103 protein-coding genes, 1 tRNA gene and 2 riboswitches (1 of these 106 running past the window's edge) are annotated in these 115,343 nt (G+C 59.6%); of the genes, 59 read left to right on the plus strand and 45 right to left on the minus strand.

Features of this window, described 5'->3' with window-relative positions; translation table 11 throughout:
* Positions 1–6: 6 nt before the first annotated feature.
* Positions 7–240: a hypothetical protein gene (locus AC2GXZ_RS26540; protein WP_483762246.1), complete on the minus strand. Its 234-nt coding sequence runs from the start codon at positions 238–240 to the stop codon at positions 7–9.
* A gap of 63 nt (positions 241–303) precedes the next feature.
* Here AC2GXZ_RS26540 and AC2GXZ_RS26545 point away from each other — a divergent pair, with 63 nt between their 5' ends.
* The 5 genes from AC2GXZ_RS26545 (at position 304) to AC2GXZ_RS26565 (ending at position 8,034) form a co-directional block, all read left to right on the plus strand.
* On the plus strand, positions 304–1,251 hold the full coding sequence (locus tag AC2GXZ_RS26545) for a phosphoribosylaminoimidazolesuccinocarboxamide synthase (RefSeq protein ID WP_483762247.1): 948 nt from the start codon (positions 304–306) through the stop codon (positions 1,249–1,251).
* A 65-nt stretch (positions 1,252–1,316) separates the two neighbouring features.
* Positions 1,317–1,907: a TetR/AcrR family transcriptional regulator gene (locus AC2GXZ_RS26550; RefSeq protein WP_483762248.1), complete on the plus strand. Its 591-nt coding sequence runs from the start codon at positions 1,317–1,319 to the stop codon at positions 1,905–1,907.
* Positions 1,908–2,097: 190 nt separating this feature from the next.
* Entirely contained in the window at positions 2,098–3,330 is a 1,233-nt protein-coding gene (locus AC2GXZ_RS26555; protein WP_483762249.1) for an efflux RND transporter periplasmic adaptor subunit, read from the plus strand.
* A gap of 32 nt (positions 3,331–3,362) precedes the next feature.
* Complete coding sequence (locus tag AC2GXZ_RS26560; protein ID WP_483762250.1) at positions 3,363–6,473, plus strand: efflux RND transporter permease subunit; 3,111 nt, start codon at positions 3,363–3,365, stop codon at positions 6,471–6,473.
* Positions 6,474–6,585: 112 nt separating this feature from the next.
* Positions 6,586–8,034, plus strand: coding sequence for an efflux transporter outer membrane subunit (locus AC2GXZ_RS26565; protein ID WP_483762251.1), 1,449 nt, complete (start codon positions 6,586–6,588; stop codon positions 8,032–8,034).
* A gap of 125 nt (positions 8,035–8,159) precedes the next feature.
* On the opposite strand, the gene efp is transcribed toward AC2GXZ_RS26565, so the two are convergent.
* Positions 8,160–8,729, minus strand: a complete 570-nt coding sequence (gene efp / locus AC2GXZ_RS26570) for an elongation factor P (protein ID WP_483762252.1) — start codon at positions 8,727–8,729, stop codon at positions 8,160–8,162.
* Between the two features lie 154 nt (positions 8,730–8,883).
* Here efp and epmA point away from each other — a divergent pair, with 154 nt between their 5' ends.
* Together epmA and AC2GXZ_RS26580 are read left to right on the plus strand one after the other, a co-directional pair.
* Positions 8,884–9,948, plus strand: a complete 1,065-nt coding sequence (gene epmA, locus AC2GXZ_RS26575) for an EF-P lysine aminoacylase EpmA (RefSeq protein ID WP_483762253.1) — start codon at positions 8,884–8,886, stop codon at positions 9,946–9,948.
* Positions 9,945–11,000, plus strand: a complete 1,056-nt coding sequence (locus AC2GXZ_RS26580; RefSeq protein ID WP_483762254.1) for a lysine-2,3-aminomutase-like protein — start codon at positions 9,945–9,947, stop codon at positions 10,998–11,000. Before epmA ends, AC2GXZ_RS26580 begins: the two co-directional genes overlap by 4 nt.
* Positions 11,001–11,656: 656 nt before the next feature.
* Here the strand turns inward: AC2GXZ_RS26580 and AC2GXZ_RS26585 are convergent.
* Positions 11,657–12,664: a glycoside hydrolase family 5 protein gene (locus AC2GXZ_RS26585; RefSeq protein ID WP_483762407.1), complete on the minus strand. Its 1,008-nt coding sequence runs from the start codon at positions 12,662–12,664 to the stop codon at positions 11,657–11,659.
* Positions 12,665–13,007: 343 nt separating this feature from the next.
* On the opposite strand from AC2GXZ_RS26585, the gene purU reads away from it, so the two are divergent.
* The 3 genes from purU (at position 13,008) to AC2GXZ_RS26600 (ending at position 17,334) form a co-directional block, all read left to right on the plus strand.
* Positions 13,008–13,892 (plus strand): formyltetrahydrofolate deformylase, encoded by an 885-nt coding sequence (purU, locus tag AC2GXZ_RS26590; RefSeq protein WP_483762408.1) that lies wholly within the window; start codon positions 13,008–13,010, stop codon positions 13,890–13,892.
* 185 nt (positions 13,893–14,077) lie between these two features.
* Positions 14,078–16,735, plus strand: coding sequence for an aminotransferase class III-fold pyridoxal phosphate-dependent enzyme (locus tag AC2GXZ_RS26595; RefSeq protein ID WP_483762255.1), 2,658 nt, complete (start codon positions 14,078–14,080; stop codon positions 16,733–16,735).
* Positions 16,736–17,136: 401 nt separating this feature from the next.
* The gene (locus tag AC2GXZ_RS26600) at positions 17,137–17,334 is read left to right on the plus strand and encodes a hypothetical protein (RefSeq protein WP_483762256.1); all 198 of its coding nucleotides are present in this window, start codon (positions 17,137–17,139) and stop codon (positions 17,332–17,334) included.
* A gap of 88 nt (positions 17,335–17,422) precedes the next feature.
* Here AC2GXZ_RS26600 and AC2GXZ_RS26605 read toward each other — a convergent pair whose 3' ends face one another.
* Both AC2GXZ_RS26605 and AC2GXZ_RS26610 read right to left on the minus strand, forming a co-directional pair.
* The gene (locus AC2GXZ_RS26605; RefSeq protein WP_483762257.1) at positions 17,423–17,659 is read right to left on the minus strand and encodes an Lrp/AsnC ligand binding domain-containing protein; all 237 of its coding nucleotides are present in this window, start codon (positions 17,657–17,659) and stop codon (positions 17,423–17,425) included.
* A 50-nt stretch (positions 17,660–17,709) separates the two neighbouring features.
* Entirely contained in the window at positions 17,710–18,633 is a 924-nt protein-coding gene (locus tag AC2GXZ_RS26610) for a LysR family transcriptional regulator (RefSeq protein ID WP_483762258.1), read from the minus strand.
* Between the two features lie 99 nt (positions 18,634–18,732).
* Between AC2GXZ_RS26610 and AC2GXZ_RS26615 the strand changes: the two genes are divergently transcribed.
* The 5 genes from AC2GXZ_RS26615 to AC2GXZ_RS26635 all read left to right on the plus strand — a co-directional run bounded on the left by AC2GXZ_RS26615 (position 18,733) and on the right by AC2GXZ_RS26635 (position 24,322).
* The gene (locus AC2GXZ_RS26615) at positions 18,733–20,016 is read left to right on the plus strand and encodes an NAD(P)/FAD-dependent oxidoreductase (protein ID WP_483762259.1); all 1,284 of its coding nucleotides are present in this window, start codon (positions 18,733–18,735) and stop codon (positions 20,014–20,016) included.
* An 83-nt stretch (positions 20,017–20,099) separates the two neighbouring features.
* Positions 20,100–21,641, plus strand: coding sequence for an L-piperidine-6-carboxylate dehydrogenase (gene amaB / locus AC2GXZ_RS26620; RefSeq protein ID WP_483762260.1), 1,542 nt, complete (start codon positions 20,100–20,102; stop codon positions 21,639–21,641).
* 10 nt (positions 21,642–21,651) lie between these two features.
* Complete coding sequence (locus tag AC2GXZ_RS26625) at positions 21,652–22,644, plus strand: P1 family peptidase (RefSeq protein WP_483762261.1); 993 nt, start codon at positions 21,652–21,654, stop codon at positions 22,642–22,644.
* Between the two features lie 132 nt (positions 22,645–22,776).
* Complete coding sequence (locus tag AC2GXZ_RS26630; RefSeq protein ID WP_483762262.1) at positions 22,777–23,472, plus strand: hypothetical protein; 696 nt, start codon at positions 22,777–22,779, stop codon at positions 23,470–23,472.
* A gap of 10 nt (positions 23,473–23,482) precedes the next feature.
* Positions 23,483–24,322 carry an alpha/beta hydrolase gene (locus AC2GXZ_RS26635; protein WP_483762263.1) on the plus strand — a complete coding sequence of 280 codons (840 nt, stop codon included), beginning with the start codon at positions 23,483–23,485 and terminating at the stop codon, positions 24,320–24,322.
* A gap of 11 nt (positions 24,323–24,333) precedes the next feature.
* Here AC2GXZ_RS26635 and cobD read toward each other — a convergent pair whose 3' ends face one another.
* Positions 24,334–25,356, minus strand: coding sequence for a threonine-phosphate decarboxylase CobD (gene cobD / locus AC2GXZ_RS26640; RefSeq protein ID WP_483762264.1), 1,023 nt, complete (start codon positions 25,354–25,356; stop codon positions 24,334–24,336).
* Here cobD and cbiB point away from each other — a divergent pair.
* Positions 25,355–26,320 carry an adenosylcobinamide-phosphate synthase CbiB gene (cbiB, locus tag AC2GXZ_RS26645; RefSeq protein WP_483762265.1) on the plus strand — a complete coding sequence of 322 codons (966 nt, stop codon included), beginning with the start codon at positions 25,355–25,357 and terminating at the stop codon, positions 26,318–26,320. The genes cobD and cbiB overlap by 2 nt on opposite strands.
* On the opposite strand, the gene AC2GXZ_RS26650 is transcribed toward cbiB, so the two are convergent.
* From AC2GXZ_RS26650 to AC2GXZ_RS26665, 4 genes are read right to left on the minus strand one after another with little or no spacing between them, the layout of a single operon-like run.
* Entirely contained in the window at positions 26,304–27,761 is a 1,458-nt protein-coding gene (locus tag AC2GXZ_RS26650; protein WP_483762266.1) for a cobyric acid synthase, read from the minus strand. The genes cbiB and AC2GXZ_RS26650 overlap by 17 nt on opposite strands.
* Before the next feature lie 3 nt (positions 27,762–27,764).
* The gene (gene cobO / locus AC2GXZ_RS26655) at positions 27,765–28,379 is read right to left on the minus strand and encodes a cob(I)yrinic acid a,c-diamide adenosyltransferase (RefSeq protein ID WP_483762267.1); all 615 of its coding nucleotides are present in this window, start codon (positions 28,377–28,379) and stop codon (positions 27,765–27,767) included.
* Positions 28,376–29,137, minus strand: coding sequence for a CbtA family protein (locus AC2GXZ_RS26660; RefSeq protein WP_483762268.1), 762 nt, complete (start codon positions 29,135–29,137; stop codon positions 28,376–28,378). The genes cobO and AC2GXZ_RS26660 overlap by 4 nt, the downstream gene beginning before the upstream one ends.
* A 29-nt stretch (positions 29,138–29,166) precedes the next feature.
* On the minus strand, positions 29,167–29,343 hold the full coding sequence (locus tag AC2GXZ_RS26665) for a CbtB domain-containing protein (protein WP_483762269.1): 177 nt from the start codon (positions 29,341–29,343) through the stop codon (positions 29,167–29,169).
* Positions 29,344–29,380: 37 nt separating this feature from the next.
* A riboswitch (cobalamin riboswitch) is annotated at positions 29,381–29,595 on the minus strand.
* Positions 29,596–29,653: 58 nt separating this feature from the next.
* Positions 29,654–29,885: riboswitch (cobalamin riboswitch) on the plus strand.
* Between the two features lie 127 nt (positions 29,886–30,012).
* Here AC2GXZ_RS26665 and AC2GXZ_RS26670 point away from each other — a divergent pair.
* From AC2GXZ_RS26670 to AC2GXZ_RS26700, 7 genes are read left to right on the plus strand one after another with little or no spacing between them, the layout of a single operon-like run.
* Positions 30,013–30,405: a DUF1636 family protein gene (locus tag AC2GXZ_RS26670; RefSeq protein ID WP_483762270.1), complete on the plus strand. Its 393-nt coding sequence runs from the start codon at positions 30,013–30,015 to the stop codon at positions 30,403–30,405.
* Positions 30,402–31,439 carry a cobalamin biosynthesis protein CobW gene (cobW, locus tag AC2GXZ_RS26675; RefSeq protein ID WP_483762271.1) on the plus strand — a complete coding sequence of 346 codons (1,038 nt, stop codon included), beginning with the start codon at positions 30,402–30,404 and terminating at the stop codon, positions 31,437–31,439. The genes AC2GXZ_RS26670 and cobW overlap by 4 nt, the downstream gene beginning before the upstream one ends.
* Positions 31,440–31,470: 31 nt before the next feature.
* Positions 31,471–34,767 (plus strand): cobaltochelatase subunit CobN, encoded by a 3,297-nt coding sequence (gene cobN / locus AC2GXZ_RS26680; protein ID WP_483762272.1) that lies wholly within the window; start codon positions 31,471–31,473, stop codon positions 34,765–34,767.
* Complete coding sequence (gene cobG, locus AC2GXZ_RS26685) at positions 34,764–36,176, plus strand: precorrin-3B synthase (RefSeq protein WP_483762273.1); 1,413 nt, start codon at positions 34,764–34,766, stop codon at positions 36,174–36,176. Before cobN ends, cobG begins: the two co-directional genes overlap by 4 nt.
* The gene (locus AC2GXZ_RS26690) at positions 36,173–36,802 is read left to right on the plus strand and encodes a precorrin-8X methylmutase (RefSeq protein ID WP_483762274.1); all 630 of its coding nucleotides are present in this window, start codon (positions 36,173–36,175) and stop codon (positions 36,800–36,802) included. Before cobG ends, AC2GXZ_RS26690 begins: the two co-directional genes overlap by 4 nt.
* Positions 36,799–37,575, plus strand: coding sequence for a precorrin-2 C(20)-methyltransferase (locus tag AC2GXZ_RS26695; protein WP_483762275.1), 777 nt, complete (start codon positions 36,799–36,801; stop codon positions 37,573–37,575). The genes AC2GXZ_RS26690 and AC2GXZ_RS26695 overlap by 4 nt, the downstream gene beginning before the upstream one ends.
* Positions 37,572–38,336: a precorrin-3B C(17)-methyltransferase gene (locus AC2GXZ_RS26700; protein ID WP_483762276.1), complete on the plus strand. Its 765-nt coding sequence runs from the start codon at positions 37,572–37,574 to the stop codon at positions 38,334–38,336. Before AC2GXZ_RS26695 ends, AC2GXZ_RS26700 begins: the two co-directional genes overlap by 4 nt.
* Here AC2GXZ_RS26700 and AC2GXZ_RS26705 read toward each other — a convergent pair.
* Positions 38,300–39,073 (minus strand): cobalt-precorrin-6A reductase, encoded by a 774-nt coding sequence (locus AC2GXZ_RS26705; RefSeq protein WP_483762409.1) that lies wholly within the window; start codon positions 39,071–39,073, stop codon positions 38,300–38,302. The two genes, AC2GXZ_RS26700 and AC2GXZ_RS26705, sit on opposite strands and share 37 nt — an antisense overlap.
* A 10-nt stretch (positions 39,074–39,083) precedes the next feature.
* Between AC2GXZ_RS26705 and cbiE the strand changes: the two genes are divergently transcribed.
* The 3 genes from cbiE to cobM are packed head-to-tail and all read left to right on the plus strand — an operon-like array spanning position 39,084 to position 41,535.
* Complete coding sequence (gene cbiE, locus AC2GXZ_RS26710; RefSeq protein ID WP_483762277.1) at positions 39,084–40,343, plus strand: precorrin-6y C5,15-methyltransferase (decarboxylating) subunit CbiE; 1,260 nt, start codon at positions 39,084–39,086, stop codon at positions 40,341–40,343.
* On the plus strand, positions 40,340–40,726 hold the full coding sequence (locus AC2GXZ_RS26715; RefSeq protein ID WP_483762278.1) for a cobalamin biosynthesis protein: 387 nt from the start codon (positions 40,340–40,342) through the stop codon (positions 40,724–40,726). The genes cbiE and AC2GXZ_RS26715 overlap by 4 nt, the downstream gene beginning before the upstream one ends.
* The gene (gene cobM / locus AC2GXZ_RS26720; protein WP_483762279.1) at positions 40,723–41,535 is read left to right on the plus strand and encodes a precorrin-4 C(11)-methyltransferase; all 813 of its coding nucleotides are present in this window, start codon (positions 40,723–40,725) and stop codon (positions 41,533–41,535) included. The genes AC2GXZ_RS26715 and cobM overlap by 4 nt, the downstream gene beginning before the upstream one ends.
* Here cobM and AC2GXZ_RS26725 read toward each other — a convergent pair.
* Complete coding sequence (locus tag AC2GXZ_RS26725) at positions 41,511–42,632, minus strand: cobalt-precorrin-5B (C(1))-methyltransferase (protein WP_483762280.1); 1,122 nt, start codon at positions 42,630–42,632, stop codon at positions 41,511–41,513. The genes cobM and AC2GXZ_RS26725 overlap by 25 nt on opposite strands.
* Before the next feature lie 47 nt (positions 42,633–42,679).
* On the opposite strand from AC2GXZ_RS26725, the gene cobA reads away from it, so the two are divergent.
* The 8 genes from cobA to msrA all read left to right on the plus strand — a co-directional run bounded on the left by cobA (position 42,680) and on the right by msrA (position 53,181).
* Positions 42,680–43,465 carry a uroporphyrinogen-III C-methyltransferase gene (gene cobA, locus AC2GXZ_RS26730; protein ID WP_483762281.1) on the plus strand — a complete coding sequence of 262 codons (786 nt, stop codon included), beginning with the start codon at positions 42,680–42,682 and terminating at the stop codon, positions 43,463–43,465.
* Positions 43,462–44,775 carry a cobyrinic acid a,c-diamide synthase CobB gene (locus tag AC2GXZ_RS26735; protein WP_483762282.1) on the plus strand — a complete coding sequence of 438 codons (1,314 nt, stop codon included), beginning with the start codon at positions 43,462–43,464 and terminating at the stop codon, positions 44,773–44,775. The genes cobA and AC2GXZ_RS26735 overlap by 4 nt, the downstream gene beginning before the upstream one ends.
* A gap of 351 nt (positions 44,776–45,126) precedes the next feature.
* Positions 45,127–46,716 (plus strand): ABC transporter substrate-binding protein, encoded by a 1,590-nt coding sequence (locus tag AC2GXZ_RS26740; protein ID WP_483762283.1) that lies wholly within the window; start codon positions 45,127–45,129, stop codon positions 46,714–46,716.
* Between the two features lie 91 nt (positions 46,717–46,807).
* Positions 46,808–47,815 (plus strand): ABC transporter permease, encoded by a 1,008-nt coding sequence (locus AC2GXZ_RS26745; protein ID WP_483762284.1) that lies wholly within the window; start codon positions 46,808–46,810, stop codon positions 47,813–47,815.
* Positions 47,816–47,825: 10 nt separating this feature from the next.
* Positions 47,826–48,653: an ABC transporter permease gene (locus AC2GXZ_RS26750; protein WP_483762285.1), complete on the plus strand. Its 828-nt coding sequence runs from the start codon at positions 47,826–47,828 to the stop codon at positions 48,651–48,653.
* Positions 48,646–50,283 carry an ABC transporter ATP-binding protein gene (locus tag AC2GXZ_RS26755; RefSeq protein ID WP_483762286.1) on the plus strand — a complete coding sequence of 546 codons (1,638 nt, stop codon included), beginning with the start codon at positions 48,646–48,648 and terminating at the stop codon, positions 50,281–50,283. Before AC2GXZ_RS26750 ends, AC2GXZ_RS26755 begins: the two co-directional genes overlap by 8 nt.
* Before the next feature lie 125 nt (positions 50,284–50,408).
* The gene (locus AC2GXZ_RS26760; RefSeq protein ID WP_483762287.1) at positions 50,409–52,409 is read left to right on the plus strand and encodes a CocE/NonD family hydrolase; all 2,001 of its coding nucleotides are present in this window, start codon (positions 50,409–50,411) and stop codon (positions 52,407–52,409) included.
* Between the two features lie 73 nt (positions 52,410–52,482).
* Positions 52,483–53,181: a peptide-methionine (S)-S-oxide reductase MsrA gene (msrA, locus tag AC2GXZ_RS26765; protein WP_483762288.1), complete on the plus strand. Its 699-nt coding sequence runs from the start codon at positions 52,483–52,485 to the stop codon at positions 53,179–53,181.
* On the opposite strand, the gene AC2GXZ_RS26770 is transcribed toward msrA, so the two are convergent.
* The 17 genes from AC2GXZ_RS26770 to AC2GXZ_RS26850 form a co-directional block, all read right to left on the minus strand.
* Positions 53,178–53,588 carry an ACT domain-containing protein gene (locus tag AC2GXZ_RS26770; RefSeq protein WP_483762289.1) on the minus strand — a complete coding sequence of 137 codons (411 nt, stop codon included), beginning with the start codon at positions 53,586–53,588 and terminating at the stop codon, positions 53,178–53,180. The two genes, msrA and AC2GXZ_RS26770, sit on opposite strands and share 4 nt — an antisense overlap.
* On the minus strand, positions 53,588–54,508 hold the full coding sequence (locus AC2GXZ_RS26775) for an alpha/beta hydrolase (RefSeq protein ID WP_483762290.1): 921 nt from the start codon (positions 54,506–54,508) through the stop codon (positions 53,588–53,590). Before AC2GXZ_RS26775 ends, AC2GXZ_RS26770 begins: the two co-directional genes overlap by 1 nt.
* A gap of 258 nt (positions 54,509–54,766) precedes the next feature.
* Positions 54,767–56,113 (minus strand): c-type cytochrome, encoded by a 1,347-nt coding sequence (locus AC2GXZ_RS26780; protein ID WP_483762291.1) that lies wholly within the window; start codon positions 56,111–56,113, stop codon positions 54,767–54,769.
* A gap of 126 nt (positions 56,114–56,239) precedes the next feature.
* Positions 56,240–58,504, minus strand: a complete 2,265-nt coding sequence (locus AC2GXZ_RS26785; protein WP_483762292.1) for a xanthine dehydrogenase family protein molybdopterin-binding subunit — start codon at positions 58,502–58,504, stop codon at positions 56,240–56,242.
* Entirely contained in the window at positions 58,501–58,962 is a 462-nt protein-coding gene (locus AC2GXZ_RS26790; protein ID WP_483762293.1) for a (2Fe-2S)-binding protein, read from the minus strand. Before AC2GXZ_RS26790 ends, AC2GXZ_RS26785 begins: the two co-directional genes overlap by 4 nt.
* 369 nt (positions 58,963–59,331) lie before the next feature.
* Positions 59,332–60,012, minus strand: coding sequence for an RraA family protein (locus AC2GXZ_RS26795; protein WP_483762294.1), 681 nt, complete (start codon positions 60,010–60,012; stop codon positions 59,332–59,334).
* Positions 60,009–60,791, minus strand: coding sequence for a FadR/GntR family transcriptional regulator (locus AC2GXZ_RS26800; protein WP_483762295.1), 783 nt, complete (start codon positions 60,789–60,791; stop codon positions 60,009–60,011). The genes AC2GXZ_RS26795 and AC2GXZ_RS26800 overlap by 4 nt, the downstream gene beginning before the upstream one ends.
* Complete coding sequence (locus AC2GXZ_RS26805) at positions 60,785–61,603, minus strand: SDR family oxidoreductase (RefSeq protein WP_483762296.1); 819 nt, start codon at positions 61,601–61,603, stop codon at positions 60,785–60,787. Before AC2GXZ_RS26805 ends, AC2GXZ_RS26800 begins: the two co-directional genes overlap by 7 nt.
* Positions 61,604–61,669: 66 nt before the next feature.
* The gene (locus AC2GXZ_RS26810; RefSeq protein WP_483762297.1) at positions 61,670–62,497 is read right to left on the minus strand and encodes a transporter substrate-binding domain-containing protein; all 828 of its coding nucleotides are present in this window, start codon (positions 62,495–62,497) and stop codon (positions 61,670–61,672) included.
* A 60-nt stretch (positions 62,498–62,557) separates the two neighbouring features.
* The gene (locus AC2GXZ_RS26815; protein ID WP_483762298.1) at positions 62,558–63,286 is read right to left on the minus strand and encodes an amino acid ABC transporter ATP-binding protein; all 729 of its coding nucleotides are present in this window, start codon (positions 63,284–63,286) and stop codon (positions 62,558–62,560) included.
* Positions 63,270–63,923: an amino acid ABC transporter permease gene (locus tag AC2GXZ_RS26820; RefSeq protein ID WP_483762299.1), complete on the minus strand. Its 654-nt coding sequence runs from the start codon at positions 63,921–63,923 to the stop codon at positions 63,270–63,272. The genes AC2GXZ_RS26815 and AC2GXZ_RS26820 overlap by 17 nt, the downstream gene beginning before the upstream one ends.
* A gap of 10 nt (positions 63,924–63,933) precedes the next feature.
* Positions 63,934–64,617, minus strand: coding sequence for an amino acid ABC transporter permease (locus AC2GXZ_RS26825; protein ID WP_483762300.1), 684 nt, complete (start codon positions 64,615–64,617; stop codon positions 63,934–63,936).
* A gap of 394 nt (positions 64,618–65,011) precedes the next feature.
* Positions 65,012–66,526, minus strand: a complete 1,515-nt coding sequence (locus AC2GXZ_RS26830) for an ABC transporter substrate-binding protein (protein WP_483762301.1) — start codon at positions 66,524–66,526, stop codon at positions 65,012–65,014.
* A 19-nt stretch (positions 66,527–66,545) separates the two neighbouring features.
* Positions 66,546–68,234: a dipeptide ABC transporter ATP-binding protein gene (locus AC2GXZ_RS26835; protein WP_483762302.1), complete on the minus strand. Its 1,689-nt coding sequence runs from the start codon at positions 68,232–68,234 to the stop codon at positions 66,546–66,548.
* On the minus strand, positions 68,231–69,082 hold the full coding sequence (locus tag AC2GXZ_RS26840) for an ABC transporter permease (protein ID WP_483762303.1): 852 nt from the start codon (positions 69,080–69,082) through the stop codon (positions 68,231–68,233). Before AC2GXZ_RS26840 ends, AC2GXZ_RS26835 begins: the two co-directional genes overlap by 4 nt.
* Positions 69,079–70,017, minus strand: a complete 939-nt coding sequence (locus tag AC2GXZ_RS26845) for an ABC transporter permease (RefSeq protein ID WP_483762304.1) — start codon at positions 70,015–70,017, stop codon at positions 69,079–69,081. The genes AC2GXZ_RS26840 and AC2GXZ_RS26845 overlap by 4 nt, the downstream gene beginning before the upstream one ends.
* Positions 70,018–70,059: 42 nt before the next feature.
* Positions 70,060–70,950 carry a proline iminopeptidase-family hydrolase gene (locus AC2GXZ_RS26850; protein ID WP_483762305.1) on the minus strand — a complete coding sequence of 297 codons (891 nt, stop codon included), beginning with the start codon at positions 70,948–70,950 and terminating at the stop codon, positions 70,060–70,062.
* A 125-nt stretch (positions 70,951–71,075) separates the two neighbouring features.
* Here AC2GXZ_RS26850 and AC2GXZ_RS26855 point away from each other — a divergent pair, with 125 nt between their 5' ends.
* Together AC2GXZ_RS26855 and AC2GXZ_RS26860 are read left to right on the plus strand one after the other, a co-directional pair.
* Positions 71,076–71,858: a LuxR family transcriptional regulator gene (locus tag AC2GXZ_RS26855; RefSeq protein ID WP_483762306.1), complete on the plus strand. Its 783-nt coding sequence runs from the start codon at positions 71,076–71,078 to the stop codon at positions 71,856–71,858.
* Between the two features lie 53 nt (positions 71,859–71,911).
* Positions 71,912–72,826 carry a proline iminopeptidase-family hydrolase gene (locus AC2GXZ_RS26860; RefSeq protein WP_483762410.1) on the plus strand — a complete coding sequence of 305 codons (915 nt, stop codon included), beginning with the start codon at positions 71,912–71,914 and terminating at the stop codon, positions 72,824–72,826.
* A 413-nt stretch (positions 72,827–73,239) separates the two neighbouring features.
* Here the strand turns inward: AC2GXZ_RS26860 and AC2GXZ_RS26865 are convergent, their stop codons facing one another.
* The 3 genes from AC2GXZ_RS26865 to AC2GXZ_RS26875 form a co-directional block, all read right to left on the minus strand.
* Positions 73,240–73,881, minus strand: a complete 642-nt coding sequence (locus tag AC2GXZ_RS26865; protein ID WP_483762307.1) for a class I SAM-dependent methyltransferase — start codon at positions 73,879–73,881, stop codon at positions 73,240–73,242.
* A 9-nt stretch (positions 73,882–73,890) separates the two neighbouring features.
* The gene (locus AC2GXZ_RS26870) at positions 73,891–74,559 is read right to left on the minus strand and encodes a pseudouridine synthase (protein WP_483762308.1); all 669 of its coding nucleotides are present in this window, start codon (positions 74,557–74,559) and stop codon (positions 73,891–73,893) included.
* 167 nt (positions 74,560–74,726) lie between these two features.
* Positions 74,727–74,816 (minus strand) — tRNA-Ser (locus tag AC2GXZ_RS26875).
* A gap of 316 nt (positions 74,817–75,132) precedes the next feature.
* Here AC2GXZ_RS26875 and rplU point away from each other — a divergent pair.
* The 4 genes from rplU (at position 75,133) to AC2GXZ_RS26895 (ending at position 77,104) form a co-directional block, all read left to right on the plus strand.
* Positions 75,133–75,444 carry a 50S ribosomal protein L21 gene (rplU, locus tag AC2GXZ_RS26880; protein WP_093001792.1) on the plus strand — a complete coding sequence of 104 codons (312 nt, stop codon included), beginning with the start codon at positions 75,133–75,135 and terminating at the stop codon, positions 75,442–75,444.
* A gap of 29 nt (positions 75,445–75,473) precedes the next feature.
* Positions 75,474–75,743, plus strand: a complete 270-nt coding sequence (gene rpmA, locus AC2GXZ_RS26885) for a 50S ribosomal protein L27 (protein WP_483762309.1) — start codon at positions 75,474–75,476, stop codon at positions 75,741–75,743.
* A gap of 129 nt (positions 75,744–75,872) precedes the next feature.
* Entirely contained in the window at positions 75,873–76,520 is a 648-nt protein-coding gene (locus AC2GXZ_RS26890) for a GNAT family N-acetyltransferase (protein WP_483762310.1), read from the plus strand.
* A complete protein-coding gene (locus AC2GXZ_RS26895; RefSeq protein WP_483762311.1) occupies positions 76,517–77,104 on the plus strand; it encodes a GNAT family N-acetyltransferase in 588 nt (195 codons plus the stop codon). The genes AC2GXZ_RS26890 and AC2GXZ_RS26895 overlap by 4 nt, the downstream gene beginning before the upstream one ends.
* A gap of 36 nt (positions 77,105–77,140) precedes the next feature.
* Here the strand turns inward: AC2GXZ_RS26895 and AC2GXZ_RS26900 are convergent, their stop codons facing one another.
* Entirely contained in the window at positions 77,141–78,004 is an 864-nt protein-coding gene (locus AC2GXZ_RS26900; protein ID WP_483762312.1) for an endonuclease/exonuclease/phosphatase family protein, read from the minus strand.
* A 102-nt stretch (positions 78,005–78,106) separates the two neighbouring features.
* On the opposite strand from AC2GXZ_RS26900, the gene obgE reads away from it, so the two are divergent.
* From obgE to AC2GXZ_RS26950, 10 genes are all read left to right on the plus strand, one after another.
* Positions 78,107–79,168: a GTPase ObgE gene (obgE, locus tag AC2GXZ_RS26905; RefSeq protein ID WP_483762313.1), complete on the plus strand. Its 1,062-nt coding sequence runs from the start codon at positions 78,107–78,109 to the stop codon at positions 79,166–79,168.
* Positions 79,165–80,349 carry a glutamate 5-kinase gene (proB, locus tag AC2GXZ_RS26910; protein ID WP_483762314.1) on the plus strand — a complete coding sequence of 395 codons (1,185 nt, stop codon included), beginning with the start codon at positions 79,165–79,167 and terminating at the stop codon, positions 80,347–80,349. The genes obgE and proB overlap by 4 nt, the downstream gene beginning before the upstream one ends.
* Complete coding sequence (locus tag AC2GXZ_RS26915; protein ID WP_483762315.1) at positions 80,339–81,619, plus strand: glutamate-5-semialdehyde dehydrogenase; 1,281 nt, start codon at positions 80,339–80,341, stop codon at positions 81,617–81,619. Before proB ends, AC2GXZ_RS26915 begins: the two co-directional genes overlap by 11 nt.
* 49 nt (positions 81,620–81,668) lie before the next feature.
* A complete protein-coding gene (locus AC2GXZ_RS26920; protein WP_483762411.1) occupies positions 81,669–82,265 on the plus strand; it encodes a nicotinate-nucleotide adenylyltransferase in 597 nt (198 codons plus the stop codon).
* 132 nt (positions 82,266–82,397) lie between these two features.
* Complete coding sequence (gene rsfS / locus AC2GXZ_RS26925; protein WP_483762316.1) at positions 82,398–82,847, plus strand: ribosome silencing factor; 450 nt, start codon at positions 82,398–82,400, stop codon at positions 82,845–82,847.
* Positions 82,848–82,950: 103 nt separating this feature from the next.
* On the plus strand, positions 82,951–83,433 hold the full coding sequence (gene rlmH, locus AC2GXZ_RS26930) for a 23S rRNA (pseudouridine(1915)-N(3))-methyltransferase RlmH (protein ID WP_483762317.1): 483 nt from the start codon (positions 82,951–82,953) through the stop codon (positions 83,431–83,433).
* Between the two features lie 87 nt (positions 83,434–83,520).
* Positions 83,521–84,936 (plus strand): murein hydrolase activator EnvC family protein, encoded by a 1,416-nt coding sequence (locus AC2GXZ_RS26935; protein WP_483762318.1) that lies wholly within the window; start codon positions 83,521–83,523, stop codon positions 84,934–84,936.
* Positions 84,926–86,257 carry a S41 family peptidase gene (locus AC2GXZ_RS26940; protein WP_483762319.1) on the plus strand — a complete coding sequence of 444 codons (1,332 nt, stop codon included), beginning with the start codon at positions 84,926–84,928 and terminating at the stop codon, positions 86,255–86,257. Before AC2GXZ_RS26935 ends, AC2GXZ_RS26940 begins: the two co-directional genes overlap by 11 nt.
* Positions 86,258–86,326: 69 nt before the next feature.
* On the plus strand, positions 86,327–87,517 hold the full coding sequence (locus AC2GXZ_RS26945) for a divergent polysaccharide deacetylase family protein (protein WP_483762320.1): 1,191 nt from the start codon (positions 86,327–86,329) through the stop codon (positions 87,515–87,517).
* 13 nt (positions 87,518–87,530) lie between these two features.
* Complete coding sequence (locus AC2GXZ_RS26950; protein ID WP_483762321.1) at positions 87,531–88,064, plus strand: RNA pyrophosphohydrolase; 534 nt, start codon at positions 87,531–87,533, stop codon at positions 88,062–88,064.
* 58 nt (positions 88,065–88,122) lie between these two features.
* On the opposite strand, the gene bfr is transcribed toward AC2GXZ_RS26950, so the two are convergent.
* The 5 genes from bfr to AC2GXZ_RS26975 all read right to left on the minus strand — a co-directional run bounded on the left by bfr (position 88,123) and on the right by AC2GXZ_RS26975 (position 94,871).
* The gene (gene bfr / locus AC2GXZ_RS26955; protein WP_483762322.1) at positions 88,123–88,608 is read right to left on the minus strand and encodes a bacterioferritin; all 486 of its coding nucleotides are present in this window, start codon (positions 88,606–88,608) and stop codon (positions 88,123–88,125) included.
* A complete protein-coding gene (locus AC2GXZ_RS26960; protein ID WP_483762323.1) occupies positions 88,574–88,885 on the minus strand; it encodes a (2Fe-2S)-binding protein in 312 nt (103 codons plus the stop codon). The genes bfr and AC2GXZ_RS26960 overlap by 35 nt, the downstream gene beginning before the upstream one ends.
* A gap of 157 nt (positions 88,886–89,042) precedes the next feature.
* A complete protein-coding gene (locus AC2GXZ_RS26965) occupies positions 89,043–92,480 on the minus strand; it encodes an error-prone DNA polymerase (RefSeq protein WP_483762324.1) in 3,438 nt (1,145 codons plus the stop codon).
* Positions 92,477–93,964, minus strand: a complete 1,488-nt coding sequence (locus AC2GXZ_RS26970) for a Y-family DNA polymerase (RefSeq protein ID WP_483762412.1) — start codon at positions 93,962–93,964, stop codon at positions 92,477–92,479. The genes AC2GXZ_RS26965 and AC2GXZ_RS26970 overlap by 4 nt, the downstream gene beginning before the upstream one ends.
* Positions 93,936–94,871, minus strand: a complete 936-nt coding sequence (locus AC2GXZ_RS26975; RefSeq protein WP_483762413.1) for an ImuA family protein — start codon at positions 94,869–94,871, stop codon at positions 93,936–93,938. The genes AC2GXZ_RS26970 and AC2GXZ_RS26975 overlap by 29 nt, the downstream gene beginning before the upstream one ends.
* A 171-nt stretch (positions 94,872–95,042) precedes the next feature.
* Between AC2GXZ_RS26975 and AC2GXZ_RS26980 the strand changes: the two genes are divergently transcribed.
* Positions 95,043–95,480 carry a metallopeptidase family protein gene (locus AC2GXZ_RS26980; protein ID WP_483762325.1) on the plus strand — a complete coding sequence of 146 codons (438 nt, stop codon included), beginning with the start codon at positions 95,043–95,045 and terminating at the stop codon, positions 95,478–95,480.
* A 12-nt stretch (positions 95,481–95,492) separates the two neighbouring features.
* Here the strand turns inward: AC2GXZ_RS26980 and AC2GXZ_RS26985 are convergent, their stop codons facing one another.
* Positions 95,493–95,699, minus strand: coding sequence for a DUF1737 domain-containing protein (locus tag AC2GXZ_RS26985; protein WP_483762326.1), 207 nt, complete (start codon positions 95,697–95,699; stop codon positions 95,493–95,495).
* Positions 95,696–96,589 (minus strand): HpcH/HpaI aldolase/citrate lyase family protein, encoded by an 894-nt coding sequence (locus tag AC2GXZ_RS26990; RefSeq protein ID WP_483762327.1) that lies wholly within the window; start codon positions 96,587–96,589, stop codon positions 95,696–95,698. Before AC2GXZ_RS26990 ends, AC2GXZ_RS26985 begins: the two co-directional genes overlap by 4 nt.
* Positions 96,590–96,696: 107 nt before the next feature.
* Here AC2GXZ_RS26990 and AC2GXZ_RS26995 point away from each other — a divergent pair, with 107 nt between their 5' ends.
* The 4 genes from AC2GXZ_RS26995 (at position 96,697) to AC2GXZ_RS27010 (ending at position 99,817) form a co-directional block, all read left to right on the plus strand.
* A complete protein-coding gene (locus AC2GXZ_RS26995; RefSeq protein WP_483762328.1) occupies positions 96,697–96,924 on the plus strand; it encodes a hypothetical protein in 228 nt (75 codons plus the stop codon).
* A 138-nt stretch (positions 96,925–97,062) separates the two neighbouring features.
* Positions 97,063–97,668 (plus strand): 3-isopropylmalate dehydratase small subunit, encoded by a 606-nt coding sequence (gene leuD / locus AC2GXZ_RS27000; protein WP_483762329.1) that lies wholly within the window; start codon positions 97,063–97,065, stop codon positions 97,666–97,668.
* Between the two features lie 108 nt (positions 97,669–97,776).
* Positions 97,777–98,886, plus strand: coding sequence for a 3-isopropylmalate dehydrogenase (gene leuB / locus AC2GXZ_RS27005; protein ID WP_483762330.1), 1,110 nt, complete (start codon positions 97,777–97,779; stop codon positions 98,884–98,886).
* Positions 98,887–98,995: 109 nt separating this feature from the next.
* On the plus strand, positions 98,996–99,817 hold the full coding sequence (locus tag AC2GXZ_RS27010) for a phosphatase PAP2 family protein (RefSeq protein WP_483762331.1): 822 nt from the start codon (positions 98,996–98,998) through the stop codon (positions 99,815–99,817).
* Positions 99,818–99,880: 63 nt separating this feature from the next.
* Here AC2GXZ_RS27010 and AC2GXZ_RS27015 read toward each other — a convergent pair whose 3' ends face one another.
* Complete coding sequence (locus AC2GXZ_RS27015) at positions 99,881–101,764, minus strand: MFS transporter (RefSeq protein WP_483762332.1); 1,884 nt, start codon at positions 101,762–101,764, stop codon at positions 99,881–99,883.
* A 469-nt stretch (positions 101,765–102,233) separates the two neighbouring features.
* On the opposite strand from AC2GXZ_RS27015, the gene AC2GXZ_RS27020 reads away from it, so the two are divergent.
* Positions 102,234–103,268 carry an aspartate-semialdehyde dehydrogenase gene (locus tag AC2GXZ_RS27020; protein WP_483762333.1) on the plus strand — a complete coding sequence of 345 codons (1,035 nt, stop codon included), beginning with the start codon at positions 102,234–102,236 and terminating at the stop codon, positions 103,266–103,268.
* Between the two features lie 184 nt (positions 103,269–103,452).
* Complete coding sequence (locus AC2GXZ_RS27025) at positions 103,453–104,262, plus strand: lytic murein transglycosylase (protein WP_483762334.1); 810 nt, start codon at positions 103,453–103,455, stop codon at positions 104,260–104,262.
* Between the two features lie 3 nt (positions 104,263–104,265).
* Here the strand turns inward: AC2GXZ_RS27025 and AC2GXZ_RS27030 are convergent, their stop codons facing one another.
* Positions 104,266–104,949 carry a carbonic anhydrase gene (locus AC2GXZ_RS27030; protein WP_483762335.1) on the minus strand — a complete coding sequence of 228 codons (684 nt, stop codon included), beginning with the start codon at positions 104,947–104,949 and terminating at the stop codon, positions 104,266–104,268.
* Between the two features lie 63 nt (positions 104,950–105,012).
* Positions 105,013–105,885: a pyridoxal kinase PdxY gene (pdxY, locus tag AC2GXZ_RS27035; protein ID WP_483762414.1), complete on the minus strand. Its 873-nt coding sequence runs from the start codon at positions 105,883–105,885 to the stop codon at positions 105,013–105,015.
* A gap of 138 nt (positions 105,886–106,023) precedes the next feature.
* Here pdxY and AC2GXZ_RS27040 point away from each other — a divergent pair, with 138 nt between their 5' ends.
* Positions 106,024–110,784, plus strand: coding sequence for an NAD-glutamate dehydrogenase (locus AC2GXZ_RS27040; protein ID WP_483762336.1), 4,761 nt, complete (start codon positions 106,024–106,026; stop codon positions 110,782–110,784).
* A gap of 26 nt (positions 110,785–110,810) precedes the next feature.
* Positions 110,811–112,205: an MFS transporter gene (locus tag AC2GXZ_RS27045; RefSeq protein WP_483762415.1), complete on the plus strand. Its 1,395-nt coding sequence runs from the start codon at positions 110,811–110,813 to the stop codon at positions 112,203–112,205.
* A 22-nt stretch (positions 112,206–112,227) separates the two neighbouring features.
* On the opposite strand, the gene purH is transcribed toward AC2GXZ_RS27045, so the two are convergent.
* The gene (gene purH / locus AC2GXZ_RS27050) at positions 112,228–113,844 is read right to left on the minus strand and encodes a bifunctional phosphoribosylaminoimidazolecarboxamide formyltransferase/IMP cyclohydrolase (RefSeq protein WP_483762337.1); all 1,617 of its coding nucleotides are present in this window, start codon (positions 113,842–113,844) and stop codon (positions 112,228–112,230) included.
* Positions 113,845–113,926: 82 nt separating this feature from the next.
* Positions 113,927–115,343 carry the 3' portion of a heparinase II/III family protein gene (locus AC2GXZ_RS27055; RefSeq protein WP_483762416.1) on the minus strand. The gene runs 266 nt beyond the window's last position, so 1,417 of the gene's 1,683 nt are visible here — the last part of the coding sequence; its start codon lies off the right edge, out of view; its stop codon occupies positions 113,927–113,929.

A 115,343-nucleotide genomic window follows, 5' to 3' on the forward strand; every position in this document is an offset into this window, starting at 1 on the left:
AGCGGGTTATAGGCGGAACCCCTTTTCTAAGTCAACACCAACCGTCGCAGAAACTTCAAGAAAATCATAAGAGACTGATTTTAAATGGGAAATCATGATATCTGCCGCAATAGGCGCCATTAACCATATGGAAACCATGGCACCTTGGCTGTCATGCACTCCCGCCGGCGCGAGAAGCGTCGTGAACCGTGAAGCGATCACATCCGATACCGCAAACCTTGTCTGGGCCGGCGAAAACATGCGATAGCGGACACCTCTATATATAGCCCCGCCCCTATGGGCCTTGTTACGAAAGCTACGGCCGTGCGCATCCTAGACGAAGCCTTCATTCCCGAACTTCCCAGCTATTACCGCGGCAAGGTCCGCGAAAACTACGACCTGCCGACGGGTGAGCGCATCATCATTGCCACGGATCGGCTGAGCGCTTTCGACAGGATCATCACCTGCATTCCCGACAAGGGCCATATATTGACGCAGACGGCGCGTTACTGGTTCGAGGCGACAAAGGATATCTGCCCCAATCACGTGATCGCCTATCCCGACCCGAACGTCGTGGTCGGAAAGCGCCTGGACATCCTGCCGGTCGAGATCGTCGTGCGCGGTTATCTGGCCGGCACGACCGGCACATCGCTTCTCACTCTCTATAAGAAGGGTGAGCGCAGGATGTACGGGCTCGACCTGCCGGACGGGATGAAGGATAATCAGATCCTGCCCCACCCGGTAATCACCCCGACCAGCAAGGCCTTTGATGGCGGCCATGACGAGCCTCTCACGCCGGCCGACATTATCGGCCACAAATTGCTGACACAGGAACAGTGGGAGACGGTCTCGAACCATGCGCTGGCGCTGTTTGCCCGTGGCCAGGAAATGGCAGCCAAACGCGGCCTCATCCTCGTCGACACCAAATATGAGTTCGGCACGGACGAGGACGGCAACATCATTCTCGCCGACGAGATCCATACACCTGACAGCAGCCGCTACTGGATGGCGAAAAGTTATGACGAGGCGTTTCGCACCGGCGGCCGGCCGGAAAGCTTCGACAAGGACTTCATCCGGGCCTGGGTCGTGGAGCGTTGCGATCCCTACAAGGACGACCTTCCCGCCATCCCGGCCGATCTGATTGGTCAAACCTCGGCAGTTTATCGCCGCGCCTTTGAGATGATTACCGGCCAGCAGTTTTTGTCCGACGAAACCGGCGAAACCGTATTGGCCCGTGTCCGCACCAATCTTGAACCCTATTTCAAGGCTTGAGGCCGCAAGGACCGAACGGAAAACGGAGCGAACTGGCATTCGCGCTGGGGGCTGGTGGGGGCACAATGCGAAAACCGAGACGCAAGGCGGAAGAAACCCGGGAAGATATCCTGACAGCAGCCGAAGAGCTGCTGCGGGATCACGGTGCCGCGAGATTTTCGATCGCCAATGTCGCGGCAAAGCTCGGCATGTCGCCGGCCAATGTCTTCAAACATTTCAGCTCCAAACCGGCCCTGATCGACGCCATCTGCAACCGCCATATAGTTCATATGATCGCCCGCTTCGAAGCGGCTCGGGCATCAGCTGCGCCGTCTCAAGGATTGGCGCTGGCGGTCCGCCAGCTGATGGACGTCCATCTGGCCGATATCCGGGAAAACCGTCACCTGTTCGAAATGCTGATGCAGATATCCCTCACGGATCTGCCGAGCGGCCAGCATTACAAAGACAGGATCGACCAGCTTTTCGTTAATCTCATCGCTGACGGCGTGGAAGCCGGCATCTATCATTGTCGCACCGACCGGACCTTTGCCCACATTGTCGGATTGGCTTTTGCTGCCATATTACATCCGATTTTGCTGATGCATGCCGAGGAAGACGAACTGATGGAACGCTGCGACGGGCTGGTGGAATTGATCGAGACTGCCTTGCGCTGTTGAGGCAACAGAAGTCCGTTCGGCAATCCTGTCGTGAAATTAACTTGTAAAGTGACGTTTCATAAATTACGTCACTTTCTCCGTTGCGGGATTCGGGATCAAGAAAAGCCGATCCGGATCTCGTAAGAACGATTTTATGTCGCAATGCCGCCCTTGTGCGATTGTGATCAACCGCCTGGTTTAGGACGACACCATGACCGGATATAAGCCCAATCTGACTTCTGCCATTTCCCTCGCCTTTCTGGCACTCGCCGTTGCGGCCTGCAGCGATTCGGGCGGCGGCTCAGGACAAGCGGCTGGCCAGGCCGATGCGCAACGCCCACCGCAGCCGGTCAGCGTCGTGACGATAACCAAGACCGAACAGCCGCTGACATCCGTTCTTTCCGGACGCGCGGAAGCTTTCCGCAGCGCTGAGATCAGGCCTCGCGTTGGCGGCGTCATCAAGCAGATCCAGGTGAAGGAGGGCAGCTTCGTCAAGGCGGGAGACCTTCTTTACAAGATCGATGACGACACCAACCTGGCAGCACTGGCCGAAGCCCAGGCGACGGTCGAAAAGGCGGAAGTGAGCGTCCCGGCCGCCGAAGCCAATCTCCAGCGCTACGAGCGGCTCGCCAATAGCGGTGCATCGCAGCAGGAATACGAAACCGCCCAGACGACCCTGCTGCAGGCCAAGGCATCGGTCGCCGAAGCAAAGGCTTCCCTTCAGACGGCGCAGATCAGCCAGGATTTCACCGAGATCCGCGCGCCGTTTGACGGCGTCACCTCGGCGACCAACTTCTCGGTCGGCAATGTCGTCACCGCCAGCCAGACGGATTCGTTGATGACGCTGCGGCAGATCGACCCGATCTATATCCAGCTCAATGAATCGAGCGTCAACCTTCTGCGGCTGCGGGACGCGATCGCCGCCGACAACAAGAAGCATGATCTTCCCACCGACAGGACCGATATTCGCCTGACGCTGGAAGATGGCTCGGAATATCCCAAGGTCGGCAAGCTCGACATGTCGGAAATGGCCGTCAGCACCACGACCGGTACGGTTTCGATCCGCACCCTGTTCGACAACCCCGACGATCTGATCCTGCCGGGCATGTTTGTCCGCGCGACGATTACCGTCGGCAAGGATAGTGGTTATGCCATTCCGCAGCGGGCGGCAGGGCGCAATGCCAATGGCGAATTGACGGCGAAGTTCGTCACCGCCGACAATAAGGTCGAGACGCGCACCTTCCGGTCAAGCAGGCTGTCCGGCAATAACTGGCTGGTCAATGACGGCGTTGCAGACGGCGATAAGCTGATCGTCGACGGCTTCCAGTGGATTGCCGACAATGCCACCGTCAACCCGATACCGGCCGAGATCGATGCAAAAGGCTTCGTCATCGACAAACCGGCGCCGGCCGGCGGTCAGGCCACACCGGCCCCCAAATCGTGACCCGCCCGCAATCCGTGATCAGGAATTAGAACATGGCTAGATTCTTCATCCGGCGGCCGATCTTTGCATGGGTCATCGCCATCGTCATCATGCTGGGCGGCGCGCTCGCGATCAGCACACTTTCAATCTCGCAATATCCGGAAGTCGCACCCCCGACGGTCCGCATCAGCGCAAGCTATACCGGCGCAAGTGCCGACACCGTCCGCAAGACGGTGACGCAGATCGTCGAGGACGGCATGACAGGCCTTGATGGCCTGACCTATATGACCTCGTCCTCGACGACCGGCTCTGCCTCGATCACGCTGACCTTCGACAACAGCGTCGATCCCGACATCGCCCAGGTTCAGGTGCAGAACAAACTGCAGCTGGTCACATCGCAGCTGCCGTCGATTGTTCAGCAGCTTGGTATCGAAGTCACCAAGTCGACATCGAGCATCCTGCTCGTCGGTGCGCTTGTTTCGACCGACGGCAAAAGGTCCTCTGCCGATCTCGGTGACATTTTCTCGTCTCAGATCGAAGACCAGGTAAAGCGGCTCGAAGGCGTCGGCAGCATCAATGCCTTCGGCTCGGCCTTTGCGATGCGCGTCTGGCTCGACCCCTTTAAGCTGAAGAAGTTCCAGCTGACCCCGGCCGATGTAACTGCTGCGATCGAATCGCAGAACACCCAGGTTTCCGTCGGTTCGGTCGGCGACCTGCCGGCGGTCGAAGGCCAGCAGCTCAATGTCACGATGACAGCGCAGAGCCAGCTGACCACCGTTTCCGATTTCGAGCGCATCATCCTGAGGGTCAATACGAGCGGTGCCAATGTTCGTCTGAGCGACGTTGCACGTGTCGAAATCGGCCAGGAAAGCTACACGACGACCTCGCGTTCCGACCGGCAGCCGGCATCCGGTTTTGCCGTCAACCTGGCGACCGGCGCCAACGCGCTCGACACGGCGGCGATCGTCAAGGGCAAGATGGCGCAGATCGCGCCCAGCCTGCCGGCCAACGTCAAAATCATCTATCCCTATGACACGACGCCGTTCGTATCCTTGTCGATCGAGAAGGTGATCCACACCCTGATCGAAGCGATCATCCTCGTCTTCGTCGTGCTTCTTGTGTTCCTGCAGAATTTCCGCGCCACCTTGATCCCGATGATCGCCGTTCCTGTGGTCTTGCTCGGAACGTTCGGCATTCTCGCGGTCACTGGCTACTCGATCAACACATTGACCATGTTCGCCATGGTTCTTGCGATCGGCCTGCTTGTCGACGATGCCATTGTCGTCGTCGAGAATGTCGAGCGCATCATGGAAGAAGAGGGCCTCGGCCCGCTTGAAGCCACGGAAAAGTCGATGGGCGAGATTACCGGCGCCATCGTCGGCATCGCGCTTGTCTTGACTGCTGTCTTTATTCCGATGGCCTTTTTCGGTGGATCGACCGGCATCATCTATCGGCAGTTTTCGATAACCATCGTGTCTGCCATGCTGCTTTCGGCACTGGTCGCCCTCGTTTTGACGCCGGCCCTATGCGCCACGATCCTGAAGCCTACCAACCACGAAAAGAAGGGCCGCGGCCTGGGCGCGTGGTTCAATCGCGGCTTCGATCACACGACCAACGGCTATGTCGGTTCCGTAGGCTACCTGCTGAAGCGACCGGTACGGGTCATGCTTATGTTCGCCGTCATCGTCGGTGGATGCGCCTATCTCTTCATGCGCCTGCCCTCCTCGTTCCTCCCTCAGGAAGACCAGGGAGCTTTGATGACGATCGTCCAGTTGCCCAACGGCGCGACCGCCGCCCAGACGCAACAGGTCATCGAGAAGGTCGAGAACTACTATCTCGACAAGGAGAAGGACGCTGTCGACTCCGTCTTTGCCGTCAACGGCTTCAGCTTCGCCGGGCAAGGGCAGAACAACGCCATCGTCTTCGCCAGCCTGAAACCTTTCGATGAACGTACCGATACCAAGCTTGGCGCCGCCGCAATCGTGCAGCGGGCCATGGGGTATTTCTTCACCATCCGCGAAGCCCAGGTTTTCCCGCTTTTGCCGCCGGCCATTCAGGGCATGGGCACCTCCAGCGGCTTTTCCATGTATCTGGTCGACACCGGCAATCACGGCGCAGATGCGCTGGCACTTGCCTCCAAACAGTTGATCGCATCGGCCAATTCAAGCGGCGTGATCAGCGGCATGCGCGCCAACGACCGTGACGAGGAAAGTCAGGTGAAGCTTATCCTCGACCAGGAAAAGCTGAGCGCCATGGGTGTCGGAATTTCCGATGCAAACTCCATGCTGACGACCATCTTTGCCGGTAGCCGCGTCAACGACTTCACCCTCAACAACAAGATCAAGCATGTCTATGTGCAGGGTGAAGCGCCCTATCGTATGCAGGCGGAAGATCTCAAATATTGGGATGCCCGCAACTCCGACAACGAGATGGTACCCTTCTCATCGTTCACCGATACCAAATGGATAAACGGCCTGCCCTCGCTCTCGGCCTACAATGCCGTCACCGCCTACTCCATGGAAGGCGCCGCAGCAGCGGGCATCAGCTCCGGTGACGCCATGAACGAGGTCGAACGTCTCGTTGCGCAGATGGACGGTGGCTACACCGTCGCGTGGCAGGGCATTTCTTATCAGGAACGCCTGTCCGGCTCCCAGGCGCCGATGCTTTATGCCCTATCGGTGCTGATCGTATTCCTTTGCCTCGCAGCGCTCTACGAAAGCTGGTCCATTCCGTTCTCGGTCATCCTTGCGGTTCCGATCGGCGTGCTCGGCGCATTGGCTGCGGCGCATTTCCTCGGCCAGTCCAACGATGTGTACTTCAAGGTCGGCCTGCTGACGACGATCGGTCTGGCGGCAAAGAACGCGATCCTGATCGTGGAATTCGCCAAGGACCGTCAGGCGGCCGGAATGGGCCTGATCGAGGCGGCGCTGACGGCTGCAAAACTGCGTCTGCGCCCGATCATCATGACCTCGCTCGCCTTCATTCTCGGCGTCGTGCCACTCGCAACCGCCACCGGCGCAGGGTCAGCTGCCCAGAACGCAATCGGCATCGGCGTCCTCGGTGGTATGCTTTCTGCAACACTCATCGGAATTTTCTTCGTTCCGACGTTCTTTGTGGTCGTCAGGCGGTTATCAAATCGTGAAAAACAGGAGAAGACTGTTTAAATGCGATAACGGATCGATGGCTTTTGGCTGGCGAATCTGATTCTGCTTGCCAGTTCAATAGTGTCTGCTCCGCGACGTGCGGACTTTGTTAGTAAGGGCTTTGGGACAAAATATGATTTCCACTCGCGCAGCCGCCCCGCTCATTCTGCTTCTGTTGTCCAGCTGCACGCTTGGTCCCGACCACACGGCGCCGCAGGTTTCCCTGCCGGCGAAGTTTGGTGAGGGATCGGCGACGAGCAATGGCGACGTTTCCAAGAAAGACTGGTGGACGGCATTTTCCGACAAGCGGCTGAACGGTTACGTAGCCGACGGCCTCTCTCAGAACCTCGATATCCTCCAGGCTCTTGAGCGTATCAACCAGGCACAGGCAAGTGTCATCACCGCGGGTGCGGGCGGTTTGCCGGCACTTGATGTTTCGGCAGACGCCGGCCGTAGCGGCACCAAGGATATCGGCGGCAATGCAGGCGCGGCATCGGCCACTTCAGCCCGTACCAGCGTCAGCGGCGGTGCCACAGCAAGCTGGTTCCTCGACCTTTTCGGACTTTACCGCCGGTCGAAGGAAGCAGCCCTCGCAAACCTCGATGCCTCTTACGCCAGCGTCGACGTTGCAAGGCTTTCGCTTCTCTCCTCGGTCGCAGGCGCCTATATCGACGCCCGCTACTACCAGGAACTGCTGAAGATCTCGAACGACAACCTCAAGTCCCGTCGCGAGACCTTGAACCTCACCAAGCTGCAGCTCGATGCCGGCGCCGCTTCGCGTCTCGACGTCGTGCAGGCTGAAGGTCTGGTCAACTCGACACTTGCTGGCGTTCCGGGCATCGAAGCCTCCTTCCGCGTCTCGGCACACAGCCTGGCAACACTGCTTGCCCAGCCTGCCGGAGCGCTGGTTGGCGAAATGCAACGCGGTGGTCATCAGCCGGTTCCGCGCTTCAGCGCCAAGGCCGGTATCCCGGCTGACCTGGTCCGCAACCGCCCCGATATCCGTGCGTCTGAACGCCAGCTGGCGGCAGCCGTTGCCAATATCGGCGTGGCGGAAGCTCAGCTCTACCCGTCGATCACGCTCGGCGGCTCGATCACGCCATCCTACGCCAAGGCTGGCAATGCCGAAGCCGGTTTGCTGTCCTGGTCGTTCGGCCCGTCGCTCAGCCTGCCGATCTTCGATGGCGGTGCGCTGCGGGCAAACGTTTCCTCGTCCGAATCCGCGGCACGGGAAGCTTACCTGTCTTGGAAACAGACGGTTCTCGGCGCAGTCGAGGAAGTCGAGAACGCTCTGGCGTCCTATTCGCGTGACGGTCGCACCGTTGCCGCCTATCGCCAGACGGTCAGGTCCTACCAGGAAGCTCTTGAGCTCGCGACCGCAAGCTATCGCGACGGCGCATCCTCGCTGCTCGACGTTCTCGATGCACAGCGTCAGGTCTCCGACGCCCAGCAGAGCCTCGCAGCGGCCGTACAGCAGATGGCGAAGGACTATGTCGCCCTCAACGTTGCGATCGGTGGCGGTTATGCCGTCGGTTCCGCCAAGGCAACCGAAGTTGCCTCTGCCAAGGTCGTCAAGGATTGAGTTATGGGCCGGATTTCCGGCCCTCTTAATCTTTCTGCAAACCAACAAAAAACCTCCGGAGCTTGGCTTCGGAGGTTTTTTCATGCCCTGGTAACAAGGCCGGGGACGATGCCCCGGCAATATAATCAGTTCTTGGCGCGCTCGACGTAGGAATTGTCTTCCGTTGCGATGACGACGCGGGTGCCTGCATCGATATGCGGCGGGACGGCGGTGCGAATGCCGTTGGACAGCATTGCCGGCTTGTAGGACGACGAAGCCGTCTGCCCCTTGACGACCGGTTCCGTCTCGGTGATTTCGAGAGTGACGTGACGCGGCAGCTGCAATGCGAGCGCAACGCCTTCGTGCATCGACAGGATGCAGGTCATGCCTTCCTGCAGATAAGCCTTCTGGTCGCCCATCGTATCGACGTCGACGACGATCTGGTCATAATTTTCCGGGTTCATGAAGTGGAAGCCTTCGCCATCTTCATAGAGGAACTGGAAGTTGACGTCTTCGACGAAGGCGCGCTCGACCTGTTCGGTCGTACGCCAGCGCTCGGCAACCTTCACGCCGTCGACGATGCGGCGCATGTTGACCTGGGTGACGGGCGTGCCCTTGCCGGGATGAAAGTTCTCGGCAGTGAGAACCACGTAAAGCTTGCCGTCTACTTCGAGAACGTTGCCCTTGCGGACAGACGAGGCGATGACCTTGACCATAAGACTTCCTTGTAACTCGGCCGGCCACGTCGTAGAGGACTGGCGGAAATGGCCGTATAGATGCTTTTCAGGTTTCCTTGTCGGCGCAACTACCGCAAAATCCGTTAAATAGCCAGCCCCGGCATTGGCCGACGCCGCGAAGGAAGCTCCGCCCATGAACCGCCCCGGCGCATCACCATCCCCCTGGTGGACACCGAACCTCCATGCGGACCGCCGGCCGTTCCTGCTGGGCCGCAACAGGATCCAGTCCGCTTTGCGCGCTCACTTCGGTCAATGCGACTTCATCGAGGTCGATACGGCTACATTGCAGGTCTCGCCAGGCAATGAGACCCATCTTCATGCTTTTGCAACCGAGGCTCTGACGATCGACGGCCGTGCAGCACCGCTCTACCTCCATACCTCGCCGGAATTTGCTGCCAAGAAGCTTCTGGCGGCGGGCGAACAGCGCATCTTCACCTTCGCCCATGTCTATCGCAACCGTGAGCGTGGACCACTGCATCATCCGGAATTCACCATGCTGGAATGGTACCGGGTGGGCGAGAGCTACGAACAGCTGATGGCCGATTGTGCCGACATTCTGAAGCTTGCAGCCGAAACCACCGGCACCAGGTACTTTTGTTTCCGCGGCATGGAAACCGATCCATTTGCCGAACCGGAACGGTTGACGCTGGCCGAAGCCTTCGACCGCTTCGCAGATATTGATCTTCTGTCGTCGGTCTCAATTTCCGGGGAAACGGACCGCGACCTTCTGGCCGGTGCCGTGCGGCAGGCCGGAATTCGGGTTGCCGAAGACGACACCTGGGCCGATCTGTTCAGCAAGGTTCTGGTCGACAAGATCGAGCCGCATCTTGGCAAGGATCGCGCAACGATCCTCTGCGAATACCCGGTTTGTGAAGCAGCACTCGCCAGGCCATCTGCCAGCGATCCTCGGGTGGCGGAGCGCTTCGAGCTTTACGCCTGTGGTGTCGAACTTGCCAACGCCTTTGGCGAATTGACCGATGCCGGCGAGCAGCGCCGCCGCTTCGAGCATGAAATGGCCGAGAAGGCCCGCATCTATGGCGAGACCTATCCGATCGACGAGGATTTTCTGGCAGCACTCGCCGCCATGCCCGAGGCAAGCGGTGCGGCCCTTGGCTTCGACCGGCTGGCAATGCTGGCGACCGGCGCGACCCGCATCGAACAGGTCATGTGGGCGCCGGTGGCGGAGGTGATAGCGTGAGTACCGCCCGGCCACTGAAGACGCCGGATGAACTGCAGGCAGCCGGCCTGGTGACAGGCGAACGGCTTGACGCCATCCGCACTGTGGCCGACCGCTACGCGATCGCCATCACGCCGACCATTCTGTCACTGATCGACCCTGCAGACCCCAATGATCCGATTGCCCGGCAGTTCGTCCCGGATGCCGCAGAACTCGTGACGACGCAGCAGGAAGACGCCGACCCGATCGGCGACGACGCCCACAGCCCGATCAAAGGCATCGTCCATCGTTATCCCGACCGCGTGCTGTTGAAGGCCGTGCATGTCTGCCCGGTCTATTGCCGCTTCTGCTTCCGCCGGGAAATGGTCGGGCCGCAGGGTGACGGCATGCTGTCGCCAGGTGAACTGGCCTCCGCCTTCGACTATATCCGCGAGCATTCCGAGATCTGGGAAGTGATCCTGACCGGCGGCGACCCGCTGGTGCTTTCGCCACGCCGACTTGCCGAAATCATGCGCGGGCTGGCGAAGATCGACCATGTGAAGATCGTCCGGTTCCACAGTCGGGTACCGGTCGTTGAGCCCGACCATATAGATGATGCGCTGATTGCAGCGCTGAAGGAAAGCGGCAAGACCATCTATATCGCTCTCCACGCCAACCATCCGCGCGAGATGACACCTGAAGCGCGGGCGGCTTGCGCAAGACTGGTCGATGCCGGTTTTCCGATGGTAAGCCAGACCGTACTGCTGAAGGGTGTAAACGACGACCCCGCCGTGCTGGGCGAATTGATGAAGGCTTTTGTCGAGACGCGGATAAAGCCCTATTACCTGCACCATCCGGATCTCGCACCGGGCACCGGCCATTTCCGCCTCGACATAAAAGAGGGCCAGAAGATCGTCTCGGCGCTCCGCGGCACCATTTCCGGCCTCTGTCAGCCGACTTATGTCCTCGATATCCCCGGCGGCCACGGCAAGGCGGTGATCGGCGAAAGTGCCGTCCGCGGCGATGGCGGCTGTTATTCGGTCAGCGATTTCCGCGGCGGCGAGCATCGTTACCCGCCGGAAAAGGTGTCTTGATCCTTTCATGCCTCGGCACCGGCAAGCTATCCCCTGAGCGATTTCGGCCCGCGCAGGCACAATCCATCCCCGCGCAGAAATCTGCCGCGGTGGTCATCGAACAATCCGGAGAAGCGCACGCATATGCGGAACCTCTTTGGAATGTAAAAAATGTGGCTCCGCATATGCGTGGCCTTCGGCGTCTTTTCGGGACTTCCGGTCCCTACGGATGATCCTCTCGCCTCGCTGCACGCAAAATCTCTCTTGCGCTTGGACGGCTCAACCGAACCCGGCACGGCTGCCAGGGGAAGGCTTGATCAGAAGCGGTTGCCCGCTCCCGTGAGTTTCACCCCTTTCGCCCTTGCCGCACGTTACGGTTCGAACGAAAGCGCCGGCCCCCACCTGCCCGCGAACGTCTCGCGAAACACTCCGGCGATGGAAGCGAGGAGATTATGGGCACAGGTTCGAAGAGCGGGGATGAAATTTTATGCATGCGGTTGATTTTGTTGAAGGTGAGGTCAAACATTTCCCCGTTGCCTCCATTGGCGATGTACCGGGGCTGACCGGTCAACAACAAGATCCAGCACTTGGTTAAAGCCAAGCGTTGATTTTGTAACTTTCCTATAAGGGAGAGCACTGCCGAATTGAAGCGAACGGCTGAACGGCAATCCCTCGTATCAACCGCCGCAGCTTTTGCGGTCGCCGAAATAGCTCTGCAGGGTCTGCATCTGCGGCCGGTCGCCGCTATCTGTCGGCTGGATGTTGAGCGGTTCGGACGGTTTCCACCAGTCGCCGGCGGCCCAGTAGGACCAGCCGAGCCAGACATCCGGCCGGCTTTCGACGACCGCAACCATGTCTTTCAGCGCCTGTTGGCAGCTCGGTGCGGTCGGCACGGCGAATTCGCCGAGAAAACCGCGGCGCCCCTGGCTTGCCAGCCAGTCGCCCATCGCGCCGACGGCTTTGACGGCATCCGCCGCACGGCTGCATTCGTCGTTCTTTCCCGAAAAGTCGACATCCATGTATTGATGAACTTCATAGGCGAAATTGCCGGACGGATCTGCGATGCCGGTCATCACGCTGCCATTCGGCGTACCATAATCTCCGCCATTCCAGCTATGCGCCCCGGTCCATGACGTGCCCGGCACGAGGATCAGGTTCTTGGCGCCGGTCTGGCGGATCGAAGCGATCGCACCATTGGCTGCTGACAGCCAGTCCTCCGCCGAGATCCCATAGGGTTCGTTCATCAGCCCGAAAACGATGCCGTCCTGGTTTGCGAACATGGTCGCCAGCCGCCGCCAGAAATCGGAAAATGCACTTTGTGGCACGGCATCCGAGCCGATCAGCTGATCCTGATAACGGGCATAATTGTGCGGATCGATGATGACCTGCATTCCGGCCGACAGGATCGCCTTGACCGTCGACCTGAGCCGCCGCATCTCGGCCGCATCAAACTTGTCGTAGAGCTTGGGTTGCAGGCGTTCCCACAGGAAGGGCAGCCGCACGCCGCCAAAGCCCTTGTCGTGAAAATACGCGATCGTTGTGTCGGACGGATAGGTGTAGCCCTCGCCATAGGGCTGGCCGATGCTGCCAAATTCCGCGCCGGCGAGATTGATGCCTCTCATGCAGTCGGCAGACTGCGCCGGCCCGGCGGTGACCGCCGCGCAGGCCAGGGCGCCAGCCAGCAGCCCTGTGCCGCATCGACGTTTGAGGCGATATTGGGGTCCGTATCCTGTCGAGCGTCTTGTCACATCGTTTCTCCGCTTCGCGACGCAAACCTCGCATTACCAGCTTATAAAATCGCTAATAAAAGAACGACGGGGATTTCCACGTCGCCGGCGACGGGTATGCGCCTGCCAAAGGCGCAACCGGAACGGAATTTTGCGCCGCCCTGCCTAATGTGACGCGGCAGGAGGTGATGGCAAGCGTCGGGGAAAAATCTGGTCTTAGGATCATCGACACGGTTCCAATCGTGCCGCCTTGGCGTATAGGTCATTGCCGCAAATTGACCTGCAGGGGAAACTGTCGATGATGAAGAGCTATGTCCTGACCGTATCGTGCACATCCACGCGAGGCATCGTGGCCGCGATATCAGGCTTTTTGGCCGACAAGGGCTGCAATATCATCGATAGTTCGCAGTTCGACGACCTGGATACCGGCAAGTTCTTCATGCGCGTCAGCTTCATCTCCGAAGAAGGCGCCGCCCGCGATGTCCTGGTCGACGGATTCACGCCGATCGCCCTGAAATTCGGGATGGAATGGGACGTCTTCGATTCGGCCGACCGGATGAAGGTGCTGCTGATGGTGTCCCGCTTCGGACACTGCCTCAACGACCTTCTCTATCGCTGGAAGATCGGTGCCTTGCCGATCGATATCGTTGGCGTCGTCTCCAATCATTTCGATTACCAGAAACTGGTCGTCAACAACGACATCCCCTTCCACCACATCAAGGTGACCAAAGAGAACAAGCCGCAGGCCGAAGCGCAGTTGATGGAGGTCGTTGAGACGAGCGGTACCGAACTGGTGGTTCTGGCGCGTTACATGCAGGTTCTCTCCGACCAGCTCTGCACAAAGATGTCGGGCAAAATCATCAACATCCATCACTCCTTCCTGCCGAGCTTCAAAGGCGCCAATCCTTACAAGCAGGCCTATCAGCGCGGCGTGAAGCTGATCGGCGCAACGGCGCATTACGTCACCGGCGATCTCGATGAAGGCCCGATCATCGAACAGGACGTCGCCCGGATTACCCACGCGCAGTCGCCGGACGACTATGTTTCGCTCGGCCGCGACGTCGAAAGCCAGGTTCTGGCACGCGCCATCCACGCCCATATCCATCACCGCACCTTCATCAACGGCAACCGCACGGTCGTTTTCCCGCCGAGCCCCGGCTCCTACGCATCGGAACGCATGGGCTGAAGCATAGCGCCTAAAAGACCGAGATCGTTTTCGGAAACTGCAAGGCGCAGGCTCTGAATTGCTGCAGCCGGTGGCTTATCGACAAGCCACCGGCTGCATGTCGTTTCAGCAACCACTAGAAGTCCTATGGACGCGGCGTTTTCTCGCGCTATCCTCTCCCGTTACCGATGTTTCCGGAGATACGGATGGCCGACGCCGCGACCGATACGCCTGATATTGCCGACACAACCCCGGCTCCGAAGAACGACGATCCGCTGGAACACGTGGACGAGCTTTTGCGCGACCATTGGGGGCTTTCAGGCCAGGTCTTTCCGGTCGAGCAGGCACGCGGCATAGCCTATCTCGTCGACAACGGCCATCTGCGTTACCTGCTGGATATTCGTGCACCGCAGGACGAGGCCTCCCTGCAGATCGAGCATGAGGTGATGCGCCATATCATCCGCAGCCCGGATGGCAGCCCCGTCTGCGAACCCGTCGCAACGAAAAACGGTGCCGACATTCTGGCCGCCAATATCGGCGGCGAAGAAAAGCTTCTTCGCCTGCTGACCGTGCTCGAGGGTTCGGCACCGGCACCATCCGGCCCGCTGTCGAGAGTGACGAGCGCATCGCTTGGAACGCTGGCTGCAAGTCTTGCAAGAAGCCTTGTGGATTTCGACCAGTCGGCATGGGATGGAGAACATGACGACGATCTGCGCAAGGCGGGCCCGAGAACCGTTTCGCTGCTTTCAGATGTAACCGATCAGGAGACCAGGGACTTTATCGCCAGAGCCATGGTCGCCGCGCTCAGGCGCATCCATCCGCTGACGCCGGACTTCCGTCTTGGTTTGACGATACCCGGCCTGGCGCTGGACATACTGACCGGCGACGAAGATAGCGGCGAATGGCGTGCGGCCGGCATTACCGATCTCGGCGGGCTGGCGACGAGTTGGTACGTTTCCGCCCTCGCCAAGACCTGCGCCCTTATTCTGTTCAGCCACGACGGAGAGCCGACATCGATCCTGCCCGCCATCGCCGCCTATCACGCGATCGATCCGCTCAATTCCAGTGAAATAGAGGCACTTTGGCCGCTCGTCATTGCAGAAACAGCACTCACCGCAGCCGTTGCTGCAAACCACCACGCACACAGTGGTGATGATCAACAGGCCGGTTTGGCGGCGAAGCAGGCCCGAAAGGTTTTGAACATTGCATCCGCGACCACGGCACCCTTCATGCATGCCGCAATTTTGCAGGCCTGTAGTATCGAGCCGGCAGCGCTCGACACTGGCCTGCTCTTGCCCGAAGTCGACGCCGACCGGGTGCCATTGGTGGATCTCGGGGTAACGAGCCCCCTGCTTTATGACGGCAACTGGACGAATGCGGATAACGACTGGAAGCTTCTTGCCCGGACCGCCTGGGAAACCGGCATGGGAAGCACCCGTTACGGAGAATACCGACTATCGGGAAGCAGCATCTCCCGCGAAGGTGAAGAGCCGGGCAATGTCGCGCTGCATGTCGATATCTGTTTGCCTGCCGGAACACTCCTTGCTGCGCCCTTTTCCGGCACGGTAACCCAGACATCGCCGCGCCTGTCGATCCGTGGCCGAGACGTGACGCTGCTGCTCGAAGGGGTAAGGACCGATCTCGACGAGGGAGCGGAGATCGACCGACAAGCCGTGATTGGCCGGGTCGCCGGGGAAGAAGGATCCGCCGGCGGCATCAGGGTCAGGCTTTCCCGCGATCCCGACAATGCGCCGCCACTTTTCTGCCGGCCATCCGAGGCTGCCATCTGGCGAAATCTGGCTCCCTCGCCGGCCGCAATGCTTGGGATAGACTGCGATGCGCCACCGGTGGACGGAAAACACATGGTGCGGGCATGGCGCGAATTCGTCTATGACGAGAGCGGCCGCATCCTCCTCGATTTCGGCGCAACCGCTCCCTTGATCGGCCACGGCCATCCGGCGATCGCCACGGCAAGTTATCGCCAGCATCTGCTGATAGCGGCATCCGGTGGCGATGCCTTAGGCTTGCAGGCGTTGAGGCAGGAACTGCTGGAGATCGCGCCCCTGGGTCTTGCCAATGTCATCCTGTTCGCCGACCGGCATCTGGCCCTGACGGCAATCCAGGCGGTGGCCTCTCGGCCGCAAGGGGAAGCGGCGGCCGCAGCCGGGAACCTGCAGGACGAGAACGCCGAAACAGCAGAGGTCGCGCCGGAAGCCCTGGCCGATGGACACGACAATAGTGAGACTGAGACCGGCATCTCGGTTATCGAACCGCTGCCCGGCACGGCTGACCTTGCCAGGCAGATTGCTGAGGCAAGGAAAGAACATCACCTTGTCGTTCTCGATGAAACGCGCACCGGTTATGGTCGATTTGGCGACACCTGGTGGGCCGCCGATCGTGAGGGCTTGAAGGCGGATTTCCTGCTGGCGGGAAGCTGTGACGGGGGCACCTTGGCAGCGGTCTTCTGCACCGGCGATTTTGCCCGGCAACTGTCGGCACTCGCCTCGCCGGTCTCTCCCGTCGCCGTCGCGACGGCACTCGCTGCGCTGAAGGTTCTTCGCAACGAACATCTTCAGGCCAATGCGGCGGCAATGGGCGAGGGTCTAGGAAAAGGCCTGCGGCAACTTGCCGAAGACAGCAGGCATGCTTTGGCAGTCTCGGGTCATGGTCTTTTCTGGGAAATTCAACTTAAGGGAGAATTGATCGACGCTGACTGTCGGCTTGGCGAGACAATTCTCCATCTGCCGAATGAAACCGGCCGGTTTCTGCTTCTCCCGCCTCTCTGCACCGGCGAGGCCAGCATCCGCTTTTGCCTCGAAAAGGTGAGCGAAGCCCTCGGCCTCAACACCCCGGTCGAGATTTAAATCCGCCCGACCCTTGTTTGACAGAGACCAGCACCTAACTTAGGCGGACCGGAGAAATATGCTATGTGGCGAACTTAATTTCACAATATCGCCTTTCTCCTGTCATCATGCAGAAAAATATTCTGTGTAATTATGGATTACGTTGATCGCTTGGCCGGTTTCGGCTAGTCTGATCAGCGGTCAGAAAATGATTCTGACCCTGTCGCGCAACGCTTTGAAAGGAGAGTGACATGCCTAAATCTGTCTTCGTCGCTGCCCTCCGGCGTCAGGCGCTCGATGTGAATGGCACGGATCGCTGCTCCCTTCCGTGCTGTCGAATGTAACGCTTCCGGTTCTTATCGTTCCTGAATTTTACCATTCGTTTTGAGCTGCAACCTCTGCAGCCCATGCGGGAGTCTGTCATGCAGAAACAAGTTATTGAATTCGCCGGCGAGCCCGTCGGCATCGTGGTGCCGGACGAAAATCGCCTGAAGTTCATCGCCGTCAAGTTCCACGTCATTGACCTGGACGAACAGCGGTTCGACTCGGCCGACGACGTGCGGCTGGCGATCAGCAGGCTGGTAGCGGCAAGAAACGCCGCTCCGGCGACCCATGCCTGATCGCTAGAGCTCCGGCTTCGTTACAATGCAAAAAGCCGCCCTCCGAAGGCGGCTTTTGTTTTGCGCAGCTCCGGTCCCGTGCTTCTTCTCAGAAGGCCGTGAAGGTGATCGTCGTCAGCGAACGCTCGATATTCGGAATGCAGGCGATCTTCTCGTTGACGAAACGGCCGATTTCCGCGTCGTCATTGATATAGACCTTGAGCAGAAGATCCCATTCGCCGCTGGTGGAATAGAGTTCCGACACGAGTTCCGTCTTGTAGATGGCATCTGCGACCTCATAGGTCTTGCCGGGCTTGCAGCGGAGCTGGACGAAGATGGGCTTCATGGACTGTTCTCGTCTTTGGACCGCGGACGGTCTTGATGATGATCGACTGACTATTGGCCGATGGAACCGGACAGCGCAAGCGGATCGGCACCTATCTCCTCCACCATCCAGTCGCGAAAGGCCGCAAGCGGCGGATAGCTCGCTCGATCCGGCATATAGGCAAGATAATATTGCCCCGTCGGCATCGGCGGCGTTTCCACCGCCTGCACCAGCTGCCCTTCTTCCAGTTCACGCGCAATCAGGAAACGGGGAAGAAGTGCCGCGCCAAGTCCCGAACGCGCGGCCTCGACCATGGTGGTGAACTGATCGAACAACATGCCATGTACGGCATCGAATGCCACCTGGTTGCGGGTGAACCAGAGTTCCCAGGCATCCGGCCTTGTACTCAGATGCAGAAGCGGCGCGGCAAGCATGTCTTCCGGCACCGACAAAACATGCCGGTCCCTGAATTCGGGGCTGCAGGCCGGCACGGTTTCCTCATCCATCAGAAAGCTGAGCGCGGCCCCCGGCCAGCGGCCCGCACCGAAATGGATCGCCGCATCCAGCGTATCGAAACGGAAGTCGAAGGGTTCGAGCCGGGTGATCAGATTGACCACCATGCCGGGATGCCGTTCGAGAAACCGCCCGATGCGCGGGGTCAGCCAGCGCGCTCCGAAAAACGGCAGGATGGCAAGATTGAGCGTGCCGCCGGCCGGATTGGCCCGCAGGTTGAGCGATGCATTCGAGATACGTCGCAATGCCTCCCGCACCTCGCGGGCATAGGCGTCACCCGCAAGCGTCAGCCGTATCGTCTGCCGTTCGCGCAGGAAGAGCGCTACCCCGAGCTGTTTTTCAAGCGCCGAGATCTGCCGGCTGACGGCACTTTGGGTAAGCCCCAACTCGTTGGCGGCCGCCGTGACGCTGCCTGTGCGGGCGGCGGCCTCGAAGGCGGAAAGCAGGGAAAAGGACGGAAGGAAACGCCGCGGTGGGAGCATGTCATTCCTCCAGCGAATGACCTGTTGATATTATGTCGATATTCACCGGCAAATCCGCTCTGTAAAGTCGCCGGAATAATAAAATCCGGGAACTTATCCATGCTCGACGATCCGCGTTCTCACGGCCTCTGGGAGAGGACCGCGCCGCCCGCCCCTGCGACATTGCCTCTCAAAGGCAATACCAGCGCCGATGTGGTGATTGTCGGTGGCGGTTATACCGGCCTTTCCGCTGCATTGCACCTTGCCGAGCAGGGTACCAGCGTTGTGCTTCTGGAAGCAACCGAGATCGGTTTTGGCGGGGCCGGCCGCAATGTCGGCCTGATCAATGCCGGCATGTGGGTCATGCCCGACGACTTCCCGAAGGAACTGGGTGATCATTACGGCGAGCGCGCACTCGACTTTCTCGGCAACGGCCCCTACCTCGTCCGTGAACTGATCGAAAAACACGCAATTGCCTGCGAGCTCGAAACCAGCGGCACACTGCATTGCGCAGTCGGCGCGGACGGCATGACGGAACTGGAAGAACGTGCCCGCCAATGGCAGAAGCGCGGCGCCGCGGTCACCATGCTGGACGCCGCCGAGACCGAACGGCGGATCGGCACCAAGGCCTATGCCGGATCGCTTCTTGATATGCGCGCCGGCACGCTGCAACCGCTCGCCTATGCCCGTGGACTGGCGCATGCAGCCGTCAAGGCAGGAGCGCGGCTCCATACCGGCAGCGCGGTGACCTCGACCGGAGAGGCCGGCGGCAAAAAGATCGTCAGAACCGCCGGTGGCGAAGTTTCGGCCGACTGGATCATCGTCGCCAGCGACGCCTATTCGACCGGCCCGTGGCAACAGGTGCGCCGCGAACAGGTCCATCTGCCCTATTTCAACTTCGCCACAAGGCCACTGTCGGCAAATCTTCGCCAATCGATACTGCCGAATTCAGAAGGCTGCTGGGATACCAAGGAGGTTCTGTCCTCTTTCCGCATGGACCAGGCCGGTCGCCTCGTCTTCGGTTCCGTCGGCGCCCTGCGCGGCACCGGCCTTGCCGTCCACAAGGCCTGGGCGCGCCGCTCGCTGAAACGGCTTTTCCCGCAGCTCGGCGATATCGAATTCGAGGCCGAATGGTTCGGCCGGATCGGCATGACCGACAATGCGCTGCCGCGTTTCCATAAATTCGGTAAAAATGTCATCGGTTTCTCGGGTTATAACGGGCGTGGGATCTCGCCCGGCACGAATTTCGGCAAGGTATTGGCGCGCCATATCCTCGGCGAAGTTGCGGAAGCGGATCTGCCTCTGCCGCTGACCGAGGTCAAGGAACCCGGTTTCCGCCAGCTGAAGGAAGCCTATTACGAGGCGGGGGCGCAGATCTCCCATTTTGCCGGCGAACGCTTCTGAAACGAAATGAATATCGGCCGCCATGTTGCGAAACTGCTGCCGATTTGTAGATTGACCCGAAATTTCGATACCCGGAGACAGACATGACGCTCGCCAAACTCGACCTCGCCGCCGAAGTGGACAAGATCTTTGCAGATCTCGGCGTCGCCACCAGCCAGTATAAGGGCGGCACGCTCGCTGTCCGTTCGCCGATCACCGGCACCGAGATCGGCAAATTGCCGGAAATCGACGCAGCCGGCGCAAGGAAGGCGATCGATGCAGCGCATCAGGCCTTTCTCGAATGGCGCCTCGTACCGGCGCCCAAGCGCGGCGAGCTGATCCGCCTGCTCGGTGAGGAACTGCGTGCCGCAAAAGCGGCCCTTGGTCGTCTCGTCTCGATCGAAGTCGGCAAGGTGACTTCGGAAGGCCTCGGCGAAGTCCAGGAAATGATCGACATTTGCGATTTCGCCGTCGGCCTTTCCCGCCAGCTCTACGGCCTGACGATCGCCACCGAACGTTCCGAACATCGCATGATGGAAACCTGGCACCCGCTGGGCGCCATCGGCATCATCTCCGCCTTCAACTTCCCGGTCGCCGTCTGGTCCTGGAATGCCGCACTTGCCCTCGTCTGCGGCAATTCCACCATCTGGAAGCCGTCGGAAAAGACACCGCTGACCGCACTCGCAAGCCAGGCGATCTTCGAAAAGGCACTTGCCCGCTATGTCGCAGATGGCGGCACCGCACCGAAGAACCTCTCGACGCTGCTGATCGGCGGCCGCGAGATCGGCGAAGTGATGGTCGACCATGAAAAGGTGCCGCTGGTGTCCGCCACCGGCTCGACCCGCATGGGCCGCGAAGTCGGCCCGAAGCTCGCCCAGCGTTTCGCCCGTTCGATCCTCGAGCTCGGCGGCAACAATGCGGCGATCGTCACCCCCACTGCCGACCTCGACCTGACCCTGCGCGGCGTCGCCTTCTCGGCCATGGGAACCGCCGGCCAGCGTTGCACGACCTTGCGCCGCCTTTTCGTGCATGACAGCGTTTATGACGCCCTCGTGCCGCGTCTCGCCAAGGCCTATCAGTCCGTCACCATCGGTTCGCCGCTGGTGGACGGCAATCTCGTCGGCCCGCTGATCGACAAGCAGGCCTTTGACAAGATGCAGGCCGCACTCGATGCAGCAAGGGCTGAAGGCGGCAAGGTTGTGGGCGGCGAACGCGTGCTCGACGCCGATGCGAGCGATGCCTATTACGTCCGCCCCGCAATCGTCGAAATGCCGGCACAGGCCGGTCCGGTGAAGGACGAAACCTTCGCCCCCATTCTCTACGTGATGAAATATTCGACCTTCGACGAAGCTCTGGCGCTTCATAACGACGTGCCGCAGGGCCTCTCCTCTTCGATCTTCACCAATGACATGCGTGAAGCCGAAACCTTCGTGTCTGCACGCGGTTCGGATTGCGGGATCGCCAACGTCAATATCGGCCCATCCGGTGCCGAGATCGGCGGCGCGTTCGGCGGCGAAAAGGAAACAGGCGGCGGTCGTGAATCCGGTTCGGATGCATGGCGGGCCTATATGCGTCGTGCCACCAACACCCTCAACTATGGTCGCACCCTGCCGCTGGCACAGGGCGTCAAGTTCGACATCGAGTAACCACAAGCAAATGGCGGCGCTGAACCTCCTGACCGATATCGAGGGCGTGGCCGTTGGCCATGCCACCGATCTTGTGCTGGGCTCCGGCGTCACGGCCATCGTCTTCGACGAGCCGGCGATCGCCTCCGGCTCGGTTCTCGGCGGCGCGCCAGGCGGGCGCGACACGGCCCTTCTCGACCCATCCATGACGGTTCAGGCCGTCGATGCCTTTGTACTGTCCGGCGGTTCGGCCTTCGGGCTCGATGCGGCAGGTGGCGTGCAGGCGGGACTGCGCCAGATCGGTCGCGGTTTTGAAGTCGGAACAACGAGAGTGCCGATCGTGCCGCAGGCGATCCTGATGGATCTGCTGAACGGCGGCAACAAAGATTGGGGCCTGCATTCTCCTTATCGCGACATGGGCTACGATGCCTTCAAGGCCGCTCGAAAAGGTGCCTTCGCGCTCGGTACAGTTGGAGCCGGCACCGGGGCGACGACCGCAACGTTGAAGGGCGGTATAGGCTCAGCCAGCGCGACGACCTCCTCCGGGCACACGATTGCAGCGATTTTGGCCGTCAACGCCATGGGCTCGGCAACCGTTGGAGACGGTTCGCATTTCTGGGCAGCCCCTTTCGAGCGTAACGGCGAGTTCGGCAGCCTGGGCCTGCCGCACACCTTCACGGACGATCATTCGGCACTGCGCATCAAGGGCGTCAAACTGAAGGCGACAACGATCGGCGTCATCGTAACCGATGCAGCACTCACCAAGGCGCAGGCGCATCGCCTGTCGATCATGGCCCATGACGGGCTTGCCCGCGCCGTTCTACCCGCACATCTTCCAGGTGATGGCGACACGATCTTTTCCGCCGCAACCGGCAAGAAGCCGCTTGGCGACATGATGGCCTTTGCAGAACTCTGCCATCTGGCAACGCTGGTGACGGCAAGAGCCGTTGCCCGCGGCGTGTATGAGGCGACGGCTCTGCCTGTACCGAATGCGCAACGAGCATGGCGGGACAGCCTGACTTAACATTCTTCAGGTTGTATTTTTTATCATTGCAACCAAGTGAAAAATACTTCACTCTCCCTTGTGCAAGCTCATGCGAGGCATGACCGATTGCGACCGCAAGGAAATCCAGATTCCTGGTGAGAGGGGAAGCAGATGGATCCCATCATTGATCTTATCAACGGAATAGCATTCGGGCAGTTTGGTGCGATCATCTCCGCAATCGCGGCGTTGGGCACCGCAGCCTTCGGTTTGGTCGACGGAACGAAAGCCTTTAACGGTGGCATATCAAATGTCGGCTATGGCTTCATCCGCACTGCATTGCAGCCATATGAGCTGGCGCTCAGGACGATAAATGAGGAAGAGCCCTACGCAGTCGCGAAAGCGAACTGGCTGAACGGCATGGAGAAAGCCGAACAGAAGGCAATCGCAAAAAATCTGATCAGATTGGGTTTCAATTCGGTAACGGCCGGTTCCATTGCAACACATGTGCTGCCAAGCGATGCGCCGCTCCTCTCCCAGATCGCCGCGAAGATAGAAAAGGGAGATCTGCCGACCGAAGCGGAACTTGCGATTCTTGCCCGTTTCGACGCGATCATCGACGCACGCCTGGATGCCGCCTTCGAACGGGCCGACCAGAAATATCGCAACACTTCGCGGGTCGTTGCAGCACTTGTCTCGATTGTATTGGCCGTTATCGGCGCGATGACCGTTTTCGCCTCGGCAGAACTTAAAGTGATCATACTCGGCTTGATCGTAGGCATCATCGCCGTGCCCGTGGCTCCGATCGCCAAGGATCTGTCCTCAGGTATATCCACCGCCGTCGCGACCTTCAAAACCATCAAGAAATAGGCGGATAGCCATGACGCTGTTTCTCAATTTCCGTGTCGCGCCGGTCGGCGGTGCGGTCGCAACAACACCCGCAACACAAGAAAGCGGAAGCCATTTCGGCTTGTCGCCTGTCACGTTGTCTTTGTTCAAACGATCTTTGGCGGATCGGGACATACTGTTCGTCACCCATGGCTATAACAACAAGCAGAGCGAGGGCGTCCGCGCGCTCTCCAGCCTGGAGACACTTCTTGATCTCCCGTCCTCCGCAGTTTTCGTCGGTATTTTATGGCCTGGAGATTCCCACGCCGGCTTCATCAGTTATCCTGTCGAAAAGCCCACCGCGAACTATGTCGGCCGGCAGCTGGCGACATTCTGCAATCGTGAACTGACGCAGGCATCAAGTTTTTCCTTCGCGAGCCACAGCCTGGGAGCAAGGGTCGTGCTGGAAACGATCCGCCGACTGGATCGCCCAGCGAGATCCGCCAGCCTGATGGCGGCCGCCATCGAGCGTACCTGCCTGGAAAAGGAATATGCCGACGCCTTCAACAAGACTGAACGCGTCTATGTGCTGGCTTCGGAGAAAGATCTTGTGCTTCGACTTGCTTTTCCGTTCGGCAATTTCTTCGGTCATCTTCTCGATCCCACCAGCAACCCGATTTCGAGCGCGCTGGGTTATCGGGGGCCATCACGGGCGGTCGGCCATACCGTTCAACCGTGGCAGATCGATAAAACGCTGGGATATGAGCATGGCGAATACCTGCCACCGTCCGAGCCAGGCAAGACATTTCCGGATCCCAAAGGAACCTGGGTCCAGCCTGCAGAATTCTTGACCCGCGCATTCAACCTGGAGCGTCAGACCTGGCCCAAGTAAGGGGCATGCCGCTAACGCCCGCGGAAAGACGCCAATGCATCTTCCAGTCGCGGCCAATCCTGTTCGGCAGCTATGCCGATCCTCAGATCGTCGCAGCGCTCTTCGAAACGTCTTGTGATGATGCCGCGCTCACCAAGATGACGGTAGAGCGCCTGTGCCTGCGGATCGCGCACCAGACAGAATAGAGATGTCCCGCCGAACACCGCAATGCCGGCACTGCGAAGAAGCAGATGAAGACGTCCGGCATCGCCATTGAGCCGGTTGCGCATCTTCGCCTGCCACCGATCGTCGGCCAGTGCCTCGCGCGCCACATGCAGAGCCGGCCCCGACACCGCCCAGGGTCCGAGCTTTTCCTCGATCGTGAAAACGATATCGGGCCGCACGATCGCGAAACCAAGTCTGAGGCCCGCCATCCCGTAAAACTTGCCGAAGGAGCGTAATACCAGAAGGCCACCCTCATCGACCGCGCCGGCAACGCTCTCGGCGTCCGACACATCCATGAATGCCTCGTCCACCACCAGCAACCCATCCTTGGCTCGCATAAACGCTGCAAGTGACAGGAGATCGCTCCTCTCGACGATGCGACCGGTCGGATTGTTGGGATTGACGATAACCGCAAGATCGCCCTCCGCCAAACGGTCCAGCTCATCCGTACCATCCACCTCGAAACCGGCCATGCTTGCCGCCCGGGCGTGCTCTGCATAGGTGGGAGACAGAACCGCCGCTTTCCGCCCGCCGACAAGGCCTGCGACGATCGGCAGCAGGATCTGCGTGCCCGGACCGGCTGCAACATGCGCGGCAGACGGTGCGCCATAGGCCTTTGCTGCAATCACCTTCAGATCATCGAGCGATGCCGGCTCCGGCAATCGCGCGAAAGCATTGGCGGGGATCGGTGAATGCGGATAGGAATGCGGATTGATGCCGGTCGACAGATCGATCCATGGCTCGGGCGCTTGCGGAAACAGCGCGCGCGCCTTGGCGAGATTGCCACCGTGCTGGATCGGGTCGCCTAAATCAGAGAGCGCCAACTTCATGTTCCTTCTTGCATTCTTCGCGCTGATCGTTGAGCGCTTCACCGGTTACCCGGACTGGCTGTTCAAGCTGATTGGCCATCCCGTGACCTGGATCGGCCGGCTGATATCCGAACTCGATCGGCGATGGAACCGCGAAACCGACGACTTCGCCACCCGCAAGACCATGGGCATCAAGGCGCTCGCAGTTCTGATGGTTGCGGTTATTCTGATTGGCTATGTACTGCAGGCGGGCCTTCTTGTCCTGCCTCTCGGCCCGATCCTGCTGATGCTTGTTGCCGCCAGTCTTCCGGCGCAAAAAAGCCTGGAGCAGCATGTCAGGCAGGTTGCCTCCTCGCTCAAGCATGGCGGCTTGCCGGCTGGCCGCCAAGCCGTTTCCCGGATCGTCGGGCGAGATGTCGAGATGCTCGACGAAGCCGCAGTCTGCCGGGCGGCGATTGAAAGCCTGGCGGAGAATTTTTCCGACGGCGTCGTTGCGCCGGCTTTCTGGATGGGTGTCGGCGGACTGCCCGCAGGGGCTGCCTACAAGGCAGCCAATACGGCCGACAGCATGATCGGCCATCGCTCGCCCCGCCACGAAGCCTTTGGTTGGGCCGCCGCGCGTTTCGACGACGTCATCAATCTGCCCGCCTCGCGATTGACGGCCGTGCTGTTTGTCGTCGCCGCCCTCTTTGTTCAGGACGCTTCTCCGCGCAATGCCATAAGGGCGATCCGGCGCGATGCAAAAAATCACCGCTCCCCCAATGCCGGCTGGCCGGAGGCGGCAATGGCCGGCGCGCTGGGCATCGCCCTTGCCGGCCCGCGCAGTTACGGCGGCAAGATGATCGAAGCCGGTTACATGGGCGAAGGCGGTCGCACGGAACTCGTCTATGAGGATATCTACGACGCGCTGAAGATCGCCCGCATTGCAGATATTCTGCTGATTGGCCTGTTCGGCATTCTGGCTGTGCTCATGTGGCAAGTCTGAGCAATCCGTCAAGATCGAGATGCCGTTCCATATGGGCGGCCAGCCGATCGAGAATGGCATCGATATTAGCCTCATAATCAAGGCTTGATGACGAGCCGCCGAGCCTTGCAAGCCAGGCAGACCTCTGCCTGTCATCCGCAAACAGCCCATGCACATAGGTACCGGTGACCTTTCCATCCGCCGAGCGGGCGCCTTCGGCATGCCCGTCGATCGTCGAAAACGACCGGGCGCAATCGGCACCGGTTGTGCGCCCGATATGCATTTCATAGCCGGCGAAGGAAACATTGTCGAAACTGGTTCCCGAAACCGCTTCCAGCCGCTTGGCGCCGGAGAGGACGGTGTCCACGTCGAGAAGACCGAGCCCTTCGACAGAGCCGGGCGGCCCCTCCGTCCCTTCCGGATCGGAAAGTAACTTGCCCAGCATCTGGTAGCCGCCGCAGAGACCGAGCACTTGCCCGCCGCGCCGGTGATGGGCGGCGATATCGATATCGAAACCGGCCTCGCGCAACGCTGCCAGATCCGAAATCGTCGCCTTGGAGCCGACCAGCAGCACCAGGTCGCAATCGCCCGGAATAGTTTGCCCGCGGCGCACCCGGATCAGCTCCACATCCGGTTCTGCTTCCAGCGGGTCGAGATCGTCGAAATTGGAAATATGCGGCAGGATCGGTACCGCAATCCGGATTTTCGCGCCCGGCTTACGGGCAAAAGACTGGGCAAGGCCCAGCGCATCCTCGGCCGGCAACAATGCGGCATCGGCAAAATGCGGCAAAAGCCCGATCGATTGCCAGCCGGTGAACCGGGTGATCATCCCCATCCCCTCGTCAAACAGGGCAGGATCGCCGCGAAACCGGTTGACGATGAAGCCGCGGATCATCGCCGCGTCCTCGGCATCGATGACCAGTTTCGTGCCTGCGAGGCTGGCGATCACGCCGCCGCGGTCGATATCACCGATCAGCACGACCGGAACATCGGCCGCCCGGGCAAAACCCATATTCGCGATATCGTTTTGCCGCAGATTGATCTCCGAAGCACTGCCGGCACCTTCGACCAGGACCAGATCAGCCTTCGCCCGAAGGATCTCGAAACTTTCGAGCACGCGCTGCAACAGTCTCGGCTTGAGCTGCTGGTATTCCGACGCCTTGGCATTGCCCTCGACCCGCCCCTGCACCACGATCTGCGAGCCGACATCACTCTGCGGCTTGAGGAGAACCGGGTTCATGTGGACGCTGAGAGCCACCCCGGCGGCACGCGCCTGCAACGCCTGTGCGCGGCCGATCTCGCCGCCATCGGCGGTAACCGCGGCATTGTTGGACATGTTCTGCGGCTTGAATGGCAGGACGCTCAGACCGCGAAGGCTGAAGGCGCGGGCAAGACCAGCCACGACCAGCGATTTGCCCACGTCCGAGCCCGTTCCCTGGAACATGAGCGACCGGGCAGCCATGCTTTAGAACTCGATCCCGGCCTGGGCTTTGACGCCGGCCTTGAAGTGATGCTTGACCAGCGACATCTCGGTGACGAGATCGGCCGCCTCGATCAGCGCCGGCTTGGCATTGCGCCCGGTCACCACGACATGCAGATCCGGGCGTCGCGCCTGAAACGCAGCCACGACCTTTTCCAGATTGAGGTAATCGTAGCGCAGCGCGATGTTGAGCTCATCGAGAATGACGAGGCCTATCGTCTCGTCCGCCATCAGCTCGAGCGCCTTCTCCCAGGCTTTTTCGGCCGCGGCGATATCGCGCTTCAGGTCCTGGGTTTCCCAGGTGAAACCTTCGCCCATCGTATGCCAGACGACGCGATCACCGAACACCGCAAGTGCCGGCTGCTCGCCGGTCGACCATGCGCCCTTGATGAACTGCACGATACCGACCCGGCGATTGTTGCCGAGCATGCGAAGCGCCAGCCCGAAGGCTGCCGTCGACTTGCCCTTGCCGGGTCCGGTATGGACGATAAGAAGACCCTTTTCCTGGGTCTTCTCCGCCACTTCTGCATCCTGCACGGCCTTGCGGTTCGCCATCTTGGCCCGATGGCGCGCCTCTTCTGCCTGATTGATCTCCTTCACCGTGCAGCAAACCCCGTGGACGACGACGCGGATGCACTTTCACCCGACCTGAAACGCGCGCGGATCAAACCCGCAAGCGCGCCAAGAACGGCCCAGAACACCAGGTTTGTGGCATAAACGGCGTTGACGAACCGCGCATAGAGATCCATCGGCACAGCCGTCTCATGCGAGGGCGGCAATGGCGCACCAATGAGATGCGGGGCGACGAGCAGCACGATCGCGAGTGCTGCAGGCAGCGCCGAACGGCTATAGGCCAGAAGACCAAGCCCTGCAGCCGTGCAGACAGCGGTCGATACCCACCAGACCTGACGTGGACCGAGTTCGGCGGCCGGCATGCCGGGCAGTTCCGGCGGCAGGCCGAGGCCTGGCGCCAGGATCACCGTGACGAACCCTGCAAGGCCGAACATCAGACCGCCACGCCATCCGCCGAACCCGCCGAGAGCCTCGGACGCTGCGATGAGCACCAGCGCAAAGCCGATCCCGGTCAGCATGTCGGCCGCAGCCGTATAGATGAAGCGCTCGAAACCGTCGGCCGGCGACCAGCCTTCCTCGTCATGCTCATGCGCGGCGACAGGCGCTGCGGCCCCGGCGGCCGGTGCGGCATCGTGGCTGTGGCCAGCTTCCGCGCCGGCATTTTCATAAACCTCTGCGTTCAGGATCAAAGGTACGGTGGAAAAGCTCTGCATCACGGTCAACAGGAGACCAGCCAAAAGACCGGCGATCACCGCCGTGAAGACGATGTTACGAAACAGCGACATATGGGAATTCCTCTAGGTGACCAGCGATCTCAGTGGCAGGGAAATGCCAGTGAATGGCGCGTATCGTGGGCGGCGTTATGCACGACTTCCAGATGCGAGAAACCGACGAAACCGACCATGAAAAGGCCGAGAATAGCCGACAGGCCGAGAGGAATGACTTTGGAAGTGGAGACGCTGACTGCAGTTGCAGCGGAATTCGTAACCATGGACTTTTCTTTCTGCCCTCCACCCGAGGACTGTTCAATTTATCCGATATCTCCGGCAGGTCTCCTGGCTCGCGGATCGAATGCCTTCACCCGCCTTCCCGGATTTCTCCAGTGGCTTGACGGCCATATAGCCGTTTTGGGTAGAGACTTTCCGCCTACAGTTGCGGGGGCAGCCGCGGGTTTGACAGAAAAACCGTCGCACCGCATTCCCTTCGATAAACCCTTTCGGGCACCAAAGACGATTTCACTATAGACAATTCCTCTGATCGGGCAATCGTCTTTGCGACATTGACAGTTTACCGCAACAGCGCTTACTTGACGGAACAACGGTCCCTTGCCGGCAACGGGAGGGGCTAAGAGAGAATGCGGTGCGAGCCTTGGGAAACTCCAGGCTCAATGCCGCGGCTGCCCCCGCAACTGTAGGCGGCGAGCCATCCGGCCAGAGACGCCACTGGAGAGATCCCGCCACGGATCCATCTGGGAAGGCAGGCGGATGGCGACGACCCGCGAGCCAGGAGACCTGCCGTTCGACAATCATGCTTTTCCGGGCGGGGTGCTCCGGATGAAGCTTTGCTTTCACTGCAGGATGGCTCGTCCTCCTGCCGCGCACCCCGATTGTTGAAGACCTGGCGGTAGTGCGGCCTGATGACAAGTGATGACAGAAAAGGCGTGTCCGACGCGGCTTGCGGCGACGTCGATGTGACGATTTTCGTCTGCACCAATTGCCGTGAGGCAAGTGACAGTGAGGCCCGCCCCGGCATCGGCCTGATCGAGGCGCTGCGCCGCGCCGCCGACGGCAAGCCGCTCGCCGTCAAGCCCGTCACTTGCCTTGCCAATTGCGACAAGAGCCCGAGCGCCGCCTTCAGCCATCGCAGCGGCTGGTCCTATGTCTTCGGCCATCTCTCGACCGACAATGTCGACGATATCGTCACCGGCGCCATGATGCTGGCCGAGGACGAACGCGGTTTTCTTCCTCTTCGCGGCCGTCCCATGTGCCTGCGCGGCAAGGGCATGACGGCCCGCATTCCCCCATTCCATCATCACGAGGACATGCCTTCATGAGCGTAAACTTCGATCGAGTCCCCTGCACCGTCGTCACCGGCTTTCTTGGCGCCGGAAAGACCACGCTGATCCGCAACCTGATCGAGAAACTCGACGGCAAGCGTCTGGCGATCATCGTCAACGAATTCGGCGATGTCGGCATCGATGGTGAAGTGCTGAAGGGCTGCGGCATAGAGAGCTGCCCGGAAGACAACATCATCGAACTGGCCAATGGCTGCATATGCTGCACCGTAGCCGACGATTTCGTTCCCGCGATCAACCAGATTCTGGCGCTTCAGCCGCCCGTCGATCATATCCTGATCGAAACCTCCGGCCTTGCACTGCCCAAGCCGCTGGTCCAGGCCTTCCAGTGGCCGGCCGTCAAGGCGCGCGTGACGGTGGATGGCGTGATCGCCGTGGTCGATGGCGTGGCGCTGGCCGAAGGCCGTGTCGCCGATGACCATCATGCGCTCGAGGCACAGCGCCAGCAGGATGACTCGATAGACCACGACGATCCGATCGAGGAAGTCTTCGAGGATCAGGTCGCCTGCGCCGACATGATCGTGCTGACCAAGACCGACCTTCTCGACCAGGCATCGCTTGCCGCCGCCAAAGGCCGCGTCCAGGCGCATCTGCCGCGGGCGGTGAAGATCGTGCCGTCCGCCAATGGTGCGGTCGATCCGAGCGTGCTGATCGGCCTTGGCCTTGCCGTCGAGGACGATATCGAAAATCGCAAGACCCACCATGATGACGAACTGGACCACGACCACGACGATTTCGACAGCTTCGTCATTGACTTGGCAGCGGTGACCGATCCGGACGCATTGGCCGCCCGCATCTCCGCTACGGCGGAAGCCGAAAACGTGCTGCGCATAAAGGGCTTCATCGACGTCGCGAACAAGCCGATGCGCCTGCAGGTACAGGCGGTAGGATCGCGCGTGAACCACTATTTCGACCGCGCCTGGGCTCCCGGCGAAACCCGCCAGAGCCGCCTCGTCGTGATCGGAGAAAAGGGCATAGACCGCGCCGCAATCGAAAAGATGCTGGCTGCTTAATCAAGCCTGCGGAGGATAGTCAGAGAAAAGGATGCATATACTCGCCACCACATCGTCGTCGCTCGACGACCTTATCGAACCGGTCGACTTGAACCAGTCGCCGGCGGATGTGGTGGTGCTATCCTTTTCCGGAAGTGACCTGAAAGGTATTTCTGCCGGATGGAGCGAAGGCGAGGTTTCACTCGCTCTCGCCAACCTCTCCGATCTGCGTCATCCGATGTCTGTCGATCTGTGGGCGGAAAAGACCGCAGCCCAGGCAAAAGTCATTCTGGTGCGCATCCTCGGCGGATACGATCGCTGGGCCTATGGTGTCGAACAGCTTTCCCGGCTGGCACGACGAAAAGGCATCGCGCTCGTTTTGCTGCCCGGCGAATGCAGCATCCGGGATCAGCGACTGGCCACCGCCTCTACGGTCTCCGAAGACGAGCTTGCGGGCATACTGGAATGTTTCCGCGAGGGCGGTCCGGACAATATGCGGCTTCTGGCAAGACGGCTGGCCGCCCTGGCAACCGGCAAGACGGATATTCTGCCGGAGGCATTGCCGATGCCGAAGGCCGGTTTCTACAGGCCGGGCCATGGCATCGCCCAAGGTGATGACCTGCTGGCCGGGTTGGCAAAGCACGCGCCACGCCTGCCCATCCTCTTTTATCGCTCCATGCTGCTTGCCAATGATGCGGCGCCGATCGACGCCTTGTTTGCCGCCCTCAAGGCCCGCGGCTTTGCACCGATGCCGATCTTCGTCAGCAGCCTCAAGGATACGGACGCGATCACATTCGTTGAAGATGCTGTCCGGCGACTTGATCCTGCAGCGATCCTGACGACCACCGCCTTTGCCAGCGGAACCGATGACACTGGCGATACGATCTTCGACCGCAGCGGAATTCCCGTCTTCCAGGTCGTCGTTGCCACGACAAGACGTGAGGGCTGGACGGAGGGGCGGCGTGGCCTGAACCCTGCCGATCTCGCCATGCATGTCGTGCTGCCGGAACTCGATGGCCGTATCCTCGCCGGCGCGATCTCGTTCAAGCAAGGCCACAACTCCGCCAGCCTGATCAATCAGCCCGAACCAGACCGGGTGGAACAGGTGGCCGACCGGATCAAGGCCTTTCTGCGGATGAAGATGGCGCCCCGCGCCGAACGCAAGATCGTGATCCTGCTGCCGGATTATCCGAGCGCACCCGGTCGCACGGGTTATGCCGTCGGTCTGGACGTGCCGCAAAGCGTGCTGTCCATGCTGCAAGACCTTTCGATAGCAGGTTATGCGGTTTCCGATATCCCCGAGACGGCCCGCGACCTTCTCGACCGCTTGCGTAAGGCCGGCACGCTATCGATCGGCGATTACATGGCCGCACCCGGCGTCGATGCCGCCTGGGGTGCTCCGCAGGACGACCCGGACGTCGAAGACGGGGCCTACCGGTTCCGCGCCGCGCAATTCGGCAATATCACCGTGGCGTTGGCGCCGGATCGCGGACGCAATGCCGATCGCCGAGCCGATTATCACAGCCCCGATCTTCCCCCGCGTCATGCACTGGTCGCCTTCGGCCAATGGATACGCGCTATTGGCGCCCACGCGATCGTGCATGTCGGCGCCCACGGTACCCTGGAATGGCTGCCGGGCAAGACGGTGGCGCTGTCTAAGGATTGTTTCCCGGAACGTGTCACGGGCGGGCTGCCGGTGATCTATCCTTTCATCGTGTCGAACCCCGGTGAGGCAGCCGTTGCCAAGCGTCGCATCTCCGCTGTCACCATAGGTCATTTGCCGCCGGTTCTGACCGGCGCCGGCCTGTCCGACGAACAGAAGAAGCTGGAGTTGCTTGTCGACGAATATGCCCAGGCGGATGGCCTCGACCGCCGCCGTCGCGACCGGCTGGCAAAACTGATCGTCGAGGCCGCCCGCGATACCAGCATTGCGACCGATGCCGGCGTTTCAAAGGGCGACGACCCGGATACGGCGCTGGCCCGCATCGACGCCTTCCTTTGTGACCTGAAGGACTTTGCCATCAAGGATGGCCAGCATGTCTTCGGCAAAGTGGCCGAAGGCGACGCCGACCAACTGCGGGTCGCCAGCGCCGCGACGGAAAAACGGGCGCTGATCGACGCACTGGACGGAAAACACATTCGCCCCGGCCCGTCCGGCGCGCCGGCCCGCGGCCGCCGCGACGTGATGCCGACCGGACGCAATCTGTTTGCCAGCGACCCGCGCACCCTGCCGACCCCGACAGCCTTTGAATTGGGAAAACGCGCTGCAGACGAAATCCTGCGTCGGTATTTGCAAGATCATGGCGACTGGCCGAAAAGCCTCATCTTCGATTTATGGGGCAGCGCCTCGCTTCGAAGCGGCGGCGAGGAAGTGGCGCAAGTCCTGGCGCTGATCGGCGCACGGCCGGTCCAGGATGCCGCGACCGGCCGCGTGACCGGCATCGAGGTTCTGGCTCCGGCACAGCTTGGTCGCCCGCGGGTCGATGTCACACTGCGTATCTCCGGTCTCTTCCGCGACATGTTCCCGGCGCTGATCGCGTTGCTCGATGCCGCCATGCGGGCGATTGCTGCACGGGAAGAGGCGCCGGGCGACAATCCGTTGGCGGAGGATATGCAGGAACTTGGCCATCTGCCGCCGCGCATCTTCGGCTCCGCACCCGGCACCTACGGTTCCGGTATCGAGGACAAGCTGGCGGACGGATCATGGGGTGAGCGCGAGGAACTCGGCCGCATCTATCTCGATGCCACCAGCCATGTCTTCGGTGGCGCTGATGGCGAGGCAAGCCACGCGCCCGGAAAATTTGCCGGGCGGGTCGGTGTCGCCGACCTGATCGTCCATACCGGTGATGATCCCGGCCGCGATCTGTTGGATGGCTCGGCGGATGTCGCTTTCATCGGCGGGTTTTCGGCAGCCGTAGCAGCTCTCGGCGGCAAGGCGGATGTTATCGCGCTCGATACCACCGATCCGGCAAACCCCAGGGCACGCTCGATCTCCGAGGCCGTCACCCGCGTGGTCCGCGCCCGCGCAACCAACCCGCGTTTCATCGCCGGCCAGATGCGCCATGGTCCGCGCGGCGCCGCTGAACTGGTCGAAACCGTCGATCGGCTGATCGGTTTTGCCGAAACCACCCATGCCATTCCGCAATCCCTGATCGACGCCACCTATGACGCCTATCTCGGCGACGAGGCCGTGCGCGATTTCTTGCTGGCGCAGAACCCCGAAGGCGCCCGTTACATGGGCGAACGCTTCCGCTCGGCACTTGCTCGTGGTCTCTGGCATCCGCGCCGCAACGCGGTGGATGCGGAACTCGAAATGCTGATGCCTCCGCGAAAAGGAGAGGTCGCATGATGGCGCTCCCTGTTGAACGTGCGGATCAGGACATGCGGCGGGGCGCCTGCCCGGCACTGTCAACCCCGATGATGACCGGCGACGGTCTGCTGGCGCGCGTTTCTCTCATCGAGGCGATCTCGCCGGCACAACTTGCAGAGATCTGCCGGCTGGCAGTCAAGCACGGCAACGGCATGGTCAATATTTCCGCCCGCGGCAATCTTCAGATCCGCGGATTGACAGAGGCCTCGGCACCGCGGCTCGATGCGGATATCCGGTCGATGAACCTGCCGCTGCGTGACGGCCTGGCAGTCGAGGTACCGCCGCTTGCGGGAATGGACGAAAGCGAAATCGCCGATCCGCGCCCGCTGGCGAAAGCCATACGCGATGGCGCCGGCACCATTACCGGGCTGGCCCCGAAAATGGCCGTGATCGTCGATGGCACCGGACATTTGCGGCTCTCCAACCTGCTTGCGGACATCCGCCTTGTGGCGGTCTCGGCAACTGAATGGCAACTGCTTCTTGGTAACACAGAACAATCGGCACATGTTTTCAATGTTTTACGTGAAACACTTGTTGTCGACACGGTTATCGAGCTGTTGAAACGGCTGAAAGGCCTGGGAAACAAGGCCCGTGGGCGGGACCTGATACAGGCTCTATCCTTGAACGAGCAGCCGCAGAGCGCTCCGTCCCTATCCTCGGGCCTGTCCCGCGGATCAGCAAGTGCCGTGCCAGTCAGTCTGTCGCCGATGCCCGGGACGAGCTCGAACGTGACGGCAAGAGAGAAGGCGGCCGCCCTCTCGCCTTTTGCCATCTTCCCACTCTCAAACCATCTCCATGCCGTCGGCATCGGTCCCGCCTTCGGCCAGGCGAAGGCGGAAAGCCTGATCGCGCTCTGCGACGAAGCGACCAGCTTTGGGATAAAATCTTTAAAACCGGCGCTCGATCATTCACTTCTTTTTTTCGGCCCATTACAGTCCTGCCAGTCGCTGCGGCATTTCGCCGAAACCATCGGTTTCATCACAACGGCAAGCGACCCGCGCAGCCATATCGCCGCCTGCTCGGGCAGCCCGGCCTGTAACTCGGCCAGTATCGCCACGCATCGAATCGCGGCGAATGCAGCAAAGGATTGCGGCGATCTTCTCGACGGATCTTTCAAGCTGCATGTAACCGGCTGCGCCAAGGGCTGTGCCCATCCCGAACCTGCAGCCCTTGCGATTTGCGGCACGGCCGATCGTATTTCCTTCATCGCCAACGCAAAAGCCTCCGGCGAACCCTTTGCTTTCACATCTTTTGCCGATACCAACGCCACGCTTTGCCGCTTTGCCGATCTCGTGAGATCGGAAAAGCAAGCCGGCGAAAACTCCGCCGACTGCCTTGCCCGGATCGGTTCCGGTCGACTGGCAGCGGCCGCCACAGGACGACCATGACGAATTACGACTATATCCGCGAAGGCGATGCGATCTACGAAAAGTCCTTTGCGATCATCCGCGCAGAGGCCGATCTTTCCGCCTTTACCGATGAACAGGCCGATATCGCCGTGCGCATGATCCATGCCTGCGGGCTGGTCGAGGCGGCAGAACATTTCCGTTTCTCGAGCGATTTCGTCGAGGCGGCACGCGGCGCCTTGCGGGCCGGAAAACCCATCTATTGCGACGCCGAAATGGTCGCACACGGCGTGACCCGTGCGCGCCTGCCGGCGGAAAACCAAGTGATCTGCACCTTGCGCGACAGCCGCACGATGGAGCTGGCGAAAACGCTCGGCAATACGCGCTCGGCAGCCGCCCTCGACCTCTGGGACGAGATGGAGGGATCGGTCGTGGCAATCGGCAATGCGCCGACTGCGCTTTTCCGCCTTCTCGAAATGCTGGATGCCGGCGCCCCACGACCGGCCGCCATCATCGGCATGCCGGTCGGTTTCGTCGGCGCGGCGGAATCCAAAGAAGCCCTGATGGAATCCATCCATGACATTCCCTATGCAATCGTGCGCGGTCGCATGGGTGGTTCGGCCATGACGGCGGCTGCCGTCAACGCGCTGGCGAGGGCAGGGCTTTGAACGCGCAAATCATCAAGGGCCGGCTGACCGGCGTCGGCACCGGCCCTGGCGATCCGGAACTGATGACGCTGAAGGCCGTGCGGACCATCCAAGAGGCTGATGTTGTCGCCTTTTTCTGCAAGAAGGGCTCGACCGGCAATGGCCGCGCCATCGTCGAGGCACATATCCGCCCCGGCACGATCGAACTGCCGCTGGTCTACCCGGTGACGATAGAGACTCACAAGGACGAGGCAGACTACAAGAACCCGATCAACGATTTTTTCGATCGCTCGGCCGAAGAGATCGCGGTCCACCTTGATGCCGGCCGCAATGTTGCGGTGCTGAGCGAAGGCGACCCGCTATTTTACGGCTCCTACATGCATCTGCATCTGCGGCTGAAGGATCGGTATCAGGCCGATGTCGTGGCCGGCGTTACCGCCATGTCCGGCTGCTGGTCGATGACCGGCCTGCCGCTGGTTCAGGGCGACGATACCCTCAGCGTCCTGCCCGGCACGCTTTCGGAAGAAAAACTCGTCGAACGGCTCTCAGTTACGGACGGCGCCGTCATTATGAAAGTTGGCCGTAACTTGCCGAAAATCCGCCGTGCGCTGGCCGCCGTCGGAAAGCTGTCCGGCGCGCTGTATGTGGAGCGCGGCACGATGGCGAACGGCTCGGCAGAACCGCTGGAAACCCGCGACGAAAGCCCGGCTCCGTATTTTTCCATCGTTCTCGTTCCCGGCTGGACGACCCGTCCGCAAGGAGCGCTGCGGGAAACAGCTGGAGAACAGCAATGACCGGCTGGCTGACCGTTGTCGGCCTCGGCCCCGGAAGTCCGGACCAGATGACGCCGGAAGCGCTGGATGCGGTGCGCGCCGCTTCCGACTTTTTCGGCTATCTCCCCTATATCGATCGCCTCAGCCTGAGGACAGACCAGCGCTGCCATGCCTCCGACAACCGCGAGGAACTGGCGCGCGCCAAGGCGGCCCTGGAAATGGCGGCCAACGGAGCCAAGGTCTGCGTCGTCTCGGGCGGCGATCCCGGTGTTTTTGCCATGGCGGCCGCCGTCTGCGAAGCGATCGACGAGGGCCCGACGGAATGGCGCGACATCGAGCTATCCATCGTGCCGGGCGTGACCGCCATGCTGGCCGTCGCCGCCAAGGCCGGTGCGCCGCTCGGCCATGACTTCTGCGCCATCTCGCTGTCGAATAACCTGAAGCCCTGGGCGGTGATCGAAAAACGGCTTATTGCTGCGGCAACGGCCGGTTTCGTCATGGCCTTCTACAATCCGATCAGCAAGGCGCGCCCGCACCAGCTCGGCGAAGCTTTCGATATCCTGCGTGCCCATCTGCCTGGCACAGTACCGGTGATTTTCGGCCGCGCCGCCGGACGACCGGACGAGGCGATCCGCATCGTGCCGCTGTCGGAGGCGCAAGGGGAGATGGCCGACATGGCCACCTGCGTCATCGTTGGCAGCACCGAAACGCGCCTGATCGAACGAACCGACCAGCGGCCGATCGTTTATTCCCCGCGCTTCTTGCGGGAGAGCGCCCGTTGAGCAAGCAACCGAGCGACCATCCCGGCAAGTTCCGCGACGCTTTCGGCCGACGCCACGTCCGGCAACAGTGGACGCTCGATCAGTATCACCTCGATACCGAGACGCCGGGCAGCAAGGATCTTGCCGACGCTGGAAACGCCGCCGCTATTTTTCGAAACGATAAGATCGATAGCATGCTGTTGGAGCAGCCGGATTTCGTCCGCTTCGGCAAACGGCCCGCGCGCCGTGATATAAGAGACATCCGGCAGATCGAGCGGCGGATCGACGGGATCGACGCTGCGAACCAGATAGGAATGCTGCTTCATCGGCTCGAACGGCAGCAGTTCCTGCCGGCCAAGCGTCAGGAAAACCCGGCGCGCCGGCATGTCGAGCGCGGAAACGGCCGCCGCGATATCGGTTACCTCGCGCCAGCGATCCTCCGTGTGGCGCAGCCATGCAGGACGCCGCAGAGCCAGGATGTCCGTGCCGGTGGCAGCCGCAGCTTCGGCCGCATTGCGGGAAATCCTTGCCGCGAACGGATGCGTGGCGTCGATCAAAAGGTCGATATTGTTCTCGCGAATGAACGTCGCCAACCCCTCTACGCCGCCGAAACCGCCGATACGGACCGGCACCGGCTGTTCGGCCGGGCTCTTGGTGCGCCCGGCCAGCGACAGAAGGATGTCGTAGTCGGGATTGGTCGAAAGCTGCGCCGCGAGCGCCTTGGCTTCCGCCGTGCCGCCGAGGATCAGAATTCGCATGAGGATGGAGTTGGTCAAATTGCCTCCTGAATCAGGAATGAGAGCTTTAAACCATCGAAGCTGGCTGTCCATCGTCGGTATCGGCGAAGATGGCGCAAACGGGCTTGGCGACAGTGCAAAGGCCGCGATTTCCGATGCTTCGGTGGTGTTCGGCGGCAAACGGCATTTGGAGCTTGCTGCCTCCCTGATCTCGGGCGAGGCGCGCCCCTGGCCGACACCGTTCGATGCGGCAATGCAGGATGTCATCGCCTTGCGCGGGTCAAAAGTCTGCGTGCTGGCCTCCGGTGATCCGTTTTTCTTCGGTGTCGGAGTAACCCTGTCACGTCATCTAAGCGCTGACGAATTCACCACCTACCCATCGCCCTCGGCCTTTTCGCTCGCAGCATCCCGCCTCGGTTGGCCGCTGCAGGAGATCGAAACGGTTTCCCTGCATGGCCGCCCGCTCGATCTCATCCGCCCATTGCTGCACCCCGGCCGGCGGATCATCGCGCTGACCTCGGATGAAAAAGGCCCGGCGGAACTTGCAAAGCTGCTGACCGGTATCGGTTTCGGCGGTTCGAAGCTGATCCTGCTCGAAGCACTCGGTGGCGACGCTGAACGCATCCGTTCGACCACAGCCGGCGCGTTTTCAGTGCCGGATATCAATGTGCTGAACGTCGTCGGCATCGAAGTTGTGGCAGATGTAGGCGCACGCATCCTGCCACGCGGTTTTGGCCTGGATGATGCCCTGTTCGAGCATGACGGCCAGATCACAAAACGGGAAATCCGCGCCCTGACGCTCTCGGCGCTCAGCCCCCTCCGCGGCGAACTGCTCTGGGATATCGGCGCCGGTTCCGGCTCTATCGGCATCGAGTGGATGCTCGCCGATCCGTCGATGAAGGCGATCGCCATCGAGGCGCATCCGCAACGCGCCGCCCGCATCAAACGCAACGCGGCCAGTTTCGGCGTGCCGGCTCTGGTTCTGATCGAAGGCGAGGCACCAACAGCACTTACCGGCCTCCCCCCACCGGATGCGATCTTCATCGGCGGCGGCGGCAGCGAGCCGGGCGTCTTCGATGCCGCCGTTGCGGCGCTGAAACCGGGCGGTCGGCTGGTCGCCAATGCGGTAACGCTGGAAATGGAAGCCACGCTTCTGGCGGCAAAGGCAAAGCTTGGCGGCAACCTGATCCGCATGGAGGTCTCCCGTGCCGCACCGGTCGGCGCCATGCAGGGCTGGAAGCCGGCCATGCCGGTGACCCAGTGGAGCTGGATGAAGGGAATGACATCATGATCATCGCCGGTCTCGGCTGCCGCAAGGGCACGACGCACGAGGAGCTTTTGTCGGCCCTCGATGCCGCTTGCCTTGAGGCAAAAATTTCACGCCAGTCTCTCGCGGCACTTGCTACAGGCGAAATCAAGCGGGAAGAGCAGGGCATTCTGCAATTGGCCGAAACGCTGGGGCTTCCGCTCCATATCGTCTCCGACGACGCCCTGATGGAGGCAGAACCTCGAACGAAGACCGTTTCGCGCCACAGTCTTGCCAAAACACTCTCCTCCAGCCTGTCGGAGGCGGCAGCGCTGGCCGCGGCAGGCAAAACATCTGAGATCATCGTGCCACGGCTGATTTCTCAAGGTGCGACCTGCGCCCTGGCACGTTCGAAGGACCATTCATGACCGTTCACTTTATCGGCGCCGGGCCGGGTGCTGCAGACCTGATCACCGTACGCGGCCGCGATATCCTCGCCCGCTCGCCGGTCTGCCTTTATGCCGGCTCGATCATGCCGAAGGAACTGCTCGACTGGTGCCCCAAAGATGCGCGTATCGTCGATACAGGTTCCCTGTCGCTCGACGAGATCGAGGCGGAATATCTTTTAGCCCACAAGGCCGGCAAGGACGTGGCACGGCTGCATTCCGGCGATCTCTCCGTCTGGAGCGCGGTCGCCGAGCAGATCCGCCGGCTGGAAAAACACGGCATCGCTTATACGCTGACGCCCGGTGTGCCCTCCTTTGCGGCGGCGGCGGCCGCGCTGAGACGCGAGCTGACCATTCCGGAAGTGGCACAGAGCTTGGTGCTGACCCGCGTCTCCGGCCGAGCCTCGAAAATGCCGGAAGGCGAGACGTTGAAGGCATTCGGCGCCACCGGTGCAACGCTTGCGATCCATCTTGCCATTCATGCGATTGCAAAAATCGTCGAGGAGCTGACACCGCTTTACGGCGCCGATTGCCCGGTGGCGATCGTCGTGCGCGCCTCCTGGCCGGAGGAACGGATCATCCGCGGCACGCTTGCCGACATCGAGGCAAAACTGGCCGAAGAACCGGCCGAACGCACGGCACTGATCTTCGTCGGCAAGGGCCTGGGTGCATCGGATTTCGTCGAGAGCCAGCTATACAATGCCGACTATGTACGCCGCTTCCGTCCCGGCTGGGATCAGCTTGGCAAGGATCGCACCGACCAAACTCACACCGACAAGAGGTCGGAATGATCGGAGGGCGTAAATTCGGTCTGGCCGACAAGCCTGCCCTGCCGGTCGAAAACCAGGATTTCCAAGGCGATCTCCGGATCACGCAGCGCCTTGGCCGCGGTTTTCCAGGCAAGCGCGGCGATACGGTCGCCGAGCCCAAGTCCGCTTTCTCCGGCAAGCTGGAACGCCTGCGAAACGGTATTGGCCGCAACGATCTGCGCCACCAGATCGGCATCCGCTCCGGCCTCCGCCGCAACCTTGGCCAGTGCATCGAGATCGGCCAGTCCGCGCTTGGAATGCACGTCGAGCATGCCCTGGGCGAGCTTGGTCATCTTGGCGACGCCGCCGGCGATCGTGACCTTCGGCACCGGATGGCTGCGGACATATTTCAGCATGCCGCCGACGAAATCACCCATGTCGATCAGCGCGGTCTCGGAAAGACCATGATGCGCCTGCGCCGCCTTCTCCGACGTGTTTCCGGTGGCACCGGAAATATGATCGAGACCGGCCGCGCGCGCCACGTCGATACCGCGCCAGATGGAGTGGATCCAGGCCGAGCAGGAAAACGGAATGACGATACCGGTCGTACCGAGGATCGAAATCCCGCCGAGAATGCCGAGCCGGCCGTTCAGCGTCTTTTCGGCGATCTTCTCGCCGTCGGCGACCGAAATTTCCACCTCGAAATCGGCCCCTTCGCCTGCCACCTCTGTGATCGCCTGGGCGATCATCTGCCGCGGCACCGGGTTGATCGACGGCTCGCCGGGCGGCAAAGGCAGGCCGGGACGCGTGACGGTGCCAACCCCCGGACCGGCCTTGAAGGTGATGCCGCTACCGGCCACACCACGCCGGACCGTGCTCATGATCAAGGCGCCATGCGTCACATCGGGGTCGTCGCCGGCATCCTTGACGATACCGGCCTTGGCGAAATCTTCGCCTGCGTCTTCCACGGCAAGAGAAAAGCCCGGCCGCTGTCCGCCAGGCAACGTGACCTCGACCAGGGCCGGAAACTCACCGGAAATCAGCGCAAGACAGGCCGCCTTGCTGGCCGCGGCCGCACAGGTTCCCGTGGTCCAGCCACGCCGCAGGTTCTTGCTTTCTTCGTCAATGGCCGCTTCCATGGCCGTTTCTATAGCCCGGCCGTCTCCGGCCGGCAAAAGGTTTGCATATGTCGGTGAATGAGTTGTTCGAAACGATCGTTGAAGCGCCGGACTTTGTCCCCGGCCATGTCTGGCTGGCGGGTGCAGGTCCCGGCCATCCGCGTTACCTGACGCTTGAGGTTGCCGATGCTCTCACCAAGGCCGATGTGATCGTCCACGACGCGCTTGTCTCCGACGCAGTTCTGGCGCTGGCAAAGACCACGGAGCTGATCTTCGTCGGCAAACGTGGCGGCAAGCCGTCTGTTGCGCAGGGCGATATCACTGCAAGACTGATCGAACTCGCGAAAGCCGGCAAACGCGTGTTGCGGCTGAAGGGCGGCGATCCCTTCATCTTCGGACGCGGCGGCGAGGAGGCCGAGGCGCTGGTGAAGGAAGGCATTCCCTTCCGCGTCCTGCCGGGCATGACATCGGCACTGGCCGCCCTCGCTTCCGCCAACATCCCGGCCACCATGCGCGGCATCAGCCGCTCGATCACGCTGGCAACCGGACACGCCGCCGGCACGCCCGGCGATCTGGACTGGAAGGCGCTGGCCAAGACCGGCGAGCCGATCGTCGTTTATATGGGGGTCAGCACCATTGGCACGATCGCACGCCTGCTGATGGAGGGCGGACTGTCGGCCGATACGCCGGTTGCCGTGCTGATGGCGGCAACGACACCCGATGAACGCTCCATGACCGCCACGCTTGCGACCGTCGAGGCGGAAGTCGAGCGTCAGAAATTTGCAGCACCGGCACTGATCGTCATTGGCCGGATCGTCAACATGCAGGCTGTCCTGTCCGGTAAAAGCACATGACGGCCCGCGCCCTCATCATCGGCGCCCCGCGCTCCGGCTCCGGCAAGACCAGCGTCACCATCGGTCTGCTGCGTGCCTTCCAGCGGCGCGGCGTGAAGGTGCGCGGCATCAAGACCGGACCGGATTATATCGATCCCGGCTTTCACGAGGCGGCAACCCGCCTGCCCGGCCTCAACCTCGACAGCTGGGCCATGGCGCCCGACCTTCTCAGGCATCTGGCCCGAGAACAGGCCGAAGATGCCGAACTCATCCTGATCGAAAGCGCCATGGGCCTTTTCGATGGTATCGTCACCGAACCCAATCGTTCGGGCGCAGCCTCCGATCTCGCGCGGCTTTTCGGTCTGCCGGTCCTGCTCGTACTCGACGTCTCCGGCCAAAGCCAGACGGCTGCCGCCATTGCCTGCGGTTTCATGAATTATGATCCGGACGTGAAAATGGCCGCCTGCATCCTCAATCGCGCCGGCAGCGAAAGGCACAAGAAACTCTCGGGCGAAGCGATCGAGGCGATCGGTCTTTCCGTCGTCGGCACTGTTCTGCGCGATCCGACGCTCATTCTTCCCGAACGCCACCTCGGCCTCGTCCAGGCAAGCGAACATCCGGAGATGGATGCCCATATCGACCGGCTGGCCGATAGGATGGAGCAATCCCTCGATCTCGATGCGATCTTCGCGGCCGCCAAACCCTTCGACATTCCGGCAGGATCGACTGAGAAAGCTTTGCTGCCCCCGGGGCAGCGCATCGCGCTTGCCGAAGATGCAGCCTTCACCTTCCTCTACCCGCATATCAAACGGGAATGGCGGGCCATGGGCGCCGAGATCATCGCGTTTTCGCCGCTCGCCGACGAAGCGCCGCCGGCAGATTGCGACATCTGCTGGCTGCCCGGCGGTTATCCCGAATTGCATGCAGGAAAGCTGGCGGCGGCCGAAAACTTCAAATCCGGCCTCAGGGCTTTTTCCGAAACCAAACCGGTTCACGGCGAATGCGGCGGCTATATGGTGCTCGGCGAGGCGCTGGAGGATGCCGACGGCGTGACCCATGCGATGACCGGCCTGCTCTCCCATGCAACAAGCTTTGCCAAGCGCAAGATGAATCTGGGCTATCGTCAGGCAAGGCTTCTCGATGACTGCGCGATCGGCGCAACGGGCGGAGTGGTGCGCGGCCACGAATTCCACTATGCGCGAGTCATTACCGCTGGAAATGACCAGCCTCTCGCCATGATTGCAGATGGTCGCGGCACCGAAATCGGCCCCTCGGGTGGAAAACGGGGGCCTGTGACCGGCACGTTTTTCCATGCAATAGCGCGCGATTGAGCGCCTCGGCCAAGGCTCTGGCAATCGTCAAATTTTCGCAACCCATGGGAGGTTGCCAAATGTGTCGCAGAGACGGCACTTAATGTCGTAGCGAAGGCTCACCCGCGCGACACTGCGCCCTTACCATTCATCAAGCCTCAACGGGCCTTCGATCGCTAAGCAGAATTCCCGAGGCAAATGAGCTCACTCAAGATGAGCCGGGGACTGTTCAAGAAAGGAAGTTATGTCGGCGGCAACCGAACCATTTCCCACGATCGACAGCATGAAACACCACCCGCCACGGAAGAGGAAACCGGGCGAGAGGGTGCCACCAGAAGCAGACAACTGCATCGGAAAAGAGGGAACCGGGAAATGAACGACTTCACCAAATACCTGGCAGGACGTGTGACGGCAGGCGGCATGAACCGCCGCGAATTCATGGGTCGCGCCATGGCTGCCGGCCTGACGCTGACCGCAGCCGGCAATCTTTTTGCCACCAGCGCCGCGGCCCAGACGCCCAAGAAGGGCGGCACACTGAAACTCGGCCTCGAAGGCGGCGCCGCAACCGACAGTATCGACCCGGCCAAGGCGACCTCGCAGGTCATGTTCGCCGCCGTCCGCAGCTGGGGCGACACGCTGGTCGAAACCCACCCGCAGACCCGCGCACCGATCCCGTCGCTCGCCGAATCCTGGGCACCGTCCGCCGATGCCAAGACCTGGACCTTCAAGATCCGCAAGGGCGTGCAGTTCCACGACGGCAAGGAAATGACCACCGACGACGTGGTCGCCACCCTGAAGCGCCACAGTGACAGCAAGACCGAATCCGGTGCAGCCGGCGTTATGAAGTCGATCAAGTCGATCGAAAACAAGGACGGCGATCTGGTCGTCACGCTCGACGCAGGCAATGCCGACCTGCCGGCGATCTTCACCGACTACCATCTCGTCATCCAGCCGAATGGCGGTATCGAAAAGCCGACTGCCGGCGTCGGCACCGGCCCCTACAAGGTCAAGAGCTTCGAGCCCGGCGTTCGCATGACCTTCGAGAAGAATGCCAATGACTGGCGCTCGGATCGCGGTTTCGTCGAGACGGTCGAAATCATCACCATGAACGACGCGACGGCCCGTATCGCCGCGCTGTCTTCCGGCCAAGTGCAGTTCATCAACCGCGTCGACCCGAAAACCGTGCCGCTTTTGACCCGCGCTCCGACCGTGCAGCTGCTGACGACCTCCGGCGGCGGCCACTATGTATTCATCATGCATTGTGACAAGGCGCCGTTCGACAATAACGACGTCCGCATGGCGCTGAAATATGCGATCGACCGCGAGGAAATGGTCAAGCGCATCCTCGGCGGTTACGGCAAGGTCGGCAACGACTTCCCGATCAACGATACCTATGCGCTTTTCCCGGAAGGCATCGAGCAGCGCTCGTACGATCCCGACAAGGCGAAGTTCCATTACAAGAAGTCTGGCCACAGCGGATCCATCCTGCTGCGCACCTCGGAAGTTGCCTTCCCGGGCGCCGTCGATGCCTCGGTCCTCTTCCAGCAGAGCGCCAAGAAAGCCGGCATCGAAATCGAGATCAAGCGCGAGCCGGGTGACGGTTACTGGTCGAACGTCTGGAACGTCCAGCCTTTCTCCGCCTCCTATTGGGGCAGCCGTGCAACCCAGGACCAGTTCTATTCCGGCGCCTATCTGTCCACTGCCGACTGGAACGATACCCGCTTCAAGAACGAGAAGTTCGACAAGCTGCTGATCTCGGCCCGTGGCGAATTGGACGAGAAAAAGCGCAAGGACATGTATCGCGAAATGGCGATGCTGGTGCGCGATGAGGGCGGCACGATCCTGCCGATGTTCAACGACTTCGTGAATGCCGGTTCGAAGAAGCTGAAGGGTTATGTCAGCGATATCGGCAATGACATGTCCAACGGTTATGTCGCAAGCCGCGTCTGGTTCGACGCCTGATCCGAAAACGGGCTTTGGCCCACCGGTGAACATGGATCGCAGGCCCCCCCTGCGATCCCATTTCTTCATGTCGGCAACGGGATCGCGCCAGATGTCAAATTCCGCAGAGGTGGGCGGCAAGCCTGCCCGCAGCCTGAGGGAGCGGTTTCCGCTGATAAACCTCATCCTTGAGCGCTTCGCCTTGTCGATCGTTCTGCTTTTCGCCGTTTCCGTGCTGATCTTTGCCGGCATCGAAGCCCTGCCCGGCGATTTCGCCAGCACCTATCTTGGCCAGTCTGCCACGCCGGAGACGATCGCCAACATCCGCTCCGAGCTCGGCCTCGACCGGCCTGTCATCACTCGCTATTTCGACTGGCTGGGTGGTGTCGTGCAGGGCGATTTCGGCACTTCATGGGCAAGCCGAAATTCGGTCTCCGAACAGGTCGGCAAAAGGCTCGGCAATTCGCTGTTCCTCGCCGGTTTCGCCGCCATCATTGCAGTCCCTCTGGCGATCTGTCTCGGCATGCTGTCGGTTCATTTCCGCGACCGGATGCCCGACAAGATCATCAACGTCATCTCGCTGGCGGCGATCTCACTGCCGGAATTTTTCATCGGCTACCTGCTGATCCTCTATTTCGCCGTCGATTTCGGCATCGCCACCTTCCCGGCAACGGTCTACGAGGGCATGGGCTTTTTCGAACGCATCCAGACGATCGCGCTGCCGACGGCAACCCTGGTTCTCGTCGTCCTCGCCCATATGATGCGCATGACCCGTGCTGCGATCCTCTCCGTCATGTCGTCCGCCTATATGGAAACGGCCGAACTGAAGGGGCTTTCCAGCTGGCGGGCGATCGTCAAGCACGCGGCCCCCAATGCGCTTGCCCCGATCATCAACGTCGTGGCGCTCAATCTTGCCTATCTGGTGGTCGGTGTCGTGGTCGTCGAAGTCGTCTTCGTTTATCCCGGCATGGGCCAGTATATGGTCGATGCGGTGACGGTGCGCGACATGCCGGTGGTGCAGGCCTGCGGCCTGATCTTTGCCGCGGTCTATATCCTCCTCAACATGGTGGCCGACATCCTTGCGATCGTCGCCAACCCGCGCCTGAGACACCCAAGATGAGGCATCCGCGATGAGATTGAGAGAAATCCCCATCACCGCCTGGATCGGCCTTTTCGGCATCGCGCTCGCCGTTTTCTGCGCCCTCTTCGCCCCGCTCATCGCGCCCTATGGCGAGACCGAGGTCGTGGGCGGCGTCTGGCAGATGGCAGATAGCCAGTTCTTCTTCGGCCTCGACAATCTCGGCCGCGACATCCTCTCGCGGCTGATCTACGGCACCCGCACGACGCTGTTCGTCGCACTTGCCGCAACCGTGATCTCGTTCTCGCTCGGCATCATGCTGAGCTTCATCGCCGCCGTTTCCGGCGGCGTGATCGACACGGTCTTTTCCCGCTTCAACGACCTGATGATGTCGATCCCGACGCTGATCTTTGCGCTTGTGGTGCTGGCAGTCCTGCCGCAATATCTTTTCGTCCTCATCCTCGTCATGGCGGTCCTCGATTCCACCCGCGTCTACCGCCTCGGCCGCGCCGTAGCGCTCGATGTCGCAGTGATGGAATTCGTCGAGGCGGCAAAACTGCGCGGCGAAGGCAAGATCTGGATCATCTTCCGCGAGATTCTGCCGAACACCCTGTCGCCGCTGCTGGCAGAGTTCGGCCTGCGCTTCGCCTTCGCCATTCTCTTCCTCTCCACCCTTTCCTTCCTCGGTCTCGGCATCCAACCGCCGACGGCCGATTGGGGCGGCATGGTGAAGGACAACAAGGACGGTATCATCTTCGGCATTCCGGCAGCACTCGTACCCGGCACCGCGATCGCGGCGCTCTGCGTTTGCGTCAATCTCGTCGTCGATTGGCTCTTGAAACGAACCTCCAGCCTGAAGGGAGGCCGTGGCGATGCCTGATACCAATCTTCTTTCCGTCCGCGACCTGAAGATCGAGGCAACCAGCTATCCGCCGGGCGAACCGCCCAAGCGGATTACCATTGTCGATGGCGTTTCCTTCGATCTTAAAAAGGGGAAGGTCCTCGGCCTGATCGGCGAATCCGGTGCGGGCAAGTCAACGATCGGTCTCTCCGCACTCGCCTATGGTCGCGGCGGCGCAGAAATCACCGGCGGCGAAGTAAAACTCGACGGCACCGACATCCTCAAGCTCGGCAAGGGCGGCATCCGCAAGCTGCGTGGCGCCCGCATCTGCTACGTCGCACAATCGGCAGCCGCCGCCTTCAACCCCGCTCACAAGCTCGGCGACCAGGTGATAGAGGCAACCGTCAAGCACGGGCTGATGACGAAGCAGGAGGCACGCAAACGGGCCCTCTACCTCTTCCAGGTACTCGGCCTGCCAAGCCCCGAAGCCTTCGGTGATCGTTTTCCGCATCAGGTCTCCGGTGGCCAGCTGCAGCGTGCCATGACGGCGATGGCGCTCTGCTCCCATCCCGACCTGATCGTCTTCGACGAACCGACGACCGCGCTCGACGTGACTACCCAGATCGACGTTCTGGCGGCGATCAAGCACGCGATCGAGGAGACCGATACGGCGGCGCTCTACATCACCCATGACCTTGCGGTCGTGGCGCAGATCTCCGACGACATCATGGTTCTACGCCACGGCAAGACCGTCGAATACGGCTCGGTGCAGCAGATCATCGAGGAGCCACGCGAGGATTATACCCAGGCACTCGTCAATGTGCGTCAGGCGACCCGGGACGAGGCAGCCGACCAGTCGAACGCGCTTCTCAAGATCGACAATGTCAGCGCCCAATATTCCAACGGCTTCAAGGTTCTGCACGGCGTTTCGCTGCATCTGTGCAAGGGCCAGACGCTGGCAATCGTCGGCGAATCGGGCTCGGGCAAATCGACGCTCGCCCGCGTCATCACCGGCCTTCTGCCGCCGAGCGACGGTAAGATCACCTTCGAAGGCAAGTCGCTGACGCCGGCGCTGAAGAACCGGCCGCGCAATGATCTGCGCCGGATCCAGTTGATCTACCAGATGGCCGATACCGCGATGAACCCGCGCCAGACCGTACGTGACATTATCGGCCGGCCGCTGACCTTTTATTATGGACTGCGCGGTGCTGCGAAAACCGCCCGTGTTCGCGAACTGCTCGAACAGATCGAGATGGGCAATGGCTTCATCGATCGTTACCCGGCGGAACTGTCCGGCGGGCAGAAACAGCGTGTGGCGATTGCCCGCGCACTGGCGGCAAAGCCGGAACTGATCCTCTGCGACGAACCGACCTCGGCGCTCGACCCGCTGGTTGCCGAAGGCATCTTGAAGCTGCTGATGAAGCTGCAGGAAGAGCAGCAGCTCTCCTATGTCTTCATCACCCACGATATCGCCATCGTAAAGGCAATCGCCGATTCCGTTGCCGTTATGCATCGCGGCAAACTGGTGCGGTTCGGCCCCAAATCGCAGGCGCTCTCGCCGCCCTTCGACGACTATACCGACCTTCTCCTCAAATCCGTGCCGGAAATGCAACTTGGCTGGCTGGAAAAGGTACTTGCCACGCGGCGCATGGAAAGCGCCGGAAACTGAGGACTGCCCCTCATCCGCCTGCCGGCACCTTCTCCCCGTAAACGGGGCGAAGGAAATACGACGCAACGTCACCGCCTCTCTCCAATTTCGAGCAGGGCAAGCATACCATTGTGAAAGCAAAACCGATGACCGACCGTTCCTTCACCCTCATCGAAAACCAGTGGATCAGGCTGAAGGACGGGACCCGGCTTGCGGCCCGGATCTGGATGCCGGATGGGACGGACACCGATCCGGTGCCGGCCGTGTTCGAATTCCTGCCCTATCGCAAACGGGATGGGACCAGCCCGCGCGACGAATCCACCTATCCGGTTTTTGCCGCGGCCGGCATTGCCGGCGTCAGAGTGGATATCCGCGGTTCGGGTGAATCCGACGGCGTAATCGATGGCGAATATACCGAGCTGGAACTTGCCAATGCATGCGAGCTGATCGCTTGGATTGCACAGCAGCCCTGGTCGAACGGCTCGGTCGGCATGATGGGCATATCCTGGGGTGGCTTCAACAGTCTGCAGGTCGCAGCCCTTCGCCCGCCGGCCTTGAAGGCGGTGATCTCGATCGCCTCGACGACAGACCGCTACAATGACGACATCCACTACAAGAACGGCTGCCATCTCTCCGCACAGCTCTCCTGGGCAGCAACCATGCTCGCCTACCAGTCGCGTTCGCCCGATCCGGAAATCGTCGGCGACCGCTGGCTGGAAATGTGGATGGAGCGATTGGAAAACGAGCCCTTCTTCATGGAGGAATGGCTGTCCCACCAGCGCCGCGACTCCTTCTGGAAACACGGATCGATTTGCGAAGATTATTCGGCTATCGACATCCCGGCTCTGGTGATTGCCGGCTGGGCCGATGGCTATCGCAACACGCCTTTGCTGGCGGCAGAAGGGTTGGGGACCAAGGCCAAGGCGCTGATCGGCCCCTGGGTCCACAAATACCCGCATTTCGCCTGGCCGAAGCCGCGCGCCGATTTCCATGGCGAGGCGATCGCCTTCTGGAACCGCTGGCTGCGCGGCGACCAAAACGGCATCGAGGACTTGCCGCAGGTCCGCGCCTATATTCTCGACGGCCCGAAGCCAGCGACCCGTCGCAATGCCGATCCGGGTTTCTGGGCCTCGAAAAATGCATGGAGCGAGCCGGACACCGAAAGCTTTTATGTCGATCAGTTCGGCACGCTGCTTGAAGGCATGCCGATCCCGCATGCGCCGAAGCATGAGATCTACCTGAAATCCCCACTCGATACCGGTACGGCCGCCGGTGAATGGTTCACGTTGAAGCCTGATGCGGAATTGCCCGGCGATCAGCGCGGCGACGATGCGGGCTCGCTGACTTTCCAGACAGGGCCGCTTCCCGCCGAAAAGACTTATCTCGGTCGCCCGGTCATCACCTTGACGCTCCGCGCCGATGCAGACCTTGCCAATCTCTGTGCCCGTATCGTCGACATCCATCCCGATGGCACTGCCACCCGCGTTTCCTTCGGCGTCATCAACCTTGCCCATCGCGATGGCAATGAGAGCCCACAGCCGCTTGTCCCTGGTGAGCCGGTCACCATCCGGCTTGAACTCGATGCTTGCGGTTACCGCTTCGGTGAAGGCCATCGAATCCGGCTATCGCTTTCAACCGCCTACTGGCCGACCATATTGCCGCCGCCGGGCGATCCTGGCGTGACGATCGACATTGCCTCACTCGGTGTCGCCATGCCGCTTTTGGGCGAGCACCAGACCTTCGAGATGAAACAGCCGGGCAATCCAGATCCGCTGCCGAAATATATCGAACACGCACCATCGGAAACGCGCCGCAACGTCACCCGTGATCTTGCCGCCAACCTCACGTATTACGAAGTCGTCGAGGATACCGGCCTGTTCGAACATCCCGGCACCGGCCTTTCCACCCGTCAGCTCAAGCAGGAAACCTGGTCGATCAGCCCGGATGATCCGCTGTCGATGACCGGCATTTCGACCTGGACATGCGACATGAAGCGCGCCCGCTGGTCGGTGCGCACCGTCTCGACGGCAAAAATTGCCTGCACCGCGACGGACTGGCTGATCAGCGCCTCGGTTCAGGCCTATGACGGAGACAGGCAGATCTTCGAAAAGACCTTTGAAAAGGCAATTCCCCGCGATCTCATGTGACCGCGCGCAACACCGATGTGAATTGACCGGAACGCCGGCGCGGAACACAGTGACAACAACCGGAGGAGTTGTAATGAGATCATTTGCACGTCGAAATCTGGGATCGGTATTAGCCTTGTTGCTGCTTGCCTTGCCGGCAACCGTACTCGCCGCGGAAAGCGCCGTCGTTATTCCGGCGCCGGCAGTGGACGAAGCAGCACGGGGTCCAAGCGAAACGGCCGTCTTTGCCGGCGGCTGCTTCTGGGGTGTCCAAGGCGTCTTCCAGCACGTAAAAGGGGTCCGGAACGCCGTTTCGGGCTATTCCGGCGGCGCAAGGGAAACCGCCAATTACGAAACCGTCAGCCTGGGCGAAACGGGACATGCGGAATCTGTGGAGGTGACGTTTGATCCGAACGAAGTCAGCTACGGAATGCTGCTGCGGATCTTCTTCTCCGTTGCCCACAATCCGACAGAGCTGAATTTCCAGGGACCCGATCAGGGCACGCAATATCGATCAGCGATCTTCACGGCCAATGCCGAGCAGGAAAAGGTTGCCACGGCCTATATAGCCCAGCTGGACGAGACCAAGCTCTTTCACGCCGCGATCGTGACCAAGGTATCAAAGCTGGAAGGCTTTTATCCGGCCGAGAAATATCACCAGGATTTTCTGACGCTCAACCCCGATCACCCCTATATCGTTTATAACGACATGCCGAAGATCGATAATCTGAAAGCCGTGTTCCCCGCGGCCTTCCGGGCAAATCCTGTATTGGTCTCGAAAGCGAAGATCTAAGGCGCTCCCGCTTTGGAGAGGGATTTCAAGGCCAGAACTGCTCGCTCCGCATCAGCGGTCGGAACGAATATGTGGTCGTGGTAGTAACCGGCCACGACATTGGCGCTGATCCCTTGTTCGGTAAGGGCATTTGCCAGCGCAGCCGTCAGGCCGACAGCCTCCAGCGAGGAATGCACCATCATCGTTATACAGCGCAGCGGAGTGCTTGCCGCAAGCCCTGCCTCAGCCGCCGCTGAAGCGGCAAGAATGAGGGTCAGCCCCTCCCGCTCGAAGAACATGCCGAGCGGATTGAGTTCGAGATAGTCCGAGATTCTGCCTGCCGGGACGGTCGCATAGACGAACTCGCCTTCGGCCAGAACCGGCTCGAGACCGGCAAGCATTGCCGATAGATCGGTAAGCCCGCCCATCAGGCCATCTTCGCCATGTCACGGATCGCGTCGCAGAGCGCCTCGAACGCGTCTCCGGCGCCCTTGCTCATATGGCGAGCGCGCAGCCACGCATGCACCATCTGCGGCTCGTTGCGGAAAACTGTCGCCACTCCGGCTGCCTTCAGCCTCTCCGCATAAAGCCTGCCATCGTCCCTCAGCGGGTCGAAGCGCGCGACGGTGATGTAAGTCGGCGGCAGTCCCGACAGATCGCTTGCTGACAAGGGATGGGCAACCGGCTCATCCTCGGGTGCCTTCAGAACCGCCCGGTAATAGGCGACATCGGCGGTCGTCAGCCCCGGCGCATTGGACATCTCGATATAGCTGCCGGACACCAGATCGCCGCCGAGTGCCGGATAGATCAGCACCTGCCCGACGAGCCCCGAAAGCCCTTCGTCGCGGGCCCGCAATGCCAGCCCCGCCGCCAGATTGCCGCCGGCACTATCGCCGATCACGACAACCGCTCTTGCCTCACCGAGAAGCCGCGTCAGCACGCCGAAACAATCATCCGTCTGGACCGGCCAGACATGTTCAGGCGCCAGCCGGTAATCGACGGAAACAAGCTCTGCACCGGCGAAATAGGAGATTTCCGCGCAGATCGCATGGTGGCTGTCGAGCGAGCCGACGACAAAACCGCCGCCATGAAGATAAAGCAGGATCGTATCGGTCTTGATCGATGCCGGCCGGTAGCGACGAATGGGAACGGACAACAGTTCATCATGAAATGTCATCCCGTCAGGCAAAGGCCGATCGAACCGGGCGCAGAGCGCATCATACCAGTCTCGCTGCTGGACGATGGATGCATCGACCGCATCGGCTGGGTAGAACCCTGCGCAGATCTCGAGGAATCCTAGAATGCCGGCTTCTTCCGGCATTGGAAAAGGTGGTGCTTTGGCATCCATGGACAGTCACCAGGTGTCGATCGAGGAAAAGTGTGGGTCGGATGATATCCGACCACATACTAAGGACCAGACTAAAATAGGCAAAGGCGAACGGCCAGCACGTCATCTCCATTTCACGAGAAGAACACGCTGCAAATCCATTCCCTGAAACGACAGTCGTGACGCGCAAAATCCATCCGGGGTGATGCTGGAGACAAGGCCGCTGGAACCTCGCTCGTTGATCCACTCCGGATGGACATACCTTGAAAAGCCTTCAGGCTAGCGCATCTGCAGCACGATCGGGTTGCTGCTGGCCGGATCGGTATGCTGACGCATCGCCTTGACGTCTTCCGGTTTCACCGGGCCACCATGATTGCCCCAGTTGGAACGCACATAGGTCAGGACATCGGCGATCTCTCGGTCAGAAAGCTGCTCGCGGAAAGGCGGCATGCGATACGCATCTGGAACGCCGTTGGTCACCACACGGCCCGAACCATTAAGCGTCACGTTGATTTGCGAATCCGTGTGCTCGATCAGCGAGGATGCGGCACCCGCCAGCGGAGAGATCCACTGGTTCTGGCCGCGACCATCCGGTCCGTGGCAGAAGCTGCAGCGTGCCGCATAGGTCTGGGCACCAGGCGTTCCGCGTGCTGCACTGGAGCCGGGAGCAGAAGACGCCTCGACATAGGTCCAGGGGCTGCCATCGCGCGATGCATCGCCCGGCAGAGACTTCAGATAATGGCCGATCGCGCGAAGATCTTCATCTGCCATGAACTGCAGCGAGTTGTTATAGGCCTCGGTCATCGAGCCGAAGACGACGGCATGCTGATTGCGACCGTTCTTCAGGAATTCGAAGATCTCGTCTTCGCTCCACCGTCCAAGACCCGTATTATGGTCCTGCAGCAGGCTTGGTGCATACCAGCCATCGAGAAGCGCGCCGGACAGGAATGCCGTGCTCGCCTCGTCCAGCCCTTTTTCGTTCATCGTGATGCTGCGCGGCGTGTGGCAGGCGCCACAATGGCCGGCAGCCTGAACCAGATAGGCACCTCGGTTCCACTCGGCATCATGCTCCGGCTTCTGCTGGTATGTGCCGGAGGGAACAAAGACGGCATTCCAGAATGCCAGCGGCCAGCGCATGTTTAGCGGCCACTCGATACCGCTTGGCTTGTTTGGCTGGGCAACCGGCTGGACGTCCTCCATGAAGAAGGCATAGAGAGCCTCGATATCGTCATCGGAGATCTTCACATAGGACGGATAAGGCATGGCCGGGTAAAGCCGCCGTCCATCCGGGGTCACGCCGTGACGGACGGCGCGGTCGAAATCGGCAAGGCTGTAATTGCCGATGCCATTCTGCTTGTCGGGGCTGATATTGGTGGCAAAGATCGAGCCGAGTGGCGTACCCATTTCCAACCCGCCGGCAAACGGCTTGCCGTCCGGAAGACTATGACAGGCGACACAATCAGCCTGGCGGGCGACCATTTCGCCTCTGGCCAGAAGATCGGGTGATGCAGGGGCCGACGCGCTGCTTCCCTCGAAAGGAGACGAGGGCTTGTGATTGACAAACCATGCCAATCCGCCGGCGGCCACGACAACGACGGTGAGAAGAATGAGAAAGAATCTCTTCAAGGATAATCCATCCTCTATAGGGGGCTTCTATGCGAACTGCACCGCCGGCGCATCTTGCGGGCGTTGCAGCTGCTCGACGCGCCTCCGCAGGCTCCGGACGGGTGTCGTCCGGAGCCTGCGCTGCGCTTAGCTTGCGAATGTGTAGTTGGAGAGCGGCATGCTGCGAATGCGCTGGCCCGTCAGGGTCGAGACCGCATTCGCAACAGCCGGGGGAACCGCCGGAAGACCAGGCTCGCCGATCCCACCCATCTTTTCTCCGCTTTCGACGATCCGCGTATGTACACGCGGCATCCGGCTGGGCGGCAGAATGGGGTAGAGATCATAGTTGCGGGCCAGCGGCTGTCCCTTTTCATAGACCGCCTCTTCCAGCAGAACCTGGGAGACTCCAAGTGCTACTGCGGAATGGATCTGCGCCTCGATGATCGCAGGATTGACGATGCTGCCCGGATCGATCGCCTCCCACACATCGTGGACGACGACCTCTCCCGACTGGATCGAGACTTCAGCGATCGCAGCTGTGTGGCTGCCGAACGGAGACGCCATGCCGACGCCGCGGGCACGGCGGGTACCGTCCGCTGCCGTGAACGGGCCCCGCTTCCAGCCGCCCGAAAGCTCCCCGACCGCCTTCAGGAGCGTGGTCAGACGAGGGTTATCCTTCAGAAGCTGGAGACGCAGTTCGTAAGGATCCTTGCCACCCTTGTCGGCCAGTTCATCCAGAAAACTCTCATAGAGAAAGTCGTTCATCGAATTGCCGACCGACCGCCAATAGGCAAGCATTGTCGGGTTCTCGACATAAAGCTGGGCGATCCGCTTGTTGGGGATCGCATAGGCCTTGCCGGTCAGCCCTTCGACCGCCGTTTCGTCCATCTTATCAGGATTATGGCCGGAAATGCCCTCGGTCGGGCCTTCGCAAATGCTGATCGCTTCAATCGCCACCGGCATGCCGTTTTCGTCCAGTGCCCCCTTGAAGCGAACCGCTGCCATCGGCCGCATCGGGTCACGCAGGAACTCTTCCTCGCGGCTCCAGATCAGCTTGATCGGGCGACCCGTCTCCTTGGCGAGCTGGATGGCCTGCGGATAGGGATTTGCCGTCGCATAGAGGAAATGGCGGCCGAAAAATCCGCCCAGCAGAGGGCTGTGAACGTTGATCTTCGAGAGATCGAGGCCCGTACGCTTGGCAATGTCGGCCTGAAACATCTCCGGCGCCTGATTGGGCGCCCACAGATCGAGACTTCCGTCGTCGTTGAACCGCGCAAGTGCTGATGGCGGCTCCAGCTGGGCATGGTGGAGATACTGGCTGTGATAGGTTGCAGACACGACCGTCTTGGCAGAGGTGATCGCTCCCGCCGCGTCCCCTTCCGTTTCGGCATCCTTGCCAGCACCGGGCTCATTGGCGAGACGCTGTGCAAATGCCGCCGTCGAGAAGTCGGCCGGCATGTTCCTGGCGCCTTCCATGATCGGCGTGCCATTGGCTTCCTGCCAGTCGACCTGCAGCGACTCGACCGCCCGCTTTGCATTCCACCAGCGTTCGGCGACCACCGCGACGGCACCGGGAAGGTGATGCACGGAATGGACACCCTTCATCGCCTTGACCGCATCCTCGTTGCGGACGGTCCCGACCGTCATTCCAAGCCGCGGCGCGTGCTGGACTGCGGCATGCAGCATGCCGTCGACCTTGGCGTCGATCCCGTAGACGGCGCGTCCCGTGGACTTGTCGAGCATGTCGAGCCGCTTGACCGGCTTACCGATCCAGCGGAACTGGGCCGGGTCACGCAACGTCACGCTGCCGGCAGCCGGGATCGGCAGGTCGAGCGCATCGGTTGCGACCTCGCCATAGGTGAGCGAACGGCCGGACGCCGCATGCATGACCTTACCGGGCTCGGTCGTCAGTTCTGCCACCGGAACACCGAGCCTGCCGGCGGATGCCTGCAGGATCATCAGGCGCGCCGACGCACCGAGATGGCGCATCGTGTCATAGCTGGTACGCACCGACATCGAACCGCCGGTGATGCGCATCTTGCCGAAGACGACGAGATAGTCGGGACCGGTCGGCGCGTGATCGACGGTGAAAGACGCCGGATCCATGTCCAGCTCCTCGCCGACAATCTGGGCCATCGCGGTCATGACACCCTGCCCGCCTTCGATGAACGGGGTCATCAGCCGCACGGTATTATCCGGACGGATTTCGAGAAATGCCGGAACGCGTGTGCCGGGCACAATGGTAGCGGCTTCCTGCGCGCGGGCAGTGCGGATCGGCATGCCGAAGCCGATGACCAGAGCGCCGGCAGCGGCTCCTGCCGATGCAAGCAGGAAACCCCGGCGCGAAATATTGACCGGTTCACCGTTCGGAAATTCGCTTACGGGCGTGTCCTTGCGAAAGATCTCGTTCATAGCGACGCCTCCTTGAGGCCCGCTACGTCGTTCACGGCGGCCTTGATGGCGTTGTACGTTCCGCATCGACAGAGATTGACCATCGCCGCTGCGATATCGTCTTCGGTTGGAGCGGCGGTCTGCTTGAGGAGGGCGGTTGCGGCCATCACCTGGCCGGACTGACAGTAACCGCATTGAGGCACCTGATGCTTCACCCAGGCGGCAACGACCTTTTCGCCGACCGGATCGGCCTCGATCGCTTCGATTGTCGTGACCGAGCGATCGGCGACACTTTGAACCGGCGTGACACATGAGCGGACGATTTCGCCATCGACCAGCACCGAACAGGCGCCGCATTGCGCCAACCCGCATCCGTATTTGGTGCCGGTCATACCAAGCTCATCGCGGATGACCCACAAAAGAGGCGTATCCGGATCGGCGTCGACCTCGTGAACCGCGTTGTTGATACGAAGTTGCATGATTAGCTCCTTGTATTGGCTGCACCGTCACCGACAGGCTTGCTTGACCGGCTGCTAGCTGGAGCTAGCAACGCGTGACCGCACATTATGCTCCCACCTTGCAGATATGTTTAGAGCGTGCAGCTCGATAACCGTTATGAATGAGCTTCATGAATGCGTTGCTGTAGGATGTCGGCGACCACTCGAAAATCGGTCTCTGTTACCGAGGTCCTGCCCACGACTTCTCCGCGGGTCGAGGCGAAAAAATCATGCGTCCTTGGAAGGGCGCTTCACAATATCATGAAATGTGATTGTCAGGTCAGGAGCCTGCCTGAAAAACAGAATCGGCCCGACCTTTGCAGATCGGGCCGATCAAGAATAAAACCAACTTCAGCCCTTCGCGTAGCTCGATTCCACCGGCCAGACGGACTGCAGTTTTTCACCGCCAAGAATGCGATCGCGGGCCGAGGCCTCGTTGGCGCCAAGCTTGTCGGCCTGGTCTGCGACGGCGGTCAGCATGCCTTTCGGGATGACCACCACGCCATCGATATCGGCAAAGATGATGTCGCCCGGCGCGATCTTGACCTTGCCGATCTGGATTTCGATCTGCGAGTGCTTGGGCTCCATCTTGCCGGAAACCGAAACCGGCGACAGCGAGCGGCCGAACAACGGGTAGCCCAGCGATCGGACCTGCGCGATGTCACGAACGGTCCCGCTGACGATGGTTGCTGCAGCACCTTTCGTTTTTGCCCCGGTGCTCATCAACTCTCCAGAGCAGGACCCCTGCGCGCAGGATGCATCGACAACGAGGATGCCGCCTTTCGGGACATTGTCGATCGCATTGTGATAGACGTCCTGTGGCTGGTTTTTCCGTTCGCTCGGCTCGAACTGTACCGTCACAGCCGGCCCGCAGACGACTTCGCCGGCGCCAAGCTTGCCCTGCAGCGAGATGCCTTCTAGATAGCCCCAGCCCCCCAGTTGCTCGAGGCTGTCATGCACGTCACCCGAATACCACTTGGACAGGCGTTCGATGGCCGCCCAGTCGGTATCGGAATAATCGAATTTGCTCATCTTGTTTTACCCTTGTTCTTGAGATTGGCGTTGTCCAGCGCAACCTTCAGGTAGCTGGCGCTATGGTCGATCTGTTTGCGGATCGCGGCACGGGCGGCGTCGGGCTGCCTGGCCATGATCAGCCGGTGGATTTCCTCGTGTTCGGCATAACCGTCATCGAGAGACTTGTTGGGAACACGGCTGGTGACGCGGATGACGTCGATGATGATCGAGAACAGGTTGTCGTAGACCACGTTGAGGATCTCGTTGCCGACCGAGCGGACGAGACCGAGATGGAAGGCCGCATCGCTATCGGTGAAACGGACGATATCCTTGGCATCCGCTGCAGCACGCATGTTGGATAGGGCTTCTCCGACTTCGGCTGCTATCGGCAGGTCTTCCGAGCTCAACCGCGTCACCACCTCCGTCTCGATGATACGTCGAACATCCATCAGCTGGACGAGGTAGTCGGAATTGTTGGCGAACAGCTGCTTGACCGTTGCGGCCAGCGAACCGAGGAATTCGCCGACATCGTCACGGACAACCAGTGCCCGTTCCCCATGTTTGCGACGAACCAGCCCCTTGGTCTCGAGGATCTGCAAGGCTTCCCGCACCGATCGGGTACTGACGCTATAGAGACGTGCAATTTCGGCCTCGGCAGGCAGGCGGTCGCCGATCTTGAGCGTCCCCGAAAGGATCTGCGCTTCGAACGCTTCGACAACGGAGACGTGCAGTTTTCCCCTATCGGAACTGCCGCGCCTTGTACCGTGCATGCTATCTGCCGGGCCGTCTGTCACCATGCGGTAAAGCCTCCATCAACTACGACGTTTGAACCGGTCATATAAGACGAGGCATCAGAGGCGAGAAACTGGATGACGCCGTTGTACTCATCGATTTCCGCCTGGCGATCCATCGGCACACGTTCGAGGAAAGCATCGATGAACTCCTTGTCGAAATTGGCCGTCTTGACGCCGCCGAAGGAGATGAGGTTCACGCGGACCTTCTTCTTGGCCCAGTAGGTGCCCAGATACCGCGTCAGATTGACGAGCCCGGACTTTGAAGCAGCATAGGAGACCGCCTTGATGAAGGGCTCGCCATCACGCGCCTCGCGATAGGCATAAAGCGCCTGGTTCGGCGAAACGATCCCGTAGATCGAACCGACATTGATGATGCTGCCGCGCCCGGCCTCGGCCATCTTAGACCCGATGACCTGGCAGCAAAGCATGACACCGGTCAGATTGGTGTCGATAATCTCATCCCAGTATTTTTTGGGATAGACCTCAAACGGACTATTCTGGTCGGCGGAACCTGACGGCTTGGAATCGATGCCGGCATTGTTTACCAGGATATGAGGCACGCCCCAATCCGCGATGAGTTGGCCGGTCGCCTCCTCAAGCGCCTCCTTGTCGGTCACGCTCGCCACATAGACGCGGATATTCTCCGTCAGCCCCGGAAACTTTTCCTCGAGAACGTCGGCTCCAACCGCACGCCGGCTGAAGATCGCCACCTTGGCGCCGGCCTCCGCAAGCGACTTGCTGAATTGCGTGCCGAGCTGGCCGAGGCCGCCGGTCACGACTGCAATCCTGCCCTCGACATTGAATAGATTGGTCATTCTGATGTTCCTGAAAATGGGACGCTTGCAGTGATGGCGGAGGGGCAGTCCCCCTCCGCCTCATGATCAACGGGGAAGGTCAATTTCCGCCAGACGCTTCGGGTCCAGCCGGACATTGTGGTACTTCTGATAGATATCGAGCAGCTTTCCGTTATCGAGATTGGTCTTGATCCATTCGTTGATCCACTTGGTCAGGCCAGGCTCGCCCTTGCGGATGGCAACGCCGAGCGGGTAGGATCGGGCAACAAATTTTTCCTCGATATCGAGCTTCGGATTGGACTTAATCAGGGCGTTCAGCAGCGGACGCGAGGTCGCATAGATGGACATCTGATTGCTGGTCACGGCGGCGCTGGAGGTCGGATCGTCCTCGAAGCGAACGATCTGCACACCCGGAACCTTGGCCGTCGCTTCGGTCAGGTTGGTATCGTTGACAGTGCCGCGGGTAACGGCCACCTGCATGTTCGCCAGATCCGCGTAAGACGCGATCTTCTGCGCCTTCGGCCCGGCGACCACGATGCTGGTATCGGCATAGGGAATGCTGAAATCGACGACCTGCAGGCGCTCCTTGGTGATCGACAATGTCGATACCGCAACATCAGCCTTGCCCGATACCAGGAACGGGATACGAGCGGATGTCGGAACGGTCAGGAACTCGACCTTGACGCCCATATCCTCGGCCAGAAGCTTGGCAGTCTCAACCTCCGATCCGGTCGGCTGGAAGGACGCATCCATCATCGCATAGGGTGGGTTGCCGAGATCGATCGCGACCTGAAGCTTGCCGCGCTGGCGAATGGTGTCGAGCTGGTCGGAAAGGGCGGACTGGGCGAAAAGCGCGACAAGGCCAAGGCCGAGTGCAAGCGTTCGCAATCCTCTGGATGTCTTCATTACAGGCATGATGTCTCCTCCGGTGAATGTTGATCGGCGCAGGTCCTCCACCAGCGCCGCCTTTCTCGGTCAGTGATGCGAACCGACGAAATTCTTGAGTTCGGCCGTCTGCGGTGCGGTCAGGATCGTTGGCCCGCCCTTTTCCCAGACCTGCCCTTGGTGCATGAATACGATCATGTTTGCGACGCGCTCGGCGAAAGCCATTTCGTGGGTGACGAGCAGCATCGTCATGCCGTTGCGAGCGAGATCCTCGATGACCTTGAGCACCTCCCCGGTCAGTTCCGGATCAAGTGCCGACGTCACCTCGTCGAACAGCATCACTTTCGGCTTCATCGCCAGCGATCTGGCGATCGCGACACGCTGCTGCTGGCCACCCGAAAGCTGTTCTGGATAGGCATCGATCTTTTCGGCAAGCCCGACCTGCCGCAATACGTCCTTGGCCAATTCGCGGGCCTCGGCCTTGTCGACCTTCTTCACCCAGCGTGGTGCAAGCGTGATGTTCTGTTCCACGGTCAGGTGCGGAAACAGATTGTAGCTCTGGAAGACGATGCCGACATCCTGCCGCAAGGCCCTGAGGTCGAGCTTGGGATCGCTGACCCGATGGCCGCAGACCCATATGTCGCCTTCCTGGATGATCTCGAGCCGGTCTATGCAGCGCAGAGCCGTGCTTTTCCCGGATCCGCTTCGGCCGATCAGAGCCACCACCTGGCCTTTTTCGATATCGAGATCGATCCCCTTGAGTACCTGCAATGCACCGTAGCTCTTGTGGACGCCCTCAAATTTAACGATGGCTGACACTGTAAATCCTCTCGAACCTGCGGCTCAGCGCCGACAGTGGGTAGCAAATGGCGAAGTAGAAAATCGCGATGACGAGATAGGTGGTGAACGGCTGGAAGGTCGATGCGTTGATCTGCTTGCCGATATAGGTGACCTCGGCCATGCCGATGATCGAGGCAAGCGACGTGTTCTTGACGATCTGGACCATGAAACCGACGGTCGGTGGCGTGGCGATCTTCACGGCTTGCGGCAGGATGACGAGAAACAGCCTTTGCCAGCCGGTCAGCGCCAGGCAATCGGCAGCTTCCCACTGGGTCTTGGAGACCGACAGCAGACTGCCGCGCCAGATGGCGCCGAGAAATGCGCTGGAGAAGACGATCATCGCCACGCTGGCTGCAAACAGCGAGGAAACCTCGATGCCGAATACGGGCAGGCCGAAATAGATCAGAAACATCAGGATCAGCACCGGCGTGCCCTGCACCAGCGCTATGTAGCCGGTTGCCAGAGACCGGACTTTTCCATTTTTGGAGATCCCGCCAAGAGCCACGGCAAACGCGAGCATCCCGCCGAAAACGAAGCTGATCAGCGACAACACGATCGTCCATGAAAGGCCGATCAGCAGGACCTGGATATGAACCCATGAGAAGCTCAGAAACATCACGCGCTCCCTAAAGGTTTGTGCCAAGCCGCCGCTTGCGCGGAAACAGCAGGAGCCCCAATGCGCCGAACAGGCCACGCATGAGGAAGGAGAGGGCGAGATAGATCACCAGGATGACGATATAGACCTCGAAGGATCTGAACGTGATCGACTGGATGCGCGCAGCCGCACCGGTCAATTCCTCGGCCGAAATCTGCGAGGCGACGCTGGTCGCCAACATCAGCAGGACATATTGGCTGACCAGAGCGGGGTAAACCTTTTCGAGAGCCGGAGGCAGCATGATCCCTGCCAGCATCTGCAGACGCGACAAGCCCAGCGCATCGGCCGCCTCAAGTTGGCTCGGATGGATTGCCTGCAGGCCGGCGCGAATGATTTCACTCGAATAGGCCCCCACATTGATCGTCAGGCCGATCAGCGCCGATGTCTGCGCCGAGAACTTCAGGCCAAGCGACGACAAGCCGAAATAAACGAGAAACAGCTGAACCAGCAGCGGCGTGTTGCGGATTGCTTCCACATAGATGGCAACAATGATCCGCAGGATCTTGTAGCGGCTTGAGCTGGCGATGGCGCACAGCGTGCCGAGAATGAAGCCGACCACGGTCACGACAACCGACATCTGGATCGTTGCCAGGGTGCCGCTCAAAAGAAGCGGCCAATATTCCCTCAGGAAGTCAAAGCTGAATTGATAATTCATGAGCCGCATGCCCAAAGAACGGACAGGCAGCCAGCGTTCGATAGCGCGCAGCAAGAAATAACGACAGGGCGCGCATCAGCCCGCCCGCGCTTGGCGAGCTCAGCATAAGTAGCATTCACAGGTAGTCTCCTCCCAGAGCGCGGCTCCGATCCTCCTCAAGATCAACACCGCAATTGGAAGCTACTCTTGACATATGACATATGTCAAGAGTAGCAGCGACAGATATTGGCCATCAGCCATCCTCCGTCACCATACGACTGAAATTTAATGAGAAATCATTTTGTAACCAACGCCGTTGGCCGCGATGCAGCCAAGCCTTGCGTTATATCTGCGACGCAGACGACGCTACGATGGGCGTCTTGAGGCCAGGCGCTTTCGCACCTGGCCTCTGTTTTTAGTTCTTCACGGTGTCTTCGAGGAAGAAGCGACCGAGCGGGTTTTGATGGAAGTTCTCGACGTTCTTGCGGGCGACGTTGATGTAGGGGCTGTAATAGAGATCGACCCAGTGGACATCGTCCTTGGCGGTTTTCTGGATCTCGACATACATCGCTTCCCGCTTCTTCGGATCGAGCTCCAGGCGGGCAGCAGCCACCAGGTCCTTCACCTTGTCGCTCTTGTAACGGGTCATGTAGTTCATATTGGTGTCGTGGCCGAGTACGAAGGTCGTCTTCTGGTCGGGATCAAGGATGTCGTTGGTCCAGTACATGACCGAAATATCATAGCTGCCGTCGATCAGCATGTTCCAGCTCTGGCTCGGATCGACCTTCTGCAGGTTGACGGTGATGCCCGCCTTGGCAAGCTGCTGCTGCAGCAGGACGGCGATCTGCTCATCCACTTCGTTACCGGCATTTACCACGTAATTCAGTGACAGGTCCGACGCGCCGGCATCCGCCAGCATGGCCTTCGCCTTTGCCGGATCGTAGGGGTATTGGTAGTTGGCATCATAATGGTAGAGCGAGCCCTTCGGGATGTAGGAATTCGCGACCGTGCCGATGCCAAAGGTCACGGTATCGACGATCGCTTTTTTGTCGATCGCCATATCGAGTGCCTGGCGCACTTCCTTTTTGGCAAGCGGACCATGCTCGTGGTTGATCAACAGATGGTCCTCGCGGGTCGATGTGTCGATCAGGACATTGAGATTGGCATCTTTTTTCAGTTCTTCGACGCGGGAGAAAGGTACGAAGATGGCGGTGTCCAACTGCCCTGCCTGCACGTTCAGCATGCGGGTATTGTCGTCGGGCACCGAGATCCACTCGACGCCATCGAGCTTCACCCGGTCCGCCTGCCAGAAATTGGGGTTCTTTTCGAGAATGACGCGATCACCCCGACGCCACTCCTTGACCGTGAAGGCGCCCGACGATGCCGTCGGCAGCTCGGCAAAAGCGTCCTCTCCGGCTTCGACTGCCTTCTTCGACAGGACCGAGACGTTCGGCAGCGCAAGTGTCGACAGGAACGGTGCGGACGGCGTTTTCAGCTTTACGGTCAGCGTCTTCGGGTCCGTCGCCTCTGCCGTCTCGACGATCTTGTAGCTGTCGCTCCAGAGCGAACCTTCGTTGTCGCGGATGCGCAACAGGCTGAAGGCGGCGTCTTCGGCGGTGATAGGCGAGCCGTCGGAGAATTTTGCATCACGAATCTTGAATGTGTAGGTCAGCCCGTCGTCCGAAACTGTCCAGCTCTCGGCAAGGCCCGGCTCCAGCTTGGTACCGGTCTTGTCGACACGGATAAGGACGTCGAAGACGTTCGAGAAGACCCAGTTGTCGACATTCTGTGCCGATTTGATCGGGTCGAACGTAGTCGAATCCTCGCGGCGGCCGATGGTCAGAACACCGGCGGCTTCGGCAAAGCTGGCACTGAGGCTGAGGGCCGCGGCAAATGCCGCAAACCCGATCGATTTCCACTTCCTGTTCATGATGTCGTTCCCTTCTTTGTTATGGCATGCTCTTGATGGATGGGATGTTCTGAGGGGTGTTGCGGGCACCGTCGAACAACGACTTGCCCGGATCGATATCCGGGATCGCCGCGATAAGTGACGCCGTGTATGGATGACTGGGCCGCGAGAAGACCTGTTCGGACGGCCCGTCCTCAACCACTTCGCCGCGATACATGACGATGGTGCGGGCACAAAGATTGCGGACGATCGCCAGATCATGGGCGATGAACAGCAGCGTGAGGTTCATCCGCGCCGTCAGTTCGCGAAAAAGATCGATGATTTGCGCCTGAATAGTGACATCGAGTGCCGCAACACATTCGTCGGCAATGATCAGCTTCGGATCGACGGCCAGCGCACGGGCAATGCCGGCGCGCTGGCATTGCCCGCCGCTCATCGAGCGCGGTTTCCGGCTGGCAAACTCGCGTTCCAGCCCGACAAGATCGAGCAACTCGGCAATACGCTGCGGAATATCTGCCTTGGCGACCTTACCCTGCACCGCCAGCACCTCGCCAATCGTCTGCCCGATGGTCATTCGCGGATTGAGCGCATTGAACGGGTCCTGGAAAACCATCGCCGCCTCGCGCCTCAGCTTTGCCAGGCTCGCCTGTCTCTGCAGGGCAAGATCGGAACCTTCAAAGCTGATGTGGCCGGACGATATCGGCGTGAGGCCGAGCACGGCGCGGGCGAGCGTGCTCTTGCCGCTGCCGGATTCGCCGACGATTCCGACCGTCTCGCCAGGCATGATTTGCAGGCTGACGCCGGAGACGGCCGATATCGTTTTGGCCGCACTCCCCCTGAACAGGCTTCCCCCGACAGGAAAACGCACATGCAGGTCGTCGATTTCCAGGACCGGCCTTGCCGACGCTGCAGTGGCGGCCACCACGGGCTCGGCGTCAGACATTGATGGATGGCTGTGGATGAGCTTGATCGTGTAGGGATCGCACGGCCGAGACAGGATCTGCCGCTTCAGCCCCTGTTCAAGTAGTTTGCCACCGCGCATGACCGCGATGCGATCGCAGGTCTGTGCCACGATGCCGAGGTCATGGGTGATCAGGATGATTGACAGGCCGCGTTTGTCGCGAAGCTGCATCAGCAAAGCCAGGATTTGCGCCTGGATCGTCACGTCGAGCGCCGTCGTCGGCTCATCGGCAATCAGGATCTTCGGATCGCAGGAAAGTGCCACGGCAATCATCGCACGTTGGCGCATGCCGCCGGAAAATTCGTGCGGATAGCTGTCATACTGCCGGATCGGATCGGGGAAACCGACCTGCGACAGGATCTCGGTCGCGGCCTGACGAGCCGATTTGTCGTCGAGGCCCTGATGATACCGGATACCCTCGGCAATCTGGTCACCGATCCGCATGACCGGGTCCAGATGGCTCGACGGGTTCTGGAAGATCATGCCGATCTCGCCGCCACGCACCTTGAGCATCTCGGCATCGCTAAGGGCGGTCAGATCTCTGCTTTCGAGAAGAACAGCGCCGCCCTCGATCTTCAGCCGCGAAGATGGCAGCAGCCGTACGAGCGAGCGGCAGAACAGGCTCTTGCCGGAACCGCTTTCGCCGACCAGACCGAGGATTTCACCTTTCGCAAGATCCAGGCTTACGCAATCCAGCAGGACACGCGTTTCCCCGTCGAGATGGGCTTTGACGGTCAGGTCACGGACAGAAAGAACTGGAGCACTCATTCATGCACTCCCAGCAGTTCGCCGAGTGCATCGCCCAGAATGCTGAAGCCGAAAGCGAGGCAGACGATCGAGAAGCCGGGAAACAGTGTGATCCACCACGCTGTGGTGATGAAGCTCTGGCCTTCCGCGACCATAACACCCCATTCGGCGACGGGCGGCTGAACGCCCAACCCCAGATAACTCACGGCCGCGCCCGAAAGCAGGACCAGGACCGCATCCGACATCGAAAAGACGATCGATCCGGCGATGGCATTGGGGAGTAGATGGCGGAACATGATCCTTATCCGGCCAAAACCCAGGCTGACGGCGGCGACTGCGTAGTCGTTATTTTTCAAGACAAGGATCTGCGCCCGGATCAGCCTTGCATAGGAGACCCAGCCGACCAGCGCCATGGCGATGTAGAAGCTGGAAAGCCCCGGCCCCAGAATGGTGATGATTGACAGCATCAAAACCAGAAAGGGGAAGGCGATGATAATATCGACGATCCGCATGAAGACCGCATCGACGATGCCGCCGAAAAAGCCTGCAACTGTGCCGACAATCGTGCCGATGACAAATGGAAAGGCGACGCCGATGAACGCGATCTGCAGGTCGATGCGTGCACCCCAGATGATGCGGGAGAGAATATCGCGACCGAAATTGTCGGTGCCGAAAGGATGCGGAAGAGACGGCGCCTGCAGCCGCGCACTGCTGTCCTGCAGGATCGGATCGTAAGGCGCGATCAGAGGCGCAAACACGGCGATCAGGATGAAGAACAGCATGATCGACGCGCCGGCTGTAAGCATCGCCCGCCTGCCCAGAAAAATCCTCCAGCCGGACGGAGAAAGGGAAATGGCACCAGCGCTCACAGCTTTATCCTCGGATCGGCCGCGACGGTGGCGATATCGGCAAGAAAACTGACGAGCACTGTTGCGCAGGCAAACACCATCGCGACGCCCTGCACCACCATGTAGTCGCGCGAGAAGATTGCCCGCACCAGCAATTGCCCCATGCCGGGCAGAGCAAAGACACTTTCGATCACCACCGTACCGCCGATCAGCCAACCGGTGTTGACGGCCAGGAGATTGATCGTCGGCACCAGCGAATTCGGCAGGACATGCCGCCAGAAAACGATGCGTTCGGGCATGCCGCGGGCCCGCGCCGCCGTGGCCACATCCGATTTCAGTCCCTCGATCATCGCCGCGCGCAGGCTGCGTATCAGCACCGTCGACAGCGACAGTGCGATCGTGAGGCTCGGCAGGATCAGATGGGAGAGCTTGTCGCCGAATGTGGCGCCGTAACCCGACACGGGCAGGAGGTCGAGTTTGACGCTGAAAAGGATGATCAGCATCAGGCCGAGCCAGAAAGGCGGGAAACCGATGCCGAAAGTGGAGAGGATACGAACCGCATGATCCGGCGCACGGCCCGCATTGCGCGCGGCAATCGACGCCATCGGCACGGCGATGGCGATCGACAGCAGCAGGCTGCAGACAACGAGCGCGAGCGTCGGCTCGATACGTGTTGCGATCAGCTTCAGTACGTCGATCTTGTAGAGGATCGATTTGCCCATCTCGCCATTGGCGAGATTTCGCAGGAAATAGAGATATTGCATCCAGATCGGCTCATCGAGACCGAATTGCGCACGGATATTGGCGATCGCCGTCGGCGTCGCGCGTGTGCCGAGCAAAACGCGCGCCGGGTCGCCGGGGATCAGCCGTACCAGAATGAAGGTTATGATACTGATCCCGAAAATGACCGGCAGGAACTGCAGCGGCCTCAGAAGAACGAACCTATACCGATGCATGACACCTCCGTCGTCCGATACGATCGTTGACCGGTCTATGCATCAGTTCGGCCTGTTGCGTGCCAGGAAATCGAAAAGCGCCGGATAATAGTCCGCCGGGTTTTCGTAAAAGGGCATATGGCTCGCATTGGCAAAGACCTTGAGCTCAGCATTCGGGATGGCGAGTTTCATCTTGAGCGCGCAGGCCGGGGTCAGTTCATCATGTTCGCCGCAGGTGATCAGCGTCGGCACCGTCATGCGCGGCAGGTCGGCAATCCGGTTCCAGTCCTTCAGGTTGCCGATATAGAGGAATTCGTTCGGGCCCTGCATGGTGCCGTAAGGTCCCATGTTCCAGTCACCAAGAGACCGGTTGATCGGAGCTGGCCATTCCGGCAGGCGGCAGACATGGCGATAATTGAGGATGGTGACAGCGGCGAGATATTCCGGATGGTCGTAAGTGCCCTGCGCCTCATGCTTCTGCATCATCGAAACTGTTTCCGGTCCAAGCGCCGCGCGCAGCCGTTCCAGCTCCGAGATCAGATGCGGCATGTCGGCAACGGTATCTTCAAGGATCAGCGTCTGAAGATTTTCCGGGTAGGTAAGCGCGTAGTCGATCGCCAACCAGCCGCCCCACGAATGGCCGAGCATGTGCACCTTGCCGAGCCCGAGCGCCTTGCGGACCGTCTCCGTTTCCTCGACATAACGGCCGATTGTCCAGAGCGACGGATCAGTCGGACGATCTGATGCACCGGTACCGAGCTGATCGAAGGCGACGACACGATAGCCTTTGTCGATCAGGCAGGAATGGGCTTCACGCAGATAGTCGCAGGGCAGGCCCGGCCCGCCATTCAGGCACAATACGGTCTCAGGGCCGTCACCAAAGCTGTAGGCAACCACTTTATGGCCATCGACTTCAATCTCGTGCCGAGCATCGGGCTCGATTTCACGCCACATTGGCCACCCCGGAGAAAACATCGCTTGCTTAATATTTGAGCACGGCCGATTTTTACCGCAAACGCTCTTGGGCGCCAGCTATAAGAAGTGATAGGATCAGCGCTTGCCCGGCACCGGAGCCCGCGATGATTGACGAAATCGGCACGATAAGAAGCCAGTTTACCGCGCATCGGACGCTGGACGGTCGTATCGACCAGATTTTCGAGGCGATGAAGGCGATCGGCTTCGAAGCACTGATCTACGATTACACCCCGGTACCCTACGATCTCGATGGCGGGATCATGATCCCGTCGCTGCTGAAACTGCGCAACATATCCGAAGACATGCGTGATTACTGGTTCGATCGCGGTTATTTCCGCATCGACCCCGTGCAACAGGTTGCGTTGCGCACCTCGGCGCCGTTTTTCTGGAATTACGATGCGGAAGCAGACACGCTGATCCGCCGCTTCATGACCGAGGACACCGCACCCGTGGCGCGTTATCTCAGCGAGAGAGACATGTCGACCGGCGTCACCGTTCCTGTCCATATGCCCCGCGGCGACTACGCGACGGTCACCGGCGTGCGATTCGGTGGAAATCACCAGTTTGAGCGCCACGCACTGCGCTACATTGCCGATTTCAACCTGCTGGCCCACGTCTTTCACGAAGCAGCCTATTCACTGTTCGATGACCAGACGTTTCGCTCCGGTACGACGCGACTGACGGAGCGCGAGCGCGAGTGTCTGCGTTATTCTGCCGAAGGACTTTCCGCCAAGGAAATTTCCCGCATCATCGATCGCTCTGTCCCCACAGTCGTGATGCATCTCAATGCGGCGGCCAAGAAACTCGGCGCCAAGAACCGCACCCAGGCGGTTGTCCGCGCCGCCCATTATCGGCTGCTCGAAGACCGGCCATCCTATAACTTGTGATAGCTGCCGCGCCGCGTGTCGCCACGTTATGCTTTTCCATCGACCGCCACGAGATGGAGACGCATGTGCCTGCAATTGCTGTGAAAGAAGCCTTCTTGCCCTTTCGCGAGTACCGAACCTGGTATCGCATCACAGGCTCGCTCGACAGCGCAAAGCTGCCGCTGATCGTGGCCCATGGCGGCCCCGGATGCACGCATGACTATGTCGACAGCTTTAAGGGCATCACGGAGATCGACGGACGTGCGGTCATCCATTACGACCAGCTCGGCAACGGCAATTCGACCCGCTTGCCCGAAAAAGGCCCGGACTTCTGGACCCCTGCCCTGTTTCTCGAAGAACTCGATGCCTTGCTGAACCACCTCGGCATACAGGATCGCTACGCGTTTTTGGGCCAGTCCTGGGGCGGTATGCTGGGCGCCGAACATGCGGTACGACAACCGCAGGGATTGAAGGCACTCGTCGTCGCCAACTCGCCAGCCAACATGCATACCTGGGTTTCCGAAGCCAATCGACTGCGCCGGGAATTACCTCAGGATGTGCAGGATACGCTGCTGAAACACGAAAAGGCCGGCACGATCTCGGATCCCGAATATATCGCAGCTTCGCGTGTGTTTTATGATCGCCATGTCTGCCGCGTCACACCCTGGCCGCCGGAAGTCGCCCGCACCTTCGCCATCATGGACGAGGACAACACCGTTTATCGTAATATGAACGGTCCCACCGAATTCCACGTCATCGGCACGATGAAGGACTGGACGATCGAAGACCGCCTGCATCTTATCCTGGCACCGACGCTGCTCCTATCCGGAAAATACGACGAGGCGACGCCGCTGGTGGTCAAGCCTTATGTCGACATGGTCAAGGCATGCGAATGGGTGCTGTTCGAACAGTCGAGCCACATGCCGCATGTCGAGGAAGAGTCACTTTGCATGAAGACGGTATCCGACTTTCTGTCGCACCTGGATTGATCGTGACCGCAGGAACTTGGCTTACGACCATCGGCGCCAATAGGCGGCATAGTGCATTTTGAATCCCCAAAACACATAGTCAGCCTTCAACCGTGTCCCGTGCTCCGGATCGTTGTCATGGGACAGGGGCTGATCGCTAAACTGGGCAGTATCGGCGAGGTTATTCTTCATCCGATACCGCCTGTACAAAGGCGTTGCAGGGGGCGGCGCCGACGCTTGGCAGTGTCGCAAAGAAGCAATGGTGCTTTCGACCGCTCAACCATCTCTTCCGCTTTGCTGGTCGGCGCAGGTGCGTTGCACGGGTTGCCACATGGCGGCGAAAAACTGGCTTGTTTTCTCTCTACGGAACCGGATTGGGTCTGTAGCGTGGCGTCAGAGTGCCTCAAAGTAACCTCCGACAGCGAGCGAACACATTAGCTGTCGACATAGGCGGCAATCTCGCCGATCTTCGCCTTGACGAAAACGTCGTAACGGGTGCTTTTACCCGCGATCTGATGAGACGGTTTGCGTAGGCCCGGCATAGGCTCTCCGCGCAAGGGCCATTTCAACACGACCCGGCTTCGCGCGGCTTCCAGCGCCACCTGCATGAGCTCGATGGAATCAGGGTCGGTGCCGACGATCTCCCGGATCAACCGCATCTCCTTTTTGACCAGCGCCGTTTTGTCGCGCGGCGGGTGCATCGGATCGATCAGGATGACTTGCGGCCGCATTTCCGGAAGCAGCGCCCGGGACTCGCCGAATATCAATGTCATTCGCTCGACCGTTTCGGCATGGCGCCCCCCATTTGCGTGAGCCCGCTCAAGGCCTTCCGCAAGGAGAGCATGCATTGTTGCCGAGCGCTCGATCAGCGTCACGCGCGCTCCGAGAGATGCCAAGAAAAAAGCATCACGACCGAGGCCCGCCGTTGCGTCAACGATCTCCGGAATCACACCGTTCGAAAACCCCACGGCTTTCGCCAAGTCTTGTTTACGCCCCTCGCCGGAGCGGAAGCGATGGCCCACCGCCCCGCCGACAAAATCAACGATCAAGGGCGTTTTTTCGAGTTTCTGCGTCACTGTCCAACCTCAAAAAGGCGTGGCGGCCATGAATGTGACCTCCGATCCGTCAGGATGACGGAAACCCAATTCTTCGGCGTGAAGAAGCAGACGGTTCGAGGCCGACAGCGCATCACCATCGGCATAGAATTCGTCGCCCAGGATCACATGCCCCATCGCTTTCATGTGCACGCGCAACTGATGCGTGCGTCCAGTCAGCGGAAACAGCCGAATGCGCGTCGTGTTCTGACCATGACCAACGACCTGCCAGCGAGTTTGCGCAGGCTTGCCGTGATCGTGATCGACGCGATGGCGAGGTTTATTCGCCGGATCGATCGCCAAAGGTAGATCGATCATTCCTTCCTTGCCCTGGACCTGCCCCCACACTTCCGCGACATAGCTTTTTCTGGTGATGCGCGCAGCAAATTGCGCCGCGACAAAGGCATGAGCCTTGCGGTTGAGCGACATCAGCACGACACCGGATGTATCCTTGTCCAGCCGGTGCACGATCAATGCTTGCGGAAAATCTTTCTGCACACGCGTCAGGAGACTGTCCTGGAGCGCGGGATGGCGCCCAGGCACCGAAAGCAGACCGCTGGGTTTGTCGAAGACAAGAAAATCCGTGTCACGGTGAATGAGTGAAACATAAGGATCCAGCGGCGGATTATAAATCGGAGTGGAATCTGAAAGCGCGTCCATGATAACCGTCTACCACAAATCCACCGCTGCGGAAGATATTGCAGGACAAGACCTTGCCGCTCGCAAGGACAAAGCTGGAGTTCGCGAGCTCACTTCTTCGCTATGCCGATCAGCGCTGTCCGAGAGCAAATGACGAAAATACCCTGAATGAAATCAAAGGAACGGCATGGCGGAGAGGGTGGGATTCGAACCCACGATACGGTTGCCCGTATGCCGCATTTCGAGTGCGGTGCTTTCGACCACTCAGCCACCTCTCCGCTTTGCTGGTCGGCGCAAGTTGTGCGCGGGCTGTCTCATAGCGGCGAAAAATCGGGCTGGCAAGGGGCGAAATGCAAGTCTTCATATCCTTTCGCCTTGACAGTTTTTTGTCGCTCGCGTAAGCCCGCCTGCGTTCAGGTTGTGGAAAATCGTCCACTCCTGTCGATTGCGGGGGATACCATGAGTTTCCTCGCAATTTCACCGGCAGATCCGTTTTGAAGGGATTTCTCTCTTCTAACCCCCTGCTAGACCGACTGACAAAAAGACGGCCATTCCTTTTGGAAGAGAGCCGGAACGAACATGAAAGGATATAAAATGTTCGCAGTCATCAAGACCGGCGGTAAGCAGTACCGCGTGGCCGCCAACGACGTGCTGACCATCGAAAAGCTGGAAGCCGAAGCTGGTGCAGTTGTAGAATTCAACGAAGTCCTGGTCGTCGGCGTAGGCGCCGATGCCAAGATCGGTGCCCCATTCGTTTCGGGTGCAACCGTAAAGGCCGAAGTTGTCGAGCATAACCGTGGCAAGAAGGTTCTCTCCTTCAAGAAGCGTCGTCGCCAGAATTCGAAGCGAATTCGCGGCCATCGCCAGCATCACACGGTTGTCCGCATCACCGACATTCTCGGCTAATCAGGTTTCGAAGGTAAAGGAGAAATCCAATGGCACATAAAAAAGCTGGCGGTTCGTCGCGTAACGGTCGTGATTCCGAATCCAAGCGCCTTGGCGTGAAGAAGTTCGGCGGCGAAGTCGTCATTCCGGGCAACATTATCCTGCGCCAGCGCGGTACGCAGTGGCATCCGGGCGCCAATGTCGGCCTCGGCAAGGATCACACGATTTTTGCACTCACCGCCGGCAACGTGAATTACCGTACGAAGGCTAACGGCCGCGTATACGTGTCCGTTATGCCGAAAGCGGAAGCCGCAGAATAAAGCCGGCAAGCGTTATGCAACCGGCGTCTCATCGACCCGGTTGAACGTTTGAAGGTTCAGTCAAAGAAAAGGGGAGATGGGGCGCCACCCACCTCCCCTTTTTCTTTTGATCCTTAAGGAGACTGAACCATGCAAGTCGAATTGTTGAGGGCGAGCCAATCACGGCCGCCGGAAGAACGGCTGAGGCCGGACCGGTCCGAGGACCGGTCGAGAAGCGAGTGCCCTGTCTTATTGTCGCCGAGACTGGTTCTCCGCGCTCCCCACGAAGAAGACATCGACGCACTTGCCCATCTCGCCAACAATGCCGCCATCGCGACCATGGTGTCGCGCATGCCGCATCCTTACACGGCGAAAGACGCAGCCGATTTCGTGCGACGCACGAATGCCGGCGAGATTGGCAAATGCGTCTATGCCATTACCCGAGGAAATGACGGCGCCTTCCTGGGCTGCTGCGCACTTGAACCACAGCAGGATGAGCGCACGCTCGAGATCGGCTATTGGCTCGGCGAACCCCATTGGAACAAGGCTTACGGTACCGAAGCCGCCCACGCGCTGATCGACATGGCCTTCCGCACCAGAAGCGAAATCGACCAGATCGACGCGCGTTGCCGGGTTACCAACATTGCGTCGAAGCGGGTGATCCAGAAATGCGGCTTCCAGTTTCAGGGTGCCGGCATGATCGATTGCCTGGCGGAGGGCGCCATGGTGCCGGTCGAGTGGTTCCGGCTGGATCGGAAGACCTGGATATCCTTGAGAAGCTGGGGAGAGCTGAGATGAACGCCGCCGTCGTAGACAGGGCCGCCGAACGGCAGCTTTCGCCCGGTCCCTGCCCGGTCATCCGCTCTCAGCGGCTGACCTTGCGGCCACATCGTTTGGCCGATGCGGAGGCGATCTCCGTCTCGCTTGGCGATTTCAAGGTGGCCCGCATGCTCGCCCGCGTGCCCCAGCCCTATCACCGGGAGGACGCGCTTGACTGGCTGGTGCGCCAGACGTCCGGCCTCGTTCCGGACTGGAACCTTGCCATCACCACCGGCGACGACGTCCATATCGGCGCCGTCGGCATGGAGTTGCGCAGAAACGGCTGGCATCTCGGTTACTGGCTGAACCGGTATTACTGGGACCGCGGTTACATGACTGAGGCGGCCGGTGCCGTTCTGGAGCGCTTCTTCCGGCGGATGCCGGAGGCGGTTCTTCGTTCCGGAGCCTTTGCCGACAATCTGGCTTCGCTCAACATCCAGAGAAAGCTTGGCTTCCAGATTGCCAATGCAGGTGAGATCTTCTCGATCTCACGCAACCGCATGGTGCCGCAGATCGAGACAATTCTCGAAGCCAGCGACCTTATCCTGCCGCAGCCACGCTAGATACGACCCACCATCCCCGGCACCCGCCGGGGATGGTTATCCGATCTCAACCCAAACCGGAAAATGGTCCGAGCCCAGCACAGTATTGTCGACTGACGCGGACTTGAGCCGCGGCACCAGACCGGCATTGATGAAACAATAGTCGAGATGCATTCTGACCGTTCCTTCGCCCGGCGGCTCCGCCCAGCTGTAGCTTTCAACCGACAGGCTTCCGAGATGATCGAGAACGTCGACGAACTGATCTGCGCGAAGGGACCGGCCATAATAGCGATCCGGCCGACCGACGGCAGCGATGTATTCGTCCGATCCCGGCACCATGTTGAAATCGCCCATGACGACAAAATCGTCCGGCAGAGGAAGCTGTGGCAACCCGTCCTCGCTGCCGGCGGTGAGGGATCCGCCCTCCGCGGCGAAGTTGAGAACGCGTTGCTTGAGATAGGCGATCTGCGCAATCCGCTCGTCAGGAGAAACGTGGTCGAGATGCACGGAATAGACCCTGATCGGTCCAGAAGGCGTATCGATCAGGACTTCAAGCGCCCCGCGCTGCAGGTTGAGCTTGTCGAAACTGCGCGTTCGCGGCAGCAAAAAGTGACGGGTGGAGAGGATCGGAAACCGCGACAGGATCATGTTTCCGAACTGAAAACGCCGTTCCACCAGCCGGCCATTAACGGTCTCGGTATTGAGCAGCACATCGCAGGGCGCACCATAGGCATGAAAGTGATCAGGCAGCATATCGGCAAAGCGGCCGACAAGATCGATGCCGCCATTCTTCGGAGATCCGCGGGTGATTTCCTGGAGAGCGATCACATCGGCCGTCCGGATCGTCTCAGCAATACGTTCCGGGTCGAAGTGTCCGTCCATGCCGATGCCGTATTGAACGTTATAGCTGACGAACTTCATGATAATCTTTGACCTCAAAGGCAACGAACGGTATCGAAACGCATCAGAAGGCGTCCAGAAATCCCTGATGACGTTGCGTAACACAAGACTGACGGCAGCAAGATGAAATTTCTCGACGAAACAAAAGTCTATATTCGCTCCGGCGACGGGGGCGGAGGTGCGGTTTCGTTCCGGCGGGAAAAATTCGTCGAGTTCGGCGGTCCCGACGGCGGCGACGGTGGCCGTGGCGGCGACGTCTGGGTGGAGGCGGTAAACGGCCTCAATACACTCATAGACTTCCGCTTCCAGCAGCATTTCAAGGCGTCGATCGGCATCCACGGGATGGGCCGCAACCGCACCGGTGCGAACGGCGACAGCGTGACCTTGAAAGTTCCGGTCGGTACGCAGATCTTCGAGGAAGACAACGAGACCCTCATCATCGACCTGATCAAGGAAGGACAGAAGTTCCGCCTCGCCAAGGGTGGCAATGGCGGCTTCGGCAATACCCATTTCAAGTCTCCGACCAACCAGGCGCCAAACTGGGCGAACCCAGGCCTGGAAGGCGAGGAAAAGACGGTCTGGCTGCGACTTAAGCTGATTGCCGATGCGGGCCTCGTTGGCCTGCCGAATGCCGGCAAGTCAACCTTCCTTGCCTCGGTTACCCGCGCCAGACCGAAGATCGCCAACTATCCATTCACAACCCTTCATCCCAATCTTGGCGTCGCGGCAATCGACGGCCGCGAATTCGTGCTGGCCGACATTCCCGGCTTGATCGAAGGTGCCCATGAGGGTATCGGCCTCGGCGACCGTTTCCTCGGCCATGTAGAGCGAACCCGCGTGCTGCTGCATCTGGTTTCCTCTTTGGAAGAGAACGTTGGCCAGTCCTACAAAACGGTGAAGGCCGAGCTCGAAGCCTATGGCGGCGGCCTGATCGACAAACCGGTGATCGTCGCCCTGTCTCAGATCGATATTCTTGATGACAAGGAACTGAAGAAAAAGGCGAAGGAACTGGAAAAGGCCTGCGGTCAAACCCCGTTCCTGATCTCTGCCGTCACTGGCAAGGGCATGACCGACGTCCTGCGCGCTCTTCGCGACGTCATCATCGAGGCAAGCGACGGTCAAGACACCGCTCTTCCAGACCGCTCGACCCCATTGCAGGAATTCGACGAGGATGACGAGCAATGAACGAGGCTGCTGCGATTGGTCGTAGAGCGCTCGCAAGCTACAAGCGCGTCGTCATCAAGATTGGCTCCGCATTGCTGGTGGACCGGAAAACCGGGCTGAAATCGGCGTGGCTTGATTCCGTCTGCAGCGACATCGCAGGCCTCAAGGCATCCGGCATGGATGTGCTCGTTGTCTCTTCCGGCGCCATTGCACTTGGCCGCACGGTGCTCGATCTTCCCCCCGGCGCGCTGAAGCTGGAGGAAAGCCAGGCGGCGGCGGCCGTCGGCCAGATCGCACTTGCCCGTGCATGGTCGGAAAGCCTGTCGCATGACCAGATAATCGCCGGCCAGATCCTGCTGACACTCGGTGATACGGAAGAGCGCCGGCGTTATCTAAACGCACGTGCGACGATCAACCAGCTTCTGGGCATTGGGGCCGTACCGATCATCAATGAGAACGACACGGTCGCTACATCGGAAATTCGTTATGGTGACAACGATCGTCTCGCGGCACGCGTGGCCACCATGACGGGAGCTGATCTTTTGATCCTGCTCTCGGATATCGATGGTCTCTATAGCGCGCCACCGCATCTCGATCCCGACGCTGAATTTCTCGAGATCATTCCGGCCATCACACCCGAGATCGAGGCGATGGCAGGTGGCGCTGCATCCGAACTGTCGCGCGGTGGAATGCGCACCAAGATCGATGCCGGCAAGATCGCAACCGGTGCGGGCTGCGCCATGATCATTGCTTCGGGCAAAACGGATCATCCGCTACAGGCCATCGAACAGGGAACGCGCTCTTCCTGGTTTGCCCCGTCGGGAACCCCGGTGACTGCTCGCAAGACATGGATAGCCGGGCAATTGCAGCCGGCCGGCGAACTTCATATCGATGAGGGGGCCGAACGTGCTCTCGGCTCCGGAAAGAGCCTCCTCCCCGCGGGCGTTCGTCGGATCGACGGTCCCTTTCATCGTGGCGACACCGTTGCGATCATCGGCACGGATGGCCAGGAGATCGCACGCGGACTGGTCAGTTACGACGCCGATGAAGCGCGTCAGATCATCGGTCGCAAGTCGACCGAAATAGAAACGATCCTTGGACATGCCGGCCGCGCCGCAATGATCCACCGTGACGACCTCGTGGTGACAGGCCGCATTCGGCGCAAGACGAACAGCAAGGAGGACATTGTCCATGCTGGATAAGGTTTCGACGACCGACATCGCCGCGGTTATGTCCACGATCGGCCGCAACGCAAAGGCCGCCGCACGGCAGCTGGCCATTGCACCGACCGAAGCGAAGAACAGTGCGCTTCATGCCATGGCCGACGCGATCATCGTGGCCAAGGACGAGATTTTGGCCGCGAATGCCGAGGATCTCAAACAGATCGAGGGCAAAGATCTCCTCCCATCCTTCATCGATCGCCTGACGCTGACGGAAAACAGCATTTTCGGCATGGCGCAGGCGCTTCGCGAGATCGCCGACTTCAACGACCCGGTAGGTGAAGTGATCGCGGCCTGGGATCGCCCGAACGGTTTGAACATTGAGCGTGTGCGTACGCCGCTCGGCGTCATCGGCGTGATCTATGAAAGCCGCCCGAATGTAACCGCCGATGCCGGCGCGCTATGCCTGAAGGCCGGCAATGCCGTCATTCTGCGCGGCGGATCCGACTCGGCACATTCATCGCAGGCTATCCACAACTGCCTCGTCACCGGCCTGAAGGCCGCCGGCCTTCCGGAACATGCGATTCAGATCGTCCCGACCACGGATCGCGCTGCCGTTGGCGCCATGCTGTCCGGGCTCGACGGGGCGATCGACGTCATCGTTCCCCGCGGAGGCAAGAGCCTCGTTGCGCGCGTCCAGAATGAAGCCAGGGTACCGGTTTTTGCCCATCTCGAAGGCCTCTGCCACATTTATGTCGACGCGTCTGCCGATCTGGACATGGCAAAGAAGATTGTCGTCAACGCCAAAATGCGACGCACAGGCGTCTGTGGCGCCGCGGAAACCCTGCTGGTGGACAGGGCTGTTGTCGGCACGCATCTCATACCATTGCTTCAAGCGCTCAAGGATGCCGGCTGCGAAATCCGCGGCTCCGCCGACGTGTTGCTGACTTACAGCATGGCCAAGGCGGCGACGGAGGAAGACTGGCGCACAGAATATCTGGATGCCGTCATATCGGTTGACGTCGTTGACGGCATCGATGGCGCCATCCGCCATATCAATACCTATTCTTCGAACCATACGGAGGCCGTAATCGCCGAGGATCCGACAGTGGTGGCGCGCTTCTTCAACGAGATCGACTCGGCCATCCTGCTGCACAATGCCTCCACCCAGTTTGCCGATGGCGGTGAGTTCGGAATGGGCGGTGAGATCGGCATCTCTACTGGCAAGATGCATGCCCGCGGGCCTGTCGGCGTGGAACAGTTGACCTCGTTCAAATACCGCGTGCACGGCACCGGCCAGATACGTCCATAGAGACGCGGCCGACGTGGAGGACCAGAAGATCGACCGCCGTTATCTGATCATGCCGCATGTGGAACGCGGCATGGCTATTGGTCTTTTCGGTGGTTCATTCAATCCACCGCACGAAGGCCATCTGCTGGTCGCCGAGATCGCACTGCGCCGTCTCGGCCTCGACCAGCTTTGGTGGATGGTGACACCGGGCAATCCCTTGAAGAGCCGCACCGAACTTGCCCCGCTTTCCGATCGGATTTCGATGAGCGAAGGCCTCATACACGACCCGCGCATCAAGGTTACGGCATTCGAAAAGACGCTCGGCGGCTCCTATACGGCCGATACGCTTGCCCACATAAAGTCCAGGAACCCGCAGGCGAATTTTGTCTGGATCATGGGCGCCGACAGCCTGAGTTCCTTCCATCTCTGGCAGAAATGGCGGGAGATCGTCTCGATGTTTCCGATTGCCGTCATCGATCGGCCGGGATCGACGCTTTCATTTCTATCATCCAAAATGGCGCGGACCTTCGATTATGCCCGCGTCGACGAGGACGATATCGGCACTCTGTGGAAACGCCGGGCACCGGCATGGACCTTTATTCACGGTCCCCGCTCAACATTGAGTTCGACGGCCCTGCGCGCAAACGACAGCAAGAAAGTCCAGTAAAGCCCAACAGCAGATTCGCATGTGAAGGTTTCGCGTATTGCGATCACCTTTTATGGTTCTCCCTTGAAAGATTAACCATTCGGTGCCACCTTCGACGAAGCGGCCGGCCCTGATCGGATTCGCTGAAAGTGGATGTTGCTGTTACTTGGTAAGAAAGGAAAAACCCTGACAACAGTACACGCCAAGGGACGGATGGCTTCCATCCTCCCGCAGAGTTCCGAACGTGGCGTCGATGCCGCTGCTCGTGCTCTCGAACTGATCCTCGCAAGCCTCGAGGATTCCAAGGCAGAAGATATCATCACCATCAACATTGCTGGAAAGTCGGCACTCGGCGACTACATGATCGTCGTCACCGGGCGCTCAAGCCGGCATGTCATGGCGATCAGTGACCATCTGGTCACGGATCTCAAGGACGAAGGACTGGGCACCGCCCGTGTTGAAGGACAGGAGACCGGCGACTGGGTTCTGATCGATACCGGCGACGTGATCATTCACGTATTCCGCCCCGAAATCCGCGAGTTCTATAACATCGAAAAGATGTGGGCAGCTCCGGAAATCGAGGAAGGACCGCTTCTGCATTGAGCGGTTTGGGCTTGGCCTGAACCGTCGAAAGCCGCTAAAGCGAAACTGGCGCGTCGCGCCGGGAGAGCAGATTTTGGCTGCTTGAATTCGGACGGATCAGGACATGCGTATAACTCTTTTTGCCGTGGGACGGCTTAAGGCCGGACCGGAGAAGGATCTTGCGTCCCGTTATCTCGACCGCTTCGCGAAGGCAGGGCCTGCTATTGGTCTCGAACTTGGCAAGCTTTCCGAGATACAGGAGAGCCGGGCGTCCAACCCCGACACGCGCAAACGCGAAGAGGCGGCAGCGCTTGAGAAGGCTTTGCCGGAAGGCGCTATCCTTGTTCTGCTGGACGAGCGTGGCAAGGCGCTCGACAGCCAGGCGTTTTCGGAAGTCATCGGCCGTTATCGCGATAACGGCAAACGAGACCTCATGCTGGCGATCGGCGGTGCGGATGGGCTTGATCCAGACCTGCGGGCAAAAGCCGATCTCGTCCTGAACCTCGGCAGCATGACCTGGCCCCATCAACTGGTCCGCATCCTGATTGCCGAGCAGCTTTACCGTGCCGTAACTATCCTTTCCGGCCATCCCTATCACCGCGTTTAACCTTTCATTCAGGCTCAAACACGATGTTGTTTCTGGCGTAACCGGGCAAATCACCCTAGGCTTTGCGATCTGTCATACGGAGCTGAAATGGGTGCATGTCGGAAGAGACTTGCCGGGTGTGGATCGGGTTTGGCCAGCACACTGGCCATCACCCTCGTTCTGCTGGCAACACCTCAACCGCTCGCCGCCCAGGATGAATCCCCGGCGGACAGCGGGATAGAAACTGCTGCACCAGCTACGGAAAATCCGGCCGAGGAACTGAATCGGAAACAGGAAGAGACCCGCCAGCAGCTCGAAGCGCTCGGCAAGACAATGAAATTGTCGACCGACAAGGTGGCCTCGATCGAGCAAAGCATAGCCCAGACCAACAAGGACAGTGCCGATATCCGAGAGGCACTGATCGAATCCGCCGCAAGGCGAAAGGATCTCGAGCGCAAGATCCAGGACAGCGAAAAGAAGATCGCCAGCCTTGGAGTTCAGGAAGATCGCATTCACGACTCCCTTCGCAGCCGGCGAGGGGTTCTGGCAGAGGTTCTCGGCGCCCTGGAACGAATGGGGCGCAATCCGCCCCCGGCATTGCTGGTAAAGCCGGAGGATGCGCTGGCATCGGTCAGGAGCGCCATCCTTCTCGGCGCCGTGGTTCCCGGGATGCGTGCCGAGGCCGAACGCCTCGTCGTTGACCTGAAGACCTTAAGCGAGACACGAAACGCCGCCGCCGCCGAACGACAGTCGGTTGCCGACACGATCACGGCAAGCCTCGAAGAAGACAAACGCATGGATCTTCTTCTGGCCGAAAACGAAAAATTGAACAGCAGGAATACCACCGAACTGGACGCCGAACGTAAGCGTTCGACGGAACTCGCCAATCGCGCGACATCGCTTGAGGGCCTGATAGGTTCGCTTGAGGACCAGATCGCCTCGGTCCGCGAAGCCATGAACAAGGCTCGCGCGGAAGAAGAACGGCAGAAGCAATTGTCGGAAACGGAGCGCGAAAAGGCGAGGCAGCTTGCCGAAAATGGGGTGCCCGACAAAAACCGCATTGCGCCAGCATATGCTTTTTCCAGTCTCAAGAATAAGCTGGATTTTCCTGTTGCCGGCGATGTGGTGCGTTGGTTCGGCGATCCTGACGGGACAGGACATGCGGCGCGAGGCATAACGATTGCCTCGAACGCGGGCGCGATCGTGACTGCACCGGCTGACGGCCTGGTCGTGTTTGCCGGTACCTTCAGAAGCTACGGGCAAACAATCATTCTCAACGCCGGTGATGGCTACTATGTGGTCCTCACGGGCATGGAAGAGGTTAATGTTCGCCAGGGCCGGTTTGTGTTCGGCGGCGAGCCCATCGCTGTGATGGGCGAGAAAAGAGTAGCGAGTGCAACGGCGTTGGCGCTGGAAACGGATCGCCCGACGCTTTACATTGAATTCAGAAACGACGGTACACCAGTTGATTCCAAACCATGGTGGACCGCGAAAGAAATTGGAAGGGCGCGAAATGATTCGTAGGGCTTCGCTTGTCATCGTCGGTGCACTCATGGGTGCGACAGCGATGAGTCTCATCTATTCGGCCGGCGTGCCGGCTCAAGCAGCCGGAGCATCTACATATAAGGAACTTTCCATCTTTGGCGACGTGTTTGAACGCATTCGCGCCCAATACGTAACGCCTCCCGACGAAGAGAAGCTCATTGAAAGCGCCATCAACGGCATGCTGAGCTCTCTCGACCCGCATTCGAGCTTCATGAATGCCCAGGATGCCGAAGACATGCGGACCCAGACCCGCGGCGAGTTTGGCGGCCTCGGCATAGAAGTGACGATGGAAAATGAACTGGTAAAGGTGATCGCGCCGATCGATGACACGCCCGCCTCGAAGGCAGGCATCCTCGCCGGCGACCTGATTTCCGAAATCGATGGTCAGGCGGTCCGCGGCCTGAAGCTCGAGGATGCCGTCGAGAAGATGCGCGGTGCGATCAATACGCCGATCAAGCTGACGGTTATTCGTCAGGGCGCCGACAAGCCGCTCGATATCACTGTCGTGCGGGACGTGATCGCAGTTCGCGCGGTCAAGTCGCGCGTTGAAGGCGGAGACGTGGGTTATGTTCGTGTCATCTCCTTCACGGAAAAAACCTATGACGATCTTGAGAAGGCCATCAAGAAGATCAAGGCTGATGTTCCGGCCGACAAGCTCAAGGGCTATGTCCTCGACCTTCGCCTGAACCCAGGCGGGCTTCTCGATCAGGCCATCAATGTCTCCGACGCCTTCCTCGAGCGGGGTGAGGTGGTTTCGACACGCGGACGAAACGCCGACGAAACCCGGCGCTTCAATGCTGGCCCGGGCGATCTGACTGATGGTAAGCCGGTGATCGTGCTGATCAACGGCGGTTCAGCTTCCGCTTCGGAAATCGTCGCCGGCGCGCTGCAGGATCTGAAGCGTGCAACCGTTGTCGGAACGCGTTCCTTCGGCAAGGGTTCGGTTCAGACGATTATACCGCTCGGCGACGCTGGTGCGCTTCGCCTGACGACGGCGCTTTATTACACGCCATCGGGCAAGTCGATCCAGGGTACGGGTATCAATCCCGACATCAAGGTTGATCAGCCGCTGCCACCGGAACTGCAGGGCAAGCTGAAGCCTGAGGGCGAATCGAGCCTGAAGGGTCATATTCAGGGTGCAGCGGAAACCGACGAAGGGTCAGGATCGGCAGCTTATGTGCCGCCGGAGGCCAAAGATGATATCCAGCTTAACTATGCGCTTGATCTTCTTCACGGCACCAAGACCGACCCCAGCTTTCCGGCCAGCCCAGACAAGGCCGCCGCAGCCGTAAAGAACTAAGCAAACCGCCAAGGGAACTTCTCGCAAGTTCCCTTGGTTTTCGGCTGGCAGCATAGCACGGACATTCGAGTGGGCACTGATCTCCATGCACCCTTGGGACAAGGGCGTCAGCCTCGCCAAAAGCGCCCGCGGCGAAACTATGCGATAGCTCTGGCAGCGACTGCGGCAGCTGTCGGAATAGTGTCCCTTTCTATATATTCCCTGAGTGGAGACGATAGACTGCAACAGTCTGCCTCTGATGGCGGCTCATCGTCTATCGAGACTGCTTCCAAAACTGCGGAAGAGGCGGGTAAAGCCACGCCCACCACGCAGACGGAAGCCGTCGCTCGCAACGCCACTTCCGGCGCCAATATCGAGCGTGTGCCGACAGGGGATGGCGGTTATGTGACCAAATACACACCTCGCGATCGCCAGGGGCCGCTTGTCATGGACGCGCAGCGCCTGGGGCAGGATCCACGCATGGCAAGCCAGCCCAATCCCGACCTCATCGAGGAAACGGACATGGGCAAACTTCCGGTCGTCGGCGCTGATGGACTACGCCCCATGGACCAATATGCAAGGCCTTGGTCGGGAGCGAGGGGAACAAGGGTCGCCATCGTGATCAGCGGCCTCGGTCTCAGCCAGACCGGCAGTCAGAGGGCTATTCAGCAGCTGCCGCCCGGAGTCACCCTGGCATTTGCGGCAAGCGGTAACAGCCTTCAGCGCTGGATACAGGAAGCCCGTCAAAAGGGTCACGAAATACTGCTGCAGGTGCCACTGGAGCCGTTCGACTATCCAGCGGAGAACCCCGGGCCTGGAACCCTGCTGACCACGAGCTCGGCAAAGGAAAATCTTTCCCGACTGCATCAGGCATTGGCGAGAATAACCAATTACACTGGCCTGATGAACTATCAGGGTGGCCGCTATCTTGCCGACGAGAAGGCCTTGCAGCCCGTGCTGCAGGACGTCTCCAAACGCGGCCTGCTTTTTCTCGATGACGGGACCTCCTCGCTTTCCAAGACTGGTACGGTGTCCGATGCGGTTCAGTTGCCGCACGCCTTTGCGGATGTCGTGCTCGACGGTCAGTTGCAAAAGCAGGCCATTCTGCGAAAGCTTGACGAACTTGGCCGTATCGCGGACCGAAAAGGCACCGCAATCGGCGTCGCCGCCGCTTTCGACGAAAGCATCGATGCGGTAAGGCAGTGGACGGAAGAAGCGACACAGCGGGGCGTCGAGATCGTCGGCTTATCGGCGATCGTGCGGGACAGTAGCCAACCTTGAACGGAGAAGGCATATGGCCAGGAAGGATCGGGCGGTAAAGGTGGAAGACCTGCCATATCGCCCATGCGTCGGCATCATGGTCCTCAATCGCGACGGACTGGCCTGGGCCGGACGACGGATCAAGGAAGGCAATAGCGAATACGATGGTTCGCCGCAGCTTTGGCAGATGCCGCAAGGAGGAATAGACAAAGGCGAGGATCCTTTGCCTGCCGCCTACCGCGAACTCTATGAAGAGACGGGCATGAAGACGGTGACGCTGCTGGCCCAATCCAAGGATTGGATCAATTACGATCTGCCGCCGCATCTCATCGGTATTGGGCTCAAGGGAAAATATCGTGGCCAGACACAGCGCTGGTTCGCATTTCGCTTTGAGGGAGATGAAAGCGAAATCGCGATCAACCCTCCGCCCGGCGGACATCAGGCCGAGTTCGATGCCTGGGAATGGAAACCGATGCACGAGCTTCCCGGTCTGATCGTACCGTTCAAGCGCGCGGTCTACGATCAGGTCGTGGCCGAGTTTTCCAACTTGGCCAGAGGCGCAGCGTAATCTGCACCACCCGCACTTATCTTGAAGAAAGACCCGGCCTGATGCCGGGTCTTTTTTATTATTCCGCAGCGTCGGCAGATTCAGCGTTGAGCTGACCGTAGCGCTCCTCGCCGATCTTCGACAGAAGATCGAGCTGGGTTTCAAGGAAGTCGATATGGCCTTCCTCGTCCATCAGGAGCGCCTCGAACAGTTTCATCGAGACATAATCGCCCGCCTCGTGACAGAGATCACGAGAGGCCTTGTAGGCGGTGCGGGCATCATATTCGCCGGCGAGATCCGCTTCGAGAACTTCCTTGACGTTCTGGCCGATACGCAGCGGCGCGAGCGTCTGCAGATTGGGATGGCCTTCCAGAAAGATGATGCGGTCGATCAGGCGATCGGCATGCTGCATTTCTTCGATGGATTCTGCACGCTCCTTCTTCGCGAGCTTGGTGAAACCCCAGTCGCTGAGAAGACGATAGTGAAGCCAGTATTGGTTTACGGCGCCGAGTTCGAGGAATAGTGCCTCGTTAAGCCGCTCGATTACCCTTGAGTCGCCTTTCAATGTCCGCTCTCCTATTTTCCTCATGGAATTGTCTTAGGCGGGACATATATACAACGACTTCGTCTTCCGTCGAGTGACGGGAGGCATGATAATCCTCGGTCGTTCGGATGATGAGATCAACGACATTCGGGAAACAGCCGCAACAGCGACCACGTTTGCTCATCGCATGATAGACTTTTGAGGGAACGATCAGCTGCCAACAGTCTTCGTCGAGAAGCTGGACGATGACGTCTCTGATTTCCTTGTCCGTGATATAGTTACAGCTACAGACGAGCATTCCCGGATGACCTGTCAAACATGACCAAACTTATCTTCTTTTGAGAAAGAAGAGCTAATATGTCAAGAAAAATCCGGCCAAGGGTGATCACAGACGACTGAACAGCGGCAAATTTGCCTGCATTTGGCAATGCGGACTTCCATGGCAGCCGCAATTCTCAATGAAAATTTCTTCCCCTTGGCATAACACGACCCGGATCCGTCTCCTCGGAATGAGAGGTGATAAGGTTAGCCTCGCTTTGGGGAGGGACACGAGGAGCGGAAGAAGATCGCGGCCTCCATGAGCCGCCGCCCGACTTGAGGGCTTCATCGGATCGAGGCACCCCGAACAGGCGTGCTTCTTTCTGTAGCAGCCCAAGCATCGGGGTAATGTCTTCTATGTGCTCGACGACGGTATGGATGACACCATGCTGACTTTGCAGCCTGCCCTGGATCTTCACCAGCCGTGCTCCCATCACGACCGAACGGTATTTTTCAAACGTCTTGGGCCAGACGATCGCGTTGGCAACACCTGTCTCATCTTCAAGGGTAATGAAGATCACGCCTTTTGCCGAACCGGGCCGCTGCCTGACCAGCACAATGCCGCCGATTGTGACCCTCTCACCGTTGCGGACATTGAGAAGATCAACACTGCGGAAAATGCCCATCGACCTGAATTCCTCGCGAAGGAATGAGACAGGATGGGCCTTGAGGGAAAGTGAGAGATGGCGGTAGTCCTCAATAACCTCCTCGCCAGGCAACATCAGAGGCAATTGTGTTTCCGGTTCAGGCCGAAGATCCTCTGCTCCAGCGATCTCGAACAAGGGGGCGCAGTCCGACGCGGTTTTCATCTCAAGTCCCCTGACCGCCCACAATGCTTGACGACGCCCAAGCCCGACCGACGTGAAAGCATCGGCATCGGCAAGCTTTTCAAGGCAGGCCCTGTCCAAGTCCGATCGGCCCCAGAGATCATGCACACTTCGATATTCTTTGAGCCGCTTGGCGATGAGTTTTTCGGTAATATGCTTTTCGTTCAGGCCTTTCACTTGCCTGAATCCGAGCCTGATCGCATATCGGGTTCTGATGACATCCCGCATGCTTTGATGCCGTCTATCGATCAAGGTCCGGTCGAAACCGACCTCTTCCAGAGTACAGTCCCATTCCGACCTGTTGATGTCGACCGGAAGCACGATCACCCCATGTTCCCGCGCGTCACGAATAAGCTGCGCCGGGGCGTAAAAGCCCATCGGCTGGGAATTCAGCAGTGCCGCGCAGAATACGTCCGGATAATAGGTTTTGATCCAGGATGAAGCAAAGACCAGCAGCGCGAAGGACGCGGCATGGCTTTCGGGAAAGCCATATTCGGCAAATCCCTCGATCTGGCTGAAACACTGCCTGGCAAACTCTTCCGAATAACTGTTCTCCCGCATCCCTTTGATGAAATCGCGCTCGAATTCTTTGACCCGTCCGGATCGTTTGAAGGTCGCCATCGATCGACGAAGCTGATCGGCCTTTGCCGGAGAAAAACCGGCACCGTTGATAGCAATCTGCATCGCCTGCTCTTGGAACAACGGAACACCAAGCGTTCTCTCCAGCACCTCCTCAAGGGCAGGGGTCGGATACGCAATCGGCTTGCCATTTCTCCGATCCTCGCGGCGCTTCAGATAAGGATGCACCATATTGCCCTGGATGGGCCCCGGCCGCACGATTGCCACCTCAATGACGAGGTCGTAGAATTTCCGCGGCTTCAAGCGCGGCAGCATGCTCATCTGCGCCCGGCTTTCGATCTGGAAGACCCCAATCGTATCTGCCCGACAGATCATGTTGTAGACATTCTGATCACGGTTTTCGTCCTGCAGACTGGCAAGCGTCTGTTCCTGCCCGTAATGATCCCGCAACAGCCCGAAAGCCTTCTTCAGGCAAGTCAGCATGCCGAGCGCCAGAACGTCGATCTTCAGCAGTTTCAGCGTATCGAGATCGTCCTTGTCCCATTCGATCATGTAGCGACCCGGCATAGCCGTCTTCATGATCGGCACAACTTCATCAAGCCTGTCGCGGGTGATCAGGAAACCGCCGACATGCTGGGTGAGATGCCGCGGAAATCCCATCAGTTCCTTGGCGTGGGCGATAACTTTCTTCGTCACGGCTTCGTTTACATCAAGCCCTGCCACCTTGGCTTCGCGCTCCGATAAGCCGTCTTCCGACAAACCCCAAACCGTACTCGAAAGCGCTGCCTGCACATCTTCCGAGAGACCGAAGGCCTTTGCCACTTCCCGACCGGCCATTCGTGTCCGGTAACTCGTCACCGCTGCCGTCAATCCGGCATGGCGATATCCGTAATGCTGGTAGATGTACTGGATAACCTCCTCACGCCGTCCGTGTTCGAAATCCACGTCGATATCGGGCGGTTCGTTCCGCTCGGTGGAGATGAAGCGGGCAAAAAGCAAAGTCGCGGATTCAGGGTTTACCTCGGTAATTTCGAGACAATAGCAAACTGTCGAATTGGCAGCCGAGCCTCGCCCCTGGCAGAGAATCTTCAACACGTGCCGGGCGTGCCAGACGATATGCCGTACCGTCAGGAAATAGGGTTCGTATTCCATCTCTCTGATGAGGCGGAGCTCCTCGCGGATATGGCCTTTGACTGCGGCAGGAACCTCGCCGGAATACCGGCGCGCCGCCCCTTCCCATGTCAATCGCTCCAGCGTCTCCGATACGGTTTCGCCAGGCACGCTTTCATCCGGATAATTGTGCTGGAGTTCCCCAAGCGAAAAACTCAACTTGCTGAAGAACACAGCCGTATTTGCCACCGCATCCGGATAGGCATAAAAAAGGCGCGCCATTTCAGACGCCTGTTTCAGATGCCTTTCTCCATTCGGCGCAAGCAGAAAGCCTGCCTCTTGGATAGTGACGTGATTTCGAATGGCCGTCATAACATCTGCAAGCGATCGCCGGTAGGGCAGGCTGAAAAGCGGCAGGTTGGTTGCGATCAGCGGTACCCGGTTCTGTCTCGCGATCTGTGCAAAAGTGGCAAAAACGAAAGCATCGCGCCCGTCATAGGTCGGTGACAATGCCATATAGATATTTTTGCGAAATCTTTGTCGGTAAACAGCAAGTCGCTCACCGAGCGCCACCAGATAAGGGATCTCATCAACACGAGAAAAATCCGGCACCACCGCCAGCATCATCTCGTCGCACCATTCCAGAAAATCCCATTCTTCCAGAATACAGGCCCCTTTTTCGGCGCGGAGATTTCCCCGGCTCAACAGGCGGCAGAGATTGGCCCAGCCCTTGCGATCTCGAGGATAGGCGAGCACATCCGGCGTTGCGTCGACAAACACCAGTCGTGCGCCGGGGTGAAATCTGCAGGGCTCGATGGCGTCTGCCTCTTCCTCCTTTTCCTTGCCATGTTTTTTCTGTCGCTCGAAAGACGCCTCCATCTCCAGAACCTGGCTATGAGCGCGCACCACGCCGGCAACCGAATTGCGATCGGCAATACCAAGTCCGGAAATTCCAAGGACGCTGGCAGCAATAATCATCTCCTCGGGCCGCGCAGCGCCCTCAAGGAAGGAAAAGTTCGTCCTTGCGCCAATTTCAAAGAAAACCGGAGAATCCGTCATGCGAATACCCCGTGCATCCGCCAGGTCGGGGGAGGATTTCCATCGTAACGCCCCAGCCGGAAAACCCAGAAGAGCCGTCCAAACTCGCTTTCGAGGCGGAAATAGTCACGCTCCTTGTCCTCTCCGTTTTCAAGCCACCATTCCGGCGCGATCCTTTCCGGCCCTTCGGCGCGTGTGACCATGTATAGGACATGCCGCCAGCGGAACCCTTGCGGCGGACCGTCAGGAACAATGGCCGCAAAGGTTTCGATAGGTTCCGGACGGCGCAGAAGCCGTAGCGGCCGACCTGATTTCGGCGCAAAGGGCAAGGCATCGTTGCCATTGTCAGGCTCATTTATTGCCTCGATTGCCGCGACAGATGTTTCGGCGCGTTCGGGGATATGGCTTTGGCGCGACCGATAGACTTGAAGGCAATCGGATCCAAGCCGGGCGGAAACCTTGTCGATAAAATCGACAAGTGATGCTTCCCGCCCGTCATCCCCTGAAAAATCACTCTGCAGCACGCGAAAGGCTGCGTGCTGCACAACGTTCAGCCTTAGAAGTTCAAAGCCGAAGCCGGCATCCAGATGATCGTGAACGGCATCGAGGCGCTCGGAAAACAGGCTGGCAATTCCTTTGGGATCTCTCAATGCTCTTGATGACCCGACCTTGATGCGGAAAACCCGCCCATCGACACGAAACAGGACGAGTTCGAAAATCGTCCCCCCGATACCCCGAGCCTCCAGGCTACTCTTGAGCGAAGACGCAATCTCGCGGGTCACCCCGATAATATCCTCTTCCGCCTGGATCGGTTCAGCCAACTGGCGTTCTGCGGAAAGTGCGGCAACCGGCCGTCGCGGCGATATCGCCTCTTCATTGGCCCCAAGTGCCTGATCCAGCCTCAGGAGAAGTTGCGCGCCGAACCTTCGTGCAATCGATGCTCTCGGCATCTCCATCAGATCGGCAACCCGTTTCAGCCCCAGCTTGCAAAGAGCCGCAATCGTTGCCTCTTCAAGACGAAGGGCACGGACATGCAATCTGGTCAATGCATGTGCCGTATTCTCGCCAGCGACAACCCCACCATGGCCGCACCGGCTCACCGCCCATGACAGGCCGGGAGAGCTCGAAATTGCTCCACGGACATCGAACCCCATCTGCAGAAGCCGGGCGAGAATATCGCTGAGCATAGCCTCTTCTCCGTCAAAGAGATGGACGCAACCACTGACATCGAGGAAGAGGCCGTCTTTTCCATCCAGTGCAACGAGGGGTGTAAAGCGGTCGCACCAGTCCGCAATCGCCTCAAGCATCGCGAAATCTGCGACGCCATCCTCATCGAAGACACCTGTTTTGGGATACATCGCACGCGCCTCTGCAAGCGCCTGCCCTTGCTTCAGACCGGATGCTTCGGCCACCTCGTCGAGCGCCGTCAAACGCAATGCATTATTGCACCGACCGGCACAAACGATCGGCGGATGATCAGGACGCCCTTTCGAACGCCACGACATCCCCCACAACCTGCGAGCGATCCTGTCTGTCGGCAGATGCGGAAAATGAAGCGCCAGAATGCGTCGGTCGTTGACGAAGGTGAGGGCCTTTTGTCCCTCTGGCGAGATGAAATTGGCGGTCATGAAGGTTCCACTCTAGGAAGAGAGAAAGGGGAGCCGGGTTGCGGCTTTTCTCAAGGGTAATCCGGAAAACTGGATGGCCGATGCTGCCGCCAAGCATCGTTCCATCTCCAAGACGCCGCTCCAGAGCCGGCGCCGGTTCGACAAGCATGCGGAAGGAAGCGCTGCTGGCCTCTTCGCCCCCCGCATGCCGCAGAAGCAAAAGCGGCCGTCCCGCCGCTTTTGCCCGAAGTTTCAGCCTTCGGCTTTCCGTCAGGCCGAAAGGTTTGGGATTGCCATGGATTTCCAGGATCGTCGCAGCGAAGGCCTTGCTGGTAAGGGCCGCCTCCGCAAGCCAGAGAGCGTCGTCCAGCCTGCGGGGCGAGGCGTGAAAAACCAGATGAGGATCGATGCCGATTTGCCTGATGCCTCCGGCATAAGGAATTCCAGCCTCGTTTGCCGAAAATCCGTCTGCAATCCAGAGCACTGGCCCGTCTGAAAGGTTCCGGGCCTTCATTAATGCCACGAGCGAGAGAGCAAAACCACTGGCCGCACCGGCATCGTAAAGGGTATGCGAGCGTATTTCGGTGAGACTATCCAGCCTTAAGCCACCATCCAGCGCCTCGTCGAAAACCGGAATATCGAAACACAGTCTTGTCTGCCCTGCCTTGTGCGCATCCTCGTCTGGTTCTACGGCAAAATTCTCCTGTTTTGCCGCAACCTCTGTCGGCAAAGGCTTGCCTTCCAATCTGGCAATCTGTTTGCGCAGGGCAAAAACCGTCTCCCGCGCCGTGGCATTGTCCGCCATGGCGTCAGCTCCAATCCATTTGTTCACTTTATGTTCCTATGGATTCCAGAGCCATCGAAAAGAGTCAACAACGCAAAGACAGGAATCTTTTCCTGATTAGCTATAGCAATGATTCTTATCTCGAAAAAAAACGCCATCGGCCTTATATGTGACCTGTAAAAGGGAGGCCTCATGGCTCGCATCGACCAAACCAACGACTGGCAGGATCGCCATGCGCCAACGATAAGTACCTTTGAATCGTTAGCGATCGAGGCCTATGGCCACCTTCCGCAGGAATTCAGAGCCCTTACGACAAACCTGATTATCGAGGTTGAAGAATTTCCGGACGACGAGGTTTTCGAGGACATGGCGCTGGAAACGCCATTCGACCTTCTTGGCCTTTTCGAAGGACGCGGGATTTCGGAACGGTTTACCGTCGAAACGGGAGAACTGCCCAACCGGATCAGGCTCTACCGGCGGCCGATCCTGGACTACTGGGCGGAAAACGAGGAAACTCTGGGCGACATCATCACCCATGTCCTGATCCATGAAATCGGTCACCATTTCGGCTTGAGTGACGATGACATGGAACGCATAGAAGCCAGCGCCGAGGATGCGATCCAGCGCTGACCCGTTCGGTGATTACTGTTCGCCAAGCTTCATGTCAGGATGATAATCCTTGCCGTCCACGGTTTTTGTCACAGCCTGGCCGCATTGCATTTCACCGCTTGTGGCATTGAATGAATAACTCGCGGAACCATGAAGTTCCCACCCTTTGTTCAGTGCCGCCGTGACCTTGTGGCAGAAGGAAGCGTCGTCCGGGCCGGTGAGGAAACGATAGAGTTTCATGATATCTTCTTTCTTGCAGCAATTGCGGAAATCTGGGCCAGAAGCTTCTTAGCCTCTTCAAAATGAAGGCGCTCGACCATTTTTCCATTTATGTTGACGACATTGAGACTTTTGGCACCGGGCGCTTCGAAAGCGGCAACAATTTCTTTGGCCTCCTCGAGGCTTTGCAGGTCGGGTGCGAAATGCCGGTTCGCTGCCTCGATCTGCGCCGGATGAACGAGCATTTTCCCTGAAAATCCCATGGCGCGGCCTTGTGCGCAATCAGCTTCAAAGCCGGCTTCATCCTTGAAATCGTTGAACACGCTGTCGACCACATCAACGCCATAGGCCCGGCCGGCAAGCACGATCTGCATCAACCATGGAACGAGATAGGCCCGGCCCTTCTGCGGCAACACGCCCGTCGCCTTGCGCAAATCATTCAGACCGACAACGAAGCATTGCAGTCCGGTGCCGCCGGCAGCGATTGAATTTGCATTCAACACACCTTTTGGCGTTTCGATCATCGCCCACAGAGCAACTGGCTTCGATGGGTTGAGCGCCTTCAGAATATCCGAAGCTGCCATAATCTCGGAAACATCTTCCACCTTTGGAAGAACAAGCGCGTCAGGAGCAAGTTTTGCAACGAGTTCCATGTCCTTGGCGCTGAACTCGCTACCGATGGCATTGATGCGGATGGCCCGTTCCTGGTGCGATATCGGAGCATCACGAAACGCATCTGCAAGGTTGTTGCGTGCTTCCGCTTTTCGTTCAGGCGCGACGGAATCCTCCAGATCGTAAATCACCGCATCGCAGTCAAGATTTGGAGCCTTTACCAAGGCTCGCCTGTTATCGGCCGGAACACTGAGGAGAGAGCGGCGAATGGGCAAACTGCGATCTTCCAAGAATTGCATCACTTTCTTCTGACGATCTTTTCACGTCCCAGTAATTAATCCCGCATGAAAACCTCTTGCAAGATGGCAACGGAAAGCCCACATTTCCTGTGCAGAAAGGCTTGGACATGCAAAATATTCGTTCATTCTTCATAATCGCGACCGCTATCGCAATCCTTGCGGCAGCAGCATTGCTGACAGCATCCCTGACGATCGCCTTCATGGGTACGCTCGCCATTCTTTCCGTTGGCAAGGCGCTTTCCAACCGGTTGAAACCTCTCCCGGTTCGCGCAAAGAACAAGCGGCAGGATATGCGCGTCTGGAACGACGGACGCGGTACGATCATCGACATGTAAGCTCCATCTGCCCGGATCCGCAAAATGCGGTTCCGTGGCAGAAAATCGGCACGTACCGATTGGTACTGAAACGGACTTCAAATTCTTCCGAAAATCCGTTATGGCAGCCTCCATCAAAGTCTTCATGGAGGCACGATCATGGAAAAATTTGAAAAGCTGACAGGCGTTGCTGCGCCTCTTCCGGTTGTCAACATCGACACCGACATGATCATCCCGAAGGATTATCTCAAGACGATCAAGCGCACAGGCCTTGGAAAAGGGCTGTTTGCCGAGGCTCGCTACAGCGAAGACGGTTCTGAAAACCCCGATTTCGTCTTGAATAAGCCTGCCTATCGCGGCGCCAAAATCCTCGTTGCCGGTGATAATTTCGGCTGCGGCTCTTCACGCGAGCATGCGCCATGGGCCCTGCTTGATTTCGGCATCCGCTGCGTCATCTCCACCAGCTTCGCCGACATTTTCTACAATAACTGTTTCAAGAACGGCATCCTGCCCATCGTCGTCAGCCCGGAAGACCTGGAAAAGCTGATGGATGATGCCGAGCGCGGTGCAAACGCAATCCTCTCAATTGACCTGCAAGCTCAGGAAATCACCGGGCCGGACGGCGGGCACCTGCATTTCGACATTGATCCCGGCCGTCGTCATATCCTTCTCGAAGGTCTGGACGATATTGCCTCGACATTGAAAAGTGACGCCGCGATCTCGAGCTTCGAAACCAGGAATAAAAGCGCGCGCCCCTGGCTCTGACTGCTTTGCTTTCCTCACCCTGCGGCAGGCAGGGGTGAGGTATTTCCATGCGCAGCCGCGCTGCGCATGAGGATATTGGACCTGCAGAACTGCAAGGACGGCAGACGAATGGCAAAAAAACTATTCCTTCTTCCAGGTGACGGCATTGGCTCCGAAGCCATGGGCGAAGTCCGCAAGATCATCGCCTATATGAACGACAGGATGAATGCGGATTTCTCTCTCGACGAAGGTCTCGTTGGCGGATGTGCCTACGACGCCCATGGAGTGGCAATATCCGATGCCGACATGGCCAAAGCCATGGCCGCGGATGCGGTTCTTTTCGGTGCCGTCGGTGGCCCGAAATGGGATAGCGTCCCCTATGAGGTTCGGCCGGAAGCCGGCCTCCTGCGCTTGCGCAAGGACATGCAGCTTTTCGCCAACCTCCGCCCTGCGATCTGCTATCCGGCACTTGCCTCCGCCTCATCGCTCAAGCCCGAACTCGTCGAAGGTCTCGATATCCTGATCGTTCGCGAATTGACGGGTGGCGTCTACTTCGGCGAGCCGAAGGAGATCATCGATCTCGGCAATGGCCAGAAGCGCGGCATCGACACCCAGATTTATGACACATACGAGATCGAACGCATCGCAAGCGTTGCCTTCGAACTTGCGCGCACACGCCAGAACGCCGTCTGCTCGATGGAAAAGCGCAACGTCATGAAGTCCGGTGTTCTTTGGAACCAGGTCGTCACCGAAATCCATAAGCGCGCCTATTCGGACGTGAAGCTCGAGCATATGCTGGCCGATGCCGGCGGCATGCAGCTTGTAAGATCGCCGAAACAGTTCGACGTCATCGTCACCGACAACCTCTTCGGCGACATGCTGTCCGACGTTGCAGCCATGCTGACGGGATCGCTCGGCATGCTGCCATCTGCCTCTCTCGGCGCAGCAGATGCAAAGACAGGCAAGCGAAAGGCAATGTATGAGCCAGTCCACGGCTCGGCGCCGGATATCGCCGGCAAGGGCATCGCCAACCCGATCGCCATGATCGCATCCTTCGCGATGTGCCTTCGTTATTCGTTCAACATGGTGGCCGAGGCCGACCATCTCGAAAAGGCGATCGCCACAGTCCTCGATCAGGGCATCCGAACCGGCGACATCATGGCGGAAGGTTGCCGCCAGGTCGGCACGTCCGAAATGGGCGACGCAATCCTGAAAGAATTCCAGGCTCTTTCTGCCTGATTGAAACCTCCAGAGCCTCCATGAAAATGGGGGCTCTTGTTTTTCGCCTGTCATCAACCCCGGTTATGGTCGCGCGCACAAGCCACGACGCGCCCAAGCACCCGGACCGATGAAGAACACGATCAACATCTTGCGCCGCCGCCGCGAACGCTGCCAGAAGTCCCCTTCTTCCATTTGTTGCATCTGGACCTGGGCATTCATCACGATCAATCCGATTTTGATCGCGCTTTTCCTGCTGGATGGCCCGGTTGCCTCCTATGCCCAGCATAATTCGCAACTGCTGAAGCCGATCGGCAGCACGATCACCGATTTCGGAAAATCCGACTGGATCATTTTCGCAAGCCTTTTCATCTTTGCAGAAGCGTTTGTCGCCTACAGATTGGCGCCGACCCTGAAAGGGCGCTTCCAGGCAGCCCTTGTCAGCCATATGGCAATCTATGTCTTCCTCTGCGTCAGCCTCTCGGGCATTCTCGCCAATCTCCTGAAAAGGATCATCGGCCGTGCGCGCCCGACCCTTTTTGACGAACTGGGATTTCTGAGCTTCGATAGTTTCGCGGGAAGTTCGCGCTTCGAAAGCTTTCCCTCCGGCCACGCCACCACTGCCGGAGCCCTGATGATGGCCATGGCGCTGATTGCCCCGCCCTATAGGCTGGCCTTCCTGAGCATGGGCCTATGGCTTGGTTTTTCTCGCGTCATCGTCGGCGCCCATTATCCAAGCGATGTCATCGCAGGCCTCGCACTTGGCGCCTGGTTTTCGCTTGCAATGGCCATCATCTTTGCCCGCCACAGGATATTATTCGCTCAGAGGGCCGATGGTTTACCCGTTCTGCGCCATCCCCTGCCTCTCTCTTTGACCCCGCGCATGCCGCAATACCGCAGGCCCGAATTTCGCCCCCTCACAACCTACCGGACACTGTTTGTCCGCGGATGACAAAAGCCCGGCACATGGCCGGGCTTTTTCTTAAGCTTCTATCCTTTGATCGTCCTTCAGACCTCATTCGGCGTGAATGTCACGATCCTTGGTTTCCGGCAGGAAGAGTATCCCGACGACCAGGGTGATCGATGCAAACACGATCGGGTACCAGAGGCCATAATAGATGTTGCCTGCCGCCGCACTCATGGCGAAGGCGGTTGCCGGAAGAAGTCCGCCGAACCAGCCGTTGCCGATGTGATAAGGCAGCGACATCCCCGTATAGCGGATACGGGTCGGAAAGAGTTCGACCAGAAGAGCCGCGATCGGACCGTAGACCATCGTCACGTAGAGAACGAGGACGAACAGCACGGCGATCGTACCAACCCAGTTCACCCGTGCCGGATCAGCCTTCATCGTGAAAGCACCGCCGTTCGCGATGGTGTAGACGGGCATAGTCGTGACGCCATTCGCCTCTTCGGCCGTCAACAGCTTCTGCGAGACGAGGTCCGCAGAGGTCACAGCCGCCTTGTCACCGGACCGAACAGCCTCAGCATTGAGCCCGAGTTCCGGATTTGCGGCAATGAAGCCATCGAGCTTCGAATCCGGCACCTTGGCGGGACTGCGGCTAAGCGGATAGCCCGCGTCGTGAAGAGCAACATTGATGCCCTTTTCCAGCACGGTCTGCTTGGCCTTGGCGTCGGCACCGGCTGCGATCGCATCATAGCTTGTGACGCTGTTGTCGCCGATCTTGACCGTCGCCGGCTGTCCGGTCGGGCCGGGCACAACTTCATACGGCACCGAGTTCCTGGTCAGGAACGAGGTGGCGATATCGCAGGAACTGGTGAATTTCGCCGTTCCGGTCGGATTGAACTGGAATTTGCAATCTGCCGGATCCGACGTAACGGTCGCCCGTATCGAAGCCTGGGCCTCGGCAAGCGCCGGGTTTGCCATATGGGTCAGCGCCTTGAACAGCGGCATATAGGTGACTGCCGCAATCAAAAGACCCGCCATGATGATCGGCTTGCGGCCGATCTTGTCGGACAAAGAACCGAACACAACGAAGAACGGCGTTGCGAGAAGCAGTGCGATCGCAACCATGATATTGGCGGACTGCAGATCGACCTTCAGCACGTTTTGCAGGAAGAACAGCGCATAGAACTGACCGCCGTACCAGACAACCGCCTGACCCATCGTCGCACCGAGCAAAGCGACGATCGCGATCTTGGCATTCTTCCAGGTGCCGAAGGCTTCGGTAAGGGGTGCCTTGGAGCCCTTGCCCTCCGCCTTCATCTTCTGGAAAGCCGGAGATTCGTTCATCTTGACGCGGATCCAGACGGACACGCCGAGAAGCACGACGGAAACCAGGAATGGAATACGCCATCCCCAGGCGGCAAAGGCTGCATTGCCCATGATCGACTGGACGGCAACGATGACGATCAGCGACAGGAAAAGACCGAGCGTCGCGGTGGTCTGTATCCATGACGTGAAATAACCGCGTCGGCCGTTTGGCGCATGCTCGGCGACATAGGTGGCGGCACCACCATATTCACCGCCGAGTGCAAGGCCCTGCAGCATGCGCAGAATGATCAGGATGATCGGCGCCGCGATGCCGATCGTTGCCGCACCCGGCAGGACACCGACGAGGAAGGTCGAAAAGCCCATGATCAGGATTGTCACGAGAAACGTGTATTTGCGGCCGACGAGATCGCCGAGCCGCCCGAAGACCAGCGCACCAAAGGGACGGACGAGAAAGCCCGCCGCGAAGGCCAGCAACGTGAAGATGTTGCGCGTCGCTTCGGGATACTGGGTGAAAAAGGTCGCGCCGATATAGGTGGCAAGCGAACCGTAGAGATAGAAGTCATACCATTCGAACACGGTGCCGAGGGAGGATGCGAAGATGACCTTCTTCTCCTCCCGTGTCATGGGGCCGGCCTTCGTATCGGCCGCCGCTGTGACGTTTGCCATTGTCGTCCTCCCAACAAGGTGAAAATCCTCGCAAGGCTGCTCTGGACTTTCCTCCTCTGCCAAAACAACCGTGACGCGATCATCGCAGATTGACAGAAATCAGGACAACCGGTGAGTGATGCTTTGGGATTATGACTTTCGTCTAAACTACGGCGAGAGCGGAGAACTGCTCCTGTTCCAACTCAGCTTGACTCCATTGCAGAATGTTCTAAACACATGCGCGAACGGGAAAACGCCCAAATGATAGCTCGCGAATTTGACATCGCTGCATCTCGACTGCCGGCCGAACAAGCCGGACAGCGTTTTTTCGCTTTCTCCAAAACCATGGCCAAAACGACGACGAAAACCGTCTGACGTCTCTGGCCCGCCGCTCTCTCCCCGGCAAGGTCGGGGACAAGGAACACCGTCGCCGGTAAGGCACGGCTTCCCCCTCAAAAAGACCGAGGAGAGACAGAAAGAGAGCATAGACATGGGTTTCAAGATTGCAGTCGCCGGCGCAACCGGCAATGTCGGCAGGGAAATGCTGAACATCCTGGCCGAGCGCGGCTTTCCGGCTGACGAGGTCGTGGCGCTGGCTTCCGCCCGCTCGCAGGGCACCGAGGTTTCCTTCGGCGACAAGACCCTGAAGGTTTCCAACCTTGAGAATTACGATTTCTCGACCACCGACATCTGCCTGATGTCCGCCGGTGGCACGGTATCACAGAAATGGTCGCCGAAGATCGGCGCGCAGGGTTGCGTCGTGATCGACAACTCCTCTGCCTGGCGTTACGATTCCGAAGTTCCGCTAATCGTGCCGGAGGTCAACCCGGACGCGATTTCCGGCTTCACCAAGAAGAACATCATTGCCAATCCGAACTGCTCGACCGCCCAGCTGGTTGTGGCACTGAAGCCGCTGCATGATTTCGCCAAGATCAAGCGCGTCGTTGTGTCGACCTACCAGTCCGTCTCCGGCGCCGGCAAGGAAGGCATGGATGAACTGTTCACCCAGACCCGTGCTGTCTTTGTTGCCGACCCGGTCGAATCGAAGAAGTTCACCAAGCGCATCGCCTTCAACGTCATCCCTCACATCGACGTCTTCATGGAAGACGGCTACACGAAGGAAGAGTGGAAGGTCCTGGCGGAAACCAAGAAGATGCTCGACCCGAAGATCAAGGTAACCTGCACCGCGGTGCGCGTTCCTGTTTTCATCGGCCATTCGGAATCGGTCAATATCGAATTCGAAAACGAGATAACCGCCGATCAGGCCCGTGATATCCTGCGCGAAGCCCCGGGCTGCCTCGTCATCGACAAGCACGAGAACGGTGGCTACATCACCCCGATCGAATCGGCCGGAGAAGACGCGACTTACATCTCCCGTATCCGCGAAGATGCAACGGTCGAAAATGGCCTGAATATCTGGGTGGTTTCCGACAACCTGCGCAAGGGTGCCGCACTGAATGCGATCCAGATCGCCGAGCTTCTGGTCAATCGTGGTCTTATCAAGCCACGCAAGGCCGCGGCCTGATCGATAGAATTCGTTAAGCATATTGATCTAGAAAATCCCGCCAACAGGCGGGGTTTTCTTTTTGGAGGAGGTCCTCACGAACTATTCATGGGCGTTTAGCTGGCAATTGCTTGCAAGCTTCTGCCTTTACAACGAATAGTAAGAGAGGATGAACCGCCGCTGACCGGCAATCACGGATTATCGCATGAACAAGATTTTATTGGCAGGACTGGTCTTCGCCGGATTGGCTGTGGCAACACCCGCAGCAGCTCTTCAGTGCGGCAACGATTCATCTGGCTTCAATCGTTGGGTGCAGGATTTCAAGCAGATAGCACCTTCCAAGGGCATAAGCCCTGCGGTTCTCGACCGAGCCTTCGCAAACGTCTCGTACAATCGTCCCACGATCAGCGCGGATCGCGGTCAGAAGAGCTTCAAGCTTTCCTTCGATGAATTCCTGAAGAAGCGTGGCGCGGCCGCCATCATCTCGCAGGGAAAGCGGAAAAAGGCCGAAAACGCAGCGCTCTTCGATCGAATCGAGCGCCGCTATGGCGTTCCTGCCGGCCCGGTCATCGCGATCTGGGGCATGGAAACCGGCTTCGGTTCCTTCATGGGCAACCAGCACACCCTGTCGGCAGTAGCAACGCTGTCCTATGATTGCCGTCGATCCGATTATTTCACCGAACAGCTCTATGCTGCTTTGCAGCTCGTCGCACGCGGTGATCTTAGCACCACAGCCCGGGGCGCCGCCCATGGCGAGATTGGCCAGACGCAGTTCCTGCCGCTCAACGTCATCCGGTATGGCGCCGATGGCGATGGCGATGGACATATAGACATGGTCGGCTCACGCGCCGATGCGCTCGCCTCGACGGCCAACTTCCTCAAGGGTCATGGATGGGTCACCGGTGCCGGCTATCAGCCGGGCGAGCCGAGCTTTGCCGCGATCCAGGGCTGGAATGCCGCAACCGTCTACCAGCGCGCCATCGCCTATATGGGCGCGCAGATAGACGGGAAGTAAGACCTAGGAAGCAGGCGCCTGCTCCGGTTCGGCCGGCGCCTGTTCTACTTCCAGGTCGGGGCGCATGAAATCGCCCTTGTCGTTCATCACCCAAAGCTCGCCGGTCGAAATATCAAACCAGACGCCGTGAACCGCCAGTTCACCCTTTTCAGTCAACGACTTGATAAAAGGGAACGTCGTCAGGTTGGCGATCGAATTGCGGATCGACACGCGCTCAAGCGCCGTCTGCCGCTCCGATGCGGTCATCAGGTCGTTACTCTGGATCTGCTCGGCAGCCGGCCTCACCAGACCAATCCATTTGCCGATAAAGTCACCGGGCGAAAGCGGCTCAAGTTCCGGATCCAGCGCCGCCTGGATGCCACCACAGCGCCCGTGCCCCATCACAACGATATCGCGGATCTTCAAGACCTGGATCGCATATTCGAGCGCTGCCGACGTGCCGTGAAATTGGCTGTCCGGCTCGTAGGGCGGAACCATGTTCGCGATGTTGCGAACCACGAACAATTCGCCGGGCCCACAGTCGAAGATCGTCTCCGGCGCCGCACGGGAATCGCAACAGGCAACAAGAAGCGTGTGCGGCTTCTGCCCGTTTTCGGCAAGCACTCGGTAGCGTTCGCGCTCGTCAATGTAACGACCACTCATGAAATTGCGGTAGCCCGCAAGCAATTTGGCTGGAAATTCGCTCATGAGCGAAACGATTATTACGCCTTTACGGCAATATCAACGGTTCGTTACGAGCAAGGCTACGCTTCATACACTCCGCTGCACCGCATGAACCAGCTGTCGCATCTGCACGCCGACAACTGGCGAGAGCAGATTTACGGCGTGAGAATGGAGCGCGAGCTCGTCGCGCCCCTCAGCAAAGGTCCGCGACAGGATCTCGAATATGCTCGCAGTCGCAAGCCTCACGGCCTCTTCCTCGTCCATCCCGGACATCAGACGCGACAGGAAAACGGCAGATAAAAGATCGCCCAGACCATTGGGCGGATTTGGCACGAGACGATGTTCGGCAAGCAGCACGCGCCTGTCCGACACCGAGAGGTTACCGATCGCGCCGGCCATCATCGGTATCGCCGAAGTGACGAGCGCTCGCCTGATACCGAGCATTCTCACGGCATCGACAATCTCCGCATTGGTTTCGACACCCGATCCCGAAAGCCATGCGAGCTCATGGCGGTTAGGCGTGATGACATCTGCAAGCGGAATGAGGTTTGAACGTATTGCCTCCGCAACGGCCTGCGGCACATAGAGCCCACCGGTATCGCCGATGACCGGATCGCACACGTAAAGAAGATCGGGATTTTTTGCCCTGAGCGCGCTGACAAGCCTTGCCACCGCCGCCGGTTGATCCGCGTGACCGAAATAGCCGGTCAGAACCGCCTTGACCTCGCCGAGCCACGGCGCGCGGATGAGATCGTCGATGGCCTTGTCGAAATCCGCAATCGGATGATGCAGCCGCGTCGACGGACCATGACCGGGATGCCATGGCAGTACGATCGTCGGAAACGCCCAAACGGGATGCCCCATGCTCTCCAGCGCAAATACCGCCGCGCGATTGCCGACAGCGCCACGGATGACATGGCTTGAAATGACGATGACCGCGCCGTTTTGTGCCTGCATGATCCCGATCTCGATTTTGTTGGCCGTTGATGGTTGCTTTGCCACATCCTGTCAATAATGCTCGTTACAACGATGCTATTGGCATTGCGTCGGACGGGCCTAGGCCATCCGAAGCAGCGTTCAGCCGGAAAGGGAGAGGTCATGGTCTGGAAGCATAGCCCGAAACGTAGCAGGCAGATGGAGGAGGCGCGTTCGTTTGCTGAGAGAAGCGGCGGAGATATGCTCGATCCCGCCATCCTTTTCGGCAGGGCAAGTGACGACGATCTCGCCCCCTATACACCTGAAATGCTTGGAATTGCGGCAGCACATGCTGCAACTCGCCTGAACCAATGGAACCGTGTCCGCGCGGATATCAGCCTTGTCCAGGTACCGGGTATCGAGCCTGCCGGCCTGCCGGCATGGGTACTGACCGTCATAGATCGCAATATGCCTTTCCTGTTCGATTCCATCATGGGGGAGGTGACGGCCAACCACCGCAGCCTCGCCATGGCCGTTCATCCGATCCTCACGATCGAACCCGGCAAGCATCCCGTGCTGCGCAGCAAAGACGAGCCCACCGATCCTGCCTACCAGGTCAGCCTCATCCAGATCCATCTTTGTCAGTTGAACGAGATACAGGCCGATCACCTGGTCGAGCGCATCCGGTTCATTCTCGAGCAGGTCCACCTGGCCATCACCGACTGGTCGGCCATGCTCGACACCATTGATGGCGCGGCCGGGCAGTTGCTGAATGCGAAACTCAGGAAGGGTGCAGATCGCGAAGAAGCTCTTGCCTTCGTCGACTGGCTGCGGGACGACAACTTCACCTTCCTCGGCATGCGCGAATACGTCTATTCAGGCAAGGGTTCGGAGGCGAAGGTCGAACGCGGCAAGGGAAGAGGTCTCGGCATCCTTTCCGATCCGGACGTATTGGTCCTGCGACAAGGCAAGGATCAGGTGACCACTACTCCGGAAATCCTGGAGTTTCTCGATGGTCCTCAGTTCCTGATCGTTACCAAGGCTAACGTCAAATCGGTCATCCATAGACGCGCCTATATGGACTATATCGGGGTAAAGCGTTTCGACGAACACGGCAATGTCGTTGGCGAATTGCGCATTGTCGGCCTGTTCACGGCAACGGCCTATACGCAATCCGTCCGCGATATCCCGATGCTGCGGACGAAGGTTGCGGGCATCGATAGACACTTCAGCTTCGATCCCCAGAGCCATTCCGGCAGAATGCTGGAAAATACGCTGGAATCCTATCCGCGCGACGACCTCTTCCAGATAGATGGGGATCTGCTGGCAAAATTCTGCGAGCAGATCATGGAGCTCAGCGAACGGCCCCGTGTACGGGTACTTGCCCGCATCGACCATTTCGATCGTTTCGTCTCGACCATCGTCTATGTGCCACGCGAGGATTACAATTCTGCCGTTCGAGAGAAGGTCGGTGCCTATCTCGCCGACATATTCGACGGGCATGTTTCGGCTTATTATCCAGCCTTTCCGGAAGGCGGTGTGGCGCGTGTCCATTTCATCATCGGACGCCGTGGCGGCAAGACACACCGTGTCGCTCAAGCAAGGCTCGAAGATGCGGTTCGCCTGATCGCCACGCCGTGGCAGGAAAGTTTCTCGCTTCTGGCGGAGCACGGGCCGCATCTTTCGGTCACCAACGCCTTCCAGGAAGCCTTTACTCCGGCGGAAGCCTTCTCCAACCTGGCGGACATCGCAGCCTGTGCAGCGGGTGAACCGATCCGGATCGAATTTTACCGGCGCCCGACGGACGAGGGGAACGCAATATCCCTCAAGATTTTTCACGGCGATCATCATCTATCGCTTTCACGCCGGGTTCCGCTTCTGGAAAACCTCGGCTTCCATGTGGTCAGCGAACAGACATTCGAGATCCATGTTGGTCCGGAAGCGAGGCTCGTTGTCCTGCACGATATGGAATTGCAGCTTGAGGACGGCCGCGGCGTCGATCTTTCCCGTGAAGGCCCGCTCCTCGAAGAAGCCTTCCTTTCGGCCTTCGCCGGCTCCATAGACAATGACGGCTTCAACCGGCTTGTTCTTCTCGGCGGACTTGCGGCACGGGAAATCACGGTTCTGCGTGCCTATGCCCGTTATCTCCGGCAGACGGGCATCGTCTATTCCCAAGCCTATATCGCCGACACGCTGGTGAAGTATCCGCATATATCTGCGGCAATCTTCAATTTTTTCGATACCGGCTTCGATCCCTCCCTCCTCGAGAAGGCGCGAACGAAGAAACTTGCACAGCTTCGCGAGACCATTGAGGAAAACCTGGGCGCAGTACCGAGTCTCGACGAAGACCGCACGCTGCGCCGTTTCGTCAATGCGATCGACGCGACCCTGCGCACCAATTATTTCCGACGCGATGGCGACGCTGCTCCGAACAGGATGCTGGCCTTCAAATTCGACCCCAAACTGCTGGACGGCTTGCCTGAGCCGCGACCGTTCCGCGAGATTTTCGTCTATGGCACAGAGGTGGAAGGTGTGCACCTGCGCTTCGGCAAGGTCGCGCGCGGCGGCCTGCGCTGGTCGGATCGTGGCGAGGATTACAGAACTGAAGTGCTCGGCCTGGTCAAGGCACAGCAGGTGAAGAATGCCGTCATCGTACCGGTCGGCGCCAAGGGAGGTTTCTTCCCGAAAATGCTGCCTGCAGGCGGCTCGCGAGACGAAATCTTCAACGCCGGTAGGGAAGCCTACAAGACCTATATCCGCACGTTGCTGTCGATCACCGACGACATCGTCGACGGCGAAATCGTCGGGCCGGAAGACATGATCCGCATCGATGGCGATGACCCCTATTTCGTTGTTGCAGCCGACAAGGGCACGGCGACATTTTCCGACACCGCCAATGGCCTGGCACAGGAAGCCGGTTTCTGGCTCGACGATGCCTTCGCATCCGGCGGTTCGGCTGGTTATGACCACAAGAAGATGGGCATCACCGCCCGCGGGGCCTGGGAGGCCGTCAAACGCCACTTCCGCGAAATGGATGTCGACATCCAGACGACCCCGTTCAACGTCGTCGGCGTCGGCGACATGTCGGGTGATGTTTTCGGAAATGGAATGCTGCTCTCGCCGAAGATCCGGCTGATTGCAGCCTTCGACCACCGCGATATATTCATCGATCCCGACCCCGATATCGAAAAGTCCTTTGCCGAGCGCAGCCGGATGTTCGCTCTGCCGCGCTCAAGCTGGCAGGATTACGACCGCTCTACACTGTCTGGCGGCGCGATGATCATCTCGCGTGCAGACAAGTCGGTTAAGCTGACGAAAGAGGCCGCGGCCGCGATAGGTATCGACAAGGCGATTGCGACGCCTTTCGAGATCATGACGGCAATTCTCAAGAGCAAGGCCGATCTTCTCTGGTTCGGTGGTATTGGCACCTACATCAAGGCAGCCTCCGAAACTGATACCGAAGTCGGTGACCGCGCCAATGACCCGATCCGCATCACTGCCGGCGAGGTGGGTGCCAAAGTCATCGGCGAAGGCGCCAATCTCGGCGTCACCCAGAAGGGCCGCATCGCCTATTCGCTGGCTGGCGGACGTTGCAACTCCGACGCGATCGACAATTCCGCAGGCGTCAATTCCTCCGACGTCGAGGTCAATATCAAGATCGCGCTCAATGGCGCCATGCTCGACGGACGGCTGCCCCGTGCAAAACGCAACCAGCTTCTGGCATCGATGACCGACGAGGTGGGGGATCTCGTGCTACGCAACAACTACCTTCAGCCTCTGGCGATCTCGCTCCTGGAGCGCAAGGGTGTGGCAAACCGCGAGCAGCTTGCACGCCTCATGTCCGTACTGGAAGCTCAGGGCAAGCTGAACCGGAAGGTCGAAACCCTGCCGGATGATGCCGAACTTGCAGAACGTTATGCAAGCGGAAAGCCGTTGACTCGGCCTGAAATCGGCGTGTTGCTCTCCTATTCGAAGATCGTCCTCTTCGACGCCCTGCTTGACAGCAATATTCCCGACGATCCGTATTTCTCGGCGGTGTTGAAGGACTATTTCCCCGCCAGGATGCAGAAACCCTATGCGGCCGACATCCAGAAACATCGCCTGCATCGCGAGATCTTGGCAACCATACTCGCCAATGAGGCGGTCAACCGCAGCGGCCCCGGTTTCATTCAGGCCATGAGCGATATGACCGGCGCTACGGCCGCGAATGTCGTGAAAGCGATCCTGCTGGTCCGTGATGGCTTCGATCTGCCTCGCCTCTGGGCCGAGATCGATGCTCTGGACAACCGTATTCCCGGCCGCGTTCAAAATGATCTCTACGCTCAGGTCAGCCGGATTATCCTCATAGGTACCTACCTAGCCCTCCAGACCCAGATAGGTTCCTCGGAAATGACCGAGGGCGTTGCGCGGCTAAGGAGTGCCATAAAGGGATTGCGGACAACCGTTACCGAAGACATCGTCGCGGAAACGGCGCCGCTCGCAGCCGGACTTGAGGCCGAGGGTGCGCCGGCCGATCTCCTCAAGGAGATCCGGATATTGTCGGCTCTTGTGATTGTGCCGGAAATCATGCTGATCGCCGAGCGGACGGGCGAAAGCATGCCGCGCGCCACCGAGAGTTATTTCTCCGTCACCGAGACTTTCCGCGTCAACCGGCTGATCGTCGCGGGCGAACGGATCAGCACCTCCGACCACTACGAGAGCCTCGCCTTGTCCCGCAGCCTCCAGCAAATCGCCTCCGCACGGCGTGATATTGTGATCGCCGCATTGAGCGAGCATCGCGGGGATAAGAAACCGGTAGCGGCCTGGATCGCTGCGGATCGGGTTCGGGTGAACCGGATCGGCAGTGAACTCGTCATGCTAGGTGAAAGCGGGGACCTGACACTGTCGAAGATTTCCGTTGCGGCAGGCTTGCTCGGAGACCTGGCCAGTGGGCGATTGCTGTAGGCGGGGCCTGGGGAGACTGGATGAATATGTCTGACATCGATGAAGCGCCGGTCAAAACCGGCCGGCGCGGAATATGGGGCTGGATGCTGTTCGACTGGGCGGCGCAGCCATTTTTCACCGTTGTCACCACCTTCATCTTCGGTCCCTATTTTGTCTCGCGTCTGACGGAAGATCCTGTTTCCGCTCAGGCGGCATGGAGCAACATGGCAACGATCTCTTCGATCGTCATCGCCATACTGTCTCCGATCCTTGGGTCGATCGCCGATCAATCAGGCGCTCGAAAACCGTGGATCGCGGGCTTCGCAATGGTGAAGATCGCAAGCCTTATGATGTTGTGGTTCGCGGCACCGGGCTCACCTCTGATCTGGCCACTCGTCTTCATGGTCCTGGCATCGATCTCGGCAGAATTTTCGATCGTCTTCAACGATTCCATGATGCCGCGCCTCGTCTCTCGTAACGAGGTCGGGAGGATCTCGAATATCGCCTGGGGTCTCGGTTATCTCGGCGGCATGCTCGTCTTGATCGCGGTCGTGACCCTGCTGGCCGCAAACCCGCAAACGGGCATGACGCTGATCGGCATTCCCCCGCTTCTGGGCCTTGACCCTTATCTGGGAGAGGATGCTCGCATCACCGGGCCGATCGCAGCAGTCTGGTATTTCATCTTCATCCTGCCGATGTTCCTGCTCACGCCGGACGCAAAGAAGGGACTGCCACTCGGCGCTGCAATACGATCGGGATGGCACGAGCTCGCGGGCACCCTGCGCGAACTGAAGTTGCGACAGGATATAGCAAGATTCCTGATTGCCCGGATGATCTATCAGGACGGCGTCAATGGACTCTTGATCCTCGGCGGGACATTTGCCGCCGGGATGTTCGGCTGGGCAACGATCGAGATCGGGATTTACGGCATCATCTTGAATGTCGTCGCGATCTTCGGGTGCATCGCCGCGGGCCTGCTCGACCGCTGGCTCGGTTCCAGAACCGTCATCGTTACAAGCCTCATTCTTCTGCTGGCTGCAACGGTGGGCATCGTATCAACCAGCCCCGGATCGGTATTCTTCGGGCTGATGCCGCTTTCGGTCGAAGACAGTGGAGGATGGTTCGGGACGGCCGCCGAAAAGGCCTATATCCTGTTCGGCTTGTTGATCGGCATCGCTTTCGGCCCGGTTCAGGCCTCGTCGCGATCCCATCTGGCGCGTTCCATCAGCCTCGACGAGGCTGGCCGCTATTTCGGCATCTACGCACTGTCAGGACGGGCGACGAGTTTCCTCGCCACCCTGTCCTTTTCCATTGTCACATACGCGACGGGCTCCGCCCATCTCGGCATGGCGACGCTCGTCATTTTCCTCTTGGCAGGCTTGGCATTGCTTGTGAAAGCGCCTGCTGCCTCCGACTTAGCCTCGCCGGCAAAGCCGGAATGACTCCGGCTAAATAGATTTCGACTTAGTGCCGGAAGTGGCGCATGCCGGTGAATACCATTGCAACATTGTGCTCGTCGGCAGCCGCGATCACTTCCGCATCGCGCATCGAGCCGCCCGGTTGGATCACCGCGGTGGCACCGGCAGCAATCGCTGAGAGCAAGCCATCGGCGAACGGAAAGAACGCTTCGGATGCGACTGCAGAACCCTTGGTCATCGGCTCGGCCCACCCCATGGCCTTTGCGGCATCCTCGGCCTTGAGGCCGGCGATACGAGCGGAATCGATACGGCTCATCTGGCCGGCGCCGATACCCGCGGTCTGTCCCTGTTTCGCATAGACGATCGCGTTCGACTTGACGTGCTTTGCAACCTTGTAGGCGAATTTCAGGTCTTCCATCTCGGTTGCGGTCGGCGCGCGCTTGGTGACGACCTTGAGGCCGACATCCTCGATCACGCCATTGTCGCGGCTCTGGACCAGAAGCCCGCCAGCGACCGTCTTTGCGGTGATGCCACGCGACCGCGGATCGGGAAGCCCGCCGGTGACGAGCAGGCGCAGATTTTTCTTTGAGGCGATAATGGCCTTCGCCTCGTCGGACACCTCGGGTGCGATGATGACCTCTGTGAACAGTTTGACGATCTCTTCCGCGGTTTCGCCATCAAGCAGCTGGTTAAGCGCGATGATCCCGCCAAAGGCCGACGTGCTGTCGCAGGCAAGCGCACGAAGATAAGCGTCTTTCAAGGTCGAACCGGTGGCCACGCCGCACGGGTTGGCATGTTTGATGATCGCGCAGGCTGGTCCCTGATCGGCCGAAAACTCACCGATCAGTTCGAATGCGCCATCCGTGTCGTTGATGTTGTTGTAGGAGAGCTGCTTGCCCTGCAGCAACGTGGCGGTCGCGACGCCCGGGCGGTTTTCGCCGGTCACGTAGAAACCGGCGCTCTGATGCGGGTTCTCTCCGTAACGCATGGCTTCCTTCAGCACGCCACCGATCGTTCGGTAGGCGGGCGTCTCGATCTCGAGAGCCTCGGCGAACCAGTTGGAAATCGCGGTGTCATAGGCTGCCGTGCGGGCATATGCCTTGGCCGCAAGCTTCTGGCGGAAGGCATATGCGGTTTCGCCGCCATTTGCCTTGAGCGCCTCGATAAGATCCGGATAGTCGAGCGGATCGGTGATAATGGTCACATAGGCGTGGTTCTTGGCAGAAGCGCGGATCATTGCCGGACCGCCGATATCGATATTCTCGACCGTGGTCGGATAATCGCCGCCGGCTGCACGGACTTCCTCGAAGGGATAAAGGTTGATAACGGCGAGATCGATACCCTCGATGCCGTGCTCCTTCATCGCAGCGACATGTTCCTCATCGTCGCGGATGGAGAGAAGACCGCCATGCACATTGGGGTGCAGCGTCTTCACCCGACCGTCCATGATCTCGGGAAAGCCCGTCACCTCGGAAACGTCCGTCACGGGGAGGCCTGCCGCGGCGATCGACTTATGTGTCCCGCCGGTCGAGAGCAGCCGGACGCCTTGTTCACTGAGAGCGCGCGCGAGCTCGATGATTCCGGTCTTGTCCGACACAGAAAGCAAGGCGGTGCGGATCTTGACGCGATCGGGAGCGGGGATTTTTTTGGAAACGACGGCCATCGGTCTCTCCTGAAAGAGCATGCCACGGGGGCTTTGAAGGGGATGCGGGCCGGTTAGCACAGCTTGCCGGAAGAAGGAACGCTTAATCGCCCTTTCGCAACATCCAGCGAATTTCCTTGAGACCGGAAACGGCGCTTTCCAGCACCAGTTGCTGGCTGGGACGCATTCCGGATACGTCTGCAAAGAAGACGTCCTCGTCGATCTGAACCTCAAGGCCGGGGGCCGCAAAAATCCAGCCCTGCCCGTCGGTGGCGCGCAATGCGACGCTCTCCGCGTCACGCCGGGTGATCGTGATGCCAGGATGAATATGAAACCTTACGATCGCCGTTGACGTTTTGGGCTGTCCATCAAGACCTTCCCGAGGAATCAGGCGGTCGCAACCCTTTATCTTGTCGCCTGCCACGTTGAGCGCGATTTCCCGTTCATGCGTATAGTCGAACTGATCCATATAGCCGTTGTGCCGTGCACGCAGCCAGTCGTTGCCATGTTTGTCGTCCCATCGCTCGACATCAACATCCGACATGCCGGGCATCAGAACCGGACCGGTGAAAGTGGAGTTGATCACCCGGCTTGAAGATACGTTATCGAGCGTCAGCGTCGAATGGGCAGCCGTGGATCGCGCAAGATGCCGGTAAAATCGGCTGGCAAATTTCGGCGAACCGGAATTGATGATGAACCGGTGTCGGCCGGAAGACATTTCGAAGGAAAGCGCACCTGCATGGGTACCATGCGATGCCGCGATGGTTTCCGGGCATCCGGTATCGACGATGATCACCGTATTGTCTGCCGCAAGACGATGATAATGCATCTGCGGCAAGGCTTTGAACGGCTTTCCGGCGGATTCGTCGTAACGAAGTACCGACATGAGCTCGCTTGCGGATGTGGAACTCGCTCCATTGAAAAGGGCCAGATCGCCATCCAGGTGGCGGAAGAACCGCAAAGCCGGATACATGCGGTCGATCGCCGAAATCAGCTTCTGCGGTAGGTCGTAACCCAGATTGATATAGGTCTGCCGCAACGGCAACAGATCAATCAGGATATCGAGAATGGCGCGGGGATTACGCGACACATGCCCGCCATCCGCAAGGATCTGCCGGTCGAGCTCCCGGTCCAGTGCCAGGCTTTCGCGATTGATCCCGGCAATCCGGGTTGGCAGGGCCAGCGATGCCATGGCAAGCGCAGTCCTCACCCTGAGCCGGCTTTCGGCGTCCGGGCAGCACCGGGCGGTCTTCCTCAGATAGCTGATCTGATAAGCGATGCTTTTCATGAAGCGGCGATAGAAGCCGGCTTCTGCCGCATGGAGAATGATTGTCGAATGGGAAAGCCAGGCGATCACGCGCGTTGCGACGACGTTTGGCTCCCAGGCCATACCGCGGCGTCTGCGTCCGTGAATAGAGATCCAGTCGCCAACGATGTGCCGCGCATGCGCACATCCGGCCTCTGTCTTGTCTGCCCGGATATGACGCAACCATCCGAAGCCATGCAGCCGTTCGGCGAAG

This window comes from Aliirhizobium sp. YIM B11859 (genome assembly GCF_057163345.1).

Bases quoted from the DNA above. Each gene is read 5' to 3' on its own strand.
- AC2GXZ_RS26540 (WP_483762246.1), bottom strand. From the start codon at position 240: ATGTTTTCGCCGGCCCAGACAAGGTTTGCGGTATCGGATGTGATCGCT.
- AC2GXZ_RS26550 (WP_483762248.1), top strand. From the start codon at position 1,317: ATGCGAAAACCGAGACGCAAGGCGGAAGAAACCCGGGAAGATATCCTG.
- AC2GXZ_RS26555 (WP_483762249.1), top strand. From the start codon at position 2,098: ATGACCGGATATAAGCCCAATCTGACTTCTGCCATTTCCCTCGCCTTT.
- AC2GXZ_RS26560 (WP_483762250.1), top strand. From the start codon at position 3,363: ATGGCTAGATTCTTCATCCGGCGGCCGATCTTTGCATGGGTCATCGCC.
- AC2GXZ_RS26565 (WP_483762251.1), top strand. From the start codon at position 6,586: ATGATTTCCACTCGCGCAGCCGCCCCGCTCATTCTGCTTCTGTTGTCC.
- efp (WP_483762252.1), bottom strand. From the start codon at position 8,729: ATGGTCAAGGTCATCGCCTCGTCTGTCCGCAAGGGCAACGTTCTCGAA.
- epmA (WP_483762253.1), top strand. From the start codon at position 8,884: ATGAACCGCCCCGGCGCATCACCATCCCCCTGGTGGACACCGAACCTC.
- purU (WP_483762408.1), top strand. From the start codon at position 13,008: ATGAAGAGCTATGTCCTGACCGTATCGTGCACATCCACGCGAGGCATC.
- AC2GXZ_RS26595 (WP_483762255.1), top strand. From the start codon at position 14,078: ATGGCCGACGCCGCGACCGATACGCCTGATATTGCCGACACAACCCCG.
- AC2GXZ_RS26600 (WP_483762256.1), top strand. From the start codon at position 17,137: ATGCAGAAACAAGTTATTGAATTCGCCGGCGAGCCCGTCGGCATCGTG.
- AC2GXZ_RS26605 (WP_483762257.1), bottom strand. From the start codon at position 17,659: ATGAAGCCCATCTTCGTCCAGCTCCGCTGCAAGCCCGGCAAGACCTAT.
- AC2GXZ_RS26610 (WP_483762258.1), bottom strand. From the start codon at position 18,633: ATGCTCCCACCGCGGCGTTTCCTTCCGTCCTTTTCCCTGCTTTCCGCC.
- AC2GXZ_RS26615 (WP_483762259.1), top strand. From the start codon at position 18,733: ATGCTCGACGATCCGCGTTCTCACGGCCTCTGGGAGAGGACCGCGCCG.
- amaB (WP_483762260.1), top strand. From the start codon at position 20,100: ATGACGCTCGCCAAACTCGACCTCGCCGCCGAAGTGGACAAGATCTTT.
- AC2GXZ_RS26625 (WP_483762261.1), top strand. From the start codon at position 21,652: ATGGCGGCGCTGAACCTCCTGACCGATATCGAGGGCGTGGCCGTTGGC.
- AC2GXZ_RS26630 (WP_483762262.1), top strand. From the start codon at position 22,777: ATGGATCCCATCATTGATCTTATCAACGGAATAGCATTCGGGCAGTTT.
- AC2GXZ_RS26635 (WP_483762263.1), top strand. From the start codon at position 23,483: ATGACGCTGTTTCTCAATTTCCGTGTCGCGCCGGTCGGCGGTGCGGTC.
- cbiB (WP_483762265.1), top strand. From the start codon at position 25,355: ATGTTCCTTCTTGCATTCTTCGCGCTGATCGTTGAGCGCTTCACCGGT.
- cobD (WP_483762264.1), bottom strand. From the start codon at position 25,356: ATGAAGTTGGCGCTCTCTGATTTAGGCGACCCGATCCAGCACGGTGGC.
- AC2GXZ_RS26650 (WP_483762266.1), bottom strand. From the start codon at position 27,761: ATGGCTGCCCGGTCGCTCATGTTCCAGGGAACGGGCTCGGACGTGGGC.
- AC2GXZ_RS26660 (WP_483762268.1), bottom strand. From the start codon at position 29,137: ATGTCGCTGTTTCGTAACATCGTCTTCACGGCGGTGATCGCCGGTCTT.
- AC2GXZ_RS26665 (WP_483762269.1), bottom strand. From the start codon at position 29,343: ATGGTTACGAATTCCGCTGCAACTGCAGTCAGCGTCTCCACTTCCAAA.
- cobW (WP_483762271.1), top strand. From the start codon at position 30,402: ATGAGCGTAAACTTCGATCGAGTCCCCTGCACCGTCGTCACCGGCTTT.
- cobN (WP_483762272.1), top strand. From the start codon at position 31,471: ATGCATATACTCGCCACCACATCGTCGTCGCTCGACGACCTTATCGAA.
- cobG (WP_483762273.1), top strand. From the start codon at position 34,764: ATGATGGCGCTCCCTGTTGAACGTGCGGATCAGGACATGCGGCGGGGC.
- AC2GXZ_RS26690 (WP_483762274.1), top strand. From the start codon at position 36,173: ATGACGAATTACGACTATATCCGCGAAGGCGATGCGATCTACGAAAAG.
- AC2GXZ_RS26700 (WP_483762276.1), top strand. From the start codon at position 37,572: ATGACCGGCTGGCTGACCGTTGTCGGCCTCGGCCCCGGAAGTCCGGAC.
- AC2GXZ_RS26705 (WP_483762409.1), bottom strand. From the start codon at position 39,073: ATGCGAATTCTGATCCTCGGCGGCACGGCGGAAGCCAAGGCGCTCGCG.
- AC2GXZ_RS26715 (WP_483762278.1), top strand. From the start codon at position 40,340: ATGATCATCGCCGGTCTCGGCTGCCGCAAGGGCACGACGCACGAGGAG.
- cobM (WP_483762279.1), top strand. From the start codon at position 40,723: ATGACCGTTCACTTTATCGGCGCCGGGCCGGGTGCTGCAGACCTGATC.
- AC2GXZ_RS26725 (WP_483762280.1), bottom strand. From the start codon at position 42,632: ATGGAAGCGGCCATTGACGAAGAAAGCAAGAACCTGCGGCGTGGCTGG.
- cobA (WP_483762281.1), top strand. From the start codon at position 42,680: ATGTCGGTGAATGAGTTGTTCGAAACGATCGTTGAAGCGCCGGACTTT.
- AC2GXZ_RS26735 (WP_483762282.1), top strand. From the start codon at position 43,462: ATGACGGCCCGCGCCCTCATCATCGGCGCCCCGCGCTCCGGCTCCGGC.
- AC2GXZ_RS26740 (WP_483762283.1), top strand. From the start codon at position 45,127: ATGAACGACTTCACCAAATACCTGGCAGGACGTGTGACGGCAGGCGGC.
- AC2GXZ_RS26745 (WP_483762284.1), top strand. From the start codon at position 46,808: ATGTCAAATTCCGCAGAGGTGGGCGGCAAGCCTGCCCGCAGCCTGAGG.
- AC2GXZ_RS26750 (WP_483762285.1), top strand. From the start codon at position 47,826: ATGAGATTGAGAGAAATCCCCATCACCGCCTGGATCGGCCTTTTCGGC.
- AC2GXZ_RS26755 (WP_483762286.1), top strand. From the start codon at position 48,646: ATGCCTGATACCAATCTTCTTTCCGTCCGCGACCTGAAGATCGAGGCA.
- AC2GXZ_RS26760 (WP_483762287.1), top strand. From the start codon at position 50,409: ATGACCGACCGTTCCTTCACCCTCATCGAAAACCAGTGGATCAGGCTG.
- msrA (WP_483762288.1), top strand. From the start codon at position 52,483: ATGAGATCATTTGCACGTCGAAATCTGGGATCGGTATTAGCCTTGTTG.
- AC2GXZ_RS26770 (WP_483762289.1), bottom strand. From the start codon at position 53,588: ATGGGCGGGCTTACCGATCTATCGGCAATGCTTGCCGGTCTCGAGCCG.
- AC2GXZ_RS26775 (WP_483762290.1), bottom strand. From the start codon at position 54,508: ATGGATGCCAAAGCACCACCTTTTCCAATGCCGGAAGAAGCCGGCATT.
- AC2GXZ_RS26785 (WP_483762292.1), bottom strand. From the start codon at position 58,504: ATGAACGAGATCTTTCGCAAGGACACGCCCGTAAGCGAATTTCCGAAC.
- AC2GXZ_RS26790 (WP_483762293.1), bottom strand. From the start codon at position 58,962: ATGCAACTTCGTATCAACAACGCGGTTCACGAGGTCGACGCCGATCCG.
- AC2GXZ_RS26795 (WP_483762294.1), bottom strand. From the start codon at position 60,012: ATGAGCAAATTCGATTATTCCGATACCGACTGGGCGGCCATCGAACGC.
- AC2GXZ_RS26800 (WP_483762295.1), bottom strand. From the start codon at position 60,791: ATGGTGACAGACGGCCCGGCAGATAGCATGCACGGTACAAGGCGCGGC.
- AC2GXZ_RS26805 (WP_483762296.1), bottom strand. From the start codon at position 61,603: ATGACCAATCTATTCAATGTCGAGGGCAGGATTGCAGTCGTGACCGGC.
- AC2GXZ_RS26810 (WP_483762297.1), bottom strand. From the start codon at position 62,497: ATGCCTGTAATGAAGACATCCAGAGGATTGCGAACGCTTGCACTCGGC.
- AC2GXZ_RS26820 (WP_483762299.1), bottom strand. From the start codon at position 63,923: ATGTTTCTGAGCTTCTCATGGGTTCATATCCAGGTCCTGCTGATCGGC.
- AC2GXZ_RS26825 (WP_483762300.1), bottom strand. From the start codon at position 64,617: ATGAATTATCAATTCAGCTTTGACTTCCTGAGGGAATATTGGCCGCTT.
- AC2GXZ_RS26830 (WP_483762301.1), bottom strand. From the start codon at position 66,526: ATGAACAGGAAGTGGAAATCGATCGGGTTTGCGGCATTTGCCGCGGCC.
- AC2GXZ_RS26835 (WP_483762302.1), bottom strand. From the start codon at position 68,234: ATGAGTGCTCCAGTTCTTTCTGTCCGTGACCTGACCGTCAAAGCCCAT.
- AC2GXZ_RS26845 (WP_483762304.1), bottom strand. From the start codon at position 70,017: ATGCATCGGTATAGGTTCGTTCTTCTGAGGCCGCTGCAGTTCCTGCCG.
- AC2GXZ_RS26850 (WP_483762305.1), bottom strand. From the start codon at position 70,950: ATGTGGCGTGAAATCGAGCCCGATGCTCGGCACGAGATTGAAGTCGAT.
- AC2GXZ_RS26855 (WP_483762306.1), top strand. From the start codon at position 71,076: ATGATTGACGAAATCGGCACGATAAGAAGCCAGTTTACCGCGCATCGG.
- AC2GXZ_RS26860 (WP_483762410.1), top strand. From the start codon at position 71,912: ATGGAGACGCATGTGCCTGCAATTGCTGTGAAAGAAGCCTTCTTGCCC.
- AC2GXZ_RS26870 (WP_483762308.1), bottom strand. From the start codon at position 74,559: ATGGACGCGCTTTCAGATTCCACTCCGATTTATAATCCGCCGCTGGAT.
- rplU (WP_093001792.1), top strand. From the start codon at position 75,133: ATGTTCGCAGTCATCAAGACCGGCGGTAAGCAGTACCGCGTGGCCGCC.
- rpmA (WP_483762309.1), top strand. From the start codon at position 75,474: ATGGCACATAAAAAAGCTGGCGGTTCGTCGCGTAACGGTCGTGATTCC.
- AC2GXZ_RS26890 (WP_483762310.1), top strand. From the start codon at position 75,873: ATGCAAGTCGAATTGTTGAGGGCGAGCCAATCACGGCCGCCGGAAGAA.
- AC2GXZ_RS26895 (WP_483762311.1), top strand. From the start codon at position 76,517: ATGAACGCCGCCGTCGTAGACAGGGCCGCCGAACGGCAGCTTTCGCCC.
- AC2GXZ_RS26900 (WP_483762312.1), bottom strand. From the start codon at position 78,004: ATGAAGTTCGTCAGCTATAACGTTCAATACGGCATCGGCATGGACGGA.
- obgE (WP_483762313.1), top strand. From the start codon at position 78,107: ATGAAATTTCTCGACGAAACAAAAGTCTATATTCGCTCCGGCGACGGG.
- proB (WP_483762314.1), top strand. From the start codon at position 79,165: ATGAACGAGGCTGCTGCGATTGGTCGTAGAGCGCTCGCAAGCTACAAG.
- AC2GXZ_RS26915 (WP_483762315.1), top strand. From the start codon at position 80,339: ATGCTGGATAAGGTTTCGACGACCGACATCGCCGCGGTTATGTCCACG.
- AC2GXZ_RS26920 (WP_483762411.1), top strand. From the start codon at position 81,669: ATGCCGCATGTGGAACGCGGCATGGCTATTGGTCTTTTCGGTGGTTCA.
- rsfS (WP_483762316.1), top strand. From the start codon at position 82,398: ATGTTGCTGTTACTTGGTAAGAAAGGAAAAACCCTGACAACAGTACAC.
- rlmH (WP_483762317.1), top strand. From the start codon at position 82,951: ATGCGTATAACTCTTTTTGCCGTGGGACGGCTTAAGGCCGGACCGGAG.
- AC2GXZ_RS26935 (WP_483762318.1), top strand. From the start codon at position 83,521: ATGGGTGCATGTCGGAAGAGACTTGCCGGGTGTGGATCGGGTTTGGCC.
- AC2GXZ_RS26940 (WP_483762319.1), top strand. From the start codon at position 84,926: ATGATTCGTAGGGCTTCGCTTGTCATCGTCGGTGCACTCATGGGTGCG.
- AC2GXZ_RS26950 (WP_483762321.1), top strand. From the start codon at position 87,531: ATGGCCAGGAAGGATCGGGCGGTAAAGGTGGAAGACCTGCCATATCGC.
- AC2GXZ_RS26960 (WP_483762323.1), bottom strand. From the start codon at position 88,885: ATGCTCGTCTGTAGCTGTAACTATATCACGGACAAGGAAATCAGAGAC.
- AC2GXZ_RS26965 (WP_483762324.1), bottom strand. From the start codon at position 92,480: ATGACGGATTCTCCGGTTTTCTTTGAAATTGGCGCAAGGACGAACTTT.
- AC2GXZ_RS26970 (WP_483762412.1), bottom strand. From the start codon at position 93,964: ATGTCGTGGCGTTCGAAAGGGCGTCCTGATCATCCGCCGATCGTTTGT.
- AC2GXZ_RS26975 (WP_483762413.1), bottom strand. From the start codon at position 94,871: ATGGCGGACAATGCCACGGCGCGGGAGACGGTTTTTGCCCTGCGCAAA.
- AC2GXZ_RS26980 (WP_483762325.1), top strand. From the start codon at position 95,043: ATGGCTCGCATCGACCAAACCAACGACTGGCAGGATCGCCATGCGCCA.
- AC2GXZ_RS26985 (WP_483762326.1), bottom strand. From the start codon at position 95,699: ATGAAACTCTATCGTTTCCTCACCGGCCCGGACGACGCTTCCTTCTGC.
- AC2GXZ_RS26990 (WP_483762327.1), bottom strand. From the start codon at position 96,589: ATGCAATTCTTGGAAGATCGCAGTTTGCCCATTCGCCGCTCTCTCCTC.
- AC2GXZ_RS26995 (WP_483762328.1), top strand. From the start codon at position 96,697: ATGCAAAATATTCGTTCATTCTTCATAATCGCGACCGCTATCGCAATC.
- leuD (WP_483762329.1), top strand. From the start codon at position 97,063: ATGGAAAAATTTGAAAAGCTGACAGGCGTTGCTGCGCCTCTTCCGGTT.
- leuB (WP_483762330.1), top strand. From the start codon at position 97,777: ATGGCAAAAAAACTATTCCTTCTTCCAGGTGACGGCATTGGCTCCGAA.
- AC2GXZ_RS27010 (WP_483762331.1), top strand. From the start codon at position 98,996: ATGAAGAACACGATCAACATCTTGCGCCGCCGCCGCGAACGCTGCCAG.
- AC2GXZ_RS27015 (WP_483762332.1), bottom strand. From the start codon at position 101,764: ATGGCAAACGTCACAGCGGCGGCCGATACGAAGGCCGGCCCCATGACA.
- AC2GXZ_RS27020 (WP_483762333.1), top strand. From the start codon at position 102,234: ATGGGTTTCAAGATTGCAGTCGCCGGCGCAACCGGCAATGTCGGCAGG.
- AC2GXZ_RS27025 (WP_483762334.1), top strand. From the start codon at position 103,453: ATGAACAAGATTTTATTGGCAGGACTGGTCTTCGCCGGATTGGCTGTG.
- AC2GXZ_RS27030 (WP_483762335.1), bottom strand. From the start codon at position 104,949: ATGAGCGAATTTCCAGCCAAATTGCTTGCGGGCTACCGCAATTTCATG.
- AC2GXZ_RS27040 (WP_483762336.1), top strand. From the start codon at position 106,024: ATGGTCTGGAAGCATAGCCCGAAACGTAGCAGGCAGATGGAGGAGGCG.
- AC2GXZ_RS27045 (WP_483762415.1), top strand. From the start codon at position 110,811: ATGTCTGACATCGATGAAGCGCCGGTCAAAACCGGCCGGCGCGGAATA.
- purH (WP_483762337.1), bottom strand. From the start codon at position 113,844: ATGGCCGTCGTTTCCAAAAAAATCCCCGCTCCCGATCGCGTCAAGATC.